This is a genomic window from Pseudomonas sp. OV546, assembly GCF_900116845.1.
GTDB classification, from domain to species: Bacteria; Pseudomonadota; Gammaproteobacteria; order Pseudomonadales; family Pseudomonadaceae; genus Aquipseudomonas; species Aquipseudomonas petroselini.
Genome location: NZ_FPCE01000004.1, coordinates 230,687 through 346,029, shown reverse-complemented (window position 1 = coordinate 346,029; position 115,343 = coordinate 230,687). Strand labels below are relative to the sequence as shown.

At 61.9% G+C, this 115,343-nt stretch carries 94 protein-coding genes and 2 pseudogenes (2 of these 96 running past the window's edge); 41 read left to right on the top strand and 55 right to left on the bottom strand.

Features of this window, described 5'->3' with window-relative positions:
- The 9 genes in view from BM403_RS11950 to ubiE are tightly spaced (at most 41 nt apart) and all read right to left on the bottom strand, a layout consistent with a single transcriptional unit that may run on beyond the window.
- On the bottom strand, nucleotides 1-377 hold the 5' portion of the coding sequence (locus tag BM403_RS11950) for a 16S rRNA (uracil(1498)-N(3))-methyltransferase (RefSeq protein WP_012721792.1). Its footprint begins 331 nt before the window's first position; 377 of the gene's 708 nt are visible here — the first part of the coding sequence; the start codon lies at nucleotides 375-377; the stop codon falls past the left edge of the window.
- A complete protein-coding gene (tatC, locus tag BM403_RS11945; RefSeq protein ID WP_012721793.1) occupies nucleotides 374-1,165 on the bottom strand; it encodes a twin-arginine translocase subunit TatC in 792 nt (263 codons plus the stop codon). The genes BM403_RS11950 and tatC overlap by 4 nt, the downstream gene beginning before the upstream one ends.
- On the bottom strand, nucleotides 1,162-1,566 hold the full coding sequence (gene tatB, locus BM403_RS11940; RefSeq protein ID WP_012721794.1) for a Sec-independent protein translocase protein TatB: 405 nt from the start codon (nucleotides 1,564-1,566) through the stop codon (nucleotides 1,162-1,164). Before tatB ends, tatC begins: the two co-directional genes overlap by 4 nt.
- A gap of 10 nt (nucleotides 1,567-1,576) precedes the next feature.
- Nucleotides 1,577-1,855 (bottom strand): twin-arginine translocase TatA/TatE family subunit, encoded by a 279-nt coding sequence (locus BM403_RS11935; RefSeq protein WP_012721795.1) that lies wholly within the window; start codon nucleotides 1,853-1,855, stop codon nucleotides 1,577-1,579.
- 25 nt (nucleotides 1,856-1,880) lie between these two features.
- Complete coding sequence (locus BM403_RS11930) at nucleotides 1,881-2,213, bottom strand: phosphoribosyl-ATP diphosphatase (protein WP_003209299.1); 333 nt, start codon at nucleotides 2,211-2,213, stop codon at nucleotides 1,881-1,883.
- A 2-nt stretch (nucleotides 2,214-2,215) separates the two neighbouring features.
- A complete protein-coding gene (gene hisI, locus BM403_RS11925) occupies nucleotides 2,216-2,608 on the bottom strand; it encodes a phosphoribosyl-AMP cyclohydrolase (protein WP_012721796.1) in 393 nt (130 codons plus the stop codon).
- A 41-nt stretch (nucleotides 2,609-2,649) separates the two neighbouring features.
- Entirely contained in the window at nucleotides 2,650-4,254 is a 1,605-nt protein-coding gene (ubiB, locus tag BM403_RS11920; RefSeq protein WP_093542897.1) for a ubiquinone biosynthesis regulatory protein kinase UbiB, read from the bottom strand.
- On the bottom strand, nucleotides 4,251-4,874 hold the full coding sequence (locus BM403_RS11915; RefSeq protein WP_012721798.1) for a ubiquinone biosynthesis accessory factor UbiJ: 624 nt from the start codon (nucleotides 4,872-4,874) through the stop codon (nucleotides 4,251-4,253). The genes ubiB and BM403_RS11915 overlap by 4 nt, the downstream gene beginning before the upstream one ends.
- Nucleotides 4,874-5,644 carry a bifunctional demethylmenaquinone methyltransferase/2-methoxy-6-polyprenyl-1,4-benzoquinol methylase UbiE gene (gene ubiE / locus BM403_RS11910; RefSeq protein WP_003171186.1) on the bottom strand — a complete coding sequence of 257 codons (771 nt, stop codon included), beginning with the start codon at nucleotides 5,642-5,644 and terminating at the stop codon, nucleotides 4,874-4,876. Before ubiE ends, BM403_RS11915 begins: the two co-directional genes overlap by 1 nt.
- A 144-nt stretch (nucleotides 5,645-5,788) precedes the next feature.
- On the opposite strand from ubiE, the gene BM403_RS11905 reads away from it, so the two are divergent.
- From BM403_RS11905 to BM403_RS11895, 3 genes are all read left to right on the top strand, one after another.
- The gene (locus BM403_RS11905; RefSeq protein ID WP_012721799.1) at nucleotides 5,789-6,064 is read left to right on the top strand and encodes a polyhydroxyalkanoic acid system family protein; all 276 of its coding nucleotides are present in this window, start codon (nucleotides 5,789-5,791) and stop codon (nucleotides 6,062-6,064) included.
- Nucleotides 6,065-6,169: 105 nt separating this feature from the next.
- Nucleotides 6,170-6,592, top strand: coding sequence for a phasin family protein (locus BM403_RS11900; protein ID WP_012721800.1), 423 nt, complete (start codon nucleotides 6,170-6,172; stop codon nucleotides 6,590-6,592).
- 12 nt (nucleotides 6,593-6,604) lie between these two features.
- The gene (locus tag BM403_RS11895) at nucleotides 6,605-7,552 is read left to right on the top strand and encodes a phasin family protein (protein ID WP_012721801.1); all 948 of its coding nucleotides are present in this window, start codon (nucleotides 6,605-6,607) and stop codon (nucleotides 7,550-7,552) included.
- A 48-nt stretch (nucleotides 7,553-7,600) separates the two neighbouring features.
- On the opposite strand, the gene BM403_RS11890 is transcribed toward BM403_RS11895, so the two are convergent.
- The 10 genes from BM403_RS11890 to BM403_RS11845 all read right to left on the bottom strand — a co-directional run bounded on the left by BM403_RS11890 (nucleotide 7,601) and on the right by BM403_RS11845 (nucleotide 20,510).
- Nucleotides 7,601-8,224 (bottom strand): TetR/AcrR family transcriptional regulator, encoded by a 624-nt coding sequence (locus BM403_RS11890; RefSeq protein ID WP_012721802.1) that lies wholly within the window; start codon nucleotides 8,222-8,224, stop codon nucleotides 7,601-7,603.
- Nucleotides 8,225-8,251: 27 nt separating this feature from the next.
- Nucleotides 8,252-9,934, bottom strand: coding sequence for a class II poly(R)-hydroxyalkanoic acid synthase (phaC, locus tag BM403_RS11885; protein ID WP_012721803.1), 1,683 nt, complete (start codon nucleotides 9,932-9,934; stop codon nucleotides 8,252-8,254).
- Nucleotides 9,935-10,022: 88 nt separating this feature from the next.
- A complete protein-coding gene (gene phaZ / locus BM403_RS11880) occupies nucleotides 10,023-10,868 on the bottom strand; it encodes a poly(3-hydroxyalkanoate) depolymerase (RefSeq protein ID WP_016979176.1) in 846 nt (281 codons plus the stop codon).
- A gap of 145 nt (nucleotides 10,869-11,013) precedes the next feature.
- Nucleotides 11,014-12,693 carry a class II poly(R)-hydroxyalkanoic acid synthase gene (gene phaC, locus BM403_RS11875; RefSeq protein ID WP_093542895.1) on the bottom strand — a complete coding sequence of 560 codons (1,680 nt, stop codon included), beginning with the start codon at nucleotides 12,691-12,693 and terminating at the stop codon, nucleotides 11,014-11,016.
- A 249-nt stretch (nucleotides 12,694-12,942) separates the two neighbouring features.
- Complete coding sequence (locus BM403_RS11870; protein ID WP_012721806.1) at nucleotides 12,943-13,320, bottom strand: gamma-butyrobetaine hydroxylase family protein; 378 nt, start codon at nucleotides 13,318-13,320, stop codon at nucleotides 12,943-12,945.
- A gap of 148 nt (nucleotides 13,321-13,468) precedes the next feature.
- Nucleotides 13,469-14,806 carry an ATP-dependent protease ATPase subunit HslU gene (gene hslU / locus BM403_RS11865; protein ID WP_025858691.1) on the bottom strand — a complete coding sequence of 446 codons (1,338 nt, stop codon included), beginning with the start codon at nucleotides 14,804-14,806 and terminating at the stop codon, nucleotides 13,469-13,471.
- Nucleotides 14,807-14,843: 37 nt separating this feature from the next.
- Entirely contained in the window at nucleotides 14,844-15,374 is a 531-nt protein-coding gene (gene hslV / locus BM403_RS11860; RefSeq protein WP_003171209.1) for an ATP-dependent protease subunit HslV, read from the bottom strand.
- 257 nt (nucleotides 15,375-15,631) lie between these two features.
- Nucleotides 15,632-16,333, bottom strand: a complete 702-nt coding sequence (locus tag BM403_RS11855) for an SPOR domain-containing protein (protein WP_093542893.1) — start codon at nucleotides 16,331-16,333, stop codon at nucleotides 15,632-15,634.
- 1 nt (nucleotide 16,334) lies between these two features.
- On the bottom strand, nucleotides 16,335-18,071 hold the full coding sequence (gene argS / locus BM403_RS11850; RefSeq protein ID WP_046033858.1) for an arginine--tRNA ligase: 1,737 nt from the start codon (nucleotides 18,069-18,071) through the stop codon (nucleotides 16,335-16,337).
- Between the two features lie 219 nt (nucleotides 18,072-18,290).
- On the bottom strand, nucleotides 18,291-20,510 hold the full coding sequence (locus BM403_RS11845; protein WP_093542891.1) for a primosomal protein N': 2,220 nt from the start codon (nucleotides 20,508-20,510) through the stop codon (nucleotides 18,291-18,293).
- A 226-nt stretch (nucleotides 20,511-20,736) separates the two neighbouring features.
- Between BM403_RS11845 and rpmE the strand changes: the two genes are divergently transcribed.
- The 3 genes from rpmE (at nucleotide 20,737) to BM403_RS11830 (ending at nucleotide 23,241) form a co-directional block, all read left to right on the top strand.
- A complete protein-coding gene (rpmE, locus tag BM403_RS11840) occupies nucleotides 20,737-20,970 on the top strand; it encodes a 50S ribosomal protein L31 (protein WP_005784030.1) in 234 nt (77 codons plus the stop codon).
- Between the two features lie 14 nt (nucleotides 20,971-20,984).
- Nucleotides 20,985-21,791 carry a thermonuclease family protein gene (locus tag BM403_RS11835; RefSeq protein ID WP_093542889.1) on the top strand — a complete coding sequence of 269 codons (807 nt, stop codon included), beginning with the start codon at nucleotides 20,985-20,987 and terminating at the stop codon, nucleotides 21,789-21,791.
- A gap of 181 nt (nucleotides 21,792-21,972) precedes the next feature.
- Nucleotides 21,973-23,241: a malic enzyme-like NAD(P)-binding protein gene (locus BM403_RS11830; RefSeq protein ID WP_012721812.1), complete on the top strand. Its 1,269-nt coding sequence runs from the start codon at nucleotides 21,973-21,975 to the stop codon at nucleotides 23,239-23,241.
- A 475-nt stretch (nucleotides 23,242-23,716) separates the two neighbouring features.
- On the opposite strand, the gene BM403_RS11825 is transcribed toward BM403_RS11830, so the two are convergent.
- Nucleotides 23,717-26,176 carry a penicillin-binding protein 1A gene (locus tag BM403_RS11825; protein WP_370636104.1) on the bottom strand — a complete coding sequence of 820 codons (2,460 nt, stop codon included), beginning with the start codon at nucleotides 26,174-26,176 and terminating at the stop codon, nucleotides 23,717-23,719.
- A 220-nt stretch (nucleotides 26,177-26,396) separates the two neighbouring features.
- On the opposite strand from BM403_RS11825, the gene pilM reads away from it, so the two are divergent.
- The 10 genes and pseudogenes from pilM to hemE all read left to right on the top strand — a co-directional run bounded on the left by pilM (nucleotide 26,397) and on the right by hemE (nucleotide 40,829).
- Nucleotides 26,397-27,050, top strand: a complete 654-nt coding sequence (pilM, locus tag BM403_RS11820; RefSeq protein WP_043206113.1) for a type IV pilus assembly protein PilM — start codon at nucleotides 26,397-26,399, stop codon at nucleotides 27,048-27,050.
- Nucleotides 27,047-27,601 carry a PilN domain-containing protein gene (locus BM403_RS11815; protein WP_012721814.1) on the top strand — a complete coding sequence of 185 codons (555 nt, stop codon included), beginning with the start codon at nucleotides 27,047-27,049 and terminating at the stop codon, nucleotides 27,599-27,601. The genes pilM and BM403_RS11815 overlap by 4 nt, the downstream gene beginning before the upstream one ends.
- The gene (locus BM403_RS11810; protein WP_012721815.1) at nucleotides 27,598-28,563 is read left to right on the top strand and encodes a pilus assembly protein PilP; all 966 of its coding nucleotides are present in this window, start codon (nucleotides 27,598-27,600) and stop codon (nucleotides 28,561-28,563) included. Before BM403_RS11815 ends, BM403_RS11810 begins: the two co-directional genes overlap by 4 nt.
- Before the next feature lie 138 nt (nucleotides 28,564-28,701).
- Nucleotides 28,702-29,958, top strand: a pseudogene (locus BM403_RS11805) (type IV pilus secretin PilQ); the annotation flags it as partial.
- Nucleotides 29,959-29,962: 4 nt separating this feature from the next.
- A complete protein-coding gene (gene aroK, locus BM403_RS11800) occupies nucleotides 29,963-30,481 on the top strand; it encodes a shikimate kinase AroK (RefSeq protein ID WP_010213757.1) in 519 nt (172 codons plus the stop codon).
- Nucleotides 30,482-30,606: 125 nt separating this feature from the next.
- Complete coding sequence (gene aroB, locus BM403_RS11795; protein ID WP_012721816.1) at nucleotides 30,607-31,707, top strand: 3-dehydroquinate synthase; 1,101 nt, start codon at nucleotides 30,607-30,609, stop codon at nucleotides 31,705-31,707.
- Nucleotides 31,708-31,716: 9 nt separating this feature from the next.
- On the top strand, nucleotides 31,717-33,270 hold the full coding sequence (locus BM403_RS11790; protein ID WP_093542887.1) for an SPOR domain-containing protein: 1,554 nt from the start codon (nucleotides 31,717-31,719) through the stop codon (nucleotides 33,268-33,270).
- Between the two features lie 351 nt (nucleotides 33,271-33,621).
- Nucleotides 33,622-38,067: a glutamate synthase large subunit gene (gene gltB, locus BM403_RS11780; RefSeq protein WP_012721818.1), complete on the top strand. Its 4,446-nt coding sequence runs from the start codon at nucleotides 33,622-33,624 to the stop codon at nucleotides 38,065-38,067.
- Between the two features lie 32 nt (nucleotides 38,068-38,099).
- Nucleotides 38,100-39,518: an FAD-dependent oxidoreductase gene (locus tag BM403_RS11775; protein WP_012721819.1), complete on the top strand. Its 1,419-nt coding sequence runs from the start codon at nucleotides 38,100-38,102 to the stop codon at nucleotides 39,516-39,518.
- Nucleotides 39,519-39,761: 243 nt separating this feature from the next.
- On the top strand, nucleotides 39,762-40,829 hold the full coding sequence (gene hemE / locus BM403_RS11770) for a uroporphyrinogen decarboxylase (protein ID WP_012721820.1): 1,068 nt from the start codon (nucleotides 39,762-39,764) through the stop codon (nucleotides 40,827-40,829).
- A gap of 120 nt (nucleotides 40,830-40,949) precedes the next feature.
- Here the strand turns inward: hemE and BM403_RS11765 are convergent, their stop codons facing one another.
- Nucleotides 40,950-42,224 carry an MFS transporter gene (locus tag BM403_RS11765; RefSeq protein WP_012721821.1) on the bottom strand — a complete coding sequence of 425 codons (1,275 nt, stop codon included), beginning with the start codon at nucleotides 42,222-42,224 and terminating at the stop codon, nucleotides 40,950-40,952.
- A 124-nt stretch (nucleotides 42,225-42,348) separates the two neighbouring features.
- Here BM403_RS11765 and BM403_RS11760 point away from each other — a divergent pair, with 124 nt between their 5' ends.
- Nucleotides 42,349-43,242, top strand: coding sequence for a LysR family transcriptional regulator (locus BM403_RS11760; protein ID WP_093542885.1), 894 nt, complete (start codon nucleotides 42,349-42,351; stop codon nucleotides 43,240-43,242).
- A gap of 136 nt (nucleotides 43,243-43,378) precedes the next feature.
- On the opposite strand, the gene BM403_RS11755 is transcribed toward BM403_RS11760, so the two are convergent.
- From BM403_RS11755 to BM403_RS11660, 20 genes are all read right to left on the bottom strand, one after another.
- Nucleotides 43,379-43,822, bottom strand: a complete 444-nt coding sequence (locus tag BM403_RS11755) for a hypothetical protein (RefSeq protein WP_093542883.1) — start codon at nucleotides 43,820-43,822, stop codon at nucleotides 43,379-43,381.
- Between the two features lie 26 nt (nucleotides 43,823-43,848).
- A complete protein-coding gene (locus tag BM403_RS11750) occupies nucleotides 43,849-45,075 on the bottom strand; it encodes a beta-ketoacyl-ACP synthase (RefSeq protein ID WP_093542881.1) in 1,227 nt (408 codons plus the stop codon).
- Nucleotides 45,075-45,803, bottom strand: coding sequence for a 3-ketoacyl-ACP reductase FabG2 (locus BM403_RS11745; protein ID WP_093542879.1), 729 nt, complete (start codon nucleotides 45,801-45,803; stop codon nucleotides 45,075-45,077). The genes BM403_RS11750 and BM403_RS11745 overlap by 1 nt, the downstream gene beginning before the upstream one ends.
- Nucleotides 45,800-46,261 carry a hotdog family protein gene (locus tag BM403_RS11740; RefSeq protein WP_012721826.1) on the bottom strand — a complete coding sequence of 154 codons (462 nt, stop codon included), beginning with the start codon at nucleotides 46,259-46,261 and terminating at the stop codon, nucleotides 45,800-45,802. Before BM403_RS11740 ends, BM403_RS11745 begins: the two co-directional genes overlap by 4 nt.
- A complete protein-coding gene (locus BM403_RS11735) occupies nucleotides 46,258-47,424 on the bottom strand; it encodes a beta-ketoacyl-[acyl-carrier-protein] synthase family protein (RefSeq protein ID WP_046033869.1) in 1,167 nt (388 codons plus the stop codon). Before BM403_RS11735 ends, BM403_RS11740 begins: the two co-directional genes overlap by 4 nt.
- Nucleotides 47,421-47,903, bottom strand: coding sequence for a hypothetical protein (locus tag BM403_RS11730; RefSeq protein ID WP_046033870.1), 483 nt, complete (start codon nucleotides 47,901-47,903; stop codon nucleotides 47,421-47,423). Before BM403_RS11730 ends, BM403_RS11735 begins: the two co-directional genes overlap by 4 nt.
- Nucleotides 47,900-48,649 (bottom strand): class I SAM-dependent methyltransferase, encoded by a 750-nt coding sequence (locus tag BM403_RS11725; protein WP_012721829.1) that lies wholly within the window; start codon nucleotides 48,647-48,649, stop codon nucleotides 47,900-47,902. The genes BM403_RS11730 and BM403_RS11725 overlap by 4 nt, the downstream gene beginning before the upstream one ends.
- Nucleotides 48,646-49,893 carry an NAD(P)/FAD-dependent oxidoreductase gene (locus BM403_RS11720; RefSeq protein ID WP_012721830.1) on the bottom strand — a complete coding sequence of 416 codons (1,248 nt, stop codon included), beginning with the start codon at nucleotides 49,891-49,893 and terminating at the stop codon, nucleotides 48,646-48,648. Before BM403_RS11720 ends, BM403_RS11725 begins: the two co-directional genes overlap by 4 nt.
- 33 nt (nucleotides 49,894-49,926) lie before the next feature.
- Nucleotides 49,927-52,239 (bottom strand): MMPL family transporter, encoded by a 2,313-nt coding sequence (locus tag BM403_RS11715; RefSeq protein WP_012721831.1) that lies wholly within the window; start codon nucleotides 52,237-52,239, stop codon nucleotides 49,927-49,929.
- A complete protein-coding gene (locus BM403_RS11710) occupies nucleotides 52,229-52,882 on the bottom strand; it encodes an outer membrane lipoprotein carrier protein LolA (RefSeq protein WP_064054042.1) in 654 nt (217 codons plus the stop codon). Before BM403_RS11710 ends, BM403_RS11715 begins: the two co-directional genes overlap by 11 nt.
- A 44-nt stretch (nucleotides 52,883-52,926) precedes the next feature.
- On the bottom strand, nucleotides 52,927-53,352 hold the full coding sequence (locus BM403_RS11705) for an acyl-CoA thioesterase (protein ID WP_064054041.1): 426 nt from the start codon (nucleotides 53,350-53,352) through the stop codon (nucleotides 52,927-52,929).
- Nucleotides 53,345-54,886 carry an HAL/PAL/TAL family ammonia-lyase gene (hutH, locus tag BM403_RS11700; protein WP_093542877.1) on the bottom strand — a complete coding sequence of 514 codons (1,542 nt, stop codon included), beginning with the start codon at nucleotides 54,884-54,886 and terminating at the stop codon, nucleotides 53,345-53,347. Before hutH ends, BM403_RS11705 begins: the two co-directional genes overlap by 8 nt.
- Complete coding sequence (locus tag BM403_RS11695) at nucleotides 54,870-55,805, bottom strand: LpxL/LpxP family acyltransferase (protein ID WP_043204670.1); 936 nt, start codon at nucleotides 55,803-55,805, stop codon at nucleotides 54,870-54,872. Before BM403_RS11695 ends, hutH begins: the two co-directional genes overlap by 17 nt.
- The gene (locus BM403_RS11690; protein WP_046033875.1) at nucleotides 55,802-56,536 is read right to left on the bottom strand and encodes a glycosyltransferase family 2 protein; all 735 of its coding nucleotides are present in this window, start codon (nucleotides 56,534-56,536) and stop codon (nucleotides 55,802-55,804) included. The genes BM403_RS11695 and BM403_RS11690 overlap by 4 nt, the downstream gene beginning before the upstream one ends.
- A gap of 149 nt (nucleotides 56,537-56,685) precedes the next feature.
- The gene (locus BM403_RS11685; protein ID WP_093542875.1) at nucleotides 56,686-58,356 is read right to left on the bottom strand and encodes an acyl-CoA synthetase family protein; all 1,671 of its coding nucleotides are present in this window, start codon (nucleotides 58,354-58,356) and stop codon (nucleotides 56,686-56,688) included.
- Complete coding sequence (locus tag BM403_RS11680; protein WP_012721836.1) at nucleotides 58,353-58,898, bottom strand: COG4648 family protein; 546 nt, start codon at nucleotides 58,896-58,898, stop codon at nucleotides 58,353-58,355. Before BM403_RS11680 ends, BM403_RS11685 begins: the two co-directional genes overlap by 4 nt.
- Entirely contained in the window at nucleotides 58,895-59,149 is a 255-nt protein-coding gene (locus BM403_RS11675) for an acyl carrier protein (protein WP_003187949.1), read from the bottom strand. Before BM403_RS11675 ends, BM403_RS11680 begins: the two co-directional genes overlap by 4 nt.
- Before the next feature lie 9 nt (nucleotides 59,150-59,158).
- The gene (locus tag BM403_RS11670) at nucleotides 59,159-59,428 is read right to left on the bottom strand and encodes a phosphopantetheine-binding protein (protein ID WP_012721837.1); all 270 of its coding nucleotides are present in this window, start codon (nucleotides 59,426-59,428) and stop codon (nucleotides 59,159-59,161) included.
- Complete coding sequence (locus BM403_RS11665; protein ID WP_012721838.1) at nucleotides 59,406-60,218, bottom strand: lysophospholipid acyltransferase family protein; 813 nt, start codon at nucleotides 60,216-60,218, stop codon at nucleotides 59,406-59,408. Before BM403_RS11665 ends, BM403_RS11670 begins: the two co-directional genes overlap by 23 nt.
- Nucleotides 60,194-60,913, bottom strand: a complete 720-nt coding sequence (locus BM403_RS11660; protein ID WP_012721839.1) for a beta-ketoacyl synthase chain length factor — start codon at nucleotides 60,911-60,913, stop codon at nucleotides 60,194-60,196. Before BM403_RS11660 ends, BM403_RS11665 begins: the two co-directional genes overlap by 25 nt.
- A gap of 348 nt (nucleotides 60,914-61,261) precedes the next feature.
- Between BM403_RS11660 and BM403_RS11655 the strand changes: the two genes are divergently transcribed.
- Together BM403_RS11655 and BM403_RS11650 are read left to right on the top strand one after the other, a co-directional pair.
- Nucleotides 61,262-62,032, top strand: coding sequence for a ParA family protein (locus BM403_RS11655; protein WP_012721840.1), 771 nt, complete (start codon nucleotides 61,262-61,264; stop codon nucleotides 62,030-62,032).
- Between the two features lie 469 nt (nucleotides 62,033-62,501).
- Nucleotides 62,502-62,723, top strand: a complete 222-nt coding sequence (locus tag BM403_RS11650; RefSeq protein WP_012721841.1) for a DUF6124 family protein — start codon at nucleotides 62,502-62,504, stop codon at nucleotides 62,721-62,723.
- 47 nt (nucleotides 62,724-62,770) lie between these two features.
- Here the strand turns inward: BM403_RS11650 and trxC are convergent, their stop codons facing one another.
- Nucleotides 62,771-63,205 carry a thioredoxin TrxC gene (gene trxC / locus BM403_RS11645; protein WP_012721842.1) on the bottom strand — a complete coding sequence of 145 codons (435 nt, stop codon included), beginning with the start codon at nucleotides 63,203-63,205 and terminating at the stop codon, nucleotides 62,771-62,773.
- Between the two features lie 236 nt (nucleotides 63,206-63,441).
- On the opposite strand from trxC, the gene BM403_RS11640 reads away from it, so the two are divergent.
- Nucleotides 63,442-63,738, top strand: coding sequence for a type II toxin-antitoxin system HigB family toxin (locus BM403_RS11640; RefSeq protein ID WP_046033881.1), 297 nt, complete (start codon nucleotides 63,442-63,444; stop codon nucleotides 63,736-63,738).
- Complete coding sequence (locus tag BM403_RS11635) at nucleotides 63,735-64,136, top strand: helix-turn-helix domain-containing protein (RefSeq protein ID WP_012721844.1); 402 nt, start codon at nucleotides 63,735-63,737, stop codon at nucleotides 64,134-64,136. The genes BM403_RS11640 and BM403_RS11635 overlap by 4 nt, the downstream gene beginning before the upstream one ends.
- A gap of 4 nt (nucleotides 64,137-64,140) precedes the next feature.
- On the opposite strand, the gene selO is transcribed toward BM403_RS11635, so the two are convergent.
- The 4 genes from selO to BM403_RS11615 all read right to left on the bottom strand — a co-directional run bounded on the left by selO (nucleotide 64,141) and on the right by BM403_RS11615 (nucleotide 72,788).
- Nucleotides 64,141-65,604: a protein adenylyltransferase SelO gene (selO, locus tag BM403_RS11630; protein ID WP_093542873.1), complete on the bottom strand. Its 1,464-nt coding sequence runs from the start codon at nucleotides 65,602-65,604 to the stop codon at nucleotides 64,141-64,143.
- Between the two features lie 48 nt (nucleotides 65,605-65,652).
- Nucleotides 65,653-69,036, bottom strand: coding sequence for a mechanosensitive channel MscK (gene mscK, locus BM403_RS11625; RefSeq protein WP_046033884.1), 3,384 nt, complete (start codon nucleotides 69,034-69,036; stop codon nucleotides 65,653-65,655).
- Nucleotides 69,037-69,086: 50 nt separating this feature from the next.
- Nucleotides 69,087-70,829 (bottom strand): potassium/proton antiporter, encoded by a 1,743-nt coding sequence (locus tag BM403_RS11620; protein WP_012721847.1) that lies wholly within the window; start codon nucleotides 70,827-70,829, stop codon nucleotides 69,087-69,089.
- Between the two features lie 333 nt (nucleotides 70,830-71,162).
- Nucleotides 71,163-72,788 (bottom strand): methyl-accepting chemotaxis protein, encoded by a 1,626-nt coding sequence (locus BM403_RS11615; protein ID WP_093542870.1) that lies wholly within the window; start codon nucleotides 72,786-72,788, stop codon nucleotides 71,163-71,165.
- Between the two features lie 277 nt (nucleotides 72,789-73,065).
- On the opposite strand from BM403_RS11615, the gene BM403_RS11610 reads away from it, so the two are divergent.
- Both BM403_RS11610 and BM403_RS11605 read left to right on the top strand, forming a co-directional pair.
- Nucleotides 73,066-73,296 (top strand): hypothetical protein, encoded by a 231-nt coding sequence (locus BM403_RS11610; RefSeq protein ID WP_012721849.1) that lies wholly within the window; start codon nucleotides 73,066-73,068, stop codon nucleotides 73,294-73,296.
- The gene (locus tag BM403_RS11605) at nucleotides 73,293-73,586 is read left to right on the top strand and encodes a cell division protein ZapA (protein WP_012721850.1); all 294 of its coding nucleotides are present in this window, start codon (nucleotides 73,293-73,295) and stop codon (nucleotides 73,584-73,586) included. Before BM403_RS11610 ends, BM403_RS11605 begins: the two co-directional genes overlap by 4 nt.
- On the opposite strand, the gene BM403_RS11600 is transcribed toward BM403_RS11605, so the two are convergent.
- Together BM403_RS11600 and putA are read right to left on the bottom strand one after the other, a co-directional pair.
- Nucleotides 73,583-75,385: an acyl-CoA dehydrogenase gene (locus tag BM403_RS11600; RefSeq protein ID WP_093542868.1), complete on the bottom strand. Its 1,803-nt coding sequence runs from the start codon at nucleotides 75,383-75,385 to the stop codon at nucleotides 73,583-73,585. The two genes, BM403_RS11605 and BM403_RS11600, sit on opposite strands and share 4 nt — an antisense overlap.
- Nucleotides 75,386-75,589: 204 nt before the next feature.
- Nucleotides 75,590-79,543: a trifunctional transcriptional regulator/proline dehydrogenase/L-glutamate gamma-semialdehyde dehydrogenase gene (putA, locus tag BM403_RS11595; RefSeq protein WP_012721852.1), complete on the bottom strand. Its 3,954-nt coding sequence runs from the start codon at nucleotides 79,541-79,543 to the stop codon at nucleotides 75,590-75,592.
- A gap of 460 nt (nucleotides 79,544-80,003) precedes the next feature.
- Here putA and putP point away from each other — a divergent pair, with 460 nt between their 5' ends.
- From putP to BM403_RS11580, 3 genes are all read left to right on the top strand, one after another.
- Nucleotides 80,004-81,488, top strand: coding sequence for a sodium/proline symporter PutP (gene putP / locus BM403_RS11590; protein ID WP_012721853.1), 1,485 nt, complete (start codon nucleotides 80,004-80,006; stop codon nucleotides 81,486-81,488).
- A gap of 204 nt (nucleotides 81,489-81,692) precedes the next feature.
- Entirely contained in the window at nucleotides 81,693-83,717 is a 2,025-nt protein-coding gene (locus BM403_RS11585) for a type VI secretion system Vgr family protein (protein WP_093542866.1), read from the top strand.
- A 15-nt stretch (nucleotides 83,718-83,732) separates the two neighbouring features.
- Nucleotides 83,733-84,416 (top strand): DUF4123 domain-containing protein, encoded by a 684-nt coding sequence (locus tag BM403_RS11580; RefSeq protein WP_224795905.1) that lies wholly within the window; start codon nucleotides 83,733-83,735, stop codon nucleotides 84,414-84,416.
- Here the strand turns inward: BM403_RS11580 and BM403_RS11575 are convergent.
- Nucleotides 84,402-85,679 (bottom strand): O-acetylhomoserine aminocarboxypropyltransferase/cysteine synthase family protein, encoded by a 1,278-nt coding sequence (locus BM403_RS11575; protein WP_093542862.1) that lies wholly within the window; start codon nucleotides 85,677-85,679, stop codon nucleotides 84,402-84,404. The two genes, BM403_RS11580 and BM403_RS11575, sit on opposite strands and share 15 nt — an antisense overlap.
- Before the next feature lie 173 nt (nucleotides 85,680-85,852).
- On the opposite strand from BM403_RS11575, the gene BM403_RS11570 reads away from it, so the two are divergent.
- Nucleotides 85,853-86,689, top strand: a complete 837-nt coding sequence (locus tag BM403_RS11570) for a 23S rRNA (adenine(2030)-N(6))-methyltransferase RlmJ (protein ID WP_010213693.1) — start codon at nucleotides 85,853-85,855, stop codon at nucleotides 86,687-86,689.
- A gap of 160 nt (nucleotides 86,690-86,849) precedes the next feature.
- On the opposite strand, the gene msrA is transcribed toward BM403_RS11570, so the two are convergent.
- The 4 genes from msrA to aceE form a co-directional block, all read right to left on the bottom strand.
- The gene (gene msrA, locus BM403_RS11565; protein WP_012721857.1) at nucleotides 86,850-87,497 is read right to left on the bottom strand and encodes a peptide-methionine (S)-S-oxide reductase MsrA; all 648 of its coding nucleotides are present in this window, start codon (nucleotides 87,495-87,497) and stop codon (nucleotides 86,850-86,852) included.
- Between the two features lie 73 nt (nucleotides 87,498-87,570).
- A complete protein-coding gene (locus BM403_RS11560; protein ID WP_012721858.1) occupies nucleotides 87,571-90,255 on the bottom strand; it encodes a putative bifunctional diguanylate cyclase/phosphodiesterase in 2,685 nt (894 codons plus the stop codon).
- A gap of 315 nt (nucleotides 90,256-90,570) precedes the next feature.
- Complete coding sequence (aceF, locus tag BM403_RS11555; RefSeq protein WP_065945559.1) at nucleotides 90,571-92,220, bottom strand: dihydrolipoyllysine-residue acetyltransferase; 1,650 nt, start codon at nucleotides 92,218-92,220, stop codon at nucleotides 90,571-90,573.
- 11 nt (nucleotides 92,221-92,231) lie between these two features.
- Nucleotides 92,232-94,877 (bottom strand): pyruvate dehydrogenase (acetyl-transferring), homodimeric type, encoded by a 2,646-nt coding sequence (aceE, locus tag BM403_RS11550; protein WP_012721860.1) that lies wholly within the window; start codon nucleotides 94,875-94,877, stop codon nucleotides 92,232-92,234.
- 383 nt (nucleotides 94,878-95,260) lie between these two features.
- Here aceE and glnE point away from each other — a divergent pair, with 383 nt between their 5' ends.
- The 12 genes from glnE (at nucleotide 95,261) to BM403_RS11490 (ending at nucleotide 109,969) form a co-directional block, all read left to right on the top strand.
- A complete protein-coding gene (gene glnE, locus BM403_RS11545; protein ID WP_093542860.1) occupies nucleotides 95,261-98,200 on the top strand; it encodes a bifunctional [glutamate--ammonia ligase]-adenylyl-L-tyrosine phosphorylase/[glutamate--ammonia-ligase] adenylyltransferase in 2,940 nt (979 codons plus the stop codon).
- Between the two features lie 54 nt (nucleotides 98,201-98,254).
- On the top strand, nucleotides 98,255-99,289 hold the full coding sequence (gene waaF, locus BM403_RS11540) for a lipopolysaccharide heptosyltransferase II (protein WP_046033895.1): 1,035 nt from the start codon (nucleotides 98,255-98,257) through the stop codon (nucleotides 99,287-99,289).
- Between the two features lies 1 nt (nucleotide 99,290).
- Nucleotides 99,291-100,352 carry a lipopolysaccharide heptosyltransferase I gene (gene waaC / locus BM403_RS11535; protein WP_046033896.1) on the top strand — a complete coding sequence of 354 codons (1,062 nt, stop codon included), beginning with the start codon at nucleotides 99,291-99,293 and terminating at the stop codon, nucleotides 100,350-100,352.
- Entirely contained in the window at nucleotides 100,352-101,476 is a 1,125-nt protein-coding gene (locus tag BM403_RS11530) for a glycosyltransferase family 4 protein (protein WP_093542858.1), read from the top strand. The genes waaC and BM403_RS11530 overlap by 1 nt, the downstream gene beginning before the upstream one ends.
- The gene (gene rfaP, locus BM403_RS11525) at nucleotides 101,473-102,279 is read left to right on the top strand and encodes a lipopolysaccharide core heptose(I) kinase RfaP (protein WP_012721865.1); all 807 of its coding nucleotides are present in this window, start codon (nucleotides 101,473-101,475) and stop codon (nucleotides 102,277-102,279) included. Before BM403_RS11530 ends, rfaP begins: the two co-directional genes overlap by 4 nt.
- Nucleotides 102,279-103,013, top strand: coding sequence for a lipopolysaccharide kinase InaA family protein (locus BM403_RS11520; RefSeq protein WP_012721866.1), 735 nt, complete (start codon nucleotides 102,279-102,281; stop codon nucleotides 103,011-103,013). Before rfaP ends, BM403_RS11520 begins: the two co-directional genes overlap by 1 nt.
- A complete protein-coding gene (locus BM403_RS11515) occupies nucleotides 103,010-103,762 on the top strand; it encodes a lipopolysaccharide kinase InaA family protein (RefSeq protein WP_093542856.1) in 753 nt (250 codons plus the stop codon). The genes BM403_RS11520 and BM403_RS11515 overlap by 4 nt, the downstream gene beginning before the upstream one ends.
- Nucleotides 103,762-105,213, top strand: coding sequence for a lipopolysaccharide kinase InaA family protein (locus tag BM403_RS11510; RefSeq protein ID WP_093542854.1), 1,452 nt, complete (start codon nucleotides 103,762-103,764; stop codon nucleotides 105,211-105,213). The genes BM403_RS11515 and BM403_RS11510 overlap by 1 nt, the downstream gene beginning before the upstream one ends.
- A 386-nt stretch (nucleotides 105,214-105,599) precedes the next feature.
- A complete protein-coding gene (locus tag BM403_RS11505) occupies nucleotides 105,600-106,580 on the top strand; it encodes a sugar ABC transporter substrate-binding protein (protein WP_093542852.1) in 981 nt (326 codons plus the stop codon).
- On the top strand, nucleotides 106,580-108,103 hold the full coding sequence (locus tag BM403_RS11500) for a sugar ABC transporter ATP-binding protein (protein ID WP_093542850.1): 1,524 nt from the start codon (nucleotides 106,580-106,582) through the stop codon (nucleotides 108,101-108,103). Before BM403_RS11505 ends, BM403_RS11500 begins: the two co-directional genes overlap by 1 nt.
- Nucleotides 108,096-109,046, top strand: coding sequence for an ABC transporter permease (locus tag BM403_RS11495; RefSeq protein WP_046033903.1), 951 nt, complete (start codon nucleotides 108,096-108,098; stop codon nucleotides 109,044-109,046). The genes BM403_RS11500 and BM403_RS11495 overlap by 8 nt, the downstream gene beginning before the upstream one ends.
- On the top strand, nucleotides 109,043-109,969 hold the full coding sequence (locus BM403_RS11490; protein WP_012721870.1) for an ABC transporter permease: 927 nt from the start codon (nucleotides 109,043-109,045) through the stop codon (nucleotides 109,967-109,969). Before BM403_RS11495 ends, BM403_RS11490 begins: the two co-directional genes overlap by 4 nt.
- A 6-nt stretch (nucleotides 109,970-109,975) precedes the next feature.
- Here BM403_RS11490 and BM403_RS11485 read toward each other — a convergent pair whose 3' ends face one another.
- Together BM403_RS11485 and BM403_RS11480 are read right to left on the bottom strand one after the other, a co-directional pair.
- Nucleotides 109,976-111,364 carry a hypothetical protein gene (locus tag BM403_RS11485; protein WP_093542848.1) on the bottom strand — a complete coding sequence of 463 codons (1,389 nt, stop codon included), beginning with the start codon at nucleotides 111,362-111,364 and terminating at the stop codon, nucleotides 109,976-109,978.
- 75 nt (nucleotides 111,365-111,439) lie between these two features.
- Nucleotides 111,440-113,545 (bottom strand): TonB-dependent receptor family protein, encoded by a 2,106-nt coding sequence (locus BM403_RS11480; protein ID WP_093542847.1) that lies wholly within the window; start codon nucleotides 113,543-113,545, stop codon nucleotides 111,440-111,442.
- Nucleotides 113,546-113,698: 153 nt separating this feature from the next.
- On the opposite strand from BM403_RS11480, the pseudogene BM403_RS11475 reads away from it, so the two are divergent.
- Nucleotides 113,699-113,812 (top strand): annotated as a pseudogene (locus BM403_RS11475) (YceK/YidQ family lipoprotein); the annotation flags it as partial.
- A gap of 142 nt (nucleotides 113,813-113,954) precedes the next feature.
- Nucleotides 113,955-115,343 carry the 5' portion of a carbamoyltransferase family protein gene (locus BM403_RS11470; RefSeq protein WP_003187998.1) on the top strand. Its footprint extends 369 nt past the window's final position, so 1,389 of the gene's 1,758 nt are visible here — the first part of the coding sequence; it begins with the start codon at nucleotides 113,955-113,957; its stop codon lies beyond the right edge, outside the window.

Below are 115,343 nucleotides of genomic sequence, written 5' to 3'. Positions count from 1 at the left end.
GCCTCGGGCTCCAGGAACGGGGTCTGCCAGAAGCTCTTCTCGACCCGGTAGCTGTTGACCAGCACCACCTTGGGCACGCCCATGGCGGCCACGGTCTGCAGCACCCGGCGCAGCATTTTCGGGCGCGGCAGGGCCAGCAGCAGCGTCAGCGGCAGTTTGGCCGGTGGAGGTTGGTCGAAGCTCACTTGCAGTTCGGCTTCGCGGGCTTCCAGGCGCACCAGTTGTGCATTGCCCATCAACCCGCCGATGCGCCCGACACGCAGGCTGTCGCCTACGACGGCGCGGTGGACTTCCTGCATGTGCACCAGGCGCCGATCACGCAGCACAACACGGTCGGCCGCGATAAAGTCGGCCTCTTCCAGCAGCAGCAGGTTCACGGCTGGGTCGCTGGCGGCTGGTCGTCGTCGGCGGTTTGGTCATCCGGGTGTTCGCCGCGCTTGGTGATCAAGCTGCTGAACAGGATGCCAATCTCGAACAGCATCCACATCGGCACGGCCAGCAGGGTCTGGGAGAAAATATCCGGCGGGGTGAGGATCATACCGACCACGAAGCAGCCGATGATCACGTAGGGGCGGATCTTCTTCAGGTATTGCACGTTGACCACGCCGATCCACACCAGCAACACCACGGCCACCGGGATTTCGAAGGCCACGCCAAAGGCGAAGAACAGCGTCATCACGAAGTCGAGGTAGCTGGTGATGTCGGTCATCATTTCCACGCCGGCCGGGGTGGCGGCGGCGAAAAATTTGAAGATCAACGGGAACACCAGGAAGTAGGCGAACGCCATGCCGGTGTAGAACAGCAGGATGCTCGACACCAGCAACGGCACCGCGATGCGCTTCTCATGCTTGTACAGGCCCGGCGCGATAAAGCCCCAGATCTGATGCAGGATCACCGGGATCGCCAGGAACAGCGAGACCATCATGGTCAGCTTCAACGGCGTCAGGAACGGTGATGACACATCGGTGGCGATCATCGTCGCGCCGGCCGGCAGGTACTGGCGCAGCGGCGTGGAGACGAAGGTGTAGATCTGCTGGGTAAAGGCGAATAACCCGGCAAAGATGATGAAGATGGCCGCTACGCAACGCAGCAGGCGGGTACGCAGCTCGGTGAGGTGCGAGACCAGCGGCATATGCTGGTCGTTTTCCGGTTTATCAGCGCTCATGGGGCTCGCGGCGGCAATGTGGGGTCATGGGGCGCGGGCGACGCGGCAGGCGTCGGCGCAGGCTCGGTTGGCGCGGTGGGCTGCACGGGAGCGGCCTCAACGGTTGGCGCGATGGTGTTGTCAGCCACCGGCTCCACCGGTTTGGCGGGTTCCTGCACGGGTGACAGAATCTTCCGGGCTTCCTGCTCCAACGACAGAATATGTTCGTTGTGCAGTTGCCGGCGGATTTCGTCGGCGCCGATTTCCCTTTCAACTTCCTGTTTGATGGCGTTGAAACTGCGTTTCAGGCGCCCGATCCACAGGCCGGCCGTGCGTGCCGCACCGGGCAGGCGTTCCGGCCCCAGTACCAGCAGGGCTACCAGGCCGACGAGCAGCAGTTCAGAGAAGCTGATACCAAACATTAGTCAGTGCTCACGAGTCTTTGCGGGTCGGCTCTTCGACTTTTTCAGCCTGCACGTCGAAGGTACGACGCTCGGTGATCGGCTGGGTGGCCTGCGGGTGCACAGGCTGGGCCGGCGGTACGGGATTGACCACCGGGTCGGCCGGTTTTTCGTCGTCGTTCATGGCTTTACGGAAGCCCTTGATCGACTCGCCGACGTCGGTGCCGAGGTTCTTGAGTTTCTTGGTGCCGAATACCAGTACCACGACCACCAGAATGACGATCCAGTGTTTCCAGTCAAAAATGCCCATGCTGCAATTCCTCAGTCAACGTTATTCAAGCGGACGGGCGCGAAGCCTTTTCGGCATGCCCGGACAAGCCGAAGCGACGGTCCAGTTCATCCAGCACTGCCTGTGGATGCTGCCCCAGTTGGGCGAGCATGACCAGGCTGTGGAACCACAAGTCGGCGGTTTCGTAGATCACATCGCTGCAGTCGCCGCTGATTTGCGCGTCCTTGGCGGCGATGATCGTCTCGACGGATTCTTCGCCGAGTTTTTCCAGGATCTTGTTCAAGCCCTTGTGGTACAGGCTGGCGACGTAGGAGCTGTCGGCGTCCGCGCCTTTGCGGTCTTCCAGCACCTGGGCCACACGGTTCAGGGTATCGCTCATGTTCAGTGTCCTGCCGAGTAGATGGCGTGCGGGTCTTTGAGCACCGGCTCCACGACTTTCCATTCGCCGTTCTCGAACACGCGATAGAAGCAGCTGTGACGGCCGGTGTGGCAGGCGATGTCGCCGATCTGCTCGACCTTGAGGATCACCACGTCGGCGTCGCAGTCGATGCGCATCTCGTGCAGGGTTTGCACGTGCCCGGACTCTTCGCCCTTGCGCCACAGTTTGCCACGCGAGCGTGACCAGTAGATGGCGCGCTGCTCAGTGGCAGTGAGGCTCAGGGCCTCGCGGTTCATCCAGGCCATCATCAGCACGCGCCCGGTCTTGTAGTCCTGGGCAATGGCCGGCACCAGGCCGTCACTGTCCCACTTGATCTCGTCCAGCCAGTCTTTCATGTTCGGCTCCGGCAATTTGCGACAGTGTATAACCGGATTGGCTATCGACGCACGATCAGATAAACACCCACGGCGACCATGATGCCAGCCGGCCAGTGGCCCAGTTGGTTCAGCGGACCACCGATGGCCAGCATCACCCCGCCGACCAGGTGCGCAGCGCCCAGCAGGCGCAGGAACCAGTCGTCCTTGCGCTTCTTCCAGGGCGGCGCCGGGTCCTTGGCGTGGGGCTGGGACATGCGCTCCAACAGGTCGCGGGTCATGTTGGCCAAGTGCGGCAGTTGTTCCATCTGGCTGTGCAGGTTGCCCAGCATGGTTTTCGGGCTCATCCGCTCGCGCATCCAGCGTTCGAGGAACGGCTGGGCGGTATTCCACAGGTCGAGGTCCGGGTACAGCTGGCGGCCAAGGCCTTCGATGTTGAGCAGGGTTTTCTGCAACAGCACCAACTGTGGCTGCACTTCCATATTGAAGCGCCGCGCGGTCTGGAACAGGCGCATCAAGACCTGGCCGAAGGAAATATCTTTTAACGGTTTTTCAAAGATCGGCTCGCACACGGTACGGATCGCCGCTTCGAATTCGTTGAGCTTGGTCTCAGCCGGCACCCAGCCCGAATCGATGTGCAATTGCGCCACGCGCCGGTAGTCGCGCTTGAAGAAGGCGAACAGGTTGCGGGCCAGGTAGTCCTGGTCTTCCGGCGTCAGGCTGCCGACGATGCCGCAGTCGATCGCGATGTACTGCGGGCTCCACGGGTTGACGGTGCTGACGAAGATATTGCCCGGGTGCATGTCGGCGTGGAAGAAACTGTCGCGGAACACTTGGGTGAAGAAAATCTCCACGCCACGCTCGGCGAGCATCTTCATATCGGTACGCTGGTCGGCCAGCGTCGCGAGGTCGGTGACCTGCACGCCGTAGATGCGCTCCATCACCAGCACTTTGGGGCGGCACCAATCCCAATACACTTGCGGCACGTACAGCAGTGGCGAGCCTTCGAAGTTGCGCTTGAGTTGGCTGGCATTCGCGGCTTCGCGCAGCAGGTCGAGTTCGTCGTAGATGGTTTTTTCGTAGTCGGCGACCACATCCACCGGGTGCAGCAGGCGCGCATCGGCCGAGAAACGCTCGGCAGCGCGGGCGAGAATGAACAGCCACGCCAGGTCCTGGCCAATGATCGGCTTGAGGCCGGGGCGGATCACCTTCACCACCACTTCTTCGCCGGTCTTGAGCTGCGCCGCGTGCACTTGTGCGACCGAAGCAGAGGCCAGCGGGTCGACGTCGAAGCGGCTGAACACCTCGCTGATCTTCTTGCCCAGCTGTTCTTCGATGAGCTTCATCGATTGCTGGGAATCGAACGGCGGCACGCGGTCCTGCAACAGCATCAGCTCGTCGGCGATGTCTTCGGGCAGCAGGTCGCGGCGGGTCGAGAGGATCTGCCCGAACTTGATGAAGATCGGCCCCAGGTCCTGCAACGCCAGGCGCAGGCGCGCGCCACGGCTCAGCTCCAGCTGTTTGCGCGGGAACCAGCGCCACGGCAGTACATAACGTACAGCGAGCAGGAACCACGGCAGCGGCAGGGCGAACAGCAGGTCATCGAGGCGGTAGCGGATTACGACGCGCTGGATACGAAACAAACGGCGGACGGCGAGCAGCTTCATGCGTTATCGCTTGGATCAAGGGAACGGCTCAGGCGCTCGAAGCGGGCCTCGAGGCGTTCCAGGTCGATTTTGGCCTTGTCGAGTTCACGAAAGCGCGCTTGCGCTTCCCGTTCTCCGACCAGGGTGCGCGATTCTTCGCTCAGGTATTCGGCGAGGTTCTGGTTGAGGCTGGCGAACCCCTGCTGGTACCAACGCGAGCGGCTGCGCAGGTGCCCGCTGATCAGCTGGGTGGCGACGGGGCCGATCCAGCGCGACAGCTCGTATTCCCAGTCCAGCTCCAGGTCCTGCAGCACGGCGGCCAGGTCCATCAGCACCGAGCTGTCACCTTCCAAATGCACTTCAGTGCCGTGGAGGATGGCGGTTTTGTTGCGGCTCAGCGCCAGGTGCAACAGGCTGGACGCCGGCGCACGCAGGGTGCAATCGGCCTCGGCAGCCCATTGGGTCGCGAGCAGCAGGCCTTCATCGCTGGGCAGGATAAACAGCTGCAAGGCGGGGCTGCTGCAGTCGACGGCGATGACCTTGCCGTTCAAGTGCGCAAGCCGCGCCAGGGCGGTGCTGTCCAGGCGCAGCACACGGTTGAGGCCGTGTTCGACGCTGGCGAGAAGACCCTTGAGCAGCATCAGGGCTTGATGCCGCGGTGCAGGGCCACGATGCCCGAGGTCATGTTGTGGTAGGTCACGCGGTCGAAACCGGCCTCTACCATCATCGACTTCAGGGTTTCCTGATCGGGGTGCATACGGATCGATTCGGCCAGGTAGCGATAGCTCTCGGCGTCATTGGTGATCAGCTTGCCCATCAACGGCATGAAGGCGAAGGAGTAGGTGTCGTAGACCTTGGACATCAGCGCGTTGGTCGGCTTGGAGAACTCCAGCACCAACAGACGGCCGCCCGGCTTGAGGACGCGCAGCATCGAGCGGATCGCGTCTTCCTTGTGGGTCACGTTGCGCAGGCCGAAAGCGATGGTCACGCAATCGAAGTGGTTGTCGGGGAACGGCAGCTTTTCCGCATCGGCCTGGACGAATTCGATATTGCCGGCCACACCCTTGTCGAGCAGGCGGTCACGACCGACCTTGAGCATCGAGCCGTTGATGTCCGCCAATACCACTTGGCCGGTCGGACCCACGAGCTTGGAGAATTTGGCCGCCAGGTCGCCCGTACCGCCGGCGATATCCAATACGCGGTTGCCGGTGCGTACACCCGACAGCTCGATGGTGAAGCGCTTCCACAGGCGGTGCATGCCGCCGGAGAGCACGTCGTTCATCAGGTCGTACTTGGCCGCTACGGAGTGAAACACCTCAGCGACTTTTTCCGCTTTCTGGCTTTCCGGGACGTTCTTGAAGCCGAAGTGAGTGGTGGGTTCGGCATCGCTGCCTTTGCGCTGATCAGTCATATCGCTGTCACCAAAAGAGAATGCGGGACATGATAATCCCCAAGGCCTGCTTTGTCTTGGCAAGGCTGAAGGTAAGATGGGCGGTCACCGAGACCTTTTGCCGCATCGAAGGTATCCAAGTCCCTATAAAGAGGAGTCATTGCAATGGCCCGTATAACCGTTGAGCGTGCACATTCCCTGGGTAAAGAAGGCGCACGGGCAAAGGCCGATAAGTTGGCGCTCAAACTCAAGGAGCAATATGGCCTGGAGCCTTCGTGGTCCGGCGATACCTTGAACCTCAAGCGTTCGGGGGTTAAAGGCACGGTATTAGTCGCCGATGATTCGCTGCGCATTGATGTGGAACTGGGGCTGTTGATGTCGGCCATGAGTGGCACCATCAAGTCCGAAATCGAGAAGGCCCTGGATAAGGCGCTGGTTTGATCCGATTGTTCTTAGGGTGCCGATTCTAATTTTCCAGCCTACTTTGTGCCCAAGCCCTCAACTCCTGTGGGCCGTTCCTCCCCCCTATTTTGCGTGAGGTGCACCATGGCCAAAGTTATCCTGAAGAAAAAAATCGACGCCCAGACCACTACCCTGAGTGACGTTAAATCCTACGCCCGCAAGATCTGGCTGGCAGGACTCGGTGCCTACGCCAAGGTCGGAAGCGAGGGCAGCGAGTACTTTAAAGAGCTGGTTAAGTCGGGCCAACATGTTGAAAGTAAAGGTAAAAAAGTTGCAGTTGAACAACTTGAGGCCGCCAACAGTCAGATTGACCAAGTAAAGAGTAATGTCTCCTCTGTCAAAGGTCTGGTAGAAGTTCAGCTGGATAAAGTTGAAAAAGCTTTTGATACTCGTGTTGCAAGTGCCTTGAATCGAATCGGCATTGCGTCTAAACATGACGTGGAGACACTCTCTGCTAAGCTCGAAGAGCTGACGGCATTGCTCGAACGTGTCGCGCGTAAACACTAAGGAGACATCGGGATGGCTGTTAAAAAGACTACTCAGAAAGAAGGCAGCTCGTGGGTCGGGGAAGTTGAAAAATATTCCCGTAAGATCTGGCTTGCTGGTTTAGGCGTGTACTCGAAGGTTAGCAGTGACGGTGGCAAATACTTCGAGACTTTGGTCAAGGACGGCGAGAAGGCCGAGAAACTGACCAAAACCACGGTTGGTAAAAAAGTTGAAGCCGCCAAGGCAACTGCCGGTTCCGCCAAGTCGAGCATTTCTGACACGTGGGGCAAGTTGGAAGAGACTTTCGACAAACGCCTCAACAGTGCCATTTCGCGACTGGGCGTGCCGAGCAAAGCTGAATTGAAAACGTTGCACAGCAAGGTTGATACCCTGACCAAGCAAATTGAAAAACTCACCGGCGCCAAAGTGGCTCCGGCGAAAACCGCAGCGGCCAAACCGGCTGCCAAGCCTGCCGCTAAAACGGCCGCTGCCAAACCGGCTGCAAAAGCTGCCGCCAAGCCCGCCGCCAAAGCTGCCGCTAAGCCAGCAGCCAAGCCAGCGGCCAAAACCGCAGCCGCTAAGCCGGCCGCCAAGCCTGCTGCTAAACCGGTAGCGGCTAAAGCGGCTGCCAAGCCTGCCGCTAAACCCGCAGCCAAGGCAGCAGCAAAACCTGCCGCCAAGCCTGCGGCCAAAACCGCCGCTGCAAAACCCGCTGCCAAACCGGCCGCTGCGAAACCTGCAGCCAAGCCCGTCGCCGCGAAGCCGGCGGCCAAGCCTGCCGCAGCCAAACCAGCGGCAAAACCTGCCGCCGCGAAGAAGCCTGCCGTAGCGAAAAAACCAGCAGCACCGAAGCCTGCTGTTGCGGCCAAGCCTGCTACCGCGCCAACCGCTTCCACAGCCAACTCGGTGTCCGCACCGACCCCTGCTGCTGTGACCCCGACTGCAACGCCGGCAACCCCGACGCCATCCAGTCAGTCCTGATCTTTTCAGGGCACAAAAAGTGCCCGGCCTGCAAAGGTCGGGCATTTTTTATGTGTGGGGGTCATCGAGGTATTTCAGCGCGAACTTCTCGGTTGCCTGCCGCGCCGGTGGCAGCAAGTGCGGCGCTACCAGCATCATGATCTGGTAGACCACCACCTGCACCTCACCTTCGCGATCGAGGATCCGCTGGTAATCCAGGGAAAACAGCAGGGTCAGGGTGATCTGCTCCACCAACTGCCCCAACGCCTGGGTGCCGCTGACCAACTGGCCCGCCGCCTTCAACCGCGCGAGCAATGACGCCAGCGTACGTTTGAGCGCCGTCAGCAGGTTGCGAATGCCCTTGGCCAATTTCGGCAGGCGCCCCGCCAGATTCGACAGGTCTTGAAACAGAAACCGGTAATGGGCCATGCGCTCGACGATCAGGTGCAGGAACAGCCAGTAATCCTCGGCTTCCAGTTGGGCATCCGCCGGCGGGTCGAGCAAGGGCGCCAGCTCATTCTGGAATCGCTCGAACAGCCCGAGCACCAGTGGCTCCTTGCCATGGAAGTGGTAGTAGAGATTGCCGGGGCTGATCCCCATTTCATTGGCCACCTCCATGGTCGACACGTTCGGCTCGCCCTTCTGGTTGAACAACTGCAGGGCACATTCAAGGATACGGTCGCGCGTCTTCATCCAGTCTTCTTAATGTGATCGTTGAGCTCAGCGCACCCGCACATAGGTGCCCGGCGCCGCTTCCATCGGTGGGTAATTCTGGTTGCCCAGGGCGGTGAGGGTTTCGCGTTGTACGCCTGAGCGCTGCTGGATCCACTCCAGCCACTGCGGCCACCAACTGCCTTCGACGTGGTTGGCGTCGTAGTACCAGGCACGCGGGTCGCTGCTCAGCTTGGGGTTCTCGACGTAGTTGGCCTTGGGGTTGCCCGGTGGGTTGAGAATGCTCTGGATATGCCCGCTGTTGGACAGCACGAAGCGCCGCTCACCGCCGAGCAATTGGGTAGAGCGATACACCGCGTCCCATGGCGTGATGTGGTCGTTGATCCCGGCCACGCTGAAGCTGTCTACCGTGACCTTTTGCAGGTCGATGGGTGTACCGCACACCTCCAGCCCACCGGGGTGGCTGAGCGGGTTGTGCTTGAAGAAGTCCAGCAGGTCACCATGCAGCGCGGCAGGCAGGCGCGTGTTGTCGTTGTTCCAGTACAGGATGTCGAAGGCCGGCGGTTCCTTGCCCAGCAGGTAGTTGTTGATCCAGTAGTTCCAGATCAGGTCGTTGGGGCGCATCCAGGCGAACACCTTGGCCATATCGCGGCCGTCGAGCACGCCTTGCTGATAGGAGCGGCGCTTGGCGGCTTCCAGGGTTTGCTCATCGGCGAACAGCGTGGCGGGGCTGTCGATCTGGCTGTCCAGCAGGCTCACCAGGTAGCTGGCGCTGGAGATCCGCCGCAGCTGGCGTTTGGCTTGCAGGTGGCCTTGCAGGGCGGCAATGGTCAGGCCGCCGGCGCAGGCGCCCATCAGGTTGACTTCGCGGGCGCCAGTGATGGCACGGCAGACGTTGAGCGCTTCTTCCAGCGCCGCCACGTAAGTGGAGAGACCCCATTCGCGATGCCGCACATCCGGGTTGCGCCAGCTGACCATGAACGTCTGCAGGCGGTTTTTCAGGGCGTATTGCACAAAACTGTTGGCCGGGCTCAGGTCGAAAATGTAGTACTTGTTGATTTGCGGCGGCACGATCAGCAAGGGCTTGGCGTACTGTTTTTCGCTCATGGGCTTGTACTGGATCAGCTCCAGCAGCTCATTGCGAAACACCACTGAGCCGGGCGTGGTGGCCACGGTTTTGCCGACTTCAAAGGCCTGCTTGCTGACCTGCCGCGGCAGGCCGTTGTTGTGCAGCAGGTCGTCGAACAGGTTGCTCACGCCACGCACCACGCTGTTGCCGCCGGAGTTGAGCAGCTCCTTGACGGCCAGCGGGTTGAGCAGGGTATTGGAGGGCGAGACCGCATCGTTGAACAGCGAGAAAGCAAAGTTCGCACGGGCGCGGTCATCGGCACTCAGCGTGCTGTCATCGATCCAGTGACGGGTCTGTTTCTGCCAGGCCAAATACGCTTGCAGGCTGCGTCGGTAGAACGGGTTGAGCTTCCACGTCGGGTCAATGAAGCGGCTGTCGTGAGGGTTGGGTTCATGCACCGTCTCCCCCAGCAGGACGCGACCCAGTTGACCGCCCAGCGCCAGGGCGTGACGGGCGGTATGCACCGGGTTTCGCAAACCATGGGCGGCAACGCTGCGCAGGGTCGACAGCAAATCCCGACCCCGCAGGCCGGTGATTGCATTTTGCGCATTGATGAACGCGGCAGGGGTGGGCGCCGGGTTCGTCACGGGTCTTTCTCGCATGAGCCAACACTCCTTCGTCAAGCCATCAACAGGCACGCCAATTCAGAACCATAGTCGGTTCTCGGCAAGTTGCGCGGCAGTGTGGTCCTTACACTGCCGGTCGCGGGTGAATCACCGCGCGCATACGCTCCTCCTCGAGAAACTTCATGATGATCGGTGCAACGGCTTCGGCCCGGGTGATCAGGAACAGGTGGCCGTCATCGATGATGTGCAACTGTGCATTGGGGATGCGCCAGGCGAGCATGCGCATGTTGATCAGTGGGATCAGCGGGTCGTCGTCTCCCGCCAGCACCAGCGTCGGTTGGCGGATCTTGTGCAGCCAATGGATGCTGGTCCAGCCCAACCCGGCGAACAGCTGCCAGTAGTAGCCCAGTTTGCCCGCTGAGCGCACTTTGCTCGCGTGCTCGGCGGCCAGTTTCGAATCGCGGCGGAACGAGCCGCCGTAGATCATCGGCGCAATGCGCACCACGTGGGACGGTTGGATGTAACGGCGTGGGCTGGCCATCAGCCACAGCACTTTGGGCTTGCCCGGCACCATCACCGCACCCGCCGCCGTGGCCGCGAGGATCAGCTTTTTGCAGCGCTCCGGGTAGTCGTAGGCAAATTGCTGCGCCAATGCGCCGCCCCAGGACACGCCCACCGCATTGACCTGGCCATAGTCCAGGTAATCGAGCATGCGTGCGGTGAGTTTGGCCAGGCCGGGAAAACGGTACGGCCGGTTCGGTGTGGATGAACCGCCCACGCCGGGCACGTCGAAGGCGATCACTTCCAGGTCCGGGTCCAGCGCCTGGACGAACGGAAACACCAACTCAAGGTTGGCGCCGATGCCATTGAAGATCAGCAACGGCGTCAAGTGAGGCTTGCCCGGGCGTACCGCCGTGCGGATGGTCTGGCCATCCAGGTCGATGGTACGGAAGATGAACGGTTGCGGCATGCTCAAGCCCTGTGAAATGGTGGGGTTGGAATGCAATCAATGTGGGAGGGGGCTTGCCCCCGATGCAGGGTGTCAGTCAGTACATCTGTTATTGATGCGCCGCCATCGGGGGCAAGCCCCCTCCCACCTTTGAACGCATTTCAATCTAGCGCTCGTGTACATATGTGCCTGGCGCCGCCTCTGCTGCGGTGTAGGTTTTGTTACCCAGGCTTGTGGGTGCCTTCTTCATCTTGCCCGCCCGCTCCGACTGCCACACTTGCCAGTGCAGCCACCACGAATCCGTGTGCTTGGTCGCATTCTCCTGCCACTCAAGCGGCTTGCCCGCCAGGCTGTCGCTGGTCTGGTAGCGCGCCTTGGGGTTGCCCGGTGGGTTGAGGATGCTCTGGATATGCCCACTGCTGGACAGCACGAACTCGACCTTGCCACCAAACAGCTGTGCCGACTTGTAGCAGGACTGCCACGGCGTGATGTGGTCGTTGGTGCCGGCCAGTGAGTAGATATCGGCGGTGACCTGCTTGAGGTCGATAGGCGTGCCGCACACTTCCAGGGCGTTGGCGCGCACCAGTGGGTTATTTTTGAACAATTCGATCAGGTCGCCGTGGAACGCGGCCGGCAGGCGTGTGGTGTCGTTGTTCCAGAACAGGATGTCGAACACCGGCGGCTCGTTGCCCAGCAGGTAGTTATTGACCCAGTAGTTCCAGATCAGGTCATTGGGGCGCATCCAGGCAAACACCTTGGCCATGTCGCGGCCTTCCAGCACGCCGGCCTGGTAGGAGTGGCGCTTGGCCGCTTCCAGGGTCTGCTCATCGACGAACAGCGCCACCTGGGTGTCCAGGGTGGTGTCCAGCACGCTCACCAGCAGGGTCAGGGCGTTGACCTTCTTCTCCCCCAGCGCGGCGTAGTGGCCCAGCAGGGCAGTGCAGGTGATGCCGCCGGAGCAGGCGCCGAGCATATTCACGTCTTTGCTGCCGGTAATCGCTGTGACCACGTCGACCGCTTCCTTCAGCGCTTCGATATAGGTCGACAGGCCCCACTCGCGCTGGGCCTTGGTCGGGTTGCGCCAGCTGACGATAAACGTCTGTTGGCCATTGCGCAGGCAGAAGCGCGCCAGGCTCTTCTCCGGGCTCAGGTCGAAGACATAGAATTTGTTGATCTGCGGCGGCACCACCAGCAGCGGGCGTTCGTGCACCTGTTCGGTGATCGGCTTGTACTGGATCAGCTCCAGTACGTCATTGCGAAACACCACCGCGCCTTCGGTGGTGCCCAGGGTCTTGCCCACTTCAAAGGCGCCCATGTTGACCTGGCTCGGCATGCCGCCGTTGTGCACCATGTCCTTGGCCAGGTGGGACAGGCCATCGAGCAAGCTCTTGCCGCCGGTCTCAAAGAAGCGTTTGACCGCCGCCGGGTTGGCCGCGCTGTTGGTGGGGGCCATGGCTTCGGTCATCAGGTTGATCACGAAGTGGCCGCGGCTGATGTCCTGTTCCGACAGGTTGCTGTCGCCGATCCAGTCGTGCAGTTCCTTGCGCCACGCCAGGTAGGTTTGCAAATACCGTTTGTAGAGCGGGTTCTGGCTCCAGGCCGGGTCGTGGAAGCGGCGGTCGTCGCTTTCGGGGGTCAGTTGGGATTTGCCGAACATCACGTTCTTCAACTCGACGCCAAAATGAGCCACGTGCTTGACGCTGTGCAACGGTTGCTTGATGGCTTGGGTCAGCACCATCTTCGCCGACGCCAATAAATCCTTTTTGCGTAACGCGATGATCGGGTTAAGCCCCAAGGTGTTTTCCGAGGCCTGGCGTTTCAAGTCATCGTTGTTCTTGTTACTCATCTACGACGCTCCATTGTCCGAAAGACGAGTACCGGGTACCGCTGCGTACGAAGTTTCGATACACAACACAAGCCTGGTACTGCGACTCGGGTGACCGTTGATACCGCATCGTCAAATGCAGGGAACTTGCCAGCTCCATTGGTTACCCGAGTTTAATTTTTTTCGCAAGCGGACCAATCTTTGGTCACGCGACAGGGCATTCAAGCAGAAGCAATTAGAAAATGCCCACTAATGAGCAAGAGGCCTGGGCTAGAGCATCAGGCGCACGACCGACTCGCTCGGGTCGCGGGTTTTGCCGGCCGCTTTGAGCTCGGCGAGATAATCAGCCCACAGTGCATCCTGACGCACGGCCAACTGGTAGAGGTAGTCCCAGGTGAACAGTCCGCTGTCATGCCCGTCGTCGAAGGTCAATTTCAGTGCGTACTGGCCGGCCGGTTCGATCTTGGTCAACCGGACGTTGAGCTTGCCGAATTGCAGGATGGGTTTACCGTGGCCCTGGACCTCGGCGGAAGGCGAGTGGGTGCGCAGCAGTTCGGCAGGCAGTTGATACACCTCGTCGGGCCCGTAGGTGAGGCCGAGGGTGTTGGAGGTTTTGTGCAGGTTTACCGCGGTGGGGAATTTGGACATAGGTAATGATCCTGAAGAAACCGGCTTCAACATGTGGGAGGGGGCTTGCCCCCGATAGCAGTGTGTCAGTCAGCATATATCTGTCTGACAAACCGCTATCGGGGGCAAGCCCCCTCCCACATTGAAGCGAAGCGATTCTGTGTGAGGCTTACAGAATGTAGCGCGACAAGTCTTCGTTCTGCGCCAATTCGCCCAAGTGGCTGTTGACGTACTCCGCGTCGATCTTGATCACTTCGCCATTCTGCGCACCTGCCAGGTCACCGGCGCTGAAGGACACTTCCTCCAGCAAGCGCTCCAGCAAGGTGTGCAGGCGACGCGCACCGATGTTCTCGGTCTTCTCGTTGACCTGCCAGGCGATCTCCGCCAGGCGCTTGATGCCGTCCGGTTGGAACTCGATGCCCAGGCCTTCGGTTTTCAGCAGCTCACGGTACTGCTCGGTGAGCGACGCATGCGGCTCGCTGAGGATGCGTTCGAAATCGCCCGGGGTCAGCGCCTTGAGCTCCACGCGAATCGGCAGACGGCCTTGCAGCTCCGGCACCAGGTCGCTTGGCTTGCTCAGGTGGAACGCACCGGAGGCGATGAACAGGATGTGGTCGGTCTTGACCATGCCCAGCTTGGTGTTCACGGTGCAGCCTTCGATCAGCGGCAGCAGGTCGCGCTGTACGCCTTCACGGGACACATCCACGCCGCCCGAGTTACCGCGCTTGGCGACCTTGTCGATCTCGTCGATAAACACGATGCCGTGCTGCTCGACCGCCTCCAGGGCCTTGGCCTTGAGTTCTTCCTCATTCACCAGGCGCCCGGCTTCCTCGTCGCGCACCAGTTTCAGCGCTTCCTTCACCTTGAGCTTGCGGCTTTTCTTCTTGCCCTTGCCCATGTTGGCGAACAGGTTCTGCAACTGGCTGGTCATTTCTTCCATGCCAGGCGGCGCAGAGATGTCGACGCCGGAGACTTCGGCGACTTCGATCTCGATTTCCTTGTCGTCCAGCTGGCCTTCACGCAGACGCTTGCGGAACAGCTGGCGGGTATTGGAATCCGAGGCCGGCGCGGCGTCTTCGTTGAAGCCCATGCGGGCCGGTGGCAGCAGGGCATCGAGGATGCGTTCTTCGGCGGCGTCTTCGGCGCGGTGGCTGACCTTGGTCATTTCCTGTTCGCGCAGCAGCTTCAAGGCGGCGTCGGCGAGGTCACGAATGATTGACTCGACGTCGCGGCCGACGTAGCCCACTTCGGTGAACTTGGTGGCTTCGACCTTGATGAACGGCGCGTTGGCCAGCTTGGCCAGGCGACGGGCGATTTCGGTTTTACCGACGCCGGTCGGGCCGATCATCAGGATGTTCTTCGGCGTTACTTCAACGCGCAGTTCTTCGGGCAGTTGCATCCGGCGCCAGCGGTTACGCAGCGCAATGGCAACGGCGCGCTTGGCATCGTCCTGGCCGATGATATGGCGGTTGAGTTCATGGACGATTTCGCGGGGAGTCATGGACATAGTGTTTGGCGGCCTCAAGCGGGAATAAGCCTACGGCTTACTCGGCGAGGTCCTGCTCCTCAATGGTCTGGTTGTGGTTGGTGAACACGCAGATATCACCGGCGATGCCCAGGGCGGTCTCGACGATTTCGCGGGCCGACAGGTCGGTTTTCTTCAACAGTGCGCTGGCTGCGGCTTGGGCGTAGCCACCGCCGGAACCCATGGCGATCAGGCCATGTTCAGGCTCAACCACATCGCCGTTACCGGTGATGATCAGGGAAGCGTCTTTGTTGGCGACGGCCAGCATGGCTTCCAGGCGGCTGAGGGAGCGGTCGGTGCGCCATTCTTTGGCGAGTTCGACGGCGGCACGCACGAGGTGGCCCTGGTGTTTTTCCAGCTGGCCTTCGAAGCGCTCGAACAGGGTGAAGGCGTCGGCGGTAGCGCCGGCAAAGCCTGCGAGAACCTGGCCGTGGTACAGGCGACGCACTTTCTTGGCGTTGCCTTTCATCACGGTATTACCCAGGGAAACCTGGCCGTCGCCGCCCATGACGACTTTGCCGTGGCGACGTACTGAAACGATGGTGGTCAAGGGGAGAGTCTCCACGCAGCGGGGCGAAAATGCCCTGATGGAAACTGATATGGGGGTGGTGGGGGGGATTTCAACTGTAGGGGTTTATGGCGGACGAGTGGTGTTTATCGGTCTGACACCCATTCCAGAGCGGTGCAAAACCAAATGTGGGAGGGGGCTTGCCCCCGATGGCAGTGTGTCAGTCACCGAAAATGTTGATTGATCTACTGCTATCGGGGGCAAGCCCCCTCCCACATTTGATCCAGGTTAGCTGAAGGTCAGCGGCTCTGGCGTTGTTGTAACAACAGGTTGCTAAACCCGGCGCCGGCCAATTGTTTCTGCGCCACGGTCAGCTGTTCACGGTTGCTGAACGGCCCCACCAGCACGCGATACCACGTCGCATCCTTCACTGTGCCGGACTCTACTGTCACCGTCTGGCCCAGCAGAATGATCTGCGCCCGCACGCGATCCGCGTCCGCCTGTTTCGGGAACGAGCCCGCCTGCAGGAAGAACTTGGTCACCGGTGCTGCCTTGGTCTCGGCAACCGGCGGGGCTGGCGGCGGCGTAATCCCGGCCAGTGCGGCCTGGGCACGCGCGGTGTCGATTTTTGCCGCTTCCGCCGGGGTCACCGGTGTGGTCGGCACTTGCGGCGTCGGTAGGGTTTTCTCCGGTACGGCGTCAGGCGGCACGATCACTTCCGATTCCGGCAGCAGCGTGTAGAAGTCGTACTTCGGCTTCACCGGTGCCGTCGGGCTTGGTGCGGTCTTGTTGGCTTCGGCCATTTTGGTGGCTTTCTGCTGCTCCTGTTTGACGCGTTTGACGTCGTCACCCTGGCCGGGGTCCAGCTTCATCAGAAACACGACAAACGCGCCGACCGTAAGGCCGATCGCCATCCACAACCAGCCCGGGATCGGCTTTTTCGCTGGGGCCTGGTAGCGGCTGGCGCCGCGCTTGGGTGCAGGTTTTTTCTTGGCAGCCAACTTACATACGCTCCAGGGTTTCCAGGCCTAACAATTCCAGGCCTTGCTTGAGGGTCCGTCCAGCCAGTGCGGCGAGGCGCAGGCGACTTTGCTTCTGGGCTTCGTCGTCGGCGGTGAGGATCGGGCAGTTCTCGTAGAAGCTGGAGAACAGGCCGGCGACTTCGTACAGGTAGGTGCAGAGGATATGCGGCGTGCCTTTTTCACCCACGCTGTTCAGCACTTCGCCAAATTGCGCGAGCTTGGCGGCCAGTTCCTGTTCGTGCGGCGCTTGCAGGTCGATCTGGCCTTCGACTTCACTGAAGTCCTTGCCCAGCTTGCGGAACACGCCGGCCACGCGGGTGTAGGCGTACAGCAGGTACGGCGCGGTGTTGCCTTCGAAGTTGAGCATCAGGTCGAAGTTGAAGCTGTAGTCGCTGGTGCGGTGCTTGGACAGGTCGGCGTATTTCACCGCACCAATGCCCACCACGCGGGCGATGTTGCGCAGGTCAGCCTCGGCCAGCTCAGGGTTCTTCTCCTTCACCAGGGTGTAGGCCCGTTCCTGGGCTTCGGTCAGCAGGTCGATCAGCTTCACGGTGCCGCCGTCACGGGTCTTGAACGGGCGGCCATCGGCGCCGTTCATGGTGCCGAAGCCCATGTGTTCCATGTCCATCGGGTGGGTCACGAAACCGGCCTTGCGCGCCACGGCGAACACTTGCTGGAAATGCAGGGCCTGGCGCTGGTCGACGAAGTAAAGGGCGCGGTCAGCCTTGAGCGTGCCACTGCGGTAGCGCACGGCGGCCAGGTCGGTGGTGGCGTAGAGGTAGCCGCCATCGGCCTTGACGATGATCACCGGCAGCGGCTCGCCGTCGGCGTTCTTGAATTCGTCGAGGAACACGCACTGGGCGCCGTTGCTCTCGACCAACATGCCCGCTGCCTTCAAGTCATTGACCACGTTGATCAGGTCGTCGTTGTAGGCGCTCTCGCCCATCACATCGGCCATGGTCAGCTTGACGTTGAGCAGTTCGTAGATCTTCTGGCAGTGGGACAGCGAAATGTCTTTGAACTTGGTCCACAGTGCCAGGCATTCGGCATCACCGGCTTGCAGCTTGACGACCAGGCCGCGGGCGCGGTCGGCGAACGCTTCCGACTCGTCAAAACGTTTCTTGGCGGCGCGGTAGAAGTTTTCCAGGTCCGACAGTTCGTCGCTGGTGATCGGGTTTTCCTGCAGGTAGGCCATCAGCATGCCGAACTGCGTGCCCCAGTCGCCCACGTGGTTCTGGCGGACGACCTCATCACCGAGGAACTCCAATACCCGGGCCACGCCGTCGCCGATGATGGTCGAACGCAAGTGGCCAACGTGCATCTCTTTGGCCAGGTTAGGCGCCGACAAGTCGACCACGGTGCGCTGGGCCGGACCGGCCTTGCGCACGCCCACGCGGGCATCGGCCAGGGCCGCGTCGAGACGGCCGGCCAGCGCCTGGGTGTTCTGGAAGAAGTTGATGAAACCTGGGCCGGCGATTTCGGCCTTGGTCACACTATCGTCGACAGGCAGCGCAGCGATGATTTTTTCCGCCAGGTCGCGCGGTTTCATGCCGGCAGGCTTGGACAGCATCATCGCGATGTTGCTGGCGAAGTCGCCGTGGGTCTTGTCGCGGGTGTTTTCCACCTGGATCGCCGGCGTCAGGCCTTCAGGCAACACACCTTCGTTGACGAGTTGGGTGAGGGCTTGTTGGATCAGCTGGCGAATGGTGTCTTTCATGGTGTTCTCTTTCGACCGCAAGCGGCGGCGCGCGATGCGCAGGTGGAAAAACTGGGCATTATCCGTGGCGAGGGCGGGCTTGCCAACCTTCGTCGGACCTTCACAGACGATTAACCTGCGGCGAGGGAGCTTGCTCCCGCTGGAGTGCGGAGCACTCCCAAAATCGTTGGGGCCGCTTCGCACCCCAGCGGGAGCAAGCTCCCTCGCCACAAGGGCAATTCAATAAAGGTCTACCGGGTCAACGTCCAGCGACCATCTCACCTGTCGGCCACTGGGCATTTGCTCCAGGGCAAGCAACCAGCTACTTAATAGCCGATGCAGGGGCGCGCGCGAGGTTGCCTGCAAGAGTAGCTGAGCCCGATAGCGCCCGGCGCGGCGCTCCATGGGCGCGGGCACCGGGCCGAGCAGTTCGATGCCGCTCAGACCCAGTTCGCCGAGCAAACGTTCGGCGGCGCTGCACGCTTCATCCAGAAAGCTCTCTGCTTGCCCCGGTTTGTGGGCCTCGGCGCGCAGCAAGGCCAGGTGGGAAAACGGCGGCAGGCCGGCGGCGCGGCGTTCGCTGAGCGCCTGTTCGGCGAAGGCAAAGTAGCCTTGTTCCGTCAGTTGGATCAGCAGTGGGTGGTCGGCCAGGTGCGTCTGGATAATCACCCGGCCTGGCTCTTCAGCGCGGCCCGCGCGGCCGGCGACCTGGACGATCAACTGTGCCATGCGTTCGCTGGCGCGAAAATCCCCGGAGAACAGCCCGCCATCGGCATCCAGGATCGATACCAGCGTCACTCGTGGAAAGTGGTGCCCTTTGGCAAGCATTTGCGTGCCGATCAGGATGCACGGCTGGCCTTTCTGGATGGTCGCGAACAGTTGGTTCATCGCGTCCTTGCGCGACGTGCTGTCGCGGTCGACGCGCAGTACCGGGTAGTCTGGGAACAGGATGCCCAGGCGTTCTTCGGCCCGTTCGGTCCCTGCGCCTACCGGTCGCAGGTCGACCTTGCCGCACTGCGGGCAGTGACGCGGCACCCGTTCCACATGGCCGCAATGGTGGCAGCGCAACTCGCCATGGCGCTGGTGCACGGTTATGCGCGCATCGCAGCGCTCGCATTCGGACATCCAGCCACAGTCATGACACAGCAGGGTCGGCGCAAAGCCTCGGCGATTGAGAAACACCAACACCTGCTGGCCGGCGGCGAGGGTCTGGCCGATGGCTTGTTGCATCGGACCGGAAATACCGCTGTCCAGCGGGCGGCTTTTGACGTCCAGGCGCAGGAAACGTGGCTGCTTGGCGCCGCCCGCCCGCTCGTTCAGGCGCAGGAGGCCGTAACGGCCGGTGTAGGCGTTGTGCAGGCTTTCCAGGGACGGCGTGGCCGAACCCAGCACAATCGGGATGTCTTCCTGGCGTGCGCGCACCAGTGCGAGGTCGCGGGCGTGATAGCGCAGGCCTTCCTGCTGCTTGTAGGAGCCGTCATGCTCCTCGTCGATGATGATCAGCCCGGGGTTTTTCATCGGCGTAAACAGGGCCGAGCGGGTGCCGATAATAATGTCGGCGTCGCCATCTCGCGCGGCCAGCCAGGACTCCAGGCGTTCACGGTCGTTGACCGCCGAGTGCACCAGCGCGATGCGTGCGTTGAAGCGCTGTTCGAAGCGCGCCAGGGTCTGAGGGCCCAGGTTGATCTCGGGGATCAGCACCAGCGCCTGTTTGCCGGCCTGCAGGGTTTCGCGGATCAACTGCAGATAGACTTCGGTCTTGCCGCTGCCGGTGACGCCGGCCAGCAGGAAGGCGTGGAAACTGTCGAAGCCGGCGCGAATCGCCTCATAGGCGGCGCGTTGCTCGGGGTTCAGCGGCAGTTCCGGTTGCGCCAGCCAGTGTTCGTGACGGGCATCGGGGGCGTGCTTGCGGATTTCCACCTGCACCATGCCTTTGGCCAACAGCAGGTCGAGGCTGTCTTTGCTCAGCATCAGCTTGCTTAATAGCTGGTGAGCCACGCCATGGGGGTGCTGCGCCAATGTGGCCAAGGCTTCACGCTGGCGCGGCGCGCGGGCGATGCGCGGGTCGTCGAGTCGCGCCCCGGGGACCATCGACCAGAAGCGTTCCTGGCGCGCTTCGGCCAGTTCGCCCTGGCGCAGCAGCACCGGCAGCGCCCAGCTCAAGGTGTCGCCCAGGCTGTGCTGGTAATACTGGGCGGTCCACAGGCACAGCTTGAACAGCGCGGGTGGCAGCGGTGGGGTGGCGTCGAGGATCGCCAAGGCCGGCTTGAGTTTCTCGGCCGGCACTTCGCTGTGATCGGCGATTTCTACCAGGATGCCGATCATCTCTCGGCGCCCGAACGGTACGCGCACGCGCATGCCCGGCTGCAACTGCGCCCGCAGCACGCCGGCCGGGGCCCGGTAATCGAACAGGCGGCGCAGGGGCGAGGGCAGGGCTAGGCGCAATATGGCGTCGGGCACGCGAGGGGTCTCATATAAAGGCAGGCGGTGGCGCAGGGGCGCGAGCCTAGCAGACGAGGGGTGGCTTGGGTATGCCGCGCTTTTCTGATGAAAGGTGCTTTTATCTTTACAAGCAAATAGTGTCGCCGCTTGCGCGATTGAAAAGGTCTGGTAGAATCCGCGGCCTAATTACGTGCGGTATTCGACAATAGTGTCGAGTGGCGGCACGCTAGCCCGAGGAAGTGCCATGAAAGCCGATATCCATCCAGCGTACGAAACCATCGAAGTCACCTGCAGCTGCGGCAACAAGTTCGAAACCCGTTCGAACCTGTGCAAGCCACTGGGTACTGACGTATGCAACGAGTGCCACCCGTTCTACACCGGTAAGCAGAAAACTCTGGACACCGGCGGCCGTGTACAGCGCTTCGCAGATCGCTTTGGTGCTTTCGGCAAGAAGCCTGCTGCTACTCCAGCAGAGTAAGGCTCAAAAGCCTTATGGGCTTTTGCAAGCTGTTGAAAAAGGCGTCCCTCGCGGGCGCCTTTTTTATGCCTGGGATTTGGCTTTCAGTCGCCCAGGCCGAGGTGTTTTGCCCCGCTCCGGCCGCCCTGGCCCAGGTGGAGGTGCAGCGCGTGGTGGATGGCGACACGGTGCGCCTCAAGGACGGTCGCAGCGTGCGGATGATTGGTCTCAATGCACCGGAAACCGGCAAGCGTGGCCGCTCCGATGAGCCCTATGCCGTCGCTGCCCGCCAGCATTTGCAGGCCTTGGTGGATGCCAGCAACCACCGTGTCGGGCTGGTGCCGGGCCGCGAGAGCAAGGACCGTTACGGCCGAACGTTGGCTCACCTCTACGGCGCTGATGGTGAGAACCTGGAAGCACAACTGCTGGCCCAGGGGCTGGGGTTTCAAGTAGGTGTTGCGCCCAATGTCGATCTCGTCGCTTGCCAGCAGGCTGCCGAAAACGCTGCCCGCAAGGCGCGGCTGGGTCTTTGGCGGCAATCACCCGTGCAAAATGTGGCGCAACTCAAGCAATCCGGCTTTGCCTTGGTCAGCGGGCGGGTAAGCAAGATCGAGCGCAATCGCGGCGGAATCTGGATCGAATTGCAGGGGGCACTGGTATTACGCATTGCACCCGACCTCGTCCGCCAATTCGACGCCGCATGGCTCAGTGGCCTGCAAGGTAAGACAATTGAGGCGCGTGGCTGGGTGCAGGACCGTGCTGAGCGTGGCGGCCTGAAAAACGACCAGGCCCGCTGGCTGTTGCCGCTGACCGATCCCAGCATGCTTAAATCGACTGAATAAGAAAAAGTTGTAGACATTTTTTTCGTCGATTGTGAACAGTTGAGCCCTTGTATCCCGTGGCCTTAGACCAAAGTACGGCGCTTTGGGGCCTTGACACCTGTGACTGCCCAGTCTTGTAGGGACTTTACGACACGCGTATCCTCGGCGGTCCGTCGACCAACAGTAAAAGCGGAATGCCGATATGTCTGATTTGAAAACTGCCGCTCTCGAATATCATGCCCATCCTCGTCCAGGAAAGCTGAGTGTAGAGCTCACCAAGGCCACTGCTACCGCCCGCGACCTGTCGCTGGCCTACAGCCCTGGTGTTGCCGAGCCCGTACGTGAAATCGCCCGCGACCCTGAACTGGCGTACAAGTACACCGGCAAAGGCAACCTGGTTGCAGTGATTTCCGATGGCACCGCGATTCTCGGCCTGGGTAACCTCGGCCCATTGGCTTCCAAGCCGGTGATGGAAGGTAAGGGCGTGCTGTTCAAGCGCTTTGCCGGCATCGACGTTTTCGACATCGAAGTCGACTCCGAAAGCCCGCAGGCTTTCATCGACACGGTCAAGCGCATTTCCATCACCTTCGGTGGCATCAACCTGGAAGACATCAAGGCACCTGAGTGCTTCGAGATCGAAAAGGCCCTGATCGAACAGTGCGACATTCCGGTATTCCACGATGACCAGCACGGCACCGCGATCGTTACCGCGGCCGGCATGATCAACGCCCTGGAAATCGCCGGCAAGACCCTGGCTGATGCCAAGATCGTCTGCCTGGGCGCCGGCGCTGCAGCCATCTCTTGCATGAAGCTGATCGTCAGCATGGGCGCCAAGCTGGAAAACATCTACATGGTCGACAGCAAGGGCGTGATCCAGTCCGAGCGTACCGACCTGAACCAGTACAAGGCGATGTTTGCCCACCCTTCCTCCAAGCGCACCCTGGCTGACGCCCTGAACGGTGCCGACGTGTTCGTCGGCCTGTCCGGTCCGAACCTGCTGAGCGCCGAAGGCCTGAAGTCCATGGCGGCCAACCCGATCGTGTTCGCCTGCTCGAACCCAGACCCGGAAATCTCCCCGGAACTGGCGCACGCCACCCGTAACGACGTGATCATGGCCACCGGCCGTTCGGACTACCCGAACCAGGTCAACAACGTACTGGGCTTCCCGTTCATCTTCCGTGGCGCCCTGGACGTTCGCGCCAAGCGCATCAACGAAGAGATGAAAGTGGCGGCCGCCAACGCCCTGCGCGAACTGGCCAAGCTGCCGGTGCCTCAGGATGTGTGCGATGCCTACGGTGGCGCCAAGCTGGAATTCGGTCGTGAGTACATCATTCCGAAACCAATGGATAAGCGCCTGATCACCCTGATCTCCGATGCCGTGGCCAAAGCCGCCATCGAGACCGGTGTGGCCACCCTGCCGTATCCGAAAAACTACCCGCTGCAAAGCGTGGATGATGTGTTCAACGGCTAAGCCGTTGTAGCGCACCAACAAAAAGCCCCGGCTCTCACGAGTCGGGGCTTTTTGCTGTCTGGAGTTCGCCGATGGCCTTGTAGTGAGCGGGCTTGCCCCGCGCCGGGTGGCGAAGCCGCCCCAACACCTGACACCTCGTTCTAATTGGAGAAACTCGGTGCCTGGATTGGGGCGGCTTCGCCACCCAGCGCGGGGCAAGCCCGCTCACTACGGGTCAGAACAAATCGATCGGCGCCGCCTCGTCCGCCGGCAACGGACTGCCCGGCGCAACGCCATTAACAAAAAGCCCCGGCTCTCACGAGTCGGGGCTTTTTGCTGTGTGGTGTTCGCATGGCCCTTGTAGTGAGCGGGCTTGCCCCGCGCCGGGTGGCGAAGCCGCCCCAACACCTGACACCTCGTTCTAATTGGAGAAACTCGGTGCCTGGATTGGGGCGGCTTCGCCACCCAGCGCGGGGCAAGCCCGCTCACTACAAGGTCAGAACAAATCGATCGGCGCCGCCTCGTCCGCCGGCAGTGGGCTGCCTGGCGCAACGCCATTGCCCAGCTCATTGACCGATGGCGGCGTGTCTTCGCTCTTGAACAGTTCGAAGTACGCATTCGGCGTGCTTGGCGAGGCCGCGCGGCCGCTGACCGGGTCGATGCGCAGGCTGAGGATGCCTTCCGGCTCAGGCTGCGTATGCGGCGGCTTGTCCTTCAAGGCCGCGCCCATGTAGCTCATCCAGATCGGCAGTGCGACGGTGCCCCCGAACTCGCGGCGGCCCAGGCTTTCCGGCTGGTCATAACCGGTCCATACGGTAGTCACGTAGTCGGCGTTGTAGCCGGAGAACCAGGCGTCCTTGGACTCGTTGGTGGTACCGGTCTTGCCGGCGATGTCCGGACGGTTCAGCGCCAGTGCGCGGCGGCCGGTACCTTTCTTGATGACGTCTTCCAAGATGCTGTTGAGGATATAAGTGGTACGGCCGTCGACGATGCGCTCGGCGACCGCAGGCGTCTGGGGCTCAGCCGGCGTGCCGTTGGCCGCAGGCGTTGTGCCTGGGGTCGGCTCGATGGTGATGCCTCCGTTGCTCGGGGCTGCCAGGCCATCAGTCGCCGCCACGCCATTGACCACATCCCCCGGCACGCGCGGCGGGTTGGCCGTGAACAGGGTGTCGCCGTTGCGGCTTTCGATCTTGTCGATCAGATACGGCGCGATCTTGTAGCCGCCGTTGGCAAACGTGCTCCAGCCGGTGGCGATTTCCATCGGTGTAAGGGTCGCCGTACCCAAGGCCAGGGACAGGTTCGGCGGCAGGTCCGACTTGGCGAAGCCAAAGCGCGTCATGTAATCGATGGTCTTGCCCACGCCCATGGCCTGCAGCAAGCGGATCGACACCAGGTTACGCGACTTGTACAGCGCCTCACGGATGCGGATCGGGCCGAGGAAGGTGTTGGTGTCGTTCTTCGGGCGCCAGACCTTGTCCAAGTACTCGTCGACAAACACGATAGGCGCATCGTTGACCAGGCTGGCGGCGGTGTAGCCGTTGTCCAGTGCGGCGCTGTAGATGAACGGCTTGAAGCTCGAGCCTGGCTGGCGCTTGGCCTGGGTCGCGCGGTTGTAGTTGCTCTGCTCAAACGCGAAGCCGCCGACCAGGGCGCGGATTGCACCATTCTGTGGGTCCAGCGAAACCAGCGCGCCTTGGGCCAGTGGCACCTGGCTGAATTTGAGGCTGTCGTCCTTCTGGCGTTGCACGCGGATCAGATCGCCCACTTGCGCCACGTCCGACGGCTGCTTAGGCATCGCGCCCATGCTGTTGGTATTCAGGAAAGGGCGCGCCCATTTCATGCTGTCCCACGCCACATGGGCTTCGCCGGTACGGGTCAGCACCTGCACGCCATCTTTCTTCACCTGGGTGACGATGGCCGGCTCCAGGCCGCTGATCGGGCGTTGTTTGCCAAGCTCTGTGGTCCAGGCGCTCAGCGTTTTGCCCGGCAGGCGCGATTCAGGGCCACGGTAACCGTGGCGCTGGTCGTAGGTGATGAGGCCTGAATGCACCGCCTCATTGGCGATGTCCTGCAAGTTGCTCGGTACGGTGGTGGTCACGCGGAAGCCTTCTGTGTAGGCCTCGCTGCCGTAACGGCCGACCATCTCGGCACGCGCCATCTCGGCGATATAAGGGGCGTTCACTTCCGGTGTCGGCACGTGGTAGCTGGCGTTCAAAGGCTCGGCCACGGCGCTTTCGTAAGCGGCCTGGTCGATTTTGCCCAGCTTGTACATGCGGCCCAGGATCCAGTCGCGACGTTCTTTGCTGCGGGCCGGGTTGGCCAGTGGGTTAAAGCGCGATGGCGCTTTGGGCAGGCCGGCAATCATGGCCATCTGCGCCAGGCTGGCGTCACGGATGGACTTGCCATAGTAGACCTGGGAGGCCGCCTCGATTCCGTAGGCGCGGTTGCCCAGGTAGATCTTGTTCACGTACAGCTCGAGGATCTCGTCCTTGGTCAGCTGACGTTCGATCTGCAGTGCCAGGAGGATCTCGGTGGCCTTGCGCGAAAAGCTGCGCTCGCTGGTGAGGAAGAAGTTCTTCGCCACCTGCATGGTGATGGTGCTGCCGCCGGATTGAATGTGTCCGCTTTTTACCAATTGTGTCGCCGCACGCACCAGGCTGCTGGGGTCGACGCCATAGTGGTTGGCAAAATTATCGTCTTCGGCCGAGAGCAGGGCGCTGATGAAATTGGGCGGAATATCGGCAAAACGGATCGGTGTGCGGCGCATTTCGCCGAACTCCGCGATCAGTTTTTCATCGCTGCTGTAGACCCGCAAAGGAATCTGCAACTGGATACTTCTGAGGGCCTCTACGGAGGGCAAACCCGGACTAAGGTAGAGGTAGGCCCCGCTGAGCACGAGCAGCAGCCCGCAAACGATGGCGACAATGGAGTACCCGAAAAACTTCAGCAGACGAATCAAGGCTTTTGGATTTCCAGAGAAAAGAATGAGTTAGGCGTCGGGGCATGCATGGCAAACGATGGATCGACCCGAGCTGCAGATAAAAGCGGGAAAAAACGCTGGGCATTAAAGCATTTTTCGACTTCGGGCGTCATTCGCGCCTGTTCAACAAGTCGACCGAATGCATGGCGCCCGGCGGCAATCAGGCGGTATGACAGACAAAGTGTTGGGGAGTTTTATGGGAAAGGGATTTTTCACGCGCAAAGTCGACACGCTTCTGGGTGTCGACATCAATGACACGGCCATACGGCTGGTCGAGTTGGGCCGCTGCACTTCAGGCTACAGCGTTCAGGGCTACGTCACGCAGGCACTGCCTGCGCACGCGGTGGTCGACGGCACATTCCTCGATCTCGACGGTGTGGCACGCGCCCTGCGCAGCGCGTTGTCGCGGTTGTCGACGTCGGCCCGTGGCGCTGCGGCTGCCGTGGCCGGGCCTTCGGTGATCACGCGGATGATCGAGATGGAGGCCGGGCTCACTGACGATGAGATGACCTGGATGATCCAGATGGAGGCGGACCAGTACATTCCTTATCCACTGGATGACGTGGCTATCGACTTTCAAGTGCGCGGGCCAACAGCCCTAAATCCAGGCCGTGTCGAGGTACTGCTGGCCGCGTGCCTGAAAGAACAGGTGGAAGCGCGGCAAGCCGTTCTGGCCCTGGCCGGGTTGGTGCCGAGGGTGGTCGACGTCGAAGCGTTTGCATTGGCGCGCGCTTGCAGTCAGGATTTCGCCAGCTTCACGCCGGGCCATCGAGTCGATGGTGCACAATGGGCCGTGGATGCCCAAGGGATGGGAATTGCTTGCGGGCTGGCCCTGAGGAGTTTCGCTTGAAGACACGAATCAACCTATTGCCATGGCGCCAGGCGCTGGCAGAGCGGCGACGCAAGTATTGGCTGGCGTTTTTGCTGGCGTTCGCCTGCGCCGCGCTCGCCGCCGTATGGCTGGCGGACCAGGTGATCGACCAGGCGATTGACCGGCAGGTGACCCGCAATGACCATCTGGGCAAGGACATCGCTGGCCTGGATTCGCGTATCAAGACCATCGACGATCTGCAGGAGCAAAGCCAGCAATTGGCGCAGCGCATGAAGGTCGTGCAAGACCTGCACGATGCCCGCTCATCCGGTGCTCAACTGTTGGATCAGTTGGCGCGCGCGGTACCCGACGGGGTGCACCTGCACGAAGTGGTGGCGAAGGGCGATACGGTGAGTATCAGCGGCAGCGCCGAATCCAGCCAGGACATCGCCCAGTTGATGCGCCGCCTGGAGGCGGCGCAAGGTGCCCATTCCACTCGGTTGCAACAGGTGCGAACGGATGGCGCACGCGGCAACAACGAATTCCAGCTGATGGTGCGCCAGGGCCAGTCCTCCGGGGCTCAACCTTGAGCCTGCCAAGGCTCACTCTTTCTGCACTCACTCACAACGCTGCGAAATGGCCCCTACCTGGCAAGGCCCTGTTGGGCTGTGCACTGGCGGGCGTGGTGTTTGTGGTGGGCGACCTTGTGTACCTGAGCCCTTCGCGGGAGCGGTTGCGCCAGGTCGAGGCGCGGGAAGTGGCCCTGCAGCAGCACGTCACACAGAAGACAGTCCTGGCCGCCAGCCTTGAGGCACGCACGCAACAGCTCCAGCTGATGCAGTCGACAGCCGATGAGCTTTTTCAGGCGCTGCCTGGAGCGTCCGAAATGCCCGGCTTGCTGGAAGACATCGCTGGCTTGGCGTTGGCCAATGGTTTGCTGGTCGAGAGTGTCACTCCGCTGGATGAGCAGCCTCGGTCGTTCTATCACGAGCAGCCGGTGCAGATCGGTTTGACCGGGGCTTATCACGACCAGGCAATGTTCCTGAGCAGCCTGGGTAGCCTGCCGCGAATCGCCACGGTGCACGACGTTACCCTACGGCGTGAGGGCACGCTGGTGCGCCTCGATCTGCTGGCCAAGGCCTACTGGCGGCAAGGCGGCGGGGTGGCTGGGCAGGTCCAGCGGAGGCAGCCCTTTGCCTACGATATCAGCGGCTTACGCGACCCGTTCCGGCGGCTTGCCGTTCAAGTCGATCATGTCCCTGGTCGGCCAGCCCGTGCGCCGGACCTCGGCCGGCCGCGCGGAGCCCTGGAAAGCCTTGCGGTGGAACAGTTCCAGATGGTCGGCACGCTGTCCCGTGGGCTGCAGGCTTTTGCCCTGCTGCGTGCCGCATCCAAGGTGCATCGCCTAGCGGTCGGTGACTATTTGGGGCCGGACCATGGCCGGGTCACGGCCATTCATGAGCGTTATATAGAACTGGTCGAACTGTTTCCTGATGGCCAGGGAGCCTGGCTGGAACGCCCTCGAACCCTCGTGTTAAACGTCAACTCATAACGGAATCAAACAATGAAAAGGACTTTCTCGTCCTTCGGTGTGGCGCTATGGATAGCGTTCACGACACCGATGGCTGTTGCTGTGCCCAATCGCGTAGACCTGATCCAGTTGCCGCCCCCCGCTAGCGCCACAGTGGGCGCCTACAAAGGGGACAGGCTTAACCTCAACTTCCAGAGCATCGAGCTGCGCACCGCGCTGCAGCAAATTGCCGATGTGGCGGGCCTCAACCTGATCGCCAGCGATGATGTGCAGGGCTCGATCACCCTGCGCCTAAAGGATGTGCCCTGGGACCAGGCGCTGGACCTGGTGCTGCAAGCCAAAGGCTTGGATAAGCGGGTCAAGGCCGGCGTATTGCTGGTGGCGCCCGCCGAAGAGTTGGCTGCGCGTGAGCTGCTGACCCTCGAGTCGCGCAAGCAAATGGCTGAACTGGCGCCCTTGCGGCGGGAGCTGCTGCAAGTCAATTACGCCAAGGCGGCCGACTTGGCCAAACTGTTCCAGTCGGTCACCGGCCTTGAGGGCGTCACCGACGAGCGTGGCTCGGTAGCCGTCGATGACCGCACCAACAACATCATCGCCTACCAGACCGGGGAGCGTTTGGAAGAGCTGCGGCGGATCGTGGCACAGCTGGATATTCCGGTGCGCCAGGTCATGATCGAGGCGCGGATTGTCGAGGCCAATGTCGATTACGACAAAAGTCTGGGCGCACGCTGGGGTGGGCGACTCAATCGCGGTAACTGGGGCGCGGGCGGCATTCCCAAACCTCAACCTGAAGGCGCGGAACCGCCGGAAAACCCGCCCAGTTCGCCCTTTGTCGACTTGGGTTCGCTGACGGGCACCTCGGGCCTGGGCATCGCCTTTATCACCGATAACCTGCTGCTGGACCTGGAGCTGACCGCCATGGAGAAAACCGGCAATGGTGAAATCGTCTCGCAACCCAAGGTGGTCACGTCTGACAAGGAAACCGCGCGCATCCTCAAGGGCACCGAGATCCCCTATCAGGAATCCAGCTCCAGTGGCGCCACGTCGGTGTCCTTCAAGGAGGCTTCGTTGTCGCTGGAAGTCACCCCGCAGATCACCCCTGACGACCGGGTGATCATGGAGGTCAAGGTCACCAAGGATGAGCCTGACTACCTGAACAAACTCAACGACGTGCCGCCGATCAAGAAAAACGAGGTCAACGCCAAGGTGTTGGTCAAGGACGGCGAGACCATTGTCATCGGCGGGGTTTTCTCCAATACCCAAAGCAAAGTGGTAGATAAAGTGCCATTTTTGGGCGATGTGCCGTATCTTGGCCGCCTTTTCCGGCGCGATGTGGTGGCGGAGAAAAAATCCGAGCTGCTGGTATTCCTGACTCCGCGTATTATGAATAACCAGGCGATTGCTGTGAGTCGTTGATTCTGTGCGAAATTTGATTCTTGTAGGACCGATGGGGGCTGGAAAAAGCACCATCGGCCGTTTGCTGGCCAAAGAGCTGCGCCTGCCATTCAAAGATTCCGACAAGGAAATTGAATTGCGCACGGGTGCCAATATCCCATGGATCTTCGATAAGGAAGGCGAGCTGGGCTTTCGTGACCGCGAGCAGGCGATGATCGCCGAGCTGTGCGGCTGCGATGGCGTGGTATTGGCCACGGGCGGTGGTGCAGTGATGCGCGATGAAAACCGCCGCGCGCTGCATGCCGGTGGTCGGGTGGTGTACCTGCATGCGTCGGTTGAGCAGCAGGTGGGCCGCACTGCCCGAGATCGCAATCGTCCGTTGCTGCGTACGGCCAACCCGGAGAAAACCTTGCGAGACCTGCTCACCTTGCGTGATCCGCTCTATCGGGAAATCGCCGATCTGGTGGTAGAAACCGATGAGCGGCCACCTCGAATGGTGGTCCTCGACATTCTTGAGCGCCTGCAACGGCTGCCACCCCGTTAAAGCCAGGCCCGAAATGCGCTATTCTCGGCGGCGCGCTATCACCCTGTGGGGTGTGGCGTAGAGCCATCAGGTGACGCCAGCGCTTGGCGTTGCCGGTCGTCAATACATCTTCAACGCGGGGACACATGCAGACACTTAAGGTCGATTTAGGCGAGCGCAGCTACCCGATCCATATCGGCGAAGGTCTGTTGGACCAACCCGAGCTGCTCGCACCGCATATTGCCGGGCGGCAAGTGGCGATCATCTCCAACGAAACGGTCGCGCCGTTGTATCTTGAGCGTCTGAACCGCAGCCTGGCGGCGTACTCAGTGATTTCCGTGATCTTGCCCGACGGCGAAGCCCACAAGAACTGGGAAACCCTGCAACTGATTTTTGATGGCCTGCTCACCGCTCGCCATGACCGCCGCACCACCGTGATCGCCCTGGGCGGCGGTGTGATCGGCGACATGGCCGGCTTTGCAGCGGCCTGCTACCAGCGTGGCGTGGATTTTATCCAGGTGCCGACCACCCTGCTGTCCCAGGTCGATTCGTCGGTGGGCGGCAAGACCGGTATCAACCACCCCCTGGGCAAAAACATGGTCGGTGCGTTCTATCAGCCGCAAGCCGTGCTGATCGACACCGCGACCCTCAATACCCTGCCACCGCGTGAGTTGTCGGCGGGCCTGGCGGAAGTCATCAAGTACGGGTTGATCTGCGACGAGCCGTTCCTGACCTGGCTGGAAGAACACGTGGATGCGCTGCGCAACCTCGACCAAGTGGCGCTCACCGAGGCGATTTCGCGCTCCTGTGCCGCCAAGGCGCTGGTGGTGAATGCCGACGAACGGGAGTCCGGTGTACGGGCCACCTTGAACCTGGGCCACACCTTCGGCCATGCGATCGAAACGCACATGGGCTATGGTGTGTGGTTGCATGGGGAGGCCGTCGCGGCTGGCACGGTGATGGCATTGGACATGTCGCAGCGCCTGGGCTGGATCAGCGCCCAGGAGCGTGATCGTGGCATCCGTCTGTTCCAGCGCGCCGGTTTGCCGGTCATTCCGCCTGAGGAGATGACCGAGGCGGACTTCCTCGAACATATGGCGATAGACAAGAAAGTGATCGACGGTCGACTGCGACTGGTGCTGCTACGCCACATGGGCGAAGCAGTCGTGACCGACGATTATCCGAAAGAGATTTTACAGGCCACGCTGGGAGCGGATTACCGCGCCCTGGCTCAGCTGAAAGGTTAATAAGACCCGATGACTAGTTTGCATGCCGACGAGGCGTTCCTCGGCCACTACCAGTTAAGCCACGACCCTTTTGCTCCGCGGGTGCCTGGTTTCAAATTCTTCCCGGCCCAGCGCAAACCGGTGCTGGGTCAGTTGCACCATCTGGCGCGCTACAGCCAACTGCTGCTGGTTGTGACCGGCCCGTTGGGCAGCGGCAAGACCCTGCTGCGCCAGGCCCTGGTGGCCAGCACCAACAAGCAGTCGGTACAGAGCGCGGTGGTGTCGGCCCGTGGTGCCGGTGATGCGGCGGGCGTGTTGCGCCAAGTCGCCCAAGCGCTGGAGGTGGCCACCGCTGAGCCGAACGCGATCCTCAAGCAGGTCGTGCAACTGGGCCTGACCGGCCAGGAAGTCTACCTGCTGGTGGATGATGCCGAGCAGCTCGACGAATCCGCCCTTGAAGCGCTGCTGGCGCTGGCGGCGGGTACGCCGGAAGGTCGCCCGCACGTGTTCCTGTTTGGTGAGTCGTCGTTGATCGCCGACCTGGAGCAGATCAGCGGTGAACAGGAGCTGTTCCACGTTATCGAGTTGCAGCCGTACGAAGAGGAAGAAACCCGCGAATACCTGGCTCAACGCCTGGAAGGCGCAGGGGCGGGCATCGAACTTTTCTCTGCTCAACAGATCTCTGATATTCACGAAAGCTCCGACGGCTGGCCTGGCACCATCAACCAGGTCGCCCGCGATGCCATGATCGAAGCCATGATTGCCAGCCGCACTGCGGTCAAGCGTCCAAAGATGGGGTTCACGATGCCTAAGAAACACGTATTGGCTATTTCCGCCGTTGTTGTGGTCGCTGTCGCCGCCGCCTGGTTGATCCCAGGCCGCAGCAAGGCACCGACGACCGCCGGCGCGCCAACCGAACAGGCGCAGTTGCCACTGGGCAAGCCCACGCCAAATGTCGAATTTGCCAACTCCGGTCAACCGACCAGCCTGCCGATGGTGGGCCAACCTGTGATGCGCGGCCCACTCGCCGAAGAAGCCGGTGGTATCTCCGAAGGTGACGACGGTGTGCCGGTGGAAGGCTCCAGCGCCACGCCGCCGACCGTGACCACGACTGCACCGCCTGCGGGCGTGCCAGCGGGTCAGCCAGCCGCCAAGCCAACGCCTGCGCCAACGGTCGCCACCGCGAAGCCGGCACCGGTTACCAAGCCTGTCGCCCCTGCACCGGCCGCCAAGCCAGCGCCAGCGGCCAAGCCTGCTGAAAAACCCGCCGCCACTGTCGCCAAAGCCGGCGCCGCTGGCAGCAGCTGGTACGCCAGCCAACCTACCGGCAACTTCGTGGTGCAGATCCTCGGCACCAGCTCCGAAGCCAACGCCCAGGCGTTCGTGAAAGAGCAGGGCGGCGAGTACCGTTATTTCAAGAAAGTGCTCAACGGCAAGCCTCTCTACGTGATCACCTACGGCAACTTCTCCAGCCGTGCTGCAGCTGATTCTGCCATCAAAGCCTTGCCAGCGAAGGTTCAGGCTGGTAAACCTTGGCCTCGCACTGTCGCCAGCGTTCAACAAGAACTGGCAGCAACTCGCTGAAGATCCGGCGGCCTTACCCAGGCCGCCCTCCCGGCACCTCAAAAAAGATCGCAAGGCGTGCAGCCCCTCCAGGCCGCGCGCTTTGTGGTGTCTGCGTCACAGTGGCTTTTGAGTCGTAGCGGTCAGAATTAAAAAAGTTTTGACTAGCACAGCATATCGCTTTAAACCTTTCATAAATGCGACATAGATTTGCGACATTTCGTCGCTAAATTTGTGGGCGTCTGTGTCGGTGTGTACAATGACCTCCCTTTTGCCCCCGCTAAGTCGGCGTACGTTCGACGTGGAAGGTAACCGGTTGAATTGAAAAGAAATTTGCCTCGTTATAAGAGGCAGCCTGGTGAGAAAGTGTCTATGAAAGCAGGTCTGTACCAACCCGATGAATTCAAGGATAACTGCGGTTTCGGCCTGATAGCCCATATGCAGGGCGAGCCCAGTCATACCCTTTTGCAAACGGCCATCGAGGCCCTGACCTGCATGACCCACCGCGGTGGGATCAACGCCGACGGCAAGACCGGTGACGGTTGCGGCTTGCTGATTCAAAAGCCCGACCTGTTCCTGCGCGCTGTCGCCAAAGAGCACTTTGCGGCCGACCTGCCCAAGCAGTACGCCGTGGGCATGGTGTTCTTCAACCAGGACCCGGTCAAAGCCGAAGCCGCTCGCGAGAACATGAACCGCGAGATCCTCGCTGCCGGCCTGCAGCTCGTCGGCTGGCGCAAAGTGCCGATCGACACCAGCGTGCTCGGCCGCTTGGCCTTGGAGCGCCTGCCGCAGATCGAACAAGTGTTCATCGCCGGCGACGGCCTGAGCGACCAGGACATGGCGATCAAGCTGTTCACCTCCCGTCGTCGCTCGTCGGTGTCCAACGCCGCCGACACCGAACACTACATCTGCAGCTTTTCCCACAAGACCATCATTTATAAAGGCCTGATGATGCCGGCGGACTTGACCGCCTTCTATCCAGACCTGAGCGATGAGCGCCTGCAAACCGCAATCTGCGTGTTCCACCAGCGCTTCTCCACCAACACCCTGCCGAAGTGGCCGCTGGCCCAGCCATTCCGCTTCCTCGCCCACAACGGCGAGATCAACACCATCACCGGCAACCGCAACTGGGCCGTGGCCCGTCGCACCAAGTTCGCCAACGACTTGATGGACCTGGAAGAGCTCGGCCCGCTGGTCAACCGCGTGGGCTCCGACTCCTCCAGCATGGACAACATGCTCGAGCTGATGGTCACCGGCGGCATCGACCTGTTCCGTGGCGTGCGCATGATCATTCCGCCTGCGTGGCAGAACGTCGAAACCATGGACCCGGATCTGCGTGCGTTCTACGAGTACAACTCGATGCACATGGAACCGTGGGACGGCCCGGCCGGCGTGGTCATGACCGACGGCCGCTACGCGGTGTGCCTGCTCGACCGTAACGGTCTGCGCCCGGCGCGTTGGGTGACCACCACCAACGGCTTCATCACCCTCGCGTCGGAAATCGGCGTGTGGAACTACCAGCCCGAAGACGTCATCGCCAAAGGCCGCGTAGGCCCTGGCCAGATCCTCGCCGTGGACACCGAAACCGGGCAGATCCTCGACACCGACGCGATCGACAACCGCTTGAAGTCCCGTCACCCGTACAAGCAATGGCTGCGCAAGAACGCCCTGCGCATCCAGGCGACCATGGAAGACAACGACCACGGTTCGGCTTTCTATGACGTCGACCAGCTCAAGCAGTACATGAAGATGTACCAGGTCACGTTCGAAGAGCGCGACCAGGTGCTGCGCCCGCTCGGTGAGCAAGGCTACGAGGCCGTCGGCTCCATGGGCGACGACACGCCAATGGCCGTGCTGTCCCAGCGCGTGCGTACGCCGTACGACTATTTCCGCCAGCAGTTCGCCCAGGTGACCAACCCACCGATCGACCCGCTGCGCGAAGCCATCGTGATGTCCCTGGAGGTGTGCCTCGGTGCCGAGCGCAACATCTTCCAGGAATCGCCTGAGCACGCTTCTCGCGTGATCCTCAGCTCGCCGGTCATTTCGCCGGCCAAGTGGCGCTCGCTGATGACCCTGGAACGCCCAGGCTTCGACCGCCAGATCATCGACCTGAACTACGACGAGAGCCTCGGCCTTGAAGCCGCTGTGCGTAACGTCGCCGACCAGGCCGAAGAAGCTGTGCGCGCCGGTCGTACCCAGATCGTACTGACCGACCGTCACATTGCGCCGGGCAAGCTGCCGATCCACGCGTCGCTGGCTACCGGTGCAGTGCACCACCGCCTGACCGAAAAAGGCCTGCGCTGCGACTCCAACATCCTCGTGGAAACCGCCACTGCCCGCGACCCGCATCACTTTGCGGTGTTGATCGGCTTCGGCGCCTCGGCGGTGTACCCGTTCCTGGCCTACGAAGTGCTGGGCGACCTGATCCGTACCGGTGAAGTGCTGGGCGACCTCTATGAGGTGTTCAAGAACTACCGTAAGGGCATTACCAAGGGCCTGCTGAAGATCCTGTCGAAGATGGGCATCTCCACCGTCACCTCTTACCGTGGCGCACAGCTGTTCGAAGCCATCGGCCTGTCTGAAGAAGTGTGCGACCTGAGCTTCCGTGGTGTACCGAGCCGCATCAAGGGGGCGCGTTTCGTCGACATCGAAGCCGAACAGAAAGCCTTGGCAGCCGAAGCCTGGAGCGCGCGCAAGCCGATCCAGCAAGGTGGCCTGCTCAAATTCGTACACGGTGGCGAATACCACGCCTACAACCCGGACGTGGTCAGCACCCTGCAAGCCGCCGTGCAGCAGGGCGACTACGCCAAGTTCAAGGAATACACCGCGCTGGTGGATAACCGCCCGGTGTCGATGATCCGCGACCTGTTCAAGGTGAAAACCCTGGACACGCCGTTGGCTATCAGCGAAATCGAGCCGCTGGAATCGATCCTCAAGCGCTTCGACTCCGCCGGCATTTCCCTGGGTGCCTTGTCGCCTGAGGCTCACGAAGCCCTGGCCGAAGCCATGAACCGCCTGGGTGCGCGTTCCAACTCCGGCGAAGGCGGCGAAGACCCGGCGCGCTACGGCACCATCAAGAGCTCGAAAATCAAGCAGGTCGCGACCGGCCGGTTCGGTGTAACCCCGGAATACCTGGTCAACGCCGAAGTGCTGCAGATCAAGGTCGCCCAGGGCGCCAAGCCCGGTGAAGGCGGCCAGCTGCCAGGCGGCAAGGTCAATGGTCTGATCGCCAAGCTGCGTTATGCAGTGCCGGGCGTGACGCTGATTTCTCCGCCACCGCACCACGACATCTATTCGATTGAAGATTTGTCGCAGCTGATTTTCGACCTGAAACAAGTCAATCCGCAGGCCCTGGTCTCGGTGAAACTGGTAGCAGAAGCCGGCGTGGGCACCATCGCCGCCGGTGTGGCCAAGGCCTATGCCGACCTGATCACCATCTCCGGCTACGACGGCGGCACCGGCGCTTCGCCGCTGACCTCGATCAAGTACGCCGGCGCACCGTGGGAATTGGGCCTGGCGGAAACCCACCAGACCCTGCGCGGTAACGACCTGCGCGGCAAGGTTCGGGTACAGACCGACGGCGGCCTGAAAACCGGCCTCGACGTGATCAAGGCCGCGATCCTCGGCGCCGAAAGCTTTGGCTTCGGCACTGCACCGATGATCGCCCTGGGCTGCAAATACCTGCGCATCTGCCACCTGAACAACTGCGCCACCGGTGTCGCCACTCAGAACGAGAAGCTGCGCAAGGATCACTACATCGGCACCGTCGACATGGTGGTGAATTTCTTCACCTACGTGGCCGAAGAAACCCGTGAGTGGCTGGCCAAGCTGGGCGTGCGTTCCCTCGAAGAGCTGATCGGGCGTACCGACCTGCTGGACATCCTCGAAGGCCAGACCGCCAAGCAGCATCACCTGGACCTGACGCCGCTGTTGGGCAGCGATCACATCCCGGCCGACAAGCCGCAATTCTGCCAGGTTGACCGCAACCCACCGTTCGACAAAGGCCTGTTGGCCGAGAAGATGGTCGACATGGCCGGCTCCTCGATCAATGACGCCAGCGGCGGCGAATTCGCCTTGGATATCTGCAACTGCGATCGCTCCATCGGTGCACGCATCTCCGGCGAAATCGCGCGCAAGCACGGCAACCAGGGCATGGCGAAAGCGCCGATCACCTTCCGCTTCAAGGGCACCGCTGGGCAGAGCTTCGGCGTGTGGAACGCCGGCGGCCTGCACATGTACCTGGAAGGCGACGCCAACGACTACGTGGGCAAGGGCATGACCGGCGGCAAGCTGGTGATCGTTCCGCCTAAAGGCAGCGTCTACAAGACCCAGGACAGTGCCATCATCGGCAACACCTGCTTGTACGGCGCCACGGGTGGCAAGCTGTTCGCCGCCGGTACCGCCGGTGAGCGTTTCGCCGTGCGTAACTCCGGTGCCCACACCGTGGTGGAAGGCACGGGCGATCACTGCTGTGAGTACATGACCGGGGGCTTTGTCGCGGTACTGGGCAAGACCGGTTACAACTTCGGTTCGGGCATGACCGGCGGTTTCGCCTACGTGCTCGACCAGGACAACACCTTCGTCGACAAGGTCAACCACGAGTTGGTCGAGATCCAGCGGATCAGCGGCGAAGCCATGGAATCCTACCGGAACCACTTGCAGCACGTGCTGGACGAGTACGTCGAGGAGACCGGCAGCGAATGGGGTCGTAACCTCGCCGAGAACCTCGATGATTACCTGCGTCGTTTCTGGCTGGTCAAGCCCAAGGCTGCCAACCTGAAATCGTTGCTTTCCAGCATCCGTGCCAACCCGCAGTGATATGCGCCTGAAGAGTTTGATGAGGTTTTAACATGGCTGAACGTCTGAATAACGACTTCCAGTTCATCGATGTCGGGCGCAAAGATCCGAAGAAGAAACTGTTGCGTCAACGCAAGAAAGAGTTCGTGGAGATCTACGAACCCTTCAAACCCCAGCACTCGGCCGACCAGGCCCACCGCTGCCTGGGGTGCGGTAACCCGTATTGCGAATGGAAGTGCCCGGTGCACAACTTCATTCCCAACTGGCTGAAATTGGTGGCCGAGGGCAACATCCTCGCCGCCGCCGAGCTGTCGCACCAGACCAACACCCTGCCGGAAGTCTGCGGCCGGGTGTGCCCGCAGGACCGTCTGTGCGAGGGTGCCTGCACCCTCAACGACGGCTTCGGCGCGGTGACCATTGGTTCGGTGGAGAAGTACATCACCGACACCGCGTTCGCCATGGGCTGGCGTCCGGACATGTCCAAGGTCAAGCCGACCGGCAAGCGCGTTGCGATCATCGGCGCGGGCCCGGCGGGCCTGGGCTGTGCCGACGTACTGGTGCGTGGCGGCGTGACCCCGGTGGTGTTCGACAAGAACCCGGAAATCGGCGGCCTGCTGACCTTCGGGATCCCCGAGTTCAAGCTGGAAAAAACCGTACTGAGCAACCGTCGTGAAGTGTTCACCGGCATGGGTATCGAGTTCCGCCTCAATACCGAAATCGGCAAAGACATCACCATGGAGCAGTTGCTTGAAGAATACGATGCCGTGTTCATGGGCATGGGCACCTACACCTACATGAAGGGCGGCTTTGCCGGTGAGGACCTGCCGGGTGTGTATGACGCGCTCGACTTCCTGATCGCCAACGTCAACCGCAACCTGGGCTTTGAAAAATCGCCGGAAGACTTCGTCGACATGAAAGGCAAGAAGGTCGTGGTACTCGGCGGTGGTGACACCGCGATGGACTGCAACCGTACGTCGATCCGCCAGGGTGCCAAGTCGGTGACCTGTGCGTATCGCCGTGACGAAGCCAACATGCCGGGCTCGCGCAAAGAGGTGAAGAACGCCAAGGAAGAAGGCGTGAAATTCCTCTACAACCGCCAGCCGATCGCTATCGTCGGTGAAGACCGCGTCGAAGGCGTGAAGGTGGTCGAGACCCGTCTCGGCGAACCGGACGCCCGTGGCCGTCGCAGCCCCGAGCCGATCCCGGGCTCCGAAGAGATCATCCCGGCCGACGCCGTGGTCATCGCTTTCGGCTTCCGCCCAAGCCCGGCGCCGTGGTTCGAGCAGTTCGAGATTCAGACCGACAGCCAGGGCCGCGTGGTTGCCCCGGAGCAAGGGAAATACAAGCACCAGACCAGCAACCCGAAGATTTTTGCGGGCGGCGATATGGTGCGCGGTTCTGACTTGGTGGTGACCGCGATCTTCGAAGGCCGTAATGCGGCCGAAGGGATCCTGGATTACCTGCAGGTCTGATCCTGATCTCAAGTTGAAATGGGATCAAACTGTGGGAGGGGGCTTGCCCCCGATAGCGGTGTATCAGTCAAAGATACTGGGACTGACACACTGCAATCGGGAGCAAGCCCCCTCCCACATTTGTTTTGCGGTGGGTTCAAGCTACCGCGACAAATTGACCCGATAGACAAAAGGCACGGCTCACTCCGTGCCTTTTGCGTCCGGCTCTGAGAAAATGCCCGTACTTTTTTTGCGGATGCCGACATGACTGCCCTCAAGAACGACCGTTTCCTTCGTGCCCTGCTCAAGCAACCCGTGGACGTCACCCCTGTGTGGATGATGCGCCAGGCCGGTCGCTACTTGCCGGAATACCGCGCCAGTCGCGCCAACGCCGGCGACTTCATGAGCCTGTGCATGAACCCGGAGTTCGCCTGCGAAGTCACGATGCAGCCGCTGGACCGCTACCCACAACTGGACGCGGCGATCCTCTTCTCCGACATCCTCACCATCCCTGACGCGATGGGCCAAGGCCTGTACTTCGAAACCGGCGAAGGCCCGCGTTTCAAAAAGGTCGTCAGCACCCTGGCCGACATCGAAGCCCTGCCGATCCCCGATCCGCACAAAGACCTCGGTTACGTGATGGACGCCGTCAGCACCATCCGCCGCGAGCTTAACGGCCGCGTGCCGCTGATTGGATTCTCCGGCAGCCCGTGGACCCTGGCCACCTACATGGTCGAAGGCGGCTCGTCGAAAGACTTCCGCAAGACCAAGGCCATGCTCTACGACAACCCGCAAGCCATGCACCTGCTGCTGGACAAGCTGGCGCAGTCAGTCACCAGTTACCTCAACGGCCAGATCATGGCCGGCGCCCAGGCGGTGCAGATCTTCGATACCTGGGGTGGCAATCTCTCGGCGGCGGCGTACCAGGAGTTCTCTCTGGCCTACATGCGCAAGATCGTCAGCGGTCTGATCCGTGAACACGAAGGCCGTAAGGTTCCGGTGATCCTGTTCACCAAGGGCGGCGGCCTGTGGCTGGAAAGCATCGCCGACGCCGGTGCCGATGCACTGGGCCTGGACTGGACCTGCGACATTGGTGAAGCTCGCCGTCGCGTTGGCGGCCAGGTCGCGCTGCAAGGCAACATGGACCCGACCGTGCTGTACGCCAAGCCGGAAGCGATCCGCACCGAAGTCGGCCGCATCCTCGCCAGCTACGGCAAGGGTACCGGGCACGTGTTCAACCTGGGCCATGGCATCACCCCGGAAGTGAACCCGGAACATGCCGGCGCCTTCCTGCGCGCAGTGCACGAACTCTCTGCGCAGTATCACGAATAACACGCAAAACAAATGTGGGAGGGGGCTTGCCCCCGATTGCAGTGTGTCAGCCAATGAATCTGGTGACTGACACACCGCTATCGGGGGCAAGCCCCCTCCCACATTAAAAGCAAGATCGCGTCAGGCCCGCACATTCCCCAACGGCGGCAACTTCGCCAACTTCAACGCCACCAGCAACGCGCCGATCAGCAGCGCGATGATGAACGCTCCAATCCCATTCCACCCGGCAAAGTGCCAGAAAAACCCGCCCGCCGTCCCCGCAATACTCGACCCCACGTAGTAGCAGAACAGGTACAGCGACGACGCCTGCCCCTTCGCCTTCACCGCGCGGCGGCCGATCCAGCTGCTGGCCACCGAGTGGGCGCCGAAGAAGCCGAAAGTGAAGATCAGCATGCCCGGCACCACCAGCCACAAGGGCGTGAACAGGGTCAGGGCCATACCGGCGAGCATCAGCACGATGGTGGCCCACAGCACACGGCGGCGACCGAGGCGGTCGGCCAGGGAGCCGATCTTCGCCGAGCTGTAGATACCCGAGAGGTACACCAGCGACAGCAGGCCCACCACGGCCTGGCTCAGGTCGTAGGGATCGGCCAGCAGGCGATAGCCGATGTAGTTGAACATCGTCACGAATGCGCCCATCAGCAGGAAGGCTTCGAGGAACAGCCACGGCAGGCCGGCGTCCTTGAAGTGCATGACAAAGCCGTCCACCAGGTTGCGCGGCTTGAGGCTGCTGGCGCGGAAGTTGCGCGATTCCGGGAGGATTTTCCAGAACACCGTCGCGGCGATCAACGCCAGGGCGCCGATGATCAACATTGCCGTGTGCCAACTGACGAAGTCGATCAACACGCCGATGATCAGGCGCCCGCTCATCCCGCCAATCGCATTGCCGCCGATGTACAAGCCCATCGCCAGGCCGATGTGCTGTGGGTGGATCTCTTCGCTCAGGTACGTCATGGCCACGGCGGCCAGGCCGCTCAATGACAAACCCACCAGCGCGCGCATGAATAAAATCCCTTCCCAGGACGGCATCAAGCCACTGGCAATCGTCGCGAGCGCTGCGCAGAACAACGCGGCGACCATCACCGGTTTACGTCCAAGGGTGTCGGAAATCGGCCCGGTAATCAGCAGGCCCAGTGCGAGCATCGCGGTGGACACGGACAGGATCAGGCTGCTTTGCGCTGCATTGATGGAAAACTCGTGGGACAGCGCCGGCATCATCGGCTGCACGCAATACAGCAGGGCAAAGGTCGCAAAACCGCCGGAGAACAGCGCCAGCACCGTGCGCATGAACATCGGTGTACCTTTTTCGATGTACGCGTCATTGAGCTGGGCCACCACCTCATCGAGGGCAGTGGGCGGGACTTCTTGAGCGAGTGGAGCGACAGCAGAATTCACGGGGACCTCGGGGAGGAAGGGCGTGCCAGGACCGGCCATGCAAAAAAGAATATAGCTGGCTAATGATTCTTTCCAATATATTGTTCGACCTGTTTGATAGCTTTTACGACCTAATGAGGCTTGCATGGAATTGCGTCACTTGCGGTACTTCATTGCCGTCGCCGAAGAACTGCACTTTGGCCGGGCTGCCCAGGTGCTGGGCATCTCGCAGCCGCCTCTGAGCCAGCAGATACAGGCGCTGGAGCAGGAGGTGGGCGCACGCTTGTTTGAGCGTACCAATCGTCGGGTTGAGCTAAGCGAGGCGGGGCGGTTGTTCCTGCATGAGGCGCGGTTGGTGCTGGCGCAGGTCGACAAGGCGGCAGATGTGGCGCGCCGGGCGCAGTTGGGTGAGCTGGGTGAATTGAAGATCGGCTTCACGTCATCGGCACCGTTTAACTCCAGCATTCCCCAAGCGATCTTTGCGTTTCGCCAGGCGTTCCCGGCAGTGCATCTCAATCTGCAAGAGATGAGCAGCACCGAAGTGGCTGATTCGCTGGTGGATGAGTCGATCCAGGTTGGACTGATGCGCCCCCTGCCGTTGCCGGATTCGCTGAGTGTGGTCGAACTGATGCGTGAGCCGCTGGTGGCCGTAATGAACGCTGGCCACCCGTTGGTAGCAGGCAGTGAGCGTGGCCTGCACCTGGCGCAGCTGGCGGAAGAACCGTTCGTTTTTTTCCCGCGCAGCTACGGCAGTGGTCTCTACGCGCAGTTGCTAAGCCTGTGCCGTGACGCCGGGTTCAGCCCGCATTTTGCCCAGGAAGCGGGGGAGGCGATGACCATCATCGGTATGGTGGCGGCGGGGCTGGGGGTATCGGTGCTGCCGGCGTCGTACCAGCGGATAAGGATCGATGGCGTGGTGTATCGCACGTTGCTGGACCAGGAGGCGATGACGGCGGTGTGGCTGGTGCAGCGAAAAGGCGCGCAGACACCGATGGCTGCGGCGTTTGTGGAGTTGTTAACGCGCAAGGCTATCCAATAACCTCCTGCAATTAGGCTGTTGTGGTGAGCGAGCTTGCTCGCGCTGGGCTGCGTAGCGGCCCCAAAGATCTTGGGAGCGCTTCGCACTCCAGCGCGGGGCAAGCCCGCTCACCACAGTGTTGTGCCAGGTTTTGGTTTTATTTCGAAGTACCGGTCTGCTCAAACAACTGCGCCGCCGTCCCCGCCTCATTCACGCCATTACTGCGCAACCCCGCCATGATGTCGCTGTCCAGATTGTTCACCCAACGGTTGTAGTTGCGATGGATCTTGCCGTCCTTGTAGCCCAGTTCGCGGCTGTCGCGGTAGGTGATCGCGTAGCTGTTGCGGGTGTAGCGGATGTCGATGGCCGCGTAGTACTGGTTACGCACGTTGATCTCGGCCTGCACCAGTTGCGGGCTCAGGCGTTGAACCGTCCATTCGCGTTTTTGCAGGGCGTTGACGATCACCGTTTTCATTTTTTCTTCGCTGACCTGGGCGTTGGCCGGCAGGTCGTGCTGGGTGTTGAGGATCGGCTTGCTGGTGCAGCCGGCGGTGACCAGCAGGGCCAGGGTGATCAGGGTGATGCGTAGCAAGGAAGACATTCCGTATTCTCCAATCGATTAAAAAGTCAGGACCAGCGGCGGAAGATCAGCGACGTGTTGACGCCGCCAAAGGCAAAGTTGTTGTTCATCACGTAGTCGTGGTGCATCTCGCGGAATTCACCTTGCAGGTAATCCAGCTCGCCGCATTGCGGGTCTACCGAATCCAGGTTGAAGGTGTGCACGTACTGGTCGCGGTTCATCATCTCGATGCTGAACCAAGACTCCAGCGCACCGCAGGCGCCCAGGGTGTGGCCGAGAAAGCTTTTCTGCGAACTGATGGGCATTCGGCTGCCGAACAGGCTACTGGTCGCCAGCGTTTCGGCGATGTCGCCTTGGTCGGTGGCGGTGCCATGACCGTTCACGTAGCCGATCGCGGAAGGCTCAAGCCCGGCATCTTCCAGGGCGAGCTCCATCGCGCGGCGCATGGTTTTCTGTTCCGGGCGGGTGGTGTGCTGGCCGTCGGCGTTGCTGCCAAAGCCGACAATCTCGGCGTGGATATGCGCACCGCGCGCCAGGGCGTGTTCCAGTTCTTCGAGCACCAGCATGCCGCCGCCTTCACCGATCACCAGGCCATCGCGGCCGCTGTCGTACGGGCGTGGGCTGGTTTGCGGCGCGTCGTTTTTCAGGCTGGTGGCGTAGAGTGCGTCGAACACCATGGCTTCGGTGGGGCACAGCTCTTCGGCGCCGCCGGCGAGCATCAACGGCAGGCGGCCGAACTTGATCGCCTCATAGGCATAGCCGATGCCCTGGCTGCCGCTGGTGCAGGCGCTGGAGGTAGGGATCAGCCGCCCGGTGAGGCCAAAGAAGATGCTGATATTTGCCGCTGTGGTGTGCGGCATCATGCGCACGTAGGAGTTGGCGTTCAGCCCCTCGGCGACTGAGTTCAGCAGCATATTGCCGAACGCCTTGATCTCGTCGGTGCTGCCGGTGGACGAGCCACAGGCCACGCCCATGCGTCCGTCCTTGATCGACTCGTCGCCGAGCAAGCCGGCGTCCCGCAACGCCTGCTCCGCCGCCCACACCGCCAGGCGCGAGACGCGGCCCATGCTGCGCAGTTGCTTGCGCGTCCAATGGGCGGGCACGACGAAATCGTCGATCGGCCCGGCCAGGCGCGTGTTCAATTCGGTAAAGCGGTCCCACTCATCCATGCGGCGGATGCCGCTGCGGTTGGCGCGAAAGTTGGCCGAGATGGTCTCCCAATCGCCGCCCAGGGAGGTCATGCCGGCCATGCCGGTGACGACGACGCGTTTCATCAGCACAGGCCTCCATTCACGGCCAGGACCTGGCGCGTGATATAGCCCGCCTCGGCCGACATCAGGAAATTCACCGCGCCGGCCACCTCTTCCGGGGTGCCCATGCGCTGCGCCGGGATCATCTTCATCAGCTCTTCCACGGGCACGTTTTCATCCAGCATCGCCGTGTCGATCAAACCGGGAGCCACGCAATTGACGGTGATCTTGCGTTTGCCCAGCTCAATGGCCAGGGCCTTGGCTGCGCCAATCAGGCCGGCTTTCGAGGCGCTGTAATTGACCTGGCCGCGGTTGCCGATCAAACCGGAAACCGACGTAATGCAGACGATACGCCCGGCCGCGCGACGACGAATCATCGGCATTATCACCGGGTGCAGCACGTTGTAGAAACCGTCGAGGTTGGTGCGCATCACCACGTCCCAATCCTCTTCCGACAGGGCCGGAAACGCACCGTCACGGGTCAGGCCGGCGTTGAGCACCACGCCGTAATAGGCGCCATGTTGCTCCACATCCGCCTCAAGGATTTCCTTGCACAGCGCGCGATCCGCCACATCGAATTGCAACACCCGCGCCTGGCGGCCCAGGGCTTCAACCTCAGCCTGCACCGCATCGGCGTCGGCACGGCCGCTGCGGCAGTGCAGCACGATGTCATGCCCGGCCTGGGACAGGCGCAGCGCGATGGCGCGGCCGATGCCACGGCTGGAGCCGGTGACCAGTACGGATTCAGTCATGGCGTTACGTCCTTCGATTCTTCTAAATAATTGGCCGCCTGGGGCGGTCGAAATACATTCAAGCGGGCGCTGGCCTGGATACCGTCACCGGTCAGGTGACATTCGAACACACCCATGCCGTTGTCGTCTTCCAGGGATCGCAGGCCGTGGATGCTCAGCTCGGTGCCTGCCGGGAAAGACGCCACGTTGCATTCGAACTTACGTGTGCCGAGCAGGAAGCCCAGCGCCACGGCTTGACCTTTCTGGCGCGCGTGGCAACCGGCGTAGGCGGCGACGCTTTGCGCCATCAACTCGATGCCGACCCAAGCCGGCAGGCTGCCGTCCGGGCGGTTGAACAGGCCGCCGGGCTTGACGAGGGTGCAGGTGCGGATCTGCTCTTCATCGAACGACAGCACCTGGTCGATCAGGATCATGTCGCCCGCGTGGGGCAGCAGTTCGGCGAGTGGCCAATCGATCATGGGGCCTCTCCGATAATCAGGCTGACATTGTTGCCGCCGAAGGCAAACGAGTTGCTCATCAGGCAGCGTTTTTCCAGGGTGGCGCCGGCGGTAGCCCAGTGCAAGGCGGGCAGCGCGGGGTCGGGCTGGCCGTCCCACACATGCGGCGGCAGCCGATTGTGAACCAGGCTCAACCAGCAGAACGCCGCTTCCAGCGCGCCGGCTGCACCCAGGGTGTGGCCGCTCATGGGTTTGGTCGACGAGCACGCCACCCCTTCCGGGAACAGGCGGGCGACGGCCAGGCTTTCCATGGCGTCGTTGTGCTGGGTGGCGGTGCCGTGCAGGTTCAGGTAACCGATCTGCCCAGGCTGCAATTTGGCGCTGGCCAGGGCCTTGCGCATGGATTGCAATGCGCCTTTGCCGGTAGGCTCGGGGGCGGAGATATGGTGCGCATCGCAACTGGCGCCGCTGCCCAGCAGGGCGATGGGCGCAGGCTCTTTGCTCATCAGAAACAGCACCGCCGCTTCGCCGATGTTGATGCCGTCGCGGTTCACCGAAAACGGCTTGCAGCGCTCGTTCGACACCGCTTCCAGTGAGCTGAAACCGTTAAGCGTCAGCTTGCACAGGCTGTCGACGCCGCCGCAGATCACCGCATCGCACACGCCCAAGTCCAGCAGGCGCTGGGCACTCATCAACGCGCGGGCGCTGGACGTGCAGGCGGTGGAGATCACATAGGCCGGGCCGCTCAATTGCAGCCAGTCGACGAGGAAATTCGCCGGGGCGCTGAGCTCCTGTTGCTGGTAGTCGTAGTCGTTGGGGAACTGATGGTCGCGCAGGTAATGGGCGATGCCGCGACTGGCCTCATCGATTCCCGAGGTGCTGGTGCCCAGCACAATACCGACCCGCGCTGCGCCGTGGCGCTGGATCGCCAGGCGGATCTCGCCCTCGATCTGCAAAGCGGCCTCCAGCAGCAACTGGTTATTGCGACTGCTTTGCTGGCCCAATTCGGGCGGGATGGTTGCCAAGTCGCCTTTCACGGCGCCCACCGGCAACACGCGCTCCGGCACCCAGCCGCTTTCGGGGCGCATGCCAGAGCAGTCGCCGGCAAACAGGCTGCGGCTGACCTCGTCCTGGCCACGACCGAGGGCGCAGATCACGCCGAGGGCGTTGAGGTAGGCGCTCATCGGGCCGCTCCAAGTGGCGTGATGCGATAGCTCAACGGCTGCCCGCTGATGTTCACGCGAAAGACCTCAGACGATTGATACACGATCTGCCAACGGCCCGGCAGAGTGCGCGTCAAGTCCATCGCCTGCGCGCTGGGGTACAGCGCGCGCAGGTCATCCGGCGAGGTCAGCGCGAACAGCAACGCGGCAAACAACTCACGGGCCTGGGGATTGGGCGGCAGCAAGCCATCGGCCTGCCATTCGCCATTGATCAGCTTCTGACGGGCCTGGGGGATGCCCAGCGGGTCCATCATAGACCAACGAATGCCCGCGCCTTCGCGCTGGATCACCAGCAGCCAGTCCTGGCTCTGGCCGTCGGCCAGGCGCTGCACATGCAGTTGCAGCGGCAAGGCCAGGGTTGGGGGTTTCTCGGGCAGCGGCGGTTGGCTGGCGCAGGCGCTCAGCAGCAACAGGCAACCGATCAAGAGCCAGCGCATCATGGTGCGGCACCCGCCAAGGGTTTGCGTGCCACGCAGTTGACCAGGGTTTCTTCGCGCTGGCCCACCGGCGGCGCCTTGCGCAGGCCCCAGCGTTCCAGCAGGCCGAAGTCGCTGGAGCGGCTCCACCACAAGTACGGGTACGAGACGTTCTGTGGGCCGAATTCAAAACCCTGCTCGCGGAGCATCTCCAGGTATTCTTCGGCGCTTTTTTGCACATGCATTGGGTGGCGGAACAGCCAGCGGATTACCCAGGTGTCGATATAGGCTTCGGTGGATTCGGCAAACAACAGATAGCCGCCGGGCTTGAGCACGCGGTAGAACTCTTTGAGGGCGCGGTGCTGTTCAACCAGATGGTGGAAGGTCTGGTGGCAGAACAGGATGTCGACGCTGGCGTCCGGCACGTCGAGGGTGGCGCAGTCGCTGCCGATCAGTTCTACGCTCAAGCCTTGGCGCGTGGCCTCAACCTGGCTCAACGCCAGGCTGTGGGGGTCGGCGTCCAGGCCTATCAACCGTGAAGGCGCAAATACCTGCTGCAACAGCGTGAAGGATTTGCCTTGTCCGCAACCGGCATCCAGCAATACCGGCGCCTCAGGCAATGGCTCCGTGAACAGGCTGCGCAAGTCGTTGATCGCCACGCGCAACACGCGATGCTGCCAGGTGTGACTGCGCAGGAACCAGAGGCCGAATTTGGTTTCTTCGACGTAGTGCTTACTTAAATAGTTTTTATCAAGAGTAGGACTGCTCATACCGGCTCACTCGCACAAATCTCCGACAACATCCGCAACCGCCGCTTGGGCTCACTCACAAACGGGTTGCGCTCATCCCACGCGTAGCCGGCGAGGATCGCACTGATCATCCGACGAATCTCCGGCGAGCTGCTCGGATGGAAAATCACATCCTGGAAGGTCCCGGCGTACCAGCCTTCGACGTAGCAGCGGAAGGTGTCGACGCCACGCTTCAATGGCTCGGCAAATTCGGTTTGCCAGTCCACGGTCTCGCCGTTGAGCTGACGGTGCAGCACACCGGCCGCCATGCTCGCCGAACGCATGGCGATGGTCACCCCGGAAGAGAAGACTGGGTCGAGGAACTCCGCTGCGTTGCCCAGCAGTGCAAAGCCCGGCCCGTGCAGGCTTTTGACATTGGCCGCGTAGCCGCCGATGGTCCGCGCCGGTGTATCCCATACCGCGTTTTTCAGCACGCCGGACAGGCTTGGGGTTTCGTCGATAAAACCGCGCAGGCAGGCGTCGAGGTCACTGTCGCGGCCGTCGAAGTGCTGTTTGGCCGCGACCACACCCACCGAGCAGCGACCGTTGCTGAACGGGATGGTCCAGAACCAGATATCGCGCTGCGTAGGATGGGTGGTGACCAGAATCTTGGTGCGATCGAAGCCTGGGTGTTCGATGCGGTCCTCGACGTGGGTGAACACCGCCTGGCGCACCGGAAAGTCCGACGGCACGTCCAGCTCCAGCAGGCGCGGCAGCACGCGGCCGTAGCCGCTGGCATCCAGCACGAACTTGGCCTTGAGGTGATACTCGCTGCCGTTTTCGCGGCGCACGTGCAGGTAGCGGGATTCGCCTTTGAAATCCACGCCGACGATGGTTTCGCCATAGCGGATTTCCACACCCTGCAGCGCGGCCTGATCGGCCAGCAGCTTGTCGAACTCGCCGCGCTGGACTTGGAAGGTGGTGGGCTTGCCGTTGCTGAACGTATCGCCGAAATCAAACGCGCTGTAGCGCTCGCCCCAGGCGAACGCAGCACCGGTTTTCACCTGGAAACCCGCGGCCTGCACGGCCTCCAGCATGCCGGCTTCTTCGATAAAGTCGATGCAGTGGGACAGCAGGCTTTCGCCAATCGAGAACCGCGGGAAATGCTGGCGCTCGACGATCAATACATCATGCCCTTTGCGCTTGAGCAGCGCGGCGGCGATGGCCCCGGAGGGGCCGGCACCGATCACCACCACCTGGCGACGTTCCATTTCAACTGTGGGCACGAGGGCTCCTTGCCACATTGGCGATAATCACATTCATAAGGCGTGCTTCTGTTGCCCGGCCCAAGGCGCCAGCATAAAGCTGAATGCCAGGCCGAGGCTGACCGATAAGCCGAAATTACTCACTGCCGGCGTGCTGGACACCGCCAGCAGGCCAAACGACAACCAGGTCGTCAGCGCCGCCAGCAATGTGCCCAACAGGCTGACCGCAGGGCCGCCGATTTGCTCGCGCATCAGGATCGCGTAGTCGACGCTGATGGCCGTGACCAACAGCAGGCCGAACAGGCTGAACAGCGTCAGCGGCTGGCCCAGCCAGCCGAGGCTGGCCAGGCTGCACAGGGCTGCCAGCAGCGGCAGGGCGACAATGCGCAAGGCGCCGCCGAAGCCGAATGGCAGGATCAACAGCAGCACGATCAGCACGCACGACATCAACTTCAATTCGGCGGCGCTGATCTGCGTGTCGGCGAACACGCGGTTCAAGTCGCCCAGACGGTCGACCAATTGCACGCCCGGCAAATCCAGCGCTTGCACCCGCAGCAGCGCCGGGTTGTTCAAGCCCTGCAGACTGACCATCGCCGCCACGCCGCCGTCGACCGGACCAAGCCACAGGGTGCGCCAAGGTTCGGCCAACGGGCCCACCAGTGCGCTGTCGATGTCTTCGGTGGGCAGCGCTTGCAGTTGCGCCACTTCGGCTTGCAGGGCGCTGGCGGGGACGCCGAGGTCCAGCAGCGGCTGCCAATGTTCCGGGAGTTTATTCAGCGCATCACGCAGCTGTTGTTGCTCGGCGGGCAGGCTGACCAGTTGGTTGAGCGCCAGGTAGCCCTGGAGTTTGTCCATGTTCACCAACTGATCCAGGCGCTGGCCCAAGGCTGCCTGGCGCTCCAGCAACTGCTGCTGATTGTCCGCGCGTACCAGGAAGAACTGGCTGGTGGGCTGGAACCCGGTAATGCGTGCCACGGCCTGCGCTTCCTGCAGCAATTGCGGCGGTGCACCGATCCATTGGCGAATGTCGTTTTTGCTGTTCAGGTGCCACAGGCCGCCCGCGCAAAACAGCAGCAGCAACGCCAGCAGGACGGGGCTCGGCACGCGCTTGAGTAACGAGGCGCGTACCAGCCACAGGCATTCAGCGATGCGCAGCGGCCATTGCGCCGGGCGCAGTTCGACACCCTTGAGCAGCGCCGGCAACAGGCACACGGCAGACAGGTACGCACCGACCAGGCCGGCAGCGGAGAACACTGCAATCTGGGTCAGTGCCGGGAACGGCGTCCAGGCCAGCGCCAGGTAACCGATGCAACTGGTCGCCAGGCTCAGGCTCAGTCCCGGCAGCGTCAGACGCAACGCCGGCCAACTGCGCCACGGCTGCAGGCTCCAGCTTTTCGACAGATAGTGCAGCGGGTAATCCACCGCCACGCCGATCAGGCTGGAACCCAATACCAAGGTCATCACATGCATATGGCCGAACAGTGCCACACAGGCCACCGCGCCAAACAGCATGCCCACCAGCACCGGCACAAAGGCCAGCAGCACGCGCCAGCGCCGGAACGCAAGCAACAGCAACAACAGGATGCCGACGGTAGCGCCGCCGCCCACCCAGGTGATTTCCCGCGTGGCCTGCTGCTGGCCATTGGCGGCGTAGAGCAAGCCGCTGGCGGCGAGCAATTGCGCGCCTTGCCCGCTGGCCTGTTCGCGGCTGACCTGGAGCAGGTCTGCCACGTGCAGCGGCAGTGTCATGTCGAAGGCATTGCCGGTGGTGCGTGCACGCAGTAGCACCCAGCTTTTGCCGTCGGCATCGGCGATCAACGCGCCGCTGCCGATATCCAGTTGCACCGAGCCGTGTTGCGGCTGGCTGTTCTGGATACGCCCGGTCAGGCCCAGCCAGTCGTCCTGGCTCGGCACCAGGCTGAACCCGGTGAAGGGGTCGAACAGCGCTTGTACGCGCTGCTGGATAAACGCGTCGGGCTGTTTAACCAGTTGCTCACGGTCCTTGGCCGAGAGCATCGCCAGGCGGCCGCGCAGCAATTGCTCGCGCAGCGCCGGCAAGTCGGCTTGCAGGTTCCACTGCACCTTTTCAAACAGCCCACTGGCCTGCCAGCGCTCGCCTAACTGTTGCGCCACGGCGACGGCTTGCTGGCGGTCGGCATGCCCCACCAACACCAACATCTCGCGGTTCAGCGGCTCTTGCATGCGCTGTTCGGCTTGCTGTTCCAAGGCGTCCGGCGTGTTGCCCGGCACCAGTTCCATCAGGTTGGCCGACAAGGGCGCACCGTGGCGCCACTGCCAGCCGGCCAGGGCAAGCACGGCCACCAGCAGGATCAGGAACAGGCGGGGCAGCAGGCGTTCACTGGGCAAAATCGTGTTGCTCCGCTTCGCTCAACGGCAGGTCGGCGTGGCTGTCCTGCATGCGCAGCACGGTGCTGTCGCCCTGGGTTTCCAGCAATTCGATGTTCTGCACCAGGTCGCCACCGTCGATATTGATCTGGGTGAACACCTGCTTGAGCAGCAGCGAGCGCGGGACCAGGGTCAATGTCCATTGCTTGGCCTCGCCTTGCAGGTGCAATTCGAAGTCACGCTGCAAGCCGCTGCTGTCACCCTGCAGCACCGCAAGGAACAGGCGGTTCTGTTCGGCGCCGGCGCTCTTGTTCGGCAGCAGTTGCCAGCCGTTGGCGTCGCGGCGGGCAATACCTTGGGCGCTGATGCGGTAGTCCTGTTGCAGCGGGGTCTTCAGCAGCCACAGCAGGCCGTGGTCCTTGGCGAGCACGAAGGTGCCTTTGCTGACCAGCGGCTGGGGCAGGGCACGCAGGTGTTTTTCCTGGGTGAAGCTGCCGTGGATCACTGAGGGTTTTGCAAGTTGGTCGCTCAGTTGTTGCAAGTCAAAAGCATGTGCACTAAAGCTCAGGAAAAAACCGATCAAAAATGTGGGAGCGGGCTTGCCCGCGATGAGCCTGAGGGCGCTGCGTAGTGTCCGGCGGATCGCGTTATCGTTGAAGTCCATCGGGGGCAAGTCGAGTCGTCGCACCGCCCCTCCCACATGTAATTTCATTTCAGGGCCCTTTCGACGGCGTTGGTGAAGACTTTGGGGGAAGCCAGTTGCATCTCGCGCGTGGCGATTTCAACCGCGACTTGCACGGTGCTGGCACGGGTCAAACGCTCGCCACTGGCGAGGTCGGTGATCAGGTAATTAACCTTCAAGCGGTTCTCCCACTCCACCAGGCTGGCGCGCACGTTGATCGTCTGGCCGAACACGGCGCCGCGCACGTAGCGCAGTTGCATGTCGATCACCGGCCAGGCGTAGCCCGATTCGAGCATCGCCGTGTAGTTGTGGCCGATCTTGTCCAGCAGCGCGCAGCGCGCCACTTCCAGGTACTTCACGTAGTGCCCGTGCCACACGACGTTCATGGTGTCGACGTCAAAAAACGGCACGAGGATTTCGGTGTCGCTGTGCAACACGCCCTGGCTACGCATGCAGCCTCCAGTGTTGCTCGGCGATGCGTTGCAGGCACAGGCGCAGTTCGCCTTCCAGCGCGCGGTCTTCGATGACCGGCGGGAAGTCCTTGGCCAGTTCGTCATGCATGGCGGCCAGGGCTGGCGGCAGCGGGCGCGCCTCCTCGGCCTGGGCCCGCAGCCACACGCCTTGGTTGGCGGCGAGCAGGGTTGCGGCGGCGACCTGTTCGGTCAGTTCCAGTACGCGGATCGCATCGCGGGCGGCGATGGTGCCCATGCTCACCTTGTCCTGGTTGTGGCACTCGGTGGAGCGCGAGAACACGCTGGCCGGCATGGTGTTTTTCAAGGCTTCGGCGGTCCAGGCGCTGGTGCCGATCTGCACCGCCTTGAAGCCGTGGTTGATCATTGCGCGGTCCGCCGGGGCGCCGGACAGGTTGCTCGGCAGGCCATGGTTGTAACGCACGTCCACCAGCAGCGCGAGTTGGCGGTCCAGCAGGTCGGCGACGTTGGCGACCAGGGTCTTGAGGCTGTCCATCGCAAAAGCGATATGCCCGCCGTAGAAGTGCCCACCGTGCAGCACGCGTTCTTCTTCGGCGTCGATGATCGGGTTGTCGTTGGCGCTGTTCAGCTCGATTTCGATAAACGAGCGCAGCCAGTTCAGGCTGTCCGCCAATACGCCGAGCACGTGGGGCGCGCAACGCAGTGAGTAACGGTCCTGCAGGCGATGCAGCGGCGCGGTCGGCGCATCGATCGCCAGGTCCTTGCGCAGCCAGGCGGCGACCTGCATCTGCCCTGGGTGCGGCTTGGCGGCGAACAGGCGCTCGTCGAAGTGCTCCGGGTTGCCTTGCAGCGCCACCACGTTCAACGCGGTAATGCGCGTGGCCAGTTGCAGCAGGTAGTCGGCGCGGGCGAAGGCCAGGCACGCCAGGCCGGTCATCACGGCGGTGCCGTTCATCAGCGCCAGGGCTTCCTTGGGGCGCAGGACCAGCGGCTCCCAACCCAGCTCACGGTGCACGTCGGCCGCCTGGCGACGTTCGCCACGGAACATCACTTCGCGTTCGCCGGACAGGGTCGCAGCCACATAGGACAGCGGCGTCAGGTCGCCGCTGGCGCCGACCGAGCCTTCTTCCGGGATCAGCGGCAGTACGTCGTGCTCAAGGAACGCATGCAGGCGCTCCAGCAACTCCACGCGCACACCGGAAACGCCGTGGCACAGCGACTGCAACCGTGCGGCCAGCACCGCGCGGGTGGCTTGGGCATCGAGCAACTTGCCCAGGCCGCAACCGTGGAAGGTGTACAAATGACGGGGCAGGGCCTCGACGTGCTGCAACGGCACCGCCACCACGCAAGAGTCGCCGTAGCCGGTGGTGACGCCGTAGATCACGCCTTCCTTGTCCAGCAGCGAGTCGAGGAACTGCGCGCCTTTGGCAATGCGTTGGCGATACGCGGCGTCGCCCTGCAATTGGGTCGGCGCCTGACGGTTGGCCAGGGCCAGTACGTCTTCGATGCGCAAGGCGCGTTCGCCAAAGGTTACCGGCTCAAGATGCGTCGTCATCGGTCTTCCAGAAAGGGTAAAAGTTGAACCATTGTTGGGGCGCTTCCAGGCAGAACTGGCCCAGGCGTGCGGCGTAGTGCGCGGTCCACAGGGCGATGACCTGCTCGCGGGTGTTGCGTTTCCATTCGATCGATTCGGCGAAAGGCTCAATGCTCAGGCGATAGCGGCTTTTGTGCTTGAGGCACATCAGCAGGTTCACTGGGCATTTGAGCAAACCGGCCAGCAGCCACGGGCCTTGAGGGAAGGCGGCGTCATGGCCGAGGAAGTCCACGCGCACCGTGCGCCCGCCATGCAGTGGCACGCGGTCGCCGGCGATGGCCAGCCATTCGCCGTCGTCCAGGCGCTGGCTGAGCAGCAGCATGGTGGCCGGGTCCAGCTCGCTGACCTGGATCAGGCGCAAGTGGGTGGCGCCGGCTTCGCCCAGCAGGCGGTTGAATTGCTCGGCGTGCTTGGTGTGCACCAGCACGTTCATGGTGACTTGTTCACCGATCTCGGCGAGCGCGCGACACACTTCGAGGTTGCCCAGGTGTGCACCCACCAGCATCTGCCCGCGCCCGCCGCGCAGCTTCCCGCGCAATTGCGCCGGGTCGTTGATCTCGATCTGTTCCAGGCGCAGCTTGCCGTTCCACACGTCGAGTTTGTCGAGCAGTGAATCGGCAAACGCCATGAATTGGCCGAAGACTTTCCAGTGGGTGGGCCGCAGTTCCTCGCGCCCGCTCCACTCGGCCAGGCGCTGCTGGTATTGCCAGGCGCTCCGGCGTGCGGTGCGGCCGAACAGGAAAAAATACAACACGATGCCGTACAACAGCGGGCTCAACACGCGGCGGCCAAGGACCTTGGCGGCAAAGGCGGTGAGCTTCATCAGCCGGTAGCTGCCGCGCTCTTCGCGGTCGGCCCAGTGCTTGGTGCTGTCGCTCATGCCTGCCACCGTCGCCACAGGATCATCGGCGCGCGCACCAGCATGCCGAAGAACAACCGGGTGTGCATCGCCGAGATGCGCACGTTGTCCCGGAACAGGCGGAAGTGCGACAGGCCATCGGCGGGGTAGTGCACCTGGGTCGGCAGCCAGCGCATCGGCTGGTTGCGCCAGGCCAGGCGCACCAGGATGTCCGAGTCGAAATCCATGTGCGTGCCGATGTAGGCCGAGTCCATCAGCGCCAGCACCGGCGCCAGCGGGTAGACGCGAAAGCCGCACATCGAGTCGCGGATCTGCAACGACAGGGTGTTGATCCACACCCACACGTGGGTCAAGTAGCGCGCGTACAGGCGGCCTTTGGGCACGCTGTCGTCGTATTCCGGGTAGCCGCAGATGATCGCGTCGGGGTGCCGGCGCGAGGTGTCGATAAAGGTCTCGACTTCGCGCAGGTCGTGCTGGCCGTCGGCGTCGACTTGCAAGGCATGGCTGAAGCCCTGGCGTGCGGCTTCGCGGAAACCGGCCATGACGGCGCCGCCCTTGCCCTGGTTGCTTGGCAGGGTCAGCAGGGTGACGTTATCCAGGGTCGCCAATTGCGCCAGCACGGCGGCGCAGGCCGGGCTGCTGCCGTCGTCGACCAGCAGGCAGGGCAGGCCGCTGCTCAACAGGCTGTGGACCACGGCGGGTACGGCGGCTTCGTGGTTGTAGACCGGGATCAGGGCGCAGGGGTTATGCATGAAATGGCCCCCTGTGGCGAGGGAGCTTGCTCCCGCTGGGCTGCGCAGCAGCCCCAACACAGGCGACCGAAATCATCCTGGTACAGTGCGGTGCCTGGGTTGGGAGCGCTTCGCACTCCAGCGGGAGCAAGCTCCCTCGCCACAACAGCTTATGCATGCGCTGGCTCCAGTTGAATCCGGCCGCTGGAGCAGGCGGCGACGCCATTGCGATACGCAAAGTAAAGCTTGCTGCGCTCCGGGTCGAAGCGCAGGTGCAGTTCGATCGCATCGCCCGGCCGCACCAGTTGCTGGAACTTGAGCACTTCCATACCGGCAAAGGTCGGCGGCACATCGAGCAGTTGCTGGCCCAGGTTGAAGGCCCATTCCACCTGCACTACCCCCGGCAGCACCGGCGTGACCGGGAAGTGCCCGCTGAAATAGGCCAGGTCCGGCGGCACGCTCAGTTGCACGGTCCATTCGCCATCGGTTTCGACGTGCTCCAGCACTTCCGGCGCCTTCGGCCGAGGCGCCAACAGCAGCGCCTCGACATCGGCCTGTGGCAGCTTGCCCTGGCTGTTCAGGGGAAGCTGTCTCAGCAGTCGCCAGCGCCGTGGCAGCGCCAGGGCTTCGCAATGTTGGCTCAAATGCTGGCGCAGGGTCTGGGTGAGCGTGCGTCGCCCCTGATTGCGCAGAGCATGCAGGCCCTCGGCGCTCAACACCACCAGCGCGCCGAGAGAGGCGCGGTTTTCCTGCACCACGCCCAGCCGGGTTTCCGCGACCCACGGGTGGGCCATCAGCGCGTTTTCCAGCATGGGCAGGGAGATGCGTTTTTCTTCCAGCTTGACGATGCGATCCAGGCGGCCCAGCAGTTCGAAACGGCCATCGGAATGAATGCGTGCCGCGTCGGCGGTTTGTTCGACATGCCCCGCAGGCAGATACGGCGAGGCGATGCGCAGGGCGCCGTCGGCATCCTGGCTCAGGTGCACGTCGGCAAACGGCTGCCACGGCTGCGCACCCTGGCGCCAGGCGATACCACCGGTTTCCGAGCTGCCGAGGATCTCTGTCGGCCATTGTTGCAAGCGGTCGTACAGGCTGCCCGCGGCTTCCACCGGCAGCGCGCCGCCGGACGAAAACACCCGCGACACCTGGCTCAGCGCGGGCCAGTCAAGGTTGTCACCCATGCGCTTGAGCAACGCCGGGCTGGCGACCCAGGCAAATTGCGTGTGCTCGCGGCTGGCGCGCTGCAAGTCTTCGGGGAAGGCCAGTTGTTTGCGCACAAAAGTGCGGCCGGCGCACAGCGGCCACAGCACGCGGAACAGCAAGCCGTAGATGTGTTGGGTGGCGACGCTGCCGATGATGCAGGCGTCTTTGAGGTCCGGGCCCCACAAGGTTTCCAAGGCCTCGACCTCGTTGGCCAGTTGGCGCAGGGTCTTGTCGATGCGCTTGGGTTCGCCGCTGGAACCGGAGGTGCACAGGCTCAGTTGGCACGCGTCCAGGTCGAGGGCGGCAGCGCTCAGTGGTGCCTGGTACAGCGCATCCAGGTCCTCAGCTTCGGTCAGCCAGGCGTCGACGGCTTCATCCCAGCGTTGGCGGGTCTGAGGTTGCAAGTCGGCGGGCAGCAGCACGCTGACGCCGGCCCGCCACGCGCCCAGCAGGGCCACCGCCAGCAGGCCTGCATCTTCCAGGTACACGGCCAGGCGCCGGATACCCCGCGCTTGCAGGCCCGCCGCCAGGCTCAGGGATTGCTCCCACAGCTGGGCGTGACTCATTGCAGGTTCGGTGGTGACCGAACGCTGTTCCAGCGGCTCAAGCAGCAAGTGCTCAAGTTTCAACCCATTCATACGCGGCCTCGAACCCTTTGTCGTACCAGCCATTCCACGGCAAACAACAGCCCCATCAACCCGTAGGCAATCAGGCCGTTGTACAACGTCCACCAGCTCAGCGGCGCCCACAGGGTGAGGGCGGCGGCGAGCAGGCCATTACACAGAAAAAACACGCTCCACACCACGGTCACCCGGCGGGTATACACGACGGCATGGGGCGGCAACACAGGATCGGTCATGCGCGCCAGGCGCTCGACCATCGGCGGGCCGTACTTGAGGCTCAAGCCGAACAGCGCCAGCATGAACGCACTGACCAGGCTCGGGTACCACCGCAGCAGGCGGGGGTTGTCGAACCAGGCCAGCAGCAGGCAGAACACGATCACCGCCAGTGCCATCCAGCGGCTGCCGGGGCGTCGTGCACCGGTCAGCGCACGCAGCAGCCATAGGCCGCCCAGCAGCAGGCCGAATTGCCATGGCGCAAAGTGTTCGGTGCCGTAATACACCGCAAAAGGGTACAGCAGCCCCGCCAGCAGCAGGCCAAGGCCGATCAGCCGGCTCATGCGGCAGGCTGGACCAGACGGTACACCGCCTCAACCACGTCGTTCACCGTACGCACCGCCTTGAATTCCTCGGCGGCGATCTTCTTGCCGGTCTGGCGCTTGATATGGTCGATCAAGTCGACGGCATCGATGCTGTCGATTTCCAGGTCCTGGTACAGGTTGGCGTCAAGGGTGACGCGTTCCGGCGGCAGTTCAAACAGTTCCACCAAGGCGTCGCGCAAGGTGTTGAAAATATCGTCACGAGTTTGCATGGTCCGGTCTCAAGCTGCCTGTCTGGCCGTGACGAACGCCGCAAGGCTGGCCACGTTGGTGAAGTGATTGCGCGTGTCCTTGGCGTCGGCGTCGATCTTGATGCCGTACTTTTTCTGGATCGCCAGGCCCAATTCCAGGGCGTCTACCGAATCCAGGCCGAGGCCTTCGCCGAACAGGGTTTGCTCGCTGCCGATGTCGTCGACGCCGATGTCTTCCAGGCCCAGGGCCTCGATGATCAGCATCTTTATGTCGTGCTCAAGGCGGTGTTGGTCGCTCATCTTCGGCGAGCTCCTTAATAAAATAGTGATGCAGGTAATCGTTGAGCTTGCGTGAGGCCTGAGGCGCGGGGCCCAGTGTTGCGAACGCCTGTGGTTCTATATCGGCACCCACGCGCAAACTGAAGTGAAAGCGGCATTTTGGGATGCGATACCAGGGTTCGGCCTTGGTCAGCGTGGTGGGGCTCACCTTGATCACCACCGGGGTGATGATTGTCGCACCCCGCAGTGCAATGGCGGCGCCACCGCGATGAAAGGCAGGCGCCGCGCCGGGTGTGGTGCGGGTGCCTTCAGGGAAAATGATCAGCGTCTGGCCTGCGCGCAGGGCGTCGGCGGCGGCATCGAGCATGTCCGAACTGCCGTCATTGCTGATGTAGCCTGCGTCGCGCACCGGGCCACGCATGAACGGGTTTTCGAACAGGCTCTGCTTGACCACGCAGTTGGTCTGGCGCATCAGGCCGATCAGGAACACCACGTCGATCAGCGACGGGTGGTTGGCGATGATCATCTGGCCCGGGCGGCCGAGTTTTTCCGCGCCTTCGACGCTGTAGGTCAGCACACCGGCGCGCTGCATCAGGCGGATAAAGAACCAGAACAGTTTGCTGATGGTGTGGCGGGCACGGCGCTGGTGTTTTTCGGCGCTGCCTGGCAGGCAGCCGAGCAGCGGAAATACCAGCAAACGCAGGCACAGCCCACCGATACCGAACACAAAGAAACTGGCGGCGGTGGCGAACAGGCGCCAGTAGTAAGCGTCCCGTGGCTTGTCGTTCACGGCTTGCGTTGCCAGTTCCATACTCGGTTCTTCCAGGCATGTTGGCAGGCACCCTGATCAGTGAGCAGGGTGCGCAGCAGGTTCAGGGCGTGGGGCCACTGGGCTTGTGTGAGTTGGACACCGCCGCTGTTTAGTTCCAGTTGCCACTCGTCGCCCGGTGTCAGCAACAGGCCGAGGGCGTAGGGGAAGGGCACGTCAACGATCCAACTGGCGTAGGCGGCAGGCGGCTGCTCTTCGGTAATCACCAGCAAAACGGCCGGCGCGCCTTCGTTGAGCAGCGCGGCGGCTTCGAGCATGCCGTGTTCCAGGCCGTCGCCTGCGGCGGCGAGGGCGGTCATTTCGCTGGTTTCATTGCGCAGGATCGACCACAGGCCTATCACCGCGTTGTGCACCGACAGGCTGAACTGGGTCGGCGACAGTGGCTGGTCGTTGGCCAGGTCGCTGAGGATATCGAGGGTGCGTGGGGTTTCGCCATGCCGGGAGATAAACACCAGCGGCAAGTCTTCCAAGCCCTCAGCCAGCGGCCAGCCCACACTGAATGCCATGCGCGCCAGGCGGCTGAGGCGGCGACGTTGCATGGCGGGTAGGAACGAGACGTCGGGGGAGGCTTCGCTTGCAGGCAGCAACACCGGGGCCTGGCACCAGGCGTGCCAGTCGTCCGCACTCTCCAGGCCAGGGGCCCAGGCGCGCCATTGGGCGATGTTGAAAGTGATCACTGAGACGTTATCCCGCCCCTGCGGGCTTCCATGTGCGGCAGTTGGCCCCGAATACCGGGACAGGGAGCAATAGCCGAATGGCGCGCATTATCCCGGTGCCGTGGGGTTCTAGCAAACTTTGGTAAAGAATTGTGCATAGGGAATTACAAATAGATGAAAAAGATTTACAGATTTTCCTTCACCTGGGGCTGGGATGGTGCGTGGGACGGTTCTTTTTAACCTGTGAGCTGTGTATGACAGCCAGATCGCCAATGGTTCGTGATGCAGCAGTGCATGGATGAACGAGGTAGCTAACAGGCGCTTTTGCCCTCTACACTCGGACATTCATTGATACACGGAGGTTTTTCCATGCGGCGTGTGGTGTTCAATCAGAAAGGCGGCGTGGGCAAGTCCAGCATCGCCTGCAACCTGGCGGCGGTGAGCGCCAGCGAAGGCTATCGAACCCTGTTGGTGGACCTCGATGCACAAGCCAATTCAACCCAGTACCTCACCGGGCTGACCGGCGACGATATACCGATGGGCATTGCCGAATTCTTCAAGCAGACCCTGTCTTCCGGGCCGTTTTCGAAGAAAAACCGGGTGGATATCTACGAAACCCCCTTCGACAACCTGCACGTCATCACCGCGACCGCCGAATTGGCGGACCTGCAGCCCAAGCTTGAGGCCAAGCATAAGATCAACAAGCTGCGAAAGCTGCTGGATGAGCTGAGCGAGGATTACGACCGGATTTACCTGGATACGCCACCGGCGCTGAATTTCTATGCGGTTTCGGCGTTGATCGCCGCTGATCGTGTACTGATTCCCTTCGATTGCGACAGCTTCTCGCGCCAGGCGTTGTATGGCCTGCTGGCTGAAATCGAAGAACTGAAGGAAGACCACAACGAAGGCCTGGAAGTGGAAGGCATCGTGGTCAATCAGTTCCAGGCCCGGGCGAGCCTGCCCCAGCAGATGCTGGATGAATTGATTGCCGAAGGCTTGCCGGTGCTGCCGGTGTACCTGGCCAGTTCCGTGCGCATGCGTGAGTCGCACCAGGAGAACAAACCCCTGATCCACCTGGACCCACGGCATAAGCTGACGCAGCAGTTTGTGGAGCTGCATAACCTGCTGGAAAACGCGTGATCTAAACGACAACACAACACCCTGTGGGAGGGGGCTTGCTGCCGATTGCGGTGCTTCAGTCACAGATGTACTGACTGACACACTGCTATCGGGAGCAAGCCCCCTCCCACATTTTTATCGCGTTTCGGCAGATGGAAATGGATGTGTCCCACACAGTCTGTAGGACGGGTCTGGCAATGGGGGTTGTGTCTTGTAACGTTGCCTACAGGTAAGCCAGAATCCGCTGGCTTGTGCGTCTGGATGGGCGTCTCTAAGGTTCCTGGGTCGCTGAATGTTCAGTGATCGGGTTTAGTAGCCCGTGGTGAGACGTGCAGTAATTCGTCAATCAGGACCTTCCTGAACTTGACGGTGGCTGTACGGAGGGCGCTTTCGGGCGCGCCGGTTGCGTCTCCCCGGTCTACTAACCTGCGTACAGCTGCCACCCTCCGTTTAGTAGCGGTTGGCTGCGGCTCCTGCTCGGAGACGATCCATGGTTAACCTTTATACCGTTGCACCCAACCTCCCCACCGAAACCCTCATCCTCAACAGCTACGAAACCTTCTCCTCCGTCCGAACCCTGTTGCTCAACCTGTCCAACGACCTCAGCGGCGAACACCGCGACGTTGCCTTGGCCATCCACCAATTGAGCGAACTGGGCGTACTGCTGGTCAGCCAGATGATGGACCGTGAAGCCCCGCTGGCCTCAAGGTAAAGCGCGGTCAAAATGTGGGAGGGGGCTGGGTGGTTTTCAAGGTCGAGTTACACGCCCTGGCTACGCAACCAGCTCATCAACTGCGGCAATGGGAACGCTCCGCTCTGGCGGGCCACTTCGCGGCCGTTCTTGAACAGAATCAAACTGGGGATCGAGCGAATCCCCAACTGCGCCGACAGCTGTTGATTGGCCTCGCTGTCCAGCTTGGCCAAGCGGCACTTGCCCGCCAACTGCCCGGCCGCCTGCTCGAACACCGGCGCAAACGATTTACACGGCCCACACCAGTCGGCCCACACATCCACCAGCAACGGCAAATCGCCTTTGATCTGGCTGGCGTAATCGCCTTGCTTCAGCTCAAAAGGCTTGTTCAGTAAAACCGGCTGCTTGCAGCGCCCGCATTTGGGCGCATCGCCCAGGCGTTCACCGGGTATGCGGTTGAGGCCGTTGCAATGAGGGCAGGGGATTACAAGCGGTTCGGACATGATGGGCTCCTTGGGTGTTGCCAATGGACTGTATCTGGAGTCGGGCGAGGTGTTTATCAAGGCGGGGAGAGGGTGACTTATCCACTGACAGTTTTGCCCGTGCTGATGTGGGGTCGCCTATCTAGGCTGTCAGAGCCTGTTCTGTTTTGAACCATTGGTCTGTTTGCGATTATCGCAAATTGCGATATTCGGAATTCGAGTTTAACCTTCATAGCAAGATGCGATAAGGATGTTGCATGCGAGTGATCAGCGAGAAAAGGATCTGGGAAGCAAAGGAAAAGTGGCCACGGTCAGCAACCGCGTTGGATCAGTGGTATCGAGTAATGAAGCGAAATGCCCCCAAAGATTTCGCGGCGATGAAAGCCATGTTCCCCGCCACGGATAAGGTCGGGGAGTTTCACGTTTTCGATATTGGAGGCAATAAGCTGAGGTTGATTGCTGGCGTGGAGTATCAGGCGCAGCGCGTCTACATCAAGCATCTGATTGATCACCGCGATTATGAGAAAGATAAATGGAAGGAAAACATCAGATGAGCGCGCTTATGCGAGTAGCCGCCGAACACTGGCAATTTGTTTCACCCGTGATGCGCAAACCAGAAAACGAGGCAGACTACGACGCGCTGGTATGTGGTTTGGACGAGTTGCTGAGCCTGATCGGTGAAAATGAAGACAGTCCGCTGATGAGCCTGGTGGATATCCTCAGTGACTGGATCGAAGCCTACGATCATAAGCACCGCCCAATGCCCGTCGCCAGTGGTGCTGATGTATTGCGCTACATGATGCGCGAACACAACCTCACTCAGAGCGACCTGCCGGGGGTTGGTGCCCAGTCGGTGGTCTCTGAGGTATTGAGTGGAAAACGCCAACTCAACATACGGCAAATTCGTTGGCTGGCTGAGCGCTTCGGCGTATCAGTAGAAACCTTCATTTAAAGGTTTACGACGAACAACTAATCTCCAAATGCTTGCCCCAATCCGGTGGCCGCTGCGCGTATTGCTCCATCCCCGCTTGTTCCTCGAACGGCTTTGACAGCACCTCATGCAACCGCCGCACTTCGCTGTAATCCCCTGACTCGGCGGCCGCGATAGCGTTCTGCGCCAGGTAGTTGCGCAGGATGTAAAGCGGGTTCACCGCATGCATCCGCGCACGGCGTTGTTCTTCGCTGTTGTCGCCATCCCGTTCAACGCGGGCCTTGTACTGCTCGGCCCAGGCATCAAACCCGGCCAGGTCGACAAAGTCATCGCGCAGCCGCGTCACCGCCAGCGCCGCGGGCTCATCCCCCAGGCGCCGGAAGAACAGCGTGTAATCCACGCCGCTGTTCTGCATCAGCTTCAATAACCGCTCGACCAGCTTCTGGTCATCGTCTTCGGCGGTGGTCAGTCCCAGGCGGCGGCGCATCAGGTCCAGGTAATTGGCCTGGTACAGCGGCAGGTACAGGCCGAGCGCTTCCTTCAAGGCATCAACGCTGATGAACGGCGTCAGCGCCTGCGCCAGGGCGCTGAGGTTCCACTGGCCGATCGGCACCTGGTTGCTGAAGGAGTAACGCCCCTCGTGGTCGGAGTGGTTGCAGATGAAGTGCGCGTCGAAGTCGTCCAGGAACGCAAACGGCCCGAAGTCGAAGGTGATACCGAGGATCGACATGTTGTCGGTGTTCATTACCCCGTGGCAAAAGCCATAGGCCTGCCATTTGGCGATCAGTTCGGCATTGCGCTCGACGATTTCGCGGAACATGGCCAGGTAGGGTTCAGGCTGTTCGCGGCATTCGGGGTAGTGCAGGTTCAGCACGTGTTCGGCCAACTCGGCCTGCTGCTCGGGTTTCTTGGTGTAGTAGAAGTATTCGAAATGGCCGAAGCGGATATGGCTGTGAGCCATGCGCAACACCATGGCGCCGCGTTCCTGCTTCTCGCGCCATACGGGTGTGTCGGAACCGATCACGCACAATGCGCGGCTGCTGGGGATGCCCAGGGCGTGCAGCGCTTCGGACGCCAGGAACTCGCGGATCGACGAGCGCAACACGGCGCGCCCATCGCCCATGCGCGAGTAAGGCGTCATCCCGGCGCCCTTGAGGTGCAGGTCCCAGTGTTCGCCGGCCTCGTTGTACACCTCGCCCAGCAACAACCCACGGCCATCGCCCAGTTGCGGGGTGTAGCCACCGAACTGATGCCCGGAATAGACCATCGCCCGCGGTTCCGCCTCGGCCCACAGCTTATGGCCACCAAACAGCTCGGCGAACACCGGCGTTTCGGCAACGTTGGGGTCAAGGTCGAGCAGGGCCATGGCGGCCGGGCTTGCCACGACCAGGCGCGGCGCGTCGAGGGGCTCGGGCAGTACGTGGGTTGAGAACGCGTCGCCCAGGCGTGCGAAGCGGTTGTCGAAGGTCAGTTCGTCGAGGGCTTTCACCGGCCATCTCCAGCAGAATGTCCGAGCATTCTGCTGGGGATAGCGCGGTTAGTCGAGTTTGCTCGGCGGCGGTTCCGGCGCGTCATCAACTTTGCTGGCTGGCGGCTCGGGGGCGTCCTGCTCCGGGGCCGGCCCAGCGATGGTCTTGCGATCATCCTCGACCGGCACCAGCTTGTACTCCTGACCGTGCATGTTCTTGAGGTACACCTCCATCTGCCGGAACGAGATGTTGATGTGCTGTTTCTTGAATTCACGGTTGATGTAGCGGTTGACCTCGTCCAGCACCGGGTTGCGGTCACCCAGGTCACGCACGTGCATGCGCAGTTCGTGGTCGAGGGTACTTTCGCCAAAGTTGAGGAAGTACACGTGCGGTTCGGGTTCTTTCAGTACCCGTGGGTTTTCCCTGGCGGCCTTGAGCAGCAGCTCCTTCACCAGGTCCAAGTCGGAGCCGTAGTCCACGCCGAGTTTCAGGGTGACCCGCGTGATGGTGTCGGTCAGCGACCAGTTGATCAGTTGCCCGGTGATGAAGGTCTTGTTCGGGACAATGATGTCCTTGCGATCAAAGTCGGTGATCGTGGTGGCGCGGATGCGGATCTTGCTCACCGTGCCCGACAGGTTGCCGATGGTGATGGTGTCGCCGATGCGTACCGGGCGTTCGAACAGGATCATGATGCCGGAGATAAAGTTGGCGAAGATCTCCTGCATGCCGAAGCCCAAGCCCACCGACAGTGCCGCCACCAGCCATTGCAACTTGTCCCAGCTCACGCCGAGGGTCGACAAGGTGGAGACAAAACCGACGCCGGCAATCACGTACGAAAGCAAGGTGGTGGTCGCGTAGGCGCTGCCCTGGGCCAGCTCCAGCTTGGACAGCACCAGCACCTCCAGCAGGCCGGGCAGGTTGCGCGCCAGCGCGAAGGTAATACCGATGATGATCAGCGCGCCGAGCAAGTCGCCGATGCTGATGGGCACCATGCTGATATTCGCGCCGGTGCCGCTGGTGTATTCGTAGAGGGTGACGTTGTCGAGGTAGGAAAACACCGAGATCAAGTCCGACCACACCCAGTACAGCGCTGCGATAAAGCCGCCGAGCAGGGCCAGGCGGATCAGGCGCATGGACTGTTCGTTGACCTGCTCGATGTCCAGGGTCGGCTCTTCGATCACCGCTTCACCGTCGCCGGCTTCCTTGGCGGCCTGGCGTTTGGCCAGGGCGCGTGCATAAGCCAGGCGCCGGGCGGCAACGCCCAGGCCGCGCACGAAGGTGGCTTCGATCACCAGCCAGAACATCAGCAAGTACAGGGTGTTGATCAGCCGGTCGCTGAGCTTGAGCGCGGTGTAGTAATAGCCGAAGCACACGGCGATAAACAACGCGACGGGCAGTGCGGTGAATAACAGGCCCACGGCCTTGCGAAACAGCGAGGCTTTTTCATGGGTCGGGCTATGCAGCAGCAGGCGACCCAGCAGCCAGGCCATCAGCGCATAACAGGTCAGTACCACGCCGATGCCCAGCACGTCGTCGGCGAGCGCCGCCGGTTGGTGCTCGGCAATCGCCACCACGGCCACCAGCGCGAGCACCACCAGCCCGAGCTTGCGCACCCAACCTTGCAGGAATTCGACCTGGGGTTTTTCCCAGCGGAAGTGCAGTTCGGCCACGCCGCCTGGCGCCAGGATGCGGTAGGCGGTGTAGAACACCAGCCACGCCTGGGCGATCTGCAGCAAGGCCGCGCCCAAGTTGGCGTTTTGCCCCCGGGCGTCGATCTGCAGTGCGTAACCGCACAGCGCCAAGCCCAGGGACACCGGCATCGCCAGCAGGATATTGATCAGGATGGCCTGCGGCGTGTGCCATTGGCTGTCGCGCTTGAAGTGACCGATGTCCAGGTGGACCTTGTTCAGGCGCTGGTACAGGGCTTTGCGTCGCCACAGCAGCGCGCCGATCAACAGCAGCAGCGGCAGGAACAGCAGCGGGCGTTGGGTCAGGCCGTCGTACAGTTCGCTGACGCTGGACGCCCAGGGCAGGGTGGTGACTTGCTTGCTCAGATGCGCCGGGACGGTTTCCAGCCACTCGGTATCCAACGGCTTGTTGCTGGGAATCCAGAACATCTGCTCATCCAGCGTCGCCCGCAATGTCGTGGCGGTGCTGAGCAGTTGTTTCTGGTTCAGTTGCAGGGTGATGGACTCGTTGAGCAGCGCGCTCAGCTCGCGGCTCAGGCGCTCCAGCAGGTCGCTGCGGGTGATCGCCAGTTCCAGCAAAGTACGGCGCAGTTGCGGGGTGACGTCTTCCGGCGATTGGTTCGCCAGCAAGTTATCCACATAGGCACTGGGCGAGCTGATCAGCTCGCGCTGCTGGTTGACCTCGAACTGGTACAGGCGAATGTTGGCGATATCGTCCGCCAGGTCGCGGTCGACCGTCAGGCGCGGCAAGGCCTGCTTTTGTTTGTAGAGGATCTTCGACAGCAGCAGGCTGCCTTTGAGCACGTTGATCTGCTCGTCGAGGGCCGAATCGCTCTGGGTTACGGTGTCGAGTTGCTGTTTGGTCTGCAGGTTTTTCTGGGTCAGGTCGTTGAGGCGGTCGGTGCTTTTGAGCAGGTAGTCGGACAGCTTCAGGTTGGCCGCGCTTTCCGTGGCCAGCAGGCTGCTGCCGCCGGCCTTTTGCGCTTCGATGGACTGTTGGGTCACGGTCTGCTGGGACTGGGCCAGACGCTTCTGGTTGATCAAGGTCTGCAGGTCCTGGATCTCTTGTTCCAGGCGCGCGGTCTTTTCCATCACCAGGTCGTGCTGGCTGTTGCCCAGGTCTTGCAGTTGGCTGTTGCCGGCCAGTTCCTGGCGACGCAGCGGGATCAGCGCGTTGAGGGCCGCGAGTTCGGCGTTGAGCTGGTTGCGCTGGTCGCCGCTGAGGGATTTACCGTTGTCTTTGCCGGCCTTGAGGATCGAATTGATCTGCTGGATACGCGTCTGGCTGCTGCTAATCTCGGTCTGGGCGCGCTCCGGGCGAGTCTGGGCAGCGATGGACAGGCTGTTGGCGTCGGCCAGTTCTTTCTGCAGGTCGCCTTGCTGGGTGCTGCGCTGCACCAGTAATTGCTCAAGCTGGGGCACCGGCAGGCTGGCGTAGCGCTGGGCGACCGGGATGATTTTGGTGGCCTTGAGCCGGGTCAGCTCGCGCTGGTTCTCGACGGTCTGGCGCGGCGCATCTTCCAATTGGCGCTTGAGATCGACCAGCCGCTGCTCGTAATCCTGCTTGTTGCCGAGGTAGGTCAGGGTCTGTTGCAGGATGGTCTGCAGCGCCTTCATGTCGGCATCGGGCAGCTTGCGGTCAGGCAGCTTGTCCAGGGTTTGCTGGATGGCGTCGGCGCTGGGCGGGTCGGCCGCGTGAACGGTGCCGATACAAAGAGTCAAGCCCAGCAGGGCAGTGGCGAGAAAAGTGCGCAGGGTTGGCATAGAGACCGGTCGAGCAAGGTGAAGAATCGGGGGCGTCGTCGCCCCGCAGTTTAGAGGAAGAGTCCGGGGCCCGGGCGACTTCCTTCGGGGAATCTGACGCCGACTTTGCCAATCTTGTTCCCGTCCATGACCGCGACGGTCCAGATGGTGTTGTTCCACTCCACCTGGTCGCCGACGACTGGCGCCCCCCCCACTTTCTGGGTGATGAAGCGGCTCAGCGGCATGTCCGGGTCGATGCCTTCCAGCTTCAGGCCGTACAGGGCGGAAACCGCGCCCAGCTGGGCGTCGCCTTCGAGCACGAAGTCGCCGAAGAAGCGTAAATCCAAACCGCGTTGCGGTGCCTGGCTGAACAGTTTGCCGAGGGCCGGCAGGTTGTGTTCGTGGCCGATCACGCAGAGCAAATCGCCGACTTCCAGCACGGTACTACCCGACGGATGGAGCAGTTGCTGGCCACGGAACAGCGCGGCGATCCGCGTGCCTTCAGGCATTTTCAGTTCGCGCAGGGCGGCGCCGATGCACCATTTTTCCGCACCGAGGCGGTAGACGAACAGCTCCCACTCGCTGGTGACATGCACTTCCAGGGCTGCGCGGGAAATCGGCGCCGGGTCCGGCGGTACGGTGACCTTGAGCAGTTTGGCCACCCACGGCAGGCTGGTGCCCTGCACCAGCAGCGAGACCAGCACGATAAAGAACGCCAGGTTGAAGTACAGCTGCGCATGCGGCAGCCCGGCCATCAGCGGGAACACTGCCAGAATGATTGGTACCGCGCCGCGCAGGCCGACCCAGGCGATAAAGGCTTTTTCGCGGCCGTGGAACGCCTTGAATGGCAGCAGGCCGACCATCACCGACAGCGGCCGCGCAAACAGGATCATCCACAGCGCCAGGCCCAGGGCCGGCAGCGCGATAGGCAGCAAGTCGTGGGGTGTAACCAGCAGGCCCAGCACCAGGAACATCCCGATCTGCGCCAGCCACGCCATGCCGTCGAGCATATGCAAAATGCCATGACGGCTGCGCACCGGGCGGTTGCCGATCACCAGGCCGCACAGGTACACGGCGAGGAAGCCGCTGCCGTGCAGGGCGTTGGTCACGGCAAACACGAACAGGCCACCGGCGATCACCAGGATCGGGTACAGGCCGGTGGCCAGGTTGATGCGGTTGACCATCTGCAGCATCAGCCAGCCGCCACCCAGGCCGACCACGCCGCCGATGCCGAACTCGCGCACCAGGTGCGTCAGCAGGCTCCAGTGCAGGCCGGTCTGGCCGCTGGCGAGCATGTCGATCAAGGTGACGGTGAGGAACACCGCCATCGGGTCGTTGCTGCCGGATTCGATTTCCAGGCTGGCGGTGACCCGTTCGTTCAGGCCCTTGCCGCCGAGCAACGAGAACACCGCCGCGGCGTCCGTGGAACCGACAATCGCGCCGATCAACAGGCCCTGGATGATATTGAGGTCAAACAGCCAGGCTGCCGCCATGCCGGTGAGGCCGGTGGTAATCAACACCCCCACCGTGGCCAGCGACAACGCCGGCCAAAGTGCCACGCGGAAACTCGCCACCCGCGTGCGCAGGCCGCCGTCGAGCAGGATCACTGCCAGCGCGAGGTTGCCCACCAGATAGGCGGTCGGGTAGTTATCGAAGATGATGCCGCCGCCATCGACGCCGGCGACCATGCCCACGGCCAGGATGATCACCAGGATCGGGATGCCCAGGCGGGACGACAGAGAACTTACCAGAATGCTCGCACTCACCAGCAACGCGCCGATCAAGAACAGGCTGTTGATGGTCGTCGCATTCAAAGGCAGTACTCCATGAGCAAACAAGACAGGGCGCAAACTGACCATGCAGTCTGCGTGCCAGCGATTCTAACCTGTTGAATTGCTGCGCTGTCAAAAAGCTTTTTCTGATTCACAGGGATCCGAATGTGGCAGGGCGCTTGTTGTGTTGGGCAGGCCTGTTGTGATGAGCAGGGCTTGTTGTGGTGAGCAGGCTTGCCCTGCGCTGGGCTGCGAAGCAGCCCCAAAACCATTCACCGCGGTCTATCTGTAAAAATGAGGTGTGACGGTTGGGGCTGCTTCGCAGCCCAGCGCAGGGCAAGCCTGCTCACTACAAACTTTTCTGATGGGTGTCAGTTAGAGCTGGAAGCGTCCTACCATCCCGTTCAGATCCACCGCCAGGCGCGACAACTCGCTGCTCGCCGCACTGGTCTGGCTGGCACCGGTGGCCGACTGTACCGACAAATCACGGATGTTCACCAGGTTACGGTCCACTTCCCGCGCCACCTGCGCCTGCTCTTCCGCCGCGCTGGCGATGACCAGGTTGCGTTCGTTGATCTCCACAATCGCGGTGTTGATGGTGTCCAGTGACATCCCGGCGCCTTTGGCGATGTTCAGTGTCGATTCGGCGCGTTCGGTGCTGTTGCGCATCGAGTCCACCGCGTGCTCGGTGCCGGCCTGGATGCTGCCGATCATCCGTTCGATTTCGCTGGTCGACTGCTGGGTGCGATGGGCCAGGGCCCGCACTTCATCGGCGACCACCGCAAAGCCACGGCCGGCTTCACCCGCACGGGCCGCTTCGATGGCGGCGTTCAGGGCCAGCAGGTTGGTCTGGTCAGCCAGGCCGCGAATCACGTCCAGCACCTTGCCGATATCGCGCGATTCATTGGCCAAGTCGCCAATCAGTGTTGCGGTCGCTTGTACGTCGCCGCTCATGCGTTCGATGGCGCTGACGGTTTCCTGCACCAAATCACGGCCATCCCCGGCGGAGGTGGTGGCGTTGCGCGAAGCTTCGGACGTGCTGACCGCATTGCGTGCGACTTCTTCGACGGCACTGGTCATCTCGTTCACCGCCGTGGCGGCTTGTTCGATTTCGTTGTTTTGCTGGGTCAGGCCACGGGCGCTTTCGTCGGTGACCGCGTTCAGTTCTTCGGCGGCCGACGCCAACTGGCTGGCGGAACCCGCGATGCGTTGCAGGGTGTCGCGCAGTTTGTCCTGCATCTTGGCCATGGCCGCCAGCAGGCGTCCGGCTTCGTCGTTGCCGTCGACCTTGATCGGGCGGGTCAGGTTGCCTTCGGCCACTTCTTCCGCCGCTTCCAGTGCCAGGGAAATGGGCAGGGTGATGCTGCGGGTCAGCAGCCAGGCGAACAGCATCGTCAGTGCCGTGGCGATAATCAGCAGGCCAATCACCCAGTTGAAGGCCATGTTGTACTGGTCTTCAGCCTGTTGGTTGGTGGCAAGGGCGGCCTTGTTGTTGTAGTCCAGCAGGCGGTTGAGCACGGTGTTGACCTGCTCGGAGTTGCTCAACAGTTCGGTGTTGAGCAGGGTGCGCAGCTCTTCGACCTGGTTGGCGCGCGACAGGCTCTTCATGCGCGCTTCAATCTGTTGGTACTGGGCAAGCAGGCGGATGTATTCGTCGTAGATCGAGCGCTCCTCACTGCTGTCGATCAGTTTTTCGTAAGTGCCCTGAGCGGCGCGGATCTGCTGGTTGCGCAGTTCGAAGGCTTCCAGGGTCTTTTGCTGAACGTCCGGCTCGCGGTTGGTCAGCAAGCGATAGGACAACACCCGCAGGCGCAAGGTGAGTTGGGTGAAGTCATCAAGGGCGCGGATGCTCGGGACGCTGGACAGGGTGATGTCCTGGGTGGCGCCACGGATCTTGCTCATCTGATTCAGCGCGAAAATACCGAGAAGCAGCATCAATGCGCCAATAAACGCGAAGCCGAGGAAGGCCCTCGGAGCGATATTCATATTACGTAGCGACATGCGGGAATCCTGGGGGAGAGCGCGATCCGTGCGGCCATGAGACGGTCTGTGCCTCTCTATCGGTCGTACGACTAAAGTCTAAAGGGGCCTGTGCGGTTTTGTCGCATCTGACGAGGGGTTTGGCCGATTCAGGAACCAGATCGGGTAAATGCAGTCACTAAGGCTCGAAAGTGCGGCCCGGCCCTTAAAAAACGGGCTGCGCGCCGGGGATAACCCTGGCATCCGAGGTGAATTTTCTTTATCGTCACCGCCCTTTGAAAAAGCCCGAGAAATCAAAATGTTAGAAGCATCCCTCAGCCAATTGGAACAACTGGTCAGCGACCTCGTACAGCAGAATCAGGACCTGTTGGGCAGCAACGAATCCCTCAAGGCCGAACTGGCGCGTGCCAAGGATGAGAACGACAGCCTGCAACTGAACCTCATGGAGCAGGAAGAAAAACACGGCGCGACCGCCGCGCGTATCCAGGCGCTGGTTGAGCGTGTGAGCGCAGGGCCTGTCAGCGCATGAGTGAAGGGATAAAGGTCGTTTCGATTCTCGGAGAGGATTACTCGATCAAGGCACCGGCCGGCGAAGATAAAACCCTGATGCACGCCGTGACCCTGCTCAAGGCCTCCCTGGCCAACACCAAGAAAAAGTACCCGACCCTGATCGGTGACAAGTTACTGGTGCTGGCGGCGCTGAACCTGTGCGCCGAGCAGATCGAAATGCAGCAGGCGCACCAGCAGGAACTCGACCGTTACCAAGAGCAAGTCAGCGCCACGGTCGATGTGATTTCCAAGGCGATCGGAACGCCTTAGAACCACTCATCTTGCATACTGAGGCACGTATCATCGCGGGCCTCCAGAATTGCCAGCTCATGATGGCAGCTCGGTACTTCCCAGGTCAGGAAGTACCGGGCGGCCTGGAGCTTGCCTTTATAGAAGGCCACATCGGCCGCCTCGCCCTTGGCCAGTCCTTCTTCGGCGCGAATCGCCTGTTCCAGCCAGCGCCAGCCAATCACCGTATGCCCGAACACCTTCAAGTACAGCGCCGAGTTCGCCAGGCTGCTGTTGACCTTGCCGTGGGCGAGATCCGTCAGCAGGCCGATCGTCACGCTTTGCAGGCGGTTGACCAACTGTTCCAGCGGTTCCCTGAGTGGGCTGAGGCTTGGGTATTCCTGCGCGCGGGCACCGGTTTCGGCCATCAGCCTGATAAGTTGCTTCAAGCCCGCGCCACCGTTCTGCGCCAGCTTGCGCCCAAGCAAATCCAGGGACTGGATGCCATGGGTGCCTTCATGAATCGGATTCAGGCGGTTATCGCGGTAGTACTGTTCCACCGGGTATTCACGGGTGTAACCGTGGCCACCGAGGATCTGGATCGCCAGTTCGTTGGCCTTGAGGCAGAACTCCGAGGGCCAGGATTTGACGATGGGCGTCAGCAGGTCCAGCAGTTCGTGGGCGTGCTTGCGCTCGGCGTCGGTTTCCAGGGTGGTGGTGTCGTCGAACAGGCGTGCGGCGTAGAGGCCCAGGTCGAAGGCACCTTCCACGTAGGCTTTTTGCGTCAACAGCATACGTTTGATGTCGGCATGCTGGATGATCGAGACCGGCGCGGTCGTAGGGTCTTTGCTGTCGGGCAGACGCCCTTGCGGGCGTTCGCGGGCGTACTCCAGGGAGTAGAGGTAGCCGGCGTAACCGAGCATCACCGCGCCCATGCCCACGCCGATGCGTGCTTCGTTCATCATTTGGAACATGCAGCTCAAACCTTGGTGCGGCTTGCCCACCAGATAGCCGACACAGTGGCCGTTATCGCCGAAATTCAGCGCCGTGGACGTGGTGCCGCGCCAGCCCATCTTGTGGAAAAGCCCCGCCAGCAGTACGTCGTTGCGCTCGCCCAGGCTGCCGTCGTCGTTGACCAGGAACTTGGGCACGATAAACAGCGAAATGCCCTTCACCCCAGCCGGTGCGTCCGGCAGCTTCGCCAGCACCATGTGCACGATGTTTTCCGACAGCGGGTGATCGCCGCCGGAGATGAAGATCTTATTGCCCTTGAGTCGATACGTGCCGTCGGCCGCAGGCTCTGCGCGGGTACGAATATCCGACAGCGATGAACCGGCGTGGGGTTCGGTGAGGGCCATGGTGCCGAAGAAACGGCCGTCGATCATCGGTTGCAGAAAGCGCTGTTTCTGATCGTCGGTGCCGAAGCTTTCGATCAGGTTGGCGGCCCCCATGGTCAGGAACGGGTAGGACGTCGAGGCGGCGTTGGCCGACTGGAAATGCGCGAAACAGGCTTGAGACAGCAGCGTGGGCAGTTGCATGCCGCCCGCTTCGAAACTACGCGCCGCGTTGAGAAAGCCGGCTTCGAGGAACGCATCCACCGCCGGTTTCACCTCCGGAATCAGGATCGCCTGGCCGTCTTCGTAACGGGGTTCGTTTTCGTCGTTCTTGCGGTTGTGGGGGGCGAAATACTTCTCGGCGATCGTGCGGGCGGTGCTGATGGCCGCGTCGAAGGTTTCGCGGGTGTGCTCGGCAAACCGCTCGCGCTGGGTCAGGCCCTCGGCATCGAGGACTTCGTACAGCTCGAAAGCCAGATTGCGGGAACTGAGCAGCGTCTCGGACATGGCGGCTTACCTTTGGAGGAATTGGCCTGAGTCTAAGTGTGCGAATAGAAGCTGGATAGCAAGATTGATTTGGGTGATGCACAGGCAAATGTGGGAGGGGGCTTGCCCCCGATGGCGATGTGTCAGTCACCAAGTGTATTGGCTGATCCACCGCTATCGGGGGCAAGCCCCCTCCCACATGCCTGACTGCATTCCTTCAGGCAGTTAACCGATAGTCATGAGGCTGGCGTTACCGCCAGCTGCCGCCGTGTTAACGCTCAACGCCCGCTCGATCACCAACCGCTCCAGCGCAATCGCGGTCTCGCCCTGGGACAAACCATGCACCCCAACAATCGCGCCACCACGCTGGGCCACTTGCTGGCACACCGCACGCAGCTGGTCGGAATCCCCGTGGTGCAGAACTGCGTCGAACACCACCTCGTCCTTGGTCCAGTCGGCCACGCGCTTGATCTTCGCCTGAATCTCCTTCGGCAGGCGTGGGAACAAGGCCTTGGTCAGGTCGGTTTCCGGCCATACCGCCGAGCCGCCGACGGCCAGCACCGCCGCCAGTTGAGTCAGCAGGTCGCCTTCCACGTCCGCCAGGCACAGCACGTGCTCGCGGGGCAGGATGGCGTAGCTGTTGCGCTCGCCGGTCGGGCCGGCCAGTTGGCGGGTGATGCCGCTTTGCGATTGCGCGGCGAACTGGCTGCACAAGGCGCTCAGTTCGCTGAGCTTATTGCTGTCGGCCCAGGTGTTCAGGGCGGTCAGCGGTTGGCTCATGGCGTCGCGCAGGCGCACGTCCGGTGCGGCCAATGCGTCGCCGCGTACGAAGGATTGCTCGATGGCATCCGTAGGACGAGTCGACAGCAGGCGATACAGGTACAGCGGGCCACCGGCTTTCGGGCCAGTGCCCGACAGGCCTTCGCCGCCGAACGGTTGTACGCCCACTACGGCACCGACGATGTTGCGGTTCACATAGACGTTGCCGGCATTGACGTTGTCGATCACCTTGGCGATGGTCTCGTCGATGCGCGTATGCACGCCGAGGGTCAGGCCGTAGCCGGAAGCGTTGATCTGACCGATGAGCTGGTCGATCTCTTTGCGCTTGTAGCGCACCACGTGCAGCACCGGGCCGAAGATTTCACGTTGCAGTTCATCGAAGCTTTCCAGCTCGATCAGGGTAGGTGTCACGAAGGTGCCGCGCTTGATCTCTTCGCCGTCGGCAATCGCCACCTGGTAAACGTTGCGGCCTTTGTCGCGCATGGCCTGGATGTGTTTCTCGATGCCGGCCTTGGCTTCGGCATCGATCACCGGGCCGATATCGACGGACAAGCGCTCCGGGTTGCCCAGGCGGCATTCCGCCATGGCGCCCTTGAGCATTTCGATGACGCGGTCTGCCGAATCTTCCTGCAGGCACAGTACGCGCAGGGCCGAGCAACGCTGGCCAGCGCTGTCGAAGGCCGAGGACACCACGTCGATGACCACTTGTTCGGTCAGCGCCGAGGAGTCGACGATCATCGCGTTCTGGCCACCGGTTTCGGCGATCAGCGGAATCGGACGGCCCTGGGCATCCAGGCGACCGGCGACATTGCGTTGCAGCAGGCGCGCCACTTCGGTGGAGCCGGTGAACATCACGCCTTTGACGCGATCATCACCTACCAAGCGGGCACCGACGGTTTCGCCCTGGCCCGGCAGCAGTTGCAGCACGCCTTCCGGAATGCCGGCTTCCAGCAGGATGCGCACGGCTTGTGCGGCGACCAGCGGGGTTTGTTCGGCCGGCTTGGCCAATACCGGGTTGCCGGCGGCCAGTGCGGCAGCCACTTGACCGCTGAAAATCGCCAATGGGAAGTTCCACGGGCTGATGCACACCACGGGGCCCAGTGGGCGGTGGGCGTCATTGGTGAAATCGTTGCGCGCCTGCACCGCGTAGTAGCGCAGGAAGTCTACGGCTTCACGCACTTCGGCGATGGCGTTGGCGAAGGTCTTGCCGGCTTCGCGGGCCAGCAGGCCCATCAATGGCTGGATCTCACCTTCCATCAGGTCGGCGGCACGCTCCAGGATCGCGGCACGCTCGGCGGGCGGGGTGGCCTGCCAGATCGGACCGGCGCTGATGGCGCACTGGATGGCGTTGTCGACGTCTTCGACGGTGGCTTCCTGCACATGGCCGACCACATCACGCAGGTCGGATGGGTTCAGTACCGGCGCCGCCGCTTGCTCGCTGGCAGCGCAACCGAGCATCGGTGCGGCTTTCCAGTTGTTGTGCGCGGTCGCCAGCAGGGCGCAGGACAGCGATGCCAGACGGTGTTCGTTAGCCAGGTCAATGCCGGCCGAGTTGGCGCGGTCTCTGCCGTACAGGTCGCGCGGCAGTGGAATACGCGGGTGCGGCAGGCCGAAGCCGCCTTCCAGCGTGGCCATCTGCTCGATGCTGGCCACTGGATCGGCCACCAGCTCCTGGATCGAGATGGATTGGTCGGCAATGCGGTTGACGAACGAGGTGTTCGCGCCGTTTTCCAGCAGGCGACGTACCAGGTAAGCCAGCAGCGTTTCGTGGGTGCCGACCGGTGCGTACACGCGGCACGGACGGTTCAGCTTGCCGTCGGAAACCTTGCCTACCACCTGCTCGTACAACGGTTCACCCATGCCGTGCAGGCATTGGAACTCGTACTGGCCCGGGTAATAGTTCTGACCGGCGATATGGTAGATGGCCGACAAGGTGTGGGCGTTATGCGTGGCGAATTGCGGGTAGATGACTTCCGGCACAGACAGCAGTTTGCGTGCGCAGGCAATGTAGGAAACGTCGGTGTACACCTTGCGGGTGTACACCGGGTAGCCTTCCAGGCCTTCGACCTGGGCGCGTTTGATTTCGCTGTCCCAGTACGCGCCTTTCACCAGACGGATCATCAGGCGATGGCGGCTGCGGCGCGCCAGGTCGATGACGTAGTCGATCACGTACGGGCAACGTTTCTGGTAGGCCTGGATCACGAAGCCGATGCCGTTCCAGCCGGTCAGTTGCGGTTCGAAGCACAGGCGCTCGAGCAGGTCGAGGGACAGCTCCAGGCGGTCGGCTTCTTCGGCGTCGATGTTCAGGCCGATGTCGTATTGCTTGGCCAGCAGCGTCAGCGACAGCAGGCGCGGGTACAGCTCGTCCATCACGCGCTCGTACTGCGCACGGCTGTAGCGCGGGTGCAGCGCCGACAGCTTGATGGAAATACCAGGGCCTTCATAAATCCCACGGCCGTGGGAGGCTTTGCCGATGGAGTGAATGGCTTGTTCGTACGAGGCCAGGTACTTCTGCGCATCACGTTCGGTGAGCGCGGCTTCACCGAGCATGTCGTAGGAGTAGCGGAAGCCCTTGGCTTCGAACTTGCTCGCATTGGCCAAGGCTTCAGCGATGGTTTCGCCGGTGACGAACTGCTCGCCCATCAGGCGCATGGCCATGTCGACGCCCTTGCGGATCATCGGTTCGCCGCTCTTGCCGATGATGCGGCTCAGGGACGAGGTCAACCCCGCTTCGTTATGGGTGGCGACCAGTTTGCCGGTCAGCAGCAGGCCCCAGGTCGCAGCGTTGACGAACAGCGACGGGCTGTTGCCCAAGTGCGGCTGCCAGTTACCGGTGCTGATCTTGTCGCGGATCAGCGCGTCGCGAGTGCCTTTGTCCGGGATGCGCAGCAGCGCTTCGGCCAGGCACATCAAGGCCACGCCTTCCTGGGATGACAGGGAAAATTCCTGCAGCAGGCCCTGAACAATCCCGGCACGGCCGCCGGCGCTTTTCTGATTACGCAGTTTCTCGGCAATCGACGCAGCAAGCTTGTTGGTGGCTTCGGCCATTGGCGCCGGCAGGCGGGCCTGCTCGATCAGCATCGGCACGACTTCCGGCTCTGGGCGGCGGTAAGCGGCGGTGATCGAGGCGCGCAGCACGGATTGCGGCAGGATGCTTTCAGCGAACTCAAGGAAGCACTGGTGGGCGTGATCCGTCTGGACGTCGCCTGCGTCGTCAGTGCCGTTGCTGCTCAAACCATTGAGTTCAGTCAGGGTTGCACCACCCTCCAGTTTCTCCAGGTAATTGAAAATCGCCTGCTTGATCAGCCAGTGCGGCGTGCGATCAATGGAGGTCGCGGCCGCCTTGAGGCGCTCGCGGGTCGGGTCGTCTAGTTTGACCCCAAGGGTGGTCGTAGCCATTTTGTTATCCTCATGGGTGCCACTACCGAGTGGCATCAGCTGGCCGCCAGATTAGCTTTGCGCATGAATAGGTGCAACCGGGTGCAACCCATTTTGTTCATGAAATTTCTAACGCTTGATCGGAAATAATTTGGCCTTCGACAGAATCCGCTTCGTCCTGGTGCGTTTGCTTCTGAGATCGGCTGTTCTTGCTCCGAAAAGGAGCAAAAACGGGGTGTTTTGCACTTTTCACACCTGGGTGCAACTTATTCTCGCGAAACTGGTTGCACCTTATTTGCTTTGTTGAATAGCATTCGCGGCCAAGGTGCAACCACCTCCACGGGTCGGTTCATCGGCTGACGGCTTTCCTGGGGAAACGTCAGTCATAAATGCGCGGCACGCAGCTACGTCTACCTACTTCCAATGGGTGGCCGTCTGACAGACCGTCGCTACATAAAAACAAAGCCAGGGCGTCACTCTTATGAGCGTTAGTAATCCAACCCTGATCACGTTCGTGATCTACATCGCAGCAATGGTGCTGATCGGCTTCATGGCCTATCGCTCCACCAACAACCTTTCCGATTACATCCTGGGCGGTCGCAGCCTCGGTAGCGTGGTGACTGCCTTGTCGGCCGGCGCTTCCGACATGAGTGGCTGGTTGTTGATGGGCCTGCCGGGCGCGATCTACATGTCTGGTTTGTCGGAAAGCTGGATTGCCATTGGCCTGATCGTCGGTGCCTACCTCAACTGGCTGTTCGTCGCCGGTCGCCTGCGGGTACAGACCGAGCACAACGGCGACGCACTGACCCTGCCGGATTACTTCTCCAGCCGTTTCGAAGATAAAAGCGGCCTGCTGCGGATCATCTCCGCCGTGGTGATCCTGGTGTTCTTCACCATCTATTGCGCGTCCGGCATCGTCGCCGGTGCCCGCCTGTTCGAAAGCACCTTCGGCATGTCTTACGAGACTGCGCTGTGGGCCGGTGCTGCTGCAACGATTGCCTACACCTTCGTCGGTGGTTTCCTGGCCGTGAGCTGGACCGACACCGTACAAGCCACGCTGATGATCTTCGCGCTGATCCTTACGCCGATCATCGTGCTGCTGGCTACCGGTGGTGTCGATACCACCTTCCTGGCGATCGAAGCCAAGAACCCTGACAACTTCAATATGCTGAAAAACACCACCTTCATCGGCATCATCTCGCTGATGGGCTGGGGCCTGGGTTACTTCGGCCAGCCGCACATCCTCGCGCGTTTCATGGCGGCGGATTCGGTCAAGTCGATTGCCAACGCACGTCGCATCTCCATGACCTGGATGATCCTGTGCCTGGGTGGCACCGTGGCCGTGGGCTTCTTCGGTATCGCCTACTTCTCGGCGCACCCGGAAGTGGCCGGTCCTGTGACCGAAAACCACGAACGTGTGTTCATTGAACTGGCCAAGCTGCTGTTCAACCCGTGGATCGCCGGTGTACTGCTGTCGGCCATTCTGGCTGCCGTGATGAGCACCCTGAGCTGCCAATTGCTGGTGTGCTCCAGCGCCCTGACCGAAGACTTCTACAAAACCTTCCTGCGCAAAAACGCCTCCCAGGTTGAGTTGGTGTGGGTCGGTCGCTTGATGGTGCTGCTGGTTGCGCTGATCGCCATCGCCATGGCCGCCAACCCCAACAACCGCGTACTCGGCCTGGTCAGCTACGCCTGGGCCGGTTTCGGCGCCGCGTTTGGCCCTGTGGTGCTGATCTCGGTGATCTGGAAACACATGACCCGTAACGGCGCACTGGCCGGTATCCTGGTCGGCGCGATCACCGTGATCGTATGGAAACACTTCGAACTGCTGGGGCTGTACGAGATCATTCCAGGCTTTATTTTCGCCAGCCTGGCGATCTACTTCGTGAGCAAGATGGGCGCACCGACCGCAGGTATGGTCGAGCGTTTTGATGCGGCGGAGAAGGACTACAACCTCAACAAATGATTCGTCGGGCATTAATCGCCTGTTGAGTTGAGAGAAAGGCCCGCGTCCTACGGATAGCGGGCCTTTTTTTACCTGTGTTTTACGCCGCTCCGAAGAGGATTCCGACGCGTTTGTGTAGGGTTTTACTGATTTGTCCAGGGCGGGCCCAGGAGGGGGGAACAGTGATGCAAAATCAGCCCCCCACCCCTCGCAGAGAAACACCGGATGTTCGCTCCTGCCAATCAAAGTGCCTTTACCCTGTCCCTCGACGGTGAGCCCAGTGAACTCAAGGTGTTCGAGTTTACGGGCCGTGAATCCATCAGCCAGCCTTATCATTTTGACCTCGAGTTGGTCAGCGAACAGCCCGATCTCGACCTGGAAGGCTTGCTGCATCGCCAGGTGTATCTCGGGTTCGATGATCAGGGCCATGGTGTTCATGGGCTGGTCTACCGGGTGGCTCAGGGCGATTCCGGACGGCGCCTGACGCGTTATCAGCTGACGCTTGTGCCGCAGCTGGCCTATCTGGCGCACAGCAGCCACCAGCGCATTTTCCAGCACAAGACGGTGCCGCAGATTGTTGCGCAGGTACTGGAGGGGCAGGGCATCCAGAGTGACCGCTTCGAATTCCGGCTCAGCGGTGCCTACCACGAGCGCGAGTATTGTGTGCAGTTTGGCGAGACTGACTTGGCGTTCATTCAGCGGCTGTGCGCGGAGTTGGGCATTCACTATCACTTCCAGCATTCGGCCGAGGGGCATTTGCTGGTGTTTGGGGATGACCAGACGGTCTTTGCCCAGCCCGAACAGCCCACGCCTTACACCCCCGGTTCCGGGATGGTGGCGGATACCCCGGCAATCAAGCGGTTTGCGGTGCAGGTGCAGACCCGCACCACGGCTGTGAACCTGCGCGATTACGACTTTCGCAAGCCGAACCTGGGCCTGGAAAGCGCGGTCGCTGGCGAGCAGCTTCCGACGCTTGAAACGCAGGATTACCCTGGTCATTTCAGCGACCGCGCCCATGGCAAATACCTTGCGCAGCGAAGCCTGGAGCGTCATCGCAGTGATTACCGCATCGCCCATGGCAACGGTGATGAACCGGCATTGGCCAGCGGCAGGTTCCTCAGGCTGGCGGCCCACCCACGGGAAGAGTGGAATGGCCTGTGGTTGGCGACACACGTGACCCACGAGGGTAAACAACCGCAAGTCCTGGAAGAGGCTGTGACCGAGGTCGCCGGTGGGGACTTTCGCCAGGGTTATCGCAACAACTTTATCGCCGCGCCGTGGGACGTGATTTTCCGCCCGTCTCTGGACGAGCATGCGCGCCCAGTGATCTCGGGTTATCAACATGCCGTGGTGACCGGCCCCGCCGACAGTGAAATCCATTGCGATGAGTACGGCCGGGTCAAGGTGCAACTGGCCTGGGACCGTGCCGGTGAACATAACGACCATTCCAGTTGCTGGCTGAGGGTTGCCAGTGGGTGGGCGCATGATCGCTATGGTTCGGTGCTGATCCCGCGAGTCGGCATGGAAGTGCTGGTGGGTTTCGTCAATGGCGACATGGACATGCCGTTGGTGATGGGCTGTTTGCCCAACGCGGCGACCCAGGTGCCCCTCGACCTGCCGGCGGACAAGACCCGCAGTATCTTGCGCAGCCAGAGCAGCCCGGGCGGCGGTGGCTACAACGAGCTACGTATCGAGGACCGCAAGGGCACCGAGGAAATCTACCTGCGCGCCCAGCGGGATTGGACGCAGCATGTACTGCATGATCAACAGGTGCAGGTCGATAACGGGCGTCGTATCACCGTGGGTGGCGAGTCGCACCATGAGTTGCGCGGTGAAGAGCAGCGCATTACCCACGGCAATCGTCTGACGCAGCTCAAGCAGGATGATCACGTGGTGGTCGCCGGTTCGCAGCAGGTGCGCGCCGAGCGGGCTATTCAGATAGGGGCAGGGCAAAGCGTCGTCATTGATGCGGGCGCGACTGTCACGATCCAGGCGGGTGGGCAGTCGATCACGCTGTCGGCCGGTGGGATTTTCAGCAGTGTGCCGATCCAGCTTGGCAGCTCGCCCGCTCCGGCGGCCGCACCGTTGATGCCTGGCGTGAAAGAGACGTTACTGGCCGTGATTCCGGCGCCGCTGAGCCGTGTGCAAGTGGCCAGTTTCAAGCGCAGCGCACCGTTTTGCGAAGAGTGTGAGCGCTGCAAGAACGGCCAGTGCGATCTCCCCCGACACAGCAATGCACCCCAACCTTAAAAGGACTGTATGCCGATGCTTCAACCCTTGCGTGCGGGTGAACAGATCTTCGCGGTCATGGGCGCTGCCAGTGACGCCAAGCCCCTGGAGGCTTGGCGAGCGCTTGCCGCCGGAACCTCGCCACAATCCGTGTGGGCCGGCACGGCCTATGCGACGTGGGCGGAGGTCATGCCCTATGTGGCTGTTGTCGAGCCGGACAGCCCATTCCTTGAGTGGGCCGCTTCCACTGATGCTACGGATTGGGGCTGGCTGGCCGTATCGTCCAGCCCGCTGGAAAGCGTGATTGCACACCTGCAAAGCCTGACCAAGGTGTTCCTACCGGATGGCCAGGAAGTGTTTTTGCGCTTTTGGGATGGGGCGCAGTTTCTGCCGATCATTCAGCAGCGAAGTGATGAGATATTGCCGGTTTTCCAGCGCTACCTGATCAATGGCCAGTCGCTGGCGGGCGCGACGGGCCCGGTCACTGCGGCCAAGGCCAGCCCATGGTGGCGAGTGCCATCAGCGTTACTGGAGCACCTGGCTGAGCAATCGCCACACACCCTTATCCACAACCTGTTGCAATGGCTCGAAGAGCAACGACCCGACCTCTACACCGCCTGTGCACCGACGACCTTGCAGCACAAGGTCGCCTACTTCGCGCGCGGTGCGGATACCCACTATCAGGCGCTGGCCGACTACCTGGCCTCAGAGCTGAGTTGAACCCAGCGCCTGCTGCAGGTCTTCGAGTAGGTCTTCAATCGCCTCAATGCCGACCGACAGGCGAATCATCTCCGGCTTTACGCCGGCCTTGGCTTGTTCCTGCTCGTTCATCTGCCGGTGGGTGGTGGAGGCGGGGTGGCAGGCCAGGGATTTGGCGTCGCCGATGTTCACCAGACGCTTGAAGATTTGCAGTGCGTCATAGAAGCGTACACCGGCGTCGTAGCCACCCTTCAGACCAAAGGACAGGATCGCTGACGGTTTGCCCTGCAGGTATTTCTGCGCCAGTGCGTGGTGCGGATGATCCGGCAGGCCGGCGTAGCTGACCCACTCCACATCGGCATGCCCTTGCAGGAACTGCGCGACTTTCAAGGCGTTTTCGGTATGGCGCTCCATGCGCAGGGCCAGGGTTTCCAGACCTTGCAACAGCAGGAAGGCGTTCATCGGTGCCAGCGCCGCGCCGGTATTGCGCAGCGGCACGGTGCGAGCGCGGGCGATGAAAGCGGCAGGGCCGAATTTTTCGGTGTAGACCACGCCGTGGTAGGCGGGCTCTGGGTTGTTGAGGCCGGGGAATTTGTCCGGGTAATCGGTCCAGGGGAAGGTGCCGCTGTCGACGATCACGCCGCCCAGGGAGTTGCCATGGCCGCCGATGTATTTGGTGACCGAGTGCACCACGATATCGGCACCGAACTGGATCGGCTTGCACAGGATCGGCGTGGCCACGGTGTTATCCACCACCAGCGGTACGCCTCGGGCGTGGGCGACGTTGGCCAGGGCTTCGATGTCGATGATATTGCCCGCGGGGTTGCCGATGCTTTCGCAGTACACCAACTTGGTATTGTCGTCGATCAGTTCCGCGATGGCGGCGGCTGAGTCATCACGGGCGAAACGCACATCGACGCCGAAGCTCGGCAGCAAGTGCGCGAACAAGGTGTAGGTGCCGCCGTAGAGCTGCGGGGTGGTGACGATATTGTCGCCCGCCCGGGTGAGGGTCTGGATCGCGTAGTGGATGGCCGCGCTGCCCGCCGATACCGCCAGGCCTGCGATACCGCCCTCGAGCGCGGCGATGCGCTGCTCCAGCACGTCATTGGTGGGGTTCATGATCCGCGTGTAGATGTTGCCAGGCACATCCAGGTTGAACAGGTCGGCGCCGTGCTGGGCGTTGTCGAATTCGAACGCGACGTTCTGGTAGATCGGCACGGCGACGGCCTTGGTGGTCGGGTCCGACTTGAAGCCGTGGTGCAGCGCGATGGTGGCGTCTTTCATGGGGTTACTGACCTCCCTGGATGGTGGATCGCCACAATAAATCCGCCCCGGCGCCGGCATTTAGATTTTTTTCAGTCGCAAGCCTGCCTTTTCGACATAAGCACCGCCCGGCACGCCGCCCTGCACTTGAGCCCGCGTAAAAGGTAAACTTCGCCCCCTGCGCAGGAGCAACCATGAATTATCGTCACGCCTTTCACGCCGGCAACCATGCCGATGTCTTCAAACACCTGACCTTGACCCGTCTCATCGCCCTGATGTCGCGCAAGGAGCAGCCGTTCGCCTACCTCGACACCCACGCCGGCATTGGCCTGTACGACCTGCAGGGCGACCAGGCCAACCGCACCGGTGAGTACCTGGAAGGCATCGCCCGCTTGTGGGGCGAAAGCGACCTGCCGCCGCTGACCGCCGACTACATGCGCGTGCTGCATGAGATGAACCCGGATGGCGAGTTGCGCTACTACCCCGGTTCGCCGGAGCTGGCGCGACGCCTGACGCGGCCCCAGGACCGAGTGCTGCTCAATGAAAAGCACCCGGAAGACGGCGTGCTGCTCAAGGACAACATGAAGGGTGATCGCCGCGTCAAAGTGCACCTGGGCGAAGGCTGGCATGTGCCGCGTGCCTTGCTGCCGGTGCCGGAAAAGCGCGCGTTGATGCTGATCGATCCGCCGTTCGAGAAGCTCGACGAAATGCAACGCTGCGCCGCATCCCTCAAGGAAGCCGTGGGCCGCATGCGCCAGACCGTCGCGGCCATTTGGTACCCGGTCAAGGACCAGCGCATGCTGCGCCGTTTCTACCAGGACCTGGCCGGTACCGGTGCACCAAAGTTGTTGCGTGTGGAATTGCTGGTGCACCCGCTGGACACCCCCAACACCCTGACCGGCTCGGGCCTGGCGATCGCCAACCCGCCGTGGGGTCTGGAAGAGGAACTGCGTGAGCTGCTGCCGTGGTTGTCCAAGAAGCTTGGCCAGACCCAGGGTGGGTGGCAGATGGATTGGCTGATCGCTGAATAACTGTAGTGAGCGGGCTTGCCCCGCGCTGGGCTGCGTAGCAGCCCCAAAACCTCACACTGCGGTTTGCCTGAAACATCTCAGTGGATTTATTGGGGCTGCTTCGCAGCCCAGCGCGGGGCAAGCCCGCTCACTACATAACCCTGTTCGTCTGGGTATAGCGTCAGATTGGGCAGGTCACGCCCGTGCCGCCGATCCCGCAATAGCCCTGCGGATTCTTCGCCAGGTACTGCTGGTGATAGGTCTCGGCGAAGTACACCGTCGGCGCCTCTTCGATCTCTGTGGTAATCACACCCAGGCCGGCCTTGGTCAATTCACCTTGATAAGCCTCGGCACTGGCCTTTGCCGCCGCCAGTTGCTCCGGGGTGGTCGCATAGATCACCGAACGGTACTGGCTGCCGATGTCGTTGCCCTGGCGCATGCCCTGGGTCGGGTTGTGCAGTTCCCAGAACATTTTCAGCAGGTCTTCGTATTTCACCTTGGCCTGGTCATACACCACCAGCACCACTTCGCTGTGGCCGGTCAGGCCCGAGCAGACTTCTTCATAGGTCGGGTTCGGCGTATAGCCGCCGGCGTAACCGACCACGGTGCTGACCACGCCGTCGCGTTGCCAGAACTTGCGCTCGGCGCCCCAGAAACAACCCAGGCCGAAGATTGCAAAGCCGACGTCATCGAGGAACGGACCCAGCAGCGGGTTGCCGTTGACGAAGTGCGTCTCTGGCAGCGCCATTGGGGTTTCACGACCAGGCAGAGCTTGTTCTTGAGTAGGCAGCACGTTTTTGTTCACCAGAATTTCCGAGCGCAAGACCATGATCAGTCCTCTCGTCAGGTTGAGTTAGCAGTAAAGATTCAGACCGCCAGTGTGCCCGAGTGTTACGACGCTGTCAGGCGATTGGCCCGCGCGGGTAACGTTTGAGCATCGCCAGTAGCTCTGCGCCGGGGATTGGCCGGTCGAACAGGTAACCCTGGCCCACGTCGCAACGATGCCGGCGCAGGAACGCCAGTTGCTCGGCGGTCTCGATGCCTTCGGCCACGACCTTGAGCTTGAGGTTGTGGGCCATGGCGATCACGGCGGAGGTGATTTCCATGTCGTCCTGGTTATCCGGGATTTCGTGGATGAAGCTGCGATCGATCTTGATGATATCGATGGGGAATTTTTTCAAGTAGCTCAGCGACGAGTAACCGGTGCCGAAGTCGTCCATGGCCAGGGTCAGACCGAAGCTTTTCAGCTGGTCGAGTTGCAGGCGCGTGTCTTCTGTGGCCTCCAGCAGCAAGCCTTCGGTCAGCTCCAGCTCCAGCAGGTTGGCCGGCAGCCGTTCTTCCTTGAGGATCGTGGCAATCGAGGCCACCAGGTCCGGGTCGGAGAACTGCTTGGGTGACAGGTTGATCGCCACCTGCAAGTTGCCCATGCCTGCGGCGGTCAACTGCCGGCTCATGCGGCAAGCCTGGCGCGCAATCCATTTGCCGATGGGGATGATCAGCCCAGTCTCTTCCGCCACGCTGATGAATTGGTCGGGGCGGATCATGCCCTTTTCCGGATGGTTCCAGCGTAACAGTGCTTCCATGCCCAGCAGGCGGCCGCTGCGCAGGCACAGCTTGGGCTGGTAGAACACGTCCAATTCGTTCTGGGTGAGGGCGCGGCGCAGGTTGTTCTCGACGAACAGCTTGTAGCTGGCCTCGGCGTTCAGCGCTTCGGTAAACACTTGTACCTGGTGTTTGCCGTTGGCCTTGGCCTTGTGCAGGGCCAGGCCGGCGTTGCGCATCAGGGTTTGCGGGTCGCGGCCATGCAGCGGCGCACAGGCCAGGCCCACGGAGCCGGTGACGCTGATCAATTGGTTGTCGACGAACATCGGTTTGTCGAGGGTCGCCAGCAGTTGGCTGGCCACCAGTTGGCCGGTCTCCAGGTCGGTATCGTCGAGCAACACCGCAAACTCGTTACTGGCAAAGCGCGCCAGGCTGCCGCCGGTACTCAGGCTATTGCGCAAACGGCGGGCGAGGCTGATCAACAGTTTGTCGCCGGTCTGGTGGCCGAGGCTGTCGTTGATGCGCTTGAAGTTGTCGATGTCCACCAGCAACAGGCTGATCGGGCTGTCGCTGTCACGTGCAAAGCGTTCATCGAGGTTGCGGATGAACGCCGGGCGGTTGCCCAGGTTGGTCAGGTTGTCGGTGTAGGCCAGGCGCTCGATGCGCTGCTGGGCCAGCTTGGTTTGGGTGATGTCTTCGTAGATGCCGATGTAATGCGTCAGCTCTCGGTTGTCGCCGTACACCTTGGAAATCGACAACTGGCCCCAGTAGGGTTCGAGGTTCTTGCGCCGGCTCTTGAATTCACCCTGCCAGCTGTTGCTCTTGGCGAGGCTCGACGGTGCGTCGAAAAGCAATTCGCTGAGGTTCTCCAGTGCCGGCAATTGCGCCAGGCGGTGGCCGTGGACTTCTTCGGCGCTGTACTGGGTGATCGCGGTGAAGCTCGGGTTGACGTACTCCACCACGCCGTCGCAGTTGACCAGCAGAAAGGCGTTGGCACTTTGCTCCACGGCGCGCTGGAACAGGTGCAGGGCGCTGGTGGCGGTGCGGCGGTTGTGGTTGTTGATGACTTGCGCGAACTGGTCCGCCAGCTCGCCGGCAAAGGCAATTTCATCGGCCTGCCAGGCGCGCGTGCAGCCGCTTTGTTCCAGGCACAGCACCCCGACTACCTGGCCATCGACGCGGATGCTTGCGTCGAGCATGGCGTGAATGTCTTTGTTCTCGGCCATTTCCCGGGTACGCGGATCGCGTAAGGCGTTGGTGGCGTCAATGGCGCGGCTGGTGTGCAGGGCTTCGAGGTAATCCGGGAAGCAGCTTGCGTCAATGGATTCGGGCAGGTGGTGCTGCTGGTCGTCGCGGTGGTAGGCCGAGATGGGCACCAGGCGTTGGCCTTCGAGGTTCCAGATGCTGGCGCAGTCGATCCGGTAGATGTCACAGGCGCTGCGGGTGATCAGCTCCGCCGCTTCTTGCAACGAGTTATGGGTGGTGTAGCGCTGTCGGGCCAGCAGCAGGATCAACTCCTGTTGGGCGCGCACTCGCTCCAGATGCTGCAGCTGTTCCTGTTGGGCGCGCTGGTTGAGCTCCAGGGCGATCTGCAGGCGACTGTTCTGGTTTTCCAGGTCTGCCGTGGGAACGGCAGTGGGGATTTCACTGAACAGGCCATCGACCACCATCAGGTAGCCGCGCAGCAGGTGGCGATTGTGTTGTTTGTAGGCTTCGCCCATTTCCAGCAGGCTCAGTGGGCCGTCGCTGGTGTGCAGGGTGTAGCGCACCAGATAGTGAGGGCTCAGGGCCAGTTGCTGCTGGATGGTGTCGTGCAATTCGTAGCGCGCCTGGGGCTCCATCAGGCTGGCATATGGCGTACCGATCAGGGCGCAAAGCTCGACGGCTGACAGGCCGAATTGGCGTTCGCAATTGGGGTCGAGGTAAAGAAGGGCCCAGCTTGCCTCATTAAGCCGCTCGAAACGCAGCATACCGAGGCGCGAAGGCACCGGTAACTGCGTCACTACCTCGGCCGCCATTCGGGCGACATCGGGCTGGCTTTTCATGGGGAGACTCACTTGAAATAACGCACTTGGCGCCGGGCTCACGCCCTCTTTTCGGTTGCCTGCGGCAAGGTTGCATCATGCGGCGCGGGCTGACAAGAGAGGATGAAGGCTAAGTGCTATAAGGGGGTTATCGGCCGCGTGAGGGGTTTCTTCAATCGGAGCGATGGAAGGTGTACAAACCTGTTTGTATTGTCCAAATTCAGGCGCGGAACGCAGGCAAAAAAAGCCCCGCCAAGTGGCGGGGTTGAGGTACGAGCGTGGCGCTCGAAAATCGTTGCCGCCAGGCCTCCTCGGTGCGGAGGAGGCCGCTGCGGCTTACAGCAGGATAGTGCGGATGTCGTTCAGCAGTTGGCTCAGGCGCTGCGTGAAGCGTGCAGCTGCGGCGCCGTTGATCACGCGGTGATCGTAGGACAACGACAGTGGCAGCATCAGCTTCGGTTGGAACGCTTTACCGTCCCACACTGGCTGGATAGTGGCCTTGGACACACCCAGGATCGCCACTTCCGGCGCGTTGACGATTGGCGTGAAGCCAGTGCCGCCAATGTGACCGAGGCTGGAGATGGTGAAGCACGCGCCTTGCATGTCGTCTGCGGTGAGCTTCTTGTCACGGGCCTTGGCAGCCAGCGCAGCAGCCTCAGCGGCAAGCTGCAGCAGGCTCTTCTGGTCGACGTTCTTGATGACCGGTACCAGCAGGCCTTCCGGGGTGTCGACCGCAAAGCCGATGTGTACGTATTTCTTGCGAATGATCGCCTTGCCGCTTGGCGCCAGCGAACTGTTGAAGTCCGGCAGTTCCTTGAGCAGGTGCGCACACGCCTTGAGCAGCAGTGGCAGCACGGTCAGTTTCACGCCGGCCTTCTCGGCCACGGCTTTCTGCGCAACGCGGAAAGCTTCCAGGTCGGTGATGTCGGCCTGGTCGAACTGAGTCACGTGCGGGATGTTCAGCCAGCTCGCGTGCAGGCTCGACGCGCCGATTTGCATCAGGCGGGTCATCGGCACTTCTTCGGTTTCGCCGAAGCGGCTGAAGTCCACGGTGCGGATTGGCGGAATGCCCGAACCACCGGTAGCGCCACCGGCAGCCGGCGCTTCCTTGGCTTTTTGCATCATGGATTTGACGTAGACCTGCACGTCTTCCTTCAGCACGCGGCCGTGAGGGCCGGTTGCCGACACAGCATTCAGCTCAACGCCGAATTCACGGGCCAATTGACGCACGGCAGGACCGGCGTGAACCTTGGCACCACTTGGCGCAGGTGCGGCAGCAGCAGGGGCCGGAGCGGCCTCAGCTTTTGCAGCAGGCGCAGGGGCGGCAGCAGCCGGAGCAGCTTCAGCCTTGGCAGCCGGAGCGGCGGCCGGTGCTGGAGCGGCTGCAGGCGCAGCGCCTTGTACTTTCAGCTTGAGGATGAAGTCACCGGTGCCGACTTCGTCTTCCAGCTTGACCGCGATGCTTTCCACCACGCCGGCGGCCGGCGAAGGGATTTCCATGGAGGCCTTGTCGGACTCCAGGGTGATCAGCGACTGGTCGGCTTCGACGGTGTCGCCGACCTTGACCAGCAGCTCGATGATCTTGGCCTTGCCCGACGAGCCGATGTCCGGGACGTGGATGTCCTGAACGCTGGCGGCGGCAGGTTCTGCAGCCGCAGGGGCTGCAGGGGCCTCGGCAGCAGCAGGTTTTTCAGCAGCAGGCGCGGGTGCGGCAGCGGCGGCAGGCGCCGCCGCAGGCGCTGCATCAGCAGCCCCTTCGATTTCCAGTTCCAGCAGTTCGTCGCCTTCTTTCAGGCGGTCGCCCAGCTTCACTTTCAGGCTCTTGACCACGCCGGCCTTGGGAGCAGGGATTTCCATGCTCGCCTTGTCCGACTCCAGGGTCAGGATGCTCTGGTCGGCTTCGACGGTGTCGCCGACCTTCACAAACAGCTCGATTACTTCACCTTCACCGCTGCCGATGTCAGGTACGCGAATGAGTTCGCTCACAAAAAGTCTCCTCAGCAGTCCAGTGGGTTGCGTTTTTCCGGGTTGATCCCGAACTTGACGATAGCGTCAGCCACCACCTTAGGTTCGATCTCACCACGGTCAGCCAAGGCTTCCAGGGCTGCCAACACCACGAAGTGACGGTCAACTTCGAAGAAGTGACGCAGCTTCTTGCGGCTGTCACTGCGGCCGAAACCGTCGGTGCCCAGGACTTTGAATTCCTTGGACGGGACCCACTGGCGAATTTGTTCAGCAAACAGCTTCATGTAGTCGGTGGACGCGATGACCGGACCTTTACGGCCGTTCAGGCATTCTTCGACATAGCTCAGTTGTGGCTTCTGGCCTGGGTGCAGGCGGTTGTTGCGCTCTACGGCCAGGCCGTCGCGACGCAGTTCGTTGAAGCTGGTAACGCTCCACACGTCAGCGCCGACGTTGAACTCGTCACGCAGGATCTTCGCCGCTTCACGCACTTCACGCAGGATGGTGCCGGAGCCCATCAGTTGTACGTGGTGCGCCGCTTCCTTGGTGTCTTCTTCGAGCAGGTACATGCCCTTGATGATGCCTTCCTCGACACCGGCCGGCATGGCTGGCTGCTGGTAGGACTCGTTCATCACGGTGATGTAGTAGAAAACGTCCTGCTGCTCTTCGGTCATCTTCTTCATGCCGTCCTGGATGATCACCGCCAGCTCGTAGCCGTAGGTTGGATCAAAGGTGCGGCAGTTCGGGATGGTGGCAGCCAGGATGTGGCTGTGACCGTCTTCGTGTTGCAGGCCTTCGCCGTTCAGCGTGGTACGGCCGGCGGTGCCGCCGATCAGGAAGCCACGGGTACGGCTGTCGCCTGCTGCCCACGCCAGGTCGCCGATACGCTGGAAGCCGAACATCGAGTAGAAGATGTAGAACGGCAGCATCGGTTGGTTGTGGCTGGAGTACGAAGTACCGGCAGCGATGAAGGAGCTCATGGCGCCCGCTTCGTTGATGCCTTCTTCGAGGATCTGGCCCTTCTTGTCTTCCTTGTAGAACATCACTTGGTCTTTATCGACTGGCTCGTAGAGCTGGCCGACGGAGGAGTAGATGCCCAACTGACGGAACATGCCTTCCATACCGAAGGTACGGGCTTCGTCCGGGATGATCGGCACGATGCGCGAACCGATTTCCTTGTCCTTGACCAGCTGCGCGAGGATCCGCACGAAGGCCATGGTGGTGGAGATTTCACGGTCGCCCGAGCCGTCCAGGATAGCCTTGAGGGTATCGAGTGGCGGTGTAGGAATGTCGAAGGACTTGGCGCGGCGCTGTGGCACGAAACCGCCCAGTGCGGCACGACGCTCGCTCAGGTAACGGGCTTCGGCGCTGTTCGGCTCCGGCTTGAAGAACGGCAGGTTTTCCAGCTCTTCGTCCTTGACCGGGATGTCGAAGCGGTCGCGGAACAACTTCAGGCTGTCGACGTCGACTTTCTTGGTGTTGTGCGCTGTGTTCTTCGCTTCGCCGGCACCGGTGCCATAACCCTTGATGGTCTTGGCCAGGATGACGGTGGGTTGTTCTTTGTGGTTGACCGCTTCGTGGTACGCCGCGTAGACCTTGTACGGGTCGTGGCCGCCACGGTTGAGCTTCCAGATCTCGTCGTCGGACAGGTCGGCAACCATCGCCTTGAGTTCAGGCGTGTTGAAGAAGTGTTCACGTACGAACGCGCCGTCTTTGGCCTTGTAGTTCTGGTACTCGCCGTCGATGACTTCGTCCATGCGACGTTGCAGGATACCGTCGACGTCCTTGGCCAGCAGTGGGTCCCAGAAACGGCCCCAGATGACTTTGGTCACGTTCCACTGAGCACCGCGGAACACGCCTTCGAGTTCCTGGATGATCTTGCCGTTGCCGCGAACCGGGCCGTCGAGGCGCTGCAGGTTGCAGTTGATGACGAAGATCAGGTTGTCGAGCTTCTCGCGGCCGGCCAGGGAGATAGCGCCCAGGGATTCCGGCTCGTCGCACTCGCCGTCGCCCAGGAAGCACCAGACTTTCTGCTTGCCTTCAGGGATGAAGCCACGGGCTTCCAGGTACTTCATGAAACGTGCCTGGTAGATCGCTTGAATTGGACCCAGACCCATGGAAACGGTCGGGAACTGCCAGAAATCAGGCATCAGCCAAGGGTGCGGGTACGACGACAGGCCGTTACCGTCCACTTCCTGGCGGAAGTTGTTCATGTGTTCTTCGGTGATGCGGCCTTCCATGAACGCACGGGCGTAGACGCCTGGGGAGGTGTGGCCCTGGAAGTAGATCAGGTCGCCGCCGTGTTCGTCGGTCGGGGCCTGGAAGAAGTAGTTGAAGCCGATGTCATACAGGGTTGCGCTGGAAGCGAAGCTGGAGATGTGACCGCCCAGGTCCGAATCTTTCAAGTTCGTGCGCATTACCATCGCCATGGCGTTCCAACGTACCAGCGAGCGAATGCGGCGTTCCATGAACAGGTCGCCAGGCATGCGTGCTTCGTGGGTAACGGGGATGGTGTTGCGGTATGGCGTAGTGATGGCGTAAGGCAGTTGCGAGCCGCTGCGGGTCGCGAGTTCGCCCATACGGGTCATCAGGTAGTGAGCACGGTCTTCGCCTTCTTTGTCGAGAACCGATTCCAGGGCGTCCAGCCATTCCTGGGTTTCGACGGGATCGAGGTCTTGCATGGCTTGCTCCAGGGCGGAAAGGCTACCAGAATCGGTTGCCTGAAGTTTGCGACTGGCCTTGTGGGCAGACGACATAAATTCTTGGATGGCCGAAGGTTGCTTCGGCGTCCTGTAGTTTTACTACAAATCGTCGGCCATTTCAGCCTTTCGAATGTATATACGAGTAGTAAAACTACACAAGACTGAGCGTATGGCTCGGTCTGGCTGGTGAGCATAATCGTTATTGTTGATCTTTTGCGAACAAGAAAAGGTAGAAGTTTAATGTTCCCTGCCAACAACTATGAATTTTCAGCTATTTATAACCTTTGTTCGACAGTCCTTCATGTAGCGCCGGTATCACGTCCACAGCAACAAGCCATTTACGCGCCGATCAAGGATAGACCATGAGCCTGCCAACACTGGCCGAACTGCCGGCCATTCTCTTGCCAAAAGCCCAGCGGGCCGAGCAGTCATTTCGTGACGCCGTGGCCGCGCTGGACGACGATCATGGACTTTCTGCGTGGACGCCGCAACGGTGGGCCGACTTCACCCGCGTGTGCGCCGCCAGTGATTTCGTGATTGAACAGAGTGTTCGTGACCCTTTGATGTTGCTCGAACTGGTGGCCTGGGGCGAGTTGGACCGTGGTTTCGCGCCCGGCGAGCTGTGTGGGCAGATTGCTGGCGCCGTGCAACAAGCAGAAACAGAAGACCAACTGGGCCGTGTCCTGCGTCGCCAGCGCACGCGCCAGCAGGTGCGCATCATCTGGCGCGACCTGACCCGCCAGGCTGACCTGGTGCAAACCTGCCGTGACCTCTCCGACATGGCCGATGCAAGCATCGACCAGGCTTACCAGTGGCTGTACCTGCGCCATTGCGTACAGTTCGGCACGCCTACCGGGCGGCGCAGCGGCGAGCCGCAGCACATGGTGATCCTCGGCATGGGCAAGCTCGGTGCGGTGGAGCTGAACCTCTCGTCGGATATCGACCTGATCTTCGCCTACCCTGAGGGCGGCGAAACCGTCGGCGTCAAACGCGCCCTGGACAACCAGGAATTTTTTATCCGCCTTGGTCAAAAATTGATCAAGGCCCTTGACCCGATGACCGTCGACGGCTTCGTATTCCGCGTCGATATGCGCCTGCGTCCTTATGGTTCGGCGGGCGCGCTGGTGCTCAGCTTCAACGCGCTGGAACAGTATTACCAGGACCAGGGGCGTGACTGGGAACGCTACGCCATGATCAAGGCGCGCGTGGTTGCCGGCGACCAGGTGGCCGGTGCGCAACTGCTCGACATGCTGCGGCCCTTCGTTTACCGCCGTTACCTGGACTTTTCCGCCATCGAAGCGCTGCGCACCATGAAGCAGTTGATCCAGCAGGAAGTGCGGCGCAAAGGCATGGCCGACAATATCAAGCTGGGCTCGGGCGGCATCCGCGAAGTGGAATTTATCGCCCAGGCATTCCAACTGATCCATGGCGGCCGCGACCTCAGCCTGCAACAGCGGCCGCTGCTCAAGGTGCTCGGCACGCTGGAGGGCCAGGGTTACTTGCCACCGGCGGTGATTGCCGAGTTGCGCAATGGCTATGAATTCCTGCGTTACACCGAACATGCCATCCAGGCGATCGCCGACCGCCAGACGCAAATGCTCCCGGACGACCCGGAAGATCAGGCGCGCATTGCCTTTATGCTGGGGTTCGCCGACTGGGCCGCGTTTCATGAGCGCCTGATGTACTGGCGCGGGCGGGTGGACTGGCACTTCCGCCAAGTCATTGCCGATCCAGACGAAGAAGAGGGTGAAGAGAGCGAACTGGTCGTGGGCGGTGAGTGGTTGCCGCTGTGGGAAGAATCCCAAGACGACGAAGCTGCGTGCCGCCAATTGGCCGAAGGCGGCTTCAGCGATGCGACCAAGGCCCTCAAAGCGCTGACCGGCCTGCGCAACAGCCCGCAATTGCGTGCCATGCAGCGCCTGGGCCGCGAACGCCTGGATGCATTTATCCCGCGCCTGCTCGCCCAGGCCGTCGAACATGCCAACCCGGACCTGGTGTTGGAGCGCGTGTTGCCGCTGGTGGAAGCCGTGGCCCGGCGCTCCGCCTATCTGGTACTGCTCACGGAAAACCCCGAAGCCCTGCGTCGCCTGTTGACCCTGTGCGCCGCCAGCCCGTGGATCGCCGAGCAGATCACGCGCTTCCCGTTGCTGCTCGACGAATTGCTCAACGAAGGCCGCCTGTTCAAGCCACCGTTGGCGCCGGAGTTGGCCGCCGAGCTGCGCGAGCGCCTCACGCGTATCCCCGAAGATGACCTTGAGCAACAGATGGAAGCCCTGCGTCACTTCAAGTTGGCCCACCGCCTGCGCGTGGCCGCGTCGGAAATCGCCGGCAGCCTGCCACTGATGAAAGTCAGTGACTATCTCACCTGGCTCGCCGAGGCCATCCTCGAGCAAGTGCTGGCCCTGGCCTGGCGCCAGACCGTTGCGCGCCACGGCTCGCCGCAGCGGTTGGACGGCACCCTGTGCGATCCTGGGTTCATCATTGTCGGTTATGGGAAAGTCGGCGGGATCGAACTGGGGCATGGTTCGGACCTGGACCTGGTGTTTATCCATGACGGCGACCCGCAGGCTGAAACCGATGGCGCCAAGCCGATCGACGGTGCGCAGTTTTTCACGCGCCTGGGCCAGCGCATCATTCACCTGCTGACCACCCAGACCAACTCGGGCCAGCTGTATGAAGTGGACATGCGCCTGCGACCTTCCGGCGCGTCCGGGCTGTTGGTCAGTTCATTGGGCGCATTTGATCGTTATCAACAAAATGAAGCCTGGACCTGGGAACATCAGGCCCTGATCCGCGCGCGGGTGCTGGTCGGCAGCCAGGACGTGGGCCAGGCGTTCGAGCAGGTGCGGGCTAAAGTATTGGGGCGCGAAAGGGACTTGGCGAAGCTGCGCCAGGAGGTCAGCGAGATGCGCGCGAAAATGCGTGACAACCTGGGCACCAAGGCCACGACGGCCGGCACCGGCGCCAACGCCTTTGAAGCCACGGCGGCGTTCGACCTCAAGCAGGACGCCGGAGGTATCGTCGATATTGAATTTATGGTGCAATACGCGGCTTTGGCGTGGTCTGCGCAACATCCATCGTTGCTGCGCTACACCGACAATATCCGCATTCTGGAAGGCTTGGAGCAGGTGGGTTTGATGCCCGCCGCCGATGCCCATTTGCTGCGTGAGGTGTATAAGGCCTACCGTTCCGCTGCACACCGCCAGGCCTTGCAGAACGAGGCCGGTACGGTGGCCGGGGATCAGTTCGCCGACGAACGGCGCCAAGTGATGCGAATCTGGCAGGCGCTGGGGTTGAGCTGAAACACTATTAGGGCGGGGAGGCATAAGCCTCCCCGCATCGTTTGTGGAAACTACATGAATATTCTGATCGTTGGGCCCAGTTGGGTCGGTGACATGGTGATGGCGCAGACACTGTTCCAGTGTTTGCGTATGCGCTACCCGGACTGCCAGATCGACGTGCTCGCCCCCGAGTGGAGCCGGCCGATCCTCGAGCGCATGCCCGAGGTGCGCAAGGCCTTGAGCTTTCCGCTCGGCCACGGTGCCCTGGAACTGGCGACCCGCCGTCGCATCGGTAAATCCCTGGCGGGGCAATACGACCAGGCAATCCTGCTGCCCAACTCGCTCAAATCGGCGCTGGTGCCGTATTTTGCCGGCATCCCCAAACGCACCGGCTGGCGTGGCGAGTTTCGCTACGTGCTGCTCAATGATGTGCGCACGCTGGACAAAGCCCGCTACCCGCTGATGATCGAACGCTTCATGGCCCTGGCGTACGAGCCGGGCGCCGAGTTGCCCAAGCCATACCCGCGCCCCAGCCTTCAAATTGACCCGCTGAGCCGCGACGCGGCCCTGGCCAAGTTCGGCCTGGCACTTGATCGTCCGGTCCTGGCGCTGTGCCCCGGCGCCGAGTTTGGCGAGTCCAAGCGCTGGCCGTCGGAGCACTACGCCAAGGTCGCCGAGGCCAAGATCCGCGAAGGCTGGCAGGTGTGGCTGTTTGGTTCGAAGAAGGACCACCCGGTGGGTGAAGACATTCGCCAGCGCCTGATCCCCGGTCTGCGCGAAGAAGCGGTGAACCTCAGCGGCGACACGTCCCTGGCCGAGGCCATCGACTTGTTGTCCTGCGCCGATTCGGTGGTGTCCAACGACTCCGGGCTGATGCACGTGGCTGCCGCGCTGAACCGCCCGCTGGTGGCGGTATACGGTTCCACCTCGCCGGGGTTCACCCCGCCATTGGCCGACCAGGTCGAAGTGGTACGCCTGGGCCTGGATTGCAGCCCGTGTTTTGATCGCACCTGCCGTTTCGGCCACTACAACTGCATGCGCCAGTTGCTGCCGCAGCCGGTGAACGAGGCCTTGCAGCGGTTGCAGGGCTCTGCGGTCGAGGTCCGATAGTTTGCGCGTACTGGTAATCAAGACCTCATCCCTGGGCGACGTGATCCATGCCTTGCCGGCACTGACCGATGCCGCGCGGGCGATCCCCGGCATTCAATTCGACTGGGTGGTGGAAGAAGGCTTCGCCGAGATTCCCACCTGGCATCCGGCGGTCGACAAGGTGATCCCGGTGGCGATCCGCCGCTGGCGCAAAAACCTTTGGCAGACCCTTAAAAGTGGCGAATGGCGGCGTTTCAAGCAACGCATCCAGTCGACCAAATACGACTTGGTGATCGACGCCCAGGGCCTGCTCAAAAGCGCCTGGCTGACCCGCTATGTGCGGGCACCGGTGGCGGGTTTCGACAAGCACTCGGCCCGCGAGCCCATCGCCGCGCGCTTCTATTCCCGGCGCCTGGCCGTGGCCCGTGGGCAACACGCAGTGGAGCGCCTGCGCCAGTTGTTTGCCGTCGCCCTCGGCTACGACTTGCCCAAAGGCCTGGGCGACTATGGCCTGAGCGTCGACAAACTGCTCGGCCTGCCGCCGAAAAAACCGTTCGTGCTGCTGCTGCACGGCACCACCTGGGACACCAAGCATTGGCCCGAAGCCTATTGGCGTGAGCTGGCCGAACGCATGGGGCGACTGGGCGTGGACGTGAAGTTGCCGTGGGGCAACGCTGATGAAAAGGCCCGCGCCGAGCGCCTCGCCCAGGGCCTGCAAAACGCTGAAGTACTGCCCAAATTGAACCTGGCCGGTGTCGCCCGTGTATTGGCCGGCGCTCGTGCTTGTGTGGCGGTGGACACCGGTCTCGGTCACCTCGCTGCCGCGCTGGATGTGCCGACCATTTCCCTGTTCGGCCCTACCAACCCCGGGCTCACCGGCGCCTACGGCAAGGGCCAGATTCATCTGGCGAGTGACTTCCCCTGCGCACCGTGCCTGCAAAAACACTGTACCTACCAACCGACGGCCGACGACCTGCGTCGGTTCGACCTCAAGCGCGAGTCGCCCCTGTGCTTCACGCGCCTGAACCCTGAGCGTGTGGCCAGCCGACTGAGCACGTTGTTATTGGCTGAGGAGCTGCACTGATGCAACTGGCTTTTGTTCTGTACAAATACTTCCCCTTCGGTGGCCTGCAGCGTGACTTCATGCGCATCGCCCTGGAGTGCCAGCAGCGCGGCCATCAGATTCGTGTGTACACGCTGATCTGGGAAGGCGACATCCCGCCCGGCTTCGAAGTGCTGGTGGCGCCGGTCAAGGCGTTCTTCAACCATCGGCGCAATGAAAAGCTCAGCGCCTGGATGGAAGCCGACCTGGCCAAGCGCCCGGTTGATCGTTTGATTGGCTTCAACAAAATGCCCGGCCTGGATGTGTACTACGCCGCCGACGGCTGCTTTGAAGACAAGGCGCAAAACCTGCGCCACTCGCTCTACCGCTATTTTGGTCGCTACAAGCACTTCGCCGAGTACGAGCGTGCGGTGTTCGCCAAGAACGCCAAGACGGAGGTCTTGATGATTTCCGAAGTGCAACAGCCGCTGTTCATCAAGCATTACGACACGCCGCTGGAACGCTTCCACCTGCTGCCGCCGGGCATTGCCCAGGACCGCCGTGCGCCGCCGAATGCCGCCGAGATTCGCGAGGGTTTCCGCCAGGAATTCAACCTCGGCGACGACGACCTGCTGCTGGTGCAAATCGGCTCGGGCTTCAAGACCAAAGGCGTCGACCGCAGCCTCAAGGCCGTGGCCGCGCTGCCGTCTGAGCTGAAAAAACGCACGCGCCTGTTTGTAATCGGCCAGGACGACCCCAAAGTATTCCAACTGCAAAGCGCGACGCTGGGGCTGGGGGACAACGTGCAGTTCCTCAAGGGCCGCAGCGATATCCCGCGTTTCCTGCTGGGCGCCGACCTGTTGATCCACCCGGCGTACAACGAAAACACCGGTACCGTATTGCTCGAAGCCCTGGTGGCCGGGTTGCCGGTGCTGGTCTCGGCCGTGTGTGGGTATGCCCACTACATTGCCGAAGCCGACAGCGGCCTGGTGCTGGACGAGCCGTTCGAGCAGAGCCAGCTCAACCAGTACCTGACGCACATGCTCACTGACACTGCACAGCGCGCGGCCTGGAGCCGCAATGGGTTGGCCTTTGCCGAGACGGCCGACCTCTACAGCATGCCGCAGCACGCTGCGGATGTGATTCTGGCGGAGCCAAAACGATGAAATTGATTCTTGCCGAACCGTTCAAGACGTTGTGGGCCGGGCTTGATGCCTTTGCCGAAGTCGAGAAACTGCAAGGCCAGGTCTTCCGTGAGTTGGCGGCGCGTCGCACGTTGCGCACCGAGGTCGCTGGCCGCCCGTATTTTGTGAAAATCCACCGCGGCATTGGTTGGGCGGAAATCTTCAAGAACCTGATCACCGCCAAGTTGCCGGTACTGGGTGCCGGCCTGGAGTGGGACGCCATCCACCGCTTGCAGGCGCTTGGCGTACCGACCATGACCGGCGTGGCCTTCGGCGAAAAAGGCAGCAACCCGGCAGACCAGCACTCGTTCATCATCACCGAAGAGCTGGCGCCGACCATCAGCCTCGAAGACGTGACCCTTAACTGGGTCGCCGAACCGCCAACACCTGCGTTGCGCCACGCCCTCACGGCCGAGTTGGCGCGCATGGTCGGCGACATGCACCGGGGTGGCGTCAATCACCGCGATTGCTACTTGTGCCACTTCTTGCTGGACACCTCCAGCCCCATTGATGCGAACAACATCAAGCTGTCGGTGATCGACCTGCACCGCGCCCAACTGCGTGCCCATCTGCCGTTGCGCTGGCGCGACAAGGACCTGTCCGCGCTGTACTACTCGGCGCTGGAGATCGGCCTGACCCGTCGCGACAAACTGCGCTTCCTCAAGGGTTACTTCCGCCAGCCATTGCGCCAGATCCTGGCCGAGCAATCGGCATCGTTGAGCCTGATGCAGCGCAAGGCCGACAAGCTGTATGCGCGCAAGCAACGTTATGGGGACGCGATCTGATGGCGGGTTGGAACCTGGAACCTGCTTACGCCACCCTGGCGGATGATTTTGGAAGCCTCGAAGCGGTATTCGCCCTGCAAGGCGAGCGGCTGACCCGCGACCCGTTGTCGGAAGTGATCCGCGTGGAGCGCGGCGGGATCAATTACTACGTCAAACGCTACACCGGCGCCGGCAAGGGCCTGCGGCGTTACCTGGGCAAGCCGCGGGTCAAGTCCGAATGGCAGAACCTCAAGCGTTTCGCCAAGTGGGGCATTCCCACCGCTGACGTCGTGGCCTGGGGGCTGGAGCGTAAGGGCCTGGCCTACGAACGCGGCGCGATGATCACGCGCGAGTTGCCGAAAACCGAAGACCTTTCGGTATTGGCCGAGCGTAACGATGCACGCCTGCGGGACCCCAAGTGGGTCGACGCGGTGAGCCGCCAGCTCGCCGAATACACGCGCACCATGCACGATCACCGCTTTACCCATAACGACTTGAAGTGGCGCAACCTGCTGATCGACGACCAGTCCACGCTGTACCTGATCGATTGCCCCAACGGCGATTTCTGGCGCGGGTTCTGGCTCAAGTACCGTATCACTAAAGACCTGGCCTGCCTGGACAAGGTGGCCAAGTATCACCTGTCCGCCACCCAGCGCCTGCGCTTCTACCTGCAGTACCGTCAGAGCCGGCACCTGAGTGCGTCGGACAAACGGCGTATTCGCCACGTGGTGAAGTTTTTCGAGGGACGCGAATGAGTGATTTCCTGGCGGCTGAAGACCGTGCGCTGCTGGAGCGCAACGGCCTGGCGACGTTCGACGCCTTGTGGGCCAAGCAGCTGGAGGCGGTGGACGAGCCCAATACCAGCGGTGGCGGCTGGAGCAGTGTGTTTCGCCTGGAGCTCGACGGCCACGGCTACTACCTCAAGCGCCAGAGCAACTACCTGACGCGCAGCCTGCACCGTCCGTTTGGCGAGCCGAGTTTTTCCCGCGAATTTCGCAATATCAGCCGTTACCGCACCCTTGGCATTCCAGCGTTGCAGGCGGCGTTCTACGGGGAGCGCAAGGTCGCTGGCGAGCACCGCGCGATGCTGCTGACCCGCGCGCTCGACGGTTGGAATGACCTGGATTCCTTGCTGGAGCAGTGGTCGCAACTGAGCGACGCCCAGCACCGTGCAATCCTGCTGGCCTGCGGCCAACTGGCACGCCGGCTGCACAGCGTCGGCCAGGTGCACGGCTGTTTTTACCCCAAGCACATTTTCCTGCAGGCGACCGGTGACGGTTATGCCGCGCAATTGATCGACCTGGAGAAAACCCGCCCGTTGCTGTTTGGCTGGCGTGACCGGGTCAAGGACCTCGAGCCGCTGTTGCGCCGGGCGCCGCAGTGGTCGGACGCGCAGGTGCGTCAGCTGTTGGCCGCTTACCTCGATCAGCCTGAGGACAGTGCACTGGTCGGCAGTTGGCTGCAGCGCCTGACGGCCCGACGTAGCCACAAGGAGAACCGTTGATGCGCCTGTCCGAGCTGAAAAGCGCCGGCCGCACCCCGAGCCTGCCCCTTACCCTGGACCTGGCGGATGCCGCAGGCCCTGGCCAACTGCAACTGCTCAGCCTGCTGCGCGTGTTGCCGGGCGAGCGGTATGTCGGCGCAGCGGTATGGCGCGGGCGTCCGGTACTGGCCAAGTTATTGGTGGGCAGCAAGGCCGCGCGGCACTTCCAGCGTGAACTCAGCGGCGTGCGTTTGCTGGCCGAGCAAGGCCTGACCACGCCATTGTTGTTGGCCGATGGCTTGCAGGAAGGCGAGGGTGGCTGGCTGCTGTTCGAATTCATCGAGGGCGCCGAGAGCTTGGCAGATGCCTGGCACGCCGTCGAAGCGTTGCCGCCGTTGGCTGACGAACAAACCGCCGTGCTGGCTGAAGCGCTGGGTGCGATTGCGCAGATGCACACCAAAGGGCTGTGGCAGGAAGACCTGCACCTAGACAACCTGCTGCGCCAGAACGGCAAGCTGTATTTGATCGACGGTGCCGGGATTCGCGTCGAAGAGGCTGGCAAGCCGCTGTCGCGCAACCGCGTGCTGGAAAACCTCGGGGTGTTTTTCGCTCAGTTGCCAAAAAACCTTGAGCCGTTTACCGAAGAACTGCTGGTGTACTACCTGCTGAGCAACGGCGAGCACGCCCTGCCGCTGGAAGCCCTGGAGAAACAGGTGCGCAAAGTCAGCGCCTGGCGCCTCAAGGACTTTTTGAACAAGACCGGCCGCGAATGCACGCTGTTCAGCGTGGTGCGTGGCGCCTTTGCTTTGCGCGCGATTCGTCGTGAAGAAGCGCCGGCGATGTTGCCGGTGCTTGAGCAGGCCGATGCGCTGCTGGACCAAGGCCATTTGTATAAAACCGGCGGCGCCGCCAGCGTCGCCAAAGTCGAAGTTGCTGGCCGGCCGCTGGTGATCAAGCGCTACAACATCAAGGGTTTTGCCCATTGGCTCAAACGTTTCTGGCGCCCGAGTCGAGCCTGGCATTCCTGGCGCGAAGGCAACCGCCTGGCGTTCCTCGGTATTGCCACGCCAAAGCCGCTGGCCGTGCTGGAGAAGCGCTTTTTCTGGCTGCGCAGCCGCGCGTACCTGATCACCGAATACCTGCCGGGCCCGGACATCATCGAACGCTTCGCGCCGTATGTTGAAAGCGGTGAAGCGCCGGAAAACGAACTGCAGGCGCTGGATCACCTGTTCGCCGAATTGATCCGCGAGCGCATCAGCCATGGTGACTTCAAGGGCCACAACCTGTTCTGGGACCAGGACCGCTGGTCGCTGATCGACCTTGATGCGATGTGCCAACACACCTCCGCCGCCAGCTTCGCCCCGGCGTATGCCAAGGACCGTGCGCGGTTCATGCGTAATTGGCCTGAGAGCAGTGCGTTGTATCAACAGATTGATCAGCGCTTGCCTAAGCAGATCACCGGACCCCTGTAGGTGCCGCAGCAAGGCTCAAGGGCCTCATCGTCTACCACTGTAGTGAGCGGGCTTGCCCCGCGCTGGGTGGCGAAGCCGCCCTAATAAAACCGCCGCGTTTTTTCAGCAAGACCGAGGTGCTTGGGTTTGGGGCGGCTTCGCCACCCAGCGCGGGGCAAGCCCGCTCACTACAGGATGCTCGTGCTCCCATCAAAAGATGTGTAGGTACCTATGCTCATCGCCTGCAAGTGTTGCGTGAGCAACAGTCGGTGGGCAGTTGTGTCCAAGAACGACAGTCTATTTTCATCCAGGGTTTTTATATCGTTGATTTAATGCGATAAAAATCCTGGCACGGGCTCTGCAATGTCACTGGGTGAACCCTTTCACCGGTGGCTCAGGAGCCCTGTATGCCTTCCAGCCTTTCCTCGTTTTCCCGTTTGATCTGCCTCGGCGCCGCGCTGTTGTTGAGCGGCGCGGCCTATGCCGCAGACGGTGACGACACCGTGCCGTCCCTGGCCGGCAAGCGCATCGCTGTGAGCATGACCGGCACCAGTCACTACTTCGATATCAAGGCATTCCAGGCGCAGGTCGATGAGATCAAGCGCCTGGGCGGCACGCCGATCACCCTTGATGCCGGGCGCAACGACAAGAACCTGGTGACGCAGCTGCAAACCGTGGTCACCCAGAAGCCCGACGCGGTGATCCAGACCCTCGGCACCCTCAGCGTGATCGATCCCTGGCTCAAGCGCATCAGCAAGGCCGGCATTCCGCTGTTCACCATCGACGCGCCGTCGCAATACAGCCTCAACAACACCACCTCCGATAACGTCGCCACCGGCAAGGCGCTGGCCGATCAGCTGATCAAGGACGCCGGCGGCAAGGGCAAGATCCTGGTGTTCAACGGCTTCTACGGCGTGCCGGTGTGTGCGATCCGTTATGACCAGTTGAAGCTGGCACTCAAGGACCACCCGCAGTTGGAGATCATCCAGCCCGAGTTGCGCGATGTGATCCCCAATACCGTGCAGGATGCCTATTCCCAGGTGTCGGCGCTGCTCAACAAGTACCCGGCGGGCAGTGTTTCGGCGATCTGGTCGGCGTGGGACATCCCGCAGTTGGGTGCGAGCAAGGCGTTGATCGATGCCAAGCGTACCGAGATCAAGACCTATGGCGTCGACGGCACCCCCGAAGTGCTCGCGCTGCTCGGCCAGACGAACTCGCCGGTCGGTGCAGTGGTGGCGCAACAACCGGCGCTGATCGGCAAGACCGCCGTGCAGAACGTGGCGCGTTACCTGGCCGGGCAACGTGACTTGCCCAAGGAGACCCATGTGGCCACGTTGCTGACCACCGCCGACAACCTGGCGCAGGTCCAAGCACTGCGGGGTGACTAATGGCGGCGTTGCACCTGCAGAATCTGCACAAACGCTTTGGCGCCACGCTGGCGCTGGACGATGCGAGCCTCAAGGTCGAGCGCGGCACCATCCATGGCCTGGTCGGCGAGAACGGCGCAGGCAAGTCGACGTTGATCAAGGTGCTGGCCGGCATCCACAAGGCCGATGCCGGGCAGGTGAGTATCGACGGTCAGTCGTACGCCGCACTGTCACCGCGTCAGGTCGACGCATTGGGTGTGCAGTTCATCCATCAGGAGCGCCTGTTGCCAGCGAGTTTTACCGTGGGCGAGGCGTTGTTTTTCGGCCATGAACTGCGCCGTGGGCCGTTTGTGGATCGGCGTCGACAGCAGCGTGAAGCCGATCGTTTGCTGGCCGAATATTTTGATGTGCAGCTGCCTGCCGGCGCGCTGGTGGGCGAGCTGAACAGCGCCGAGCGCCAGGTGCTGCAAATTACCCGGGCGTTGATTCGCCAGCCCAAGATCCTGGTGTTCGATGAACCCAGCGTCGCGCTGGTCAAGCGCGAGGTCGACCAGTTGCTGCGCATCGTCAAGCGCCTGCGCGACCAAGGCCTGTCGATTCTGTACATCTCCCATTACCTGCAGGAAATCGACAGCCTGTGCGATGAGGTCACGGTGCTGCGCAATGGCCGCGATGTGGCGGTGGTGCAGCCTCGGCATACGTCCAGCGCCGAGATTGCGCGGCTGATGGTCAACCGCGAGGTGCAGGAGATGTACCCCAAGGTGAAGGTCGAGCTGGGCGAGCCGTTGTTGCAAGTGCGCGGGTTGAGCCTGGCGCGGCGCTACCGGCAGATTGACCTTGAAGTGCGCCGCGGTGAAATCGTCGGCCTGACGGGGCTGGTGGGGTCGGGCGCCAAGGCGTTGTTCAAGACCCTGTTTGGCGTCGAGCAGGCTGACAGTGGCAGCGTTCATCTGCACGGGCGGTTGCTGCGCCTGCGCTCGCCAGGCCAAGCGATTGCCGAGGGCATTGCCTTGGTGCCCGAGGAGCGTCGTAGCCAGGGGATTGCGCCGGTTCTGTCGGTGTTGGAAAACCTCACGCTGGCGGGGCTGGGCCGGTTCAGCCGCTGGGGCTTGTTGAGTCGCGCCAAAGAGCAGGCGGAAAGCTTGCGGCTGATGGAGGAATTGGCAATCAAGGCGCCGGGTCCGCACGCGGCGGTCAGCCAGCTCAGTGGCGGCAACCAGCAGAAGGTTGCCTTGGGGAAATGGCTGAGCCGTCGCTCGGCCGTGTACCTGCTCGATGAGCCGTGTGTGGGCGTGGATGTCGGCGCCAAAGTCGAGATCTATCGTTTGATCGGGCGCCTGGTGGAGGAGGGGGCGGCGGTGTTGGTGTTGTCGTCGGACTTGCCCGAATTGCTCGGGATCAGCGATCGCATCCTGGTGCTGCATCGCGGTGAGATGGCCGGTGAGTTTCGTGCGGGAGAAGCCGACAGCGACCAGTTGCTGGCGTGTGCCACCGGCGCTGTACCGGCCGCCGCTACGCCGGTGCGGGAGGTCGAGCATGCTTGAAGCCATACTGCGACGAGGTTCGGTGGGGGTGTTTCTGGCGATTCTAGTGGGGTTTGCCGTGGCGGCGCCGAATTTCTTGTCGGTGGGCAACCTGGCGAATGTGTTCAGCCAGTCGGCGATTCTTGGTGTGCTGGCCTTCGGGTTGACCTGCGTGATCATCGGCGGAGGTTCGAACGTAGTCTCCGGTGGGCTCGACCTGTCGCTGGCGGCCAACCTGGGGTTGTGCGCGGCGGTATTCAGCCGTCTCAACAATGCCGGCCTGGAGCTCTGGCTGACCGTGCTGCTGACCCTGGGCTGCGGCCTGGCGGTCGGCCTGCTCAATGGACTGGCCGTGGTAGTGCTGCGTTTGCCGCCGCTGTTGGCGACGCTGGCGAGCATGAACGTGCTGGCCGGGCTGGAACTGGTGTTGACCGAAAACACCGTGGTGTCCACTGACTCGCCGCTGCTGGATGTGCTCAGTGGCGGCACTGGGTTAGGTGTGCCTGCCTTGGCATGGGTGCTGTTGGTAACGGCGGCGCTGCTGACCTTGCTGATCCAGCATTCGCCCTACGGGCTGCGCCTGCACGCCGTCGGCGAATACCCCCAGGCGGCCGAAGCGGCGGGCATTCGTGTGCCTGGCTATGTGCTGTCGAGTTACCTGCTGTCGGGACTGTCTGCTGCCGTGGCGGCGTTGTGCTCGGCGGCGTTTTTCAGCGGCAGTACCACCGGGTCGGGCGACATGCTGTTGTCGGTGGTGGCGATTGCGTTTCTTGGCGTGGTGTTTTCCCGCCGGCTGGTGGCGAGTATTCCAGGCACGTTGCTGGCGGCGCTGTTGATCGGGTTTCTGATCAATGGCTTTCAACTGCTTAACCTGTCGAACTTCTGGGTCAATGGTGTGCAGGGCGTGTTGATCTTGTTGGTGGTCGCGGCGTCCAGCGCGCTGAACCGGGGAGCGACGGCATGAACCTGCGCGCCTGGTTACCGCTGACATTACCCCTGGTGTTCGCGCTGATCGTCGGCGTGTTTGCGTTGCAGGCGCCGGGCTTCCTCAGCGCCGGTAACCTGCAAAGCCTGGTGTTGAACAATTTCGTGTTGCTGGCGATTGTGGCCATCGGCATGACCTACGCCGTGGCGGCCGGCGGCATTGATCTGTCGGTGGGCACGGCGTTGGACTTCGCCAGTTTCAGCTTTGTGGTGCTGCTCAATGGCGGGCATGGCTGGGCGTTTGCCGCGACCGGTGCGTTGCTTGCCGCGCTGCTGGTGGGCCTGGTGAACGCGGGGCTGATCGCCGGGCTGCGGATCAGCCCGTTCCTTGCCACCCTGGGCACATTGTTCATCGGCACCAGCGCCCAGCAATTGCTCTCGGACGGGGGCCAGCCCATCTATATCGTCCAAGGTCTGAAACCTGAACTGACGGGGCTGGCGCCGTTGTCGATCGTGTTGGGGCTGGCGCTGTTCTACGGTGTGGCACTGGCGCGCGGACGCCTGGGGCGGGAGCTGCTCGCACAAGGTACGCAGCCGCTGCTGGCGTATTACTCAGGGTTGTCGGTGCGGCGTATCGTCACCGTCGTGGCCTTGGCCACTGCGTTGGCGTGTGGGGTGGGCGGGGTGCTGCTCAGCTCAACGGTCAGCGCCTATGTGCCGCTGTCCGGCAACGCATTTTTGCTCAACGCGATTGGCGCGGTGTTCATCGGCACAACCCTGAGCCGACAAGGTCGGGCGAATATTCCAGGGACCCTGCTGGGCGTGCTGTTCATCAATGTAATCGCCAACGGCCTGCTGCTGATTGGCTGGAATTTCTACTGGCAGCAGGTGGCGACCGGTGTGCTGATTTTCGGGGTGTTGACCTTCAGCTTTGCCAGTCGGCGCCTGCTTGAGCGCTATTGATCGGCGCTATTGTGCGTTGACCAGCGTCGTGCGGGTTGTGTATTTGCCCTTGACGACGTCCTGTTGGGTGAAGAAATACCCGTAGTCCTGCAGGTACATGACGGTGTTGGTCGCCTGGTAGTTATCACCCGTCGTGGTGCAATTGAGCGCCTTGGCAGTGCCACTCAGCGCCGAGTTGATGTCGCTGGCCGGCACTTCGCGTGCTACCACACACGTCGCGTCGCGTGACAGCACGCGGTCCTCTTCAGCCGTGTTGCGATTGAGCTCTTTGAGCTTGAACCCCAGCGTTGTCCCGATCGGCATGTGCTTCCAGTCGCCGCTGAAACTGAGTTGCTCAACCGTGCTGGCGGCCGAGACGTTCATCCCGCGCAGTTCAAATTCGCTTTGGAAGGTGAGGCTGAACAAGCCTCTGAATGTCGTGATCTTGGCACTTGAGGATGGGGTGGCACGGCGGAGTTTAAGCAGGTTGTTCCCCGCCCCGGGCTCAATGAACACCTCAGTGCGCAAGCTGGAGGAGCCCAATTCGCGCTTCTCCACAAGGTGGTGCAGAGGCTTGGCTGGGGCGGGCATGCCCAGTGCGGAGATCGCCTCCGTCACCGTTGCCGGGACAGGCGCGGGTGTCAGGGTTTGCATGAGCTTGGTGCGCGTAACGGCTACCGGCAGCTGCGCTGCTGTTGGCGAGCACGCGGCCTTGAGCAGGGTCCGGGTGTCCGCCTCGGCGGTGCTGAAGGGCTGGTCGATGGGAACGGCTACCACGTTGCCGAAGGTCACGGTGTTTTTCGGCGTGAGGCTGAAGGCGGCCAGGGTCCGATAGGTCTGGCGGCTGCAACTGACCTCCCAGTGCAGGCGGGTCTGGGCATACGGCATTTTTTTGAGTGTATTGATCAGAATGAGCGGCTCATCGTAGGCGCCCCAGAACTCGATTTTCTCGCCCACGGTCTTGAGGCTGGCACGGTCGATCAACAATTGGCGTTGGGTGTCTGTCGTGCTGACGAGGCGCCAGTCCGGGCGCGGCGTGCGAGCGCACGCGTCGGTAAAGCTGGCGTTCTGTTGCAGTTCGCCGATCACTTCCGGCGCCAGGTTGCGCATGACGGTGATGCGCGTGGGCTGGCCATCGGCACCTGGGGTGCCGGGGGCCTCCATATACAACAGGCTCCCGCTCGGGGTGGCACAGGACGCCTGAAGCTGTGCGATATCCGGCACGGCGACATTGTCGGTCAGCGTGACGTGAACCTGGTAACTGAGGTCGTCGCCGTCACGCATGACCGAGTCGGCCAGCAGCGGCTTCTTGAGCATGTCTTTATACGGGACCTCGGCCGTGCCGCCGGGCTTCATGCCTTGCACGCCACAACCGCTGAGCAGGCCCAGGGCGACGATAACCGCGATGTGTTTCATGAGCGTTCCTTGCAGAGAAGACAGTTGATCAGGGGCTTTCGACCGCCCGCAGGGTTTCTTGTGCGGGTGCACTGATCAGAATGAGTACTCCGCACCGGCGCCTGCATACCAGGAACGCCCTGGCGCCGCTTCGTAGTAGCGGTTGTTGCCGTCGCCGACGATCACTGAGCCGACGTACTGGCGGTCGAGCAGGTTATCCAGGCGCAGGGTCTGGTGGAAGGTCCAGTGTTCCACCTTCTGTTCGAAACGGGCGCGCCAGTTGAATACGCTGTAGGCCGGTGCGGCGTGCTGGCTATTGGTGTCCTCGACGTAGACCTTGCTGCGGTACAGGCCTTCGATGGCAGTGCTGACCCAGTCGCGGGGTTTCCAGTTCAGCTCGGCGAACAGCGTGGTTTGCGGCACGCCGGGCAGGTAGTTGCCCTTCTCGACGGCGGTGCTGCCGCCGCTGACGAAGTCACTGTCGTAGGTGGCTTGCAAGCGGGTGTAGGCGAGGTTGGCGGACCACTGTTCGCTGAGTTGGCTTTCGACGCCCAGTTCGAAGCCGCGACGCAGGGTGCGGCCGGCGTTTTGGTAAGTGGTACGGCCGCCGCTGGATTGCTGTACCACCAACTCGTCTTCGGTGGTGATTTGGAAGATGGCGGCGTTGACGCGGGTGTCCTGTCCGACCCGCGCCTTCACGCCGATTTCATATTGTTTGCTGACCGATGGCTTGAGCGCGAAGTTGAAACCGTTGACGGTGCTGGAATACGCCGATTCGGCCTGGGTTGGGGTTTCGAAACCCTTGCCTGCGCTGACGTAACCGTGCAAATCCTCGGTGAAGGCGTACATAACGCTGACCGAAGGAGTGTTCTTTTGGTACGTCTTGCTGCCGCTGTCGTTACCGTCGCTGAGAAAGTGGTCGTCCACCTCCATTTCCATGGTGCTGTGGCGCAGCCCTGCTTGCAGGGTCCAGTCACCCAGCAGCCAGTTGGCTTGAACGAATGGGTCGAGGCTGGTGGCGGTGTCGATTTCGTCACGGCCCAGGGCACCTTTGACACCCTGCACACCGTTGACGGTGTTGGAGTAGCCTTGGCGATCATCCTCGCTGCGGTCGTAATCGAGGCCAGCAATCAGCGTCAGATCGCCAGGAGCGCTGGTGATGGGTTGAAGCCAGTGTATGGAGCCGCCGTAGAACTTACGGTCAAAAGCCACCACGCCGCCACGGGCGTTCGCAGGGTTGATCGCGCCACTGGTGGGAAACCTATCGGGAATCGACAAATACTGAATCACACTCCGCCGCCCCGTATACCCATTCACCTGCAACGTCGCATCCCCGAAATAGCGCGCGTAATTCATGCCCAATTGCTGGTGATCGATGCTTTTACGCGTGTTGTACGTCAGCGCGTTGGCACTCGCCGAGCGCGGATCAGCCTTGTACGCCGCCCACGTCTGCCCCAGCGGGTCCTGCGTGCCGTTCTGCTCCAGGCTGCTGTAGATCAGCGCCAGCTTGCTGTCGTCATCCGGGCGGAAGTTGAGCTTGGCAAAGGTCTGGTCTCGCCGCGCGCTGCTGTGGTCGCGATAGCCGTTGGTGTCCATCCGCGAGGCGTCCAGCACGAAACCTGCGCCGTTGGCGGCGCCTTCGGCGGTCAGGTGGTTTTTGTTCAGGCCGTCGCTGCCCACCAGGGTCTCGGCGCCGATACGGGGCGAGCCTTCGCCGTCGCGGGAGAACATCTGGATCACGCCGCCGGCATTGCTGCCATACAAGGTGGCTGCCGGGCCGCGCAGCACTTCGATACGTTCGGCGGTGTCGAGGTTGAACGTGGCTGCCTGGCCCTGGCCATCCGGGGTGCTGGCGGGAATACCGTCGGCGATCAGCTTGAGTCCGCGCACGCCGAAGGCCGAGCGGGCGCCGAAGCCACGGGAAGAAATCTGCAGGTCCTGGGCATAGTTCTGACGGTTCTGCACCACCAGGCCGGGCACGCGGGACAGGGCTTCGGAGGCGTTGATGCCCAATTGGCCGTCGCTGATCTGCTCGTGGCTGATGCCGTCCACCGAGTAGGGCAGATCGAAGGTCGGGCTGGCGCTGCGCGAGCCGGTGACGACGCTGGGGTCGAGGATCAGGGCTGTGTCGTCTGCCTGGGCGGTGTCGCACAAGGCGAGCAGGCTGGGCAACAACAGGGTAAGACGGGTGAGGTTGTTCATGAGTCAGCCGGAATCCGTGGCGCTTAGTGTGTAAACGCGCAAAAGGTCGCGAGTTTAGTGAGTCAGGCGATTTTTATCATTTAGGAATCAGCCTACGGTGCGAATCGGTGCTTTTACACCAACGATGTAAGCCTGATAGACCTCGGTGCCGGTGCCGTCCCTATCATCGCCATCGAATTCGTGGCCTCCGGCGTGCTGGACACGCTGGTGCTGCCCTACACGATCTACCGTCAAAACAAGGACGGCAGCATCGAGATCTTCCGCTAGTCCCTCTTGACGCTTGCCGCTAACAGTTTCCCACCTCTTTTACGCTATAATCCCGCCCTTTAGCTGTTTCCTGCCCAGGCGGGAAGCACACTTTTTTCAGGCGCAACCCGCCTGCATGCAGACTAAAAGAGGCTAGACCCCTGTGGCATTGACGATTCTTGGCCTGTCCGGCGCCCTTAGCCATGATCCTTCCGCAGCCTTGTATATCGACGGCAAGCTGATCGCGGCCGCCGAAGAAGAGCGCTTCGTGCGCGACAAACATGCAAAGAACCGCATGCCCTACGAGTCGGCGAAGTTCTGCCTGGAGCAGGCCGGCATCAAGCCTTCCGACGTTGACGTGGTGGCGATCCCGTTCGCCCCGATCAGCCTGTTCGGCGAGGCGCGCTGGCACTACGCCAAACGTTACTGGTACGCCCCGGACCGCGCCCTCGACGCGATCCTGATGGGCAACCGTCGCTACAAGCGCTATCGCAACAAGATCGTCTGGTGCCTGGAGCAACTGGGCTTCGATCCGAAGAAAATCAAGATCGAGCCGGTTGAACACCACCTGGCCCACGCTTCCAGCGCCTACCACTGTTCCGGCTTCCAGGAAAAAACCGCGATCCTCGGTATCGACGGTAAAGGTGAGTACGCCACCACGTTCTTCGGCTACGGCGAAAACGGCAAGATCCACAAGATCAAGGAATTCTACGATCCGGACTCCCTCGGCGGCCTGTACGGCGCGATCACCGAGTTCCTCGGTTTCGAGATGCTCGACGGTGAGTTCAAGGTCATGGGCATGGCGCCGTACGGCGACGCCAGCAAATACGACTTCTCGCGTCTGGCCTCCTTTGAAAACGGCGAACTGGTGATCAACACCGACTACGCCAACGTCATCGGCCTGCGCCGTTATAAAGAGAAGGGCAAGGGTTTCTACTTCTCGCCCAAACTGATCGAGTGGCTGGGTCCGAAGCGCGAAGGCGATATCGCCGACGAACCGTACATCCACTACGCGGCCAGCATGCAGGCGCTGTTCGAGAAGCTGGCCCTGCAGATGATCGACCACTACCTGGGCGACATCCTCAAGGACACCGGCAAGCTGGCCTTCGCCGGCGGTTGTGCACTGAACGTCAAGCTGAACCAGAAGATCATCGCCCGTGACGACGTGAAAGAGCTGTTCGTGCAGCCGGCGTCCGGCGATGCTGGCACCGCGGTAGGTGCGGCGGCCTATGTGTCCCACGCCCGTGGTGTGCCGGTCGAGAAGATGGAGCACGTCTACCTCGGCCCGTCCTACAGCAACGAAGACGTGATTGCCGCGTGCGCCAAGCACGAGAGCAAGCCGAACTGGCGCAAGATCGAAAACATGCCTAAGCGCATCGCCAAGATCATGGTCGACGGCAACCCGGTGGCCTGGTTCCAGGGGCGCATGGAGTTTGGCCCGCGTGCCTTGGGCGGTCGTTCGATCATCGGTTGCCCTAGCGCTACCGGCGTGGCTGACCGCATCAACCACCAGATCAAGTTCCGCGAGCGCTGGAGGCCTTTCTGCCCGTCG

Excerpts from the sequence above, each read along its gene's own strand:
- BM403_RS11905 (WP_012721799.1), top strand. The coding sequence starts at position 5,789 with ATGGCCCGTATAACCGTTGAGCGTGCACATTCCCTGGGTAAAGAAGGC.
- ubiB (WP_093542897.1), bottom strand. The coding sequence starts at position 4,254 with ATGAAGCTGCTCGCCGTCCGCCGTTTGTTTCGTATCCAGCGCGTCGTA.
- aceE (WP_012721860.1), bottom strand. The coding sequence starts at position 94,877 with ATGCAAGACCTCGATCCCGTCGAAACCCAGGAATGGCTGGACGCCCTG.
- BM403_RS11600 (WP_093542868.1), bottom strand. The coding sequence starts at position 75,385 with ATGTCCGAGACGCTGCTCAGTTCCCGCAATCTGGCTTTCGAGCTGTAC.
- BM403_RS11665 (WP_012721838.1), bottom strand. The coding sequence starts at position 60,218 with ATGGAACTGGCAACGCAAGCCGTGAACGACAAGCCACGGGACGCTTAC.
- phaZ (WP_016979176.1), bottom strand. The coding sequence starts at position 10,868 with ATGCCGCAACCGTTCATCTTCCGTACCATCGACCTGGATGGCCAGACC.
- BM403_RS11690 (WP_046033875.1), bottom strand. The coding sequence starts at position 56,536 with ATGCATAACCCCTGCGCCCTGATCCCGGTCTACAACCACGAAGCCGCC.
- BM403_RS11585 (WP_093542866.1), top strand. The coding sequence starts at position 81,693 with ATGTTCGCTCCTGCCAATCAAAGTGCCTTTACCCTGTCCCTCGACGGT.
- BM403_RS11930 (WP_003209299.1), bottom strand. The coding sequence starts at position 2,213 with ATGAGCGATACCCTGAACCGTGTGGCCCAGGTGCTGGAAGACCGCAAA.
- putA (WP_012721852.1), bottom strand. The coding sequence starts at position 79,543 with ATGGCTACGACCACCCTTGGGGTCAAACTAGACGACCCGACCCGCGAG.
- BM403_RS11830 (WP_012721812.1), top strand. The coding sequence starts at position 21,973 with ATGTCTGATTTGAAAACTGCCGCTCTCGAATATCATGCCCATCCTCGT.
- BM403_RS11500 (WP_093542850.1), top strand. The coding sequence starts at position 106,580 with ATGGCGGCGTTGCACCTGCAGAATCTGCACAAACGCTTTGGCGCCACG.
- BM403_RS11490 (WP_012721870.1), top strand. The coding sequence starts at position 109,043 with ATGAACCTGCGCGCCTGGTTACCGCTGACATTACCCCTGGTGTTCGCG.
- BM403_RS11730 (WP_046033870.1), bottom strand. The coding sequence starts at position 47,903 with ATGATGCGCTGGCTCTTGATCGGTTGCCTGTTGCTGCTGAGCGCCTGC.
- BM403_RS11480 (WP_093542847.1), bottom strand. The coding sequence starts at position 113,545 with ATGAACAACCTCACCCGTCTTACCCTGTTGTTGCCCAGCCTGCTCGCC.
- BM403_RS11705 (WP_064054041.1), bottom strand. The coding sequence starts at position 53,352 with ATGCGTAGCCAGGGCGTGTTGCACAGCGACACCGAAATCCTCGTGCCG.
- mscK (WP_046033884.1), bottom strand. The coding sequence starts at position 69,036 with ATGCCAACCCTGCGCACTTTTCTCGCCACTGCCCTGCTGGGCTTGACT.
- BM403_RS11890 (WP_012721802.1), bottom strand. The coding sequence starts at position 8,224 with ATGAAGACGCGCGACCGTATCCTTGAATGTGCCCTGCAGTTGTTCAAC.
- BM403_RS11750 (WP_093542881.1), bottom strand. The coding sequence starts at position 45,075 with ATGAAACGCGTCGTCGTCACCGGCATGGCCGGCATGACCTCCCTGGGC.
- BM403_RS11610 (WP_012721849.1), top strand. The coding sequence starts at position 73,066 with ATGTTAGAAGCATCCCTCAGCCAATTGGAACAACTGGTCAGCGACCTC.
- BM403_RS11510 (WP_093542854.1), top strand. The coding sequence starts at position 103,762 with ATGCGCCTGTCCGAGCTGAAAAGCGCCGGCCGCACCCCGAGCCTGCCC.
- gltB (WP_012721818.1), top strand. The coding sequence starts at position 33,622 with ATGAAAGCAGGTCTGTACCAACCCGATGAATTCAAGGATAACTGCGGT.
- BM403_RS11900 (WP_012721800.1), top strand. The coding sequence starts at position 6,170 with ATGGCCAAAGTTATCCTGAAGAAAAAAATCGACGCCCAGACCACTACC.
- BM403_RS11870 (WP_012721806.1), bottom strand. The coding sequence starts at position 13,320 with ATGTCCAAATTCCCCACCGCGGTAAACCTGCACAAAACCTCCAACACC.
- BM403_RS11530 (WP_093542858.1), top strand. The coding sequence starts at position 100,352 with ATGCAACTGGCTTTTGTTCTGTACAAATACTTCCCCTTCGGTGGCCTG.
- BM403_RS11695 (WP_043204670.1), bottom strand. The coding sequence starts at position 55,805 with ATGAGCGACAGCACCAAGCACTGGGCCGACCGCGAAGAGCGCGGCAGC.
- BM403_RS11570 (WP_010213693.1), top strand. The coding sequence starts at position 85,853 with ATGAATTATCGTCACGCCTTTCACGCCGGCAACCATGCCGATGTCTTC.
- hutH (WP_093542877.1), bottom strand. The coding sequence starts at position 54,886 with ATGACGACGCATCTTGAGCCGGTAACCTTTGGCGAACGCGCCTTGCGC.
- tatB (WP_012721794.1), bottom strand. The coding sequence starts at position 1,566 with ATGTTTGGTATCAGCTTCTCTGAACTGCTGCTCGTCGGCCTGGTAGCC.
- BM403_RS11740 (WP_012721826.1), bottom strand. The coding sequence starts at position 46,261 with ATGATCGATTGGCCACTCGCCGAACTGCTGCCCCACGCGGGCGACATG.
- BM403_RS11680 (WP_012721836.1), bottom strand. The coding sequence starts at position 58,898 with ATGAGCCGGCTGATCGGCCTTGGCCTGCTGCTGGCGGGGCTGCTGTAC.
- BM403_RS11580 (WP_224795905.1), top strand. The coding sequence starts at position 83,733 with ATGCTTCAACCCTTGCGTGCGGGTGAACAGATCTTCGCGGTCATGGGC.
- argS (WP_046033858.1), bottom strand. The coding sequence starts at position 18,071 with ATGAAAGACACCATTCGCCAGCTGATCCAACAAGCCCTCACCCAACTC.
- phaC (WP_093542895.1), bottom strand. The coding sequence starts at position 12,693 with ATGAGTAACAAGAACAACGATGACTTGAAACGCCAGGCCTCGGAAAAC.
- BM403_RS11520 (WP_012721866.1), top strand. The coding sequence starts at position 102,279 with ATGGCGGGTTGGAACCTGGAACCTGCTTACGCCACCCTGGCGGATGAT.
- BM403_RS11895 (WP_012721801.1), top strand. The coding sequence starts at position 6,605 with ATGGCTGTTAAAAAGACTACTCAGAAAGAAGGCAGCTCGTGGGTCGGG.
- BM403_RS11575 (WP_093542862.1), bottom strand. The coding sequence starts at position 85,679 with ATGAAAGACGCCACCATCGCGCTGCACCACGGCTTCAAGTCGGACCCG.
- BM403_RS11745 (WP_093542879.1), bottom strand. The coding sequence starts at position 45,803 with ATGACTGAATCCGTACTGGTCACCGGCTCCAGCCGTGGCATCGGCCGC.
- BM403_RS11560 (WP_012721858.1), bottom strand. The coding sequence starts at position 90,255 with ATGAAAAGCCAGCCCGATGTCGCCCGAATGGCGGCCGAGGTAGTGACG.
- aroB (WP_012721816.1), top strand. The coding sequence starts at position 30,607 with ATGCAGACACTTAAGGTCGATTTAGGCGAGCGCAGCTACCCGATCCAT.
- BM403_RS11675 (WP_003187949.1), bottom strand. The coding sequence starts at position 59,149 with ATGCAAACTCGTGACGATATTTTCAACACCTTGCGCGACGCCTTGGTG.
- ubiE (WP_003171186.1), bottom strand. The coding sequence starts at position 5,644 with ATGACTGATCAGCGCAAAGGCAGCGATGCCGAACCCACCACTCACTTC.
- BM403_RS11670 (WP_012721837.1), bottom strand. The coding sequence starts at position 59,428 with ATGAGCGACCAACACCGCCTTGAGCACGACATAAAGATGCTGATCATC.
- putP (WP_012721853.1), top strand. The coding sequence starts at position 80,004 with ATGAGCGTTAGTAATCCAACCCTGATCACGTTCGTGATCTACATCGCA.
- BM403_RS11605 (WP_012721850.1), top strand. The coding sequence starts at position 73,293 with ATGAGTGAAGGGATAAAGGTCGTTTCGATTCTCGGAGAGGATTACTCG.
- hslU (WP_025858691.1), bottom strand. The coding sequence starts at position 14,806 with ATGTCCATGACTCCCCGCGAAATCGTCCATGAACTCAACCGCCATATC.
- BM403_RS11775 (WP_012721819.1), top strand. The coding sequence starts at position 38,100 with ATGGCTGAACGTCTGAATAACGACTTCCAGTTCATCGATGTCGGGCGC.
- glnE (WP_093542860.1), top strand. The coding sequence starts at position 95,261 with ATGAGCCTGCCAACACTGGCCGAACTGCCGGCCATTCTCTTGCCAAAA.
- BM403_RS11640 (WP_046033881.1), top strand. The coding sequence starts at position 63,442 with ATGCGAGTGATCAGCGAGAAAAGGATCTGGGAAGCAAAGGAAAAGTGG.
- BM403_RS11735 (WP_046033869.1), bottom strand. The coding sequence starts at position 47,424 with ATGAGCGCCTACCTCAACGCCCTCGGCGTGATCTGCGCCCTCGGTCGT.
- msrA (WP_012721857.1), bottom strand. The coding sequence starts at position 87,497 with ATGGTCTTGCGCTCGGAAATTCTGGTGAACAAAAACGTGCTGCCTACT.
- BM403_RS11650 (WP_012721841.1), top strand. The coding sequence starts at position 62,502 with ATGGTTAACCTTTATACCGTTGCACCCAACCTCCCCACCGAAACCCTC.
- rpmE (WP_005784030.1), top strand. The coding sequence starts at position 20,737 with ATGAAAGCCGATATCCATCCAGCGTACGAAACCATCGAAGTCACCTGC.
- hemE (WP_012721820.1), top strand. The coding sequence starts at position 39,762 with ATGACTGCCCTCAAGAACGACCGTTTCCTTCGTGCCCTGCTCAAGCAA.
- BM403_RS11710 (WP_064054042.1), bottom strand. The coding sequence starts at position 52,882 with ATGGACTTCAACGATAACGCGATCCGCCGGACACTACGCAGCGCCCTC.
- hisI (WP_012721796.1), bottom strand. The coding sequence starts at position 2,608 with ATGAAAGACTGGCTGGACGAGATCAAGTGGGACAGTGACGGCCTGGTG.
- BM403_RS11485 (WP_093542848.1), bottom strand. The coding sequence starts at position 111,364 with ATGAAACACATCGCGGTTATCGTCGCCCTGGGCCTGCTCAGCGGTTGT.
- pilM (WP_043206113.1), top strand. The coding sequence starts at position 26,397 with ATGGGAAAGGGATTTTTCACGCGCAAAGTCGACACGCTTCTGGGTGTC.
- BM403_RS11755 (WP_093542883.1), bottom strand. The coding sequence starts at position 43,822 with ATGTCTTCCTTGCTACGCATCACCCTGATCACCCTGGCCCTGCTGGTC.
- BM403_RS11685 (WP_093542875.1), bottom strand. The coding sequence starts at position 58,356 with ATGAATGGGTTGAAACTTGAGCACTTGCTGCTTGAGCCGCTGGAACAG.
- trxC (WP_012721842.1), bottom strand. The coding sequence starts at position 63,205 with ATGTCCGAACCGCTTGTAATCCCCTGCCCTCATTGCAACGGCCTCAAC.
- BM403_RS11760 (WP_093542885.1), top strand. The coding sequence starts at position 42,349 with ATGGAATTGCGTCACTTGCGGTACTTCATTGCCGTCGCCGAAGAACTG.
- rfaP (WP_012721865.1), top strand. The coding sequence starts at position 101,473 with ATGAAATTGATTCTTGCCGAACCGTTCAAGACGTTGTGGGCCGGGCTT.
- waaF (WP_046033895.1), top strand. The coding sequence starts at position 98,255 with ATGAATATTCTGATCGTTGGGCCCAGTTGGGTCGGTGACATGGTGATG.
- BM403_RS11495 (WP_046033903.1), top strand. The coding sequence starts at position 108,096 with ATGCTTGAAGCCATACTGCGACGAGGTTCGGTGGGGGTGTTTCTGGCG.
- BM403_RS11615 (WP_093542870.1), bottom strand. The coding sequence starts at position 72,788 with ATGTCGCTACGTAATATGAATATCGCTCCGAGGGCCTTCCTCGGCTTC.
- BM403_RS11790 (WP_093542887.1), top strand. The coding sequence starts at position 31,717 with ATGACTAGTTTGCATGCCGACGAGGCGTTCCTCGGCCACTACCAGTTA.
- BM403_RS11835 (WP_093542889.1), top strand. The coding sequence starts at position 20,985 with ATGGGCTTTTGCAAGCTGTTGAAAAAGGCGTCCCTCGCGGGCGCCTTT.
- BM403_RS11635 (WP_012721844.1), top strand. The coding sequence starts at position 63,735 with ATGAGCGCGCTTATGCGAGTAGCCGCCGAACACTGGCAATTTGTTTCA.
- BM403_RS11505 (WP_093542852.1), top strand. The coding sequence starts at position 105,600 with ATGCCTTCCAGCCTTTCCTCGTTTTCCCGTTTGATCTGCCTCGGCGCC.
- tatC (WP_012721793.1), bottom strand. The coding sequence starts at position 1,165 with ATGAGCGCTGATAAACCGGAAAACGACCAGCATATGCCGCTGGTCTCG.
- BM403_RS11915 (WP_012721798.1), bottom strand. The coding sequence starts at position 4,874 with ATGCTGCTCAAGGGTCTTCTCGCCAGCGTCGAACACGGCCTCAACCGT.
- BM403_RS11935 (WP_012721795.1), bottom strand. The coding sequence starts at position 1,855 with ATGGGCATTTTTGACTGGAAACACTGGATCGTCATTCTGGTGGTCGTG.
- BM403_RS11515 (WP_093542856.1), top strand. The coding sequence starts at position 103,010 with ATGAGTGATTTCCTGGCGGCTGAAGACCGTGCGCTGCTGGAGCGCAAC.
- BM403_RS11655 (WP_012721840.1), top strand. The coding sequence starts at position 61,262 with ATGCGGCGTGTGGTGTTCAATCAGAAAGGCGGCGTGGGCAAGTCCAGC.
- BM403_RS11725 (WP_012721829.1), bottom strand. The coding sequence starts at position 48,649 with ATGAGCAGTCCTACTCTTGATAAAAACTATTTAAGTAAGCACTACGTC.
- phaC (WP_012721803.1), bottom strand. The coding sequence starts at position 9,934 with ATGCGAGAAAGACCCGTGACGAACCCGGCGCCCACCCCTGCCGCGTTC.